The organism is Halobacteriovorax sp. HLS (assembly GCF_004006665.1).
GTDB lineage: Bacteria > Bdellovibrionota > Bacteriovoracia > Bacteriovoracales > Bacteriovoracaceae > Halobacteriovorax.
The window spans coordinates 1-115,343 of record NZ_QOCL01000013.1 but is presented as its reverse complement, the minus strand read 5'-3'; the positions used below and the strand labels follow the sequence as shown (position 1 = coordinate 115,343).

Below are 115,343 nucleotides of genomic sequence, written 5' to 3'. Positions count from 1 at the left end.
TTTCCACTTAAAATTCTTAAAGATAATAATGTAGAAGTTTCTAATAAGACTTTTGGAATCAAGCACGACAATGTTGTTACTATGGTTTACCAAAAGCAAGTTGATGCAGGAGCAACTTACTACTCTGCACCTAAGTTAAATGATGCTGGTGAAATTATCAAAATTAGAGATGCAAGATCTAGAGTTAAGACTCAATTTCCAGACGTAGAAGATAAAGTAAAGATCATTGAAATAACTGAAAAAATTCCAAATGATCCATTTGTTTTTAGAAAAGATTTAGATGCTGCTATCACTAATAAGTTTATTGCTGCTGTAAAGAAGTACCTTTCTACTGAAGAAGGTAAGCAGTCATTTAAAAATATCTACAGTGTTGAAGGTATCGTTGATACAACTGACAGTGATTACGATGGACTTAGAACAATGATCAAGTCTGTTGGAATTAATATTGAAGAAAACCTTAAATAATTACTAACGGGTGATAAAAAATGCTTACAGTTAAAGACTTACACAAGAAATACCCAAATGGAACACACGCGCTTAAGGGTGTTTCATTTGATGTAAAAGAGGGTGAATTTCTAGTTGTTATCGGGCTTTCTGGTTCTGGTAAATCTACTCTACTTAGATGTCTAAATAGACTACATGAACCAAGCCACGGATCGATCAACTTTGAAGGTCAAGATATTACTTACATAAAAGGACAGCCACTTAGAACTCTTAGATCTAAGATTGGAATGATTTTCCAACACTTTAATCTAATCCCAAGAAAAACTGTTCTTACAAATGTTCTTTCAGGATCTCTTTCAAGAACTGGTATTCTAAATTCTATATTTGGAATCTACTCTGAAGAAGATAAAGAAAAAGCGAAGAACTTCATTAAGATTGTTGGACTTTCTGGTAAAGAAAACCAAAGAGCTGATAATCTTTCAGGTGGTCAGCAACAAAGAGTTGCTATTGCTAGAGCGCTAATGCAAAACCCAAAAGTTTTACTTGCGGATGAGCCTGTTGCTTCACTTGACCCTGCGACTTCACATTCAGTTATGCAGTATCTGAAAAAAGTTAATGATGAACTGGGTGTAACAGTAATCTGTAACCTCCACTTCTTATCACTAGTTAGACAGTACGCTTCTAGAGTTATCGCTCTTAAAGGTGGAAAACTAATTTACGAAGGTATGCCTTTGGATATTGATGAGGATTGGTTTAAAACAATCTATGGTGAAGAAGCTGTAGAAGTGACAATCGATTAGTTGAGGGAATTATGAATACAACAACACATGAAGCACTACCTGGTGAAAATAAGGGCAAGGCCCTAAAAAAAGTTAAAAAGCAAGTTATTGCATATGCTATAGATTTCTTTCTATGGTCTTATCTAATACTTACTTCTTGGAAAATTGTTTACGAGAAGCTGATTATTGGAGATAGATATGCTCAATTTTCTTGGGATCAACCACTTCTTGCGATAGGAATTGGTGCCGTAGTAGCAGCGGCCCTGACTTTTACAAGATTATCAATTGGTAAAGCAACTCAAGGTCTTTACGAAACTAATCCAGAAAAAACAGTTCTATCTGAGCCATTTACAATGCTTGGATATGTGATCCTAATTGTAACTTTCATTTCAGGACTACATATCTCTCAAGTAAGTATCAGAGAGTTTCTTTCTGAAAGTGGTCTACATGGAGCAAGAAGAATTTTTACGGCCCTATTTAGACCTAACTTCGCAATAATTGAAGATGCATTATTTGCAGCAGTTGAAACAATTTACATGGCATTTATCGCAACAGCAGTTGCTCTGCCAGTAGCTTTCTTACTCGCTTTCTTTGCTGCAAGAAACTTAATGAAGAATTCAAAGTTTACTTTAGCGATATACAGTGTCGTAAGATTCTTCTTAAACGTTTCTAGATCAATCGAGCCACTTGTTTGGGCGATTATCTTTTCAGTATGGGTTGGAATTGGACCATTTGCAGGTATGCTTGCATTAAGTCTACATTCAATCTCTTCACTATCAAAACTTTACTCAGAGCAAATCGAGAATATCTCCAATGGTCCGATTGAAGCTATGACAGCCACAGGAGCTCACCCTATCCAAGTAATTTGGTATGGAGTTGTTCCTCAGATCGTTCTTCCTTACCTTTCATTCACTATCTATAGATGGGATATCAATGTTCGTATGGCGACAGTGATTGGTCTAGTTGGTGGAGGTGGTATTGGTACTATGCTTATGCAGTATCAAGGTCTAGCAAAGTGGAATGAAGTTGGTCTTCTAGTGATCATCATTGCTGCTATTGTTTGGATTATGGATTACCTTTCTTCGAAAATTAGAGAAGCAATTAAATAAAAAAAATGGCCTCGTTAAGAGGCCTTTTTTTTTAATTACATTTCTGAATTTCTCTTTTTAAATCATCTTTTGCTTTTTCAACTTCGGCCTTAGTTATCAAACCAACATCATATTGCTTAAGTCTAAAAGAAACGACATCTTCTTTGATTCCAACACGCGTTCCACAAACCCCATTAGAGACATGGAATTTTTTAAAATTACATTGCACGGCCTCTAGGACGTCAAGATGAGAAACAAGCCCTACATCATACTTCATCAAAGTGTCGTCAACACTTTCGCATGAAGAAGAATTGAAACTAAAGAGCATTAAAATTGTACATAGTGCGATTGATAGTATTTTCATTATTTAACTTCCTTTAAAGATGCACCAGTTTCTTTCACATCAAAGTGAACTCTAAATGCACCATATCTAATTGTATCTATAATTTGAGTATCTACTGAGTCTAGTATCACTTCTTTACTAACGGCCAAATCAATACTTGGTTTTTGTTTTAGATCTTTTAAATCTATCTGAACCACATGATTTTGAACTGCTTTAAAGGCAAGTTCTTTTCTATCGATTAGTTTAAAAACACCATCTTGATATGCTTTTAAGTAACCATTTATTGGCAGAACATTAACAGTCTGGATTTCTCCATCAAGGGCATGAATTTTATATTCTGTATTCGAGTATGGATCGATTTGAACAAATTTGTACCCTTCATCTGTTTTAGCACAAGTTAAAAACTCAAATTTAACAGTCAGCTCAACCTGCTGATCATTCATCTCACTCTTTAATGCTTTAGCTCTATAAGCACCATTTCTATTTAGAAAAATGTCCTTCTCACTTTCACATGTCCTTTCTGTACCATCGAAAACCTTTACGGTTTCTAGTGCGTAAGAAAATGATATTGAAAACAGAGAAAGTGCTATTAAAGATAGCTTATTCATAAAAATCTCCTTAAATTCTATAAGAGACGCAAAAATACACCAAAAAGACGCGCCGCGCACAAATTTTGAAAATATTACATCTTCCTCAACAGATAGATGGTGGCAAAAAGGATATTAACGCAGTGTTATATTGGCCCCAGATCACAGTGCTACTAGCTCAAATACGATAAATTAGCTACTTAGGTAAGTAAAAACTTGGCACGACTCATGTATATAGTAAACCAAACAAGGTCATAAGGATTTGACTGAAATAGCGAAAAGGATATTCGCGTGGAAATCTCAAAGAGTGAGACCGCAGGAGAACGCTATGGAAAAGATAAGAACACTACTACTAGTTACAGCAGCTTTATTCGTTACAATGGATATGGCCTTTGCAAAAATAGAGAAAATTAGTGTTTCTCAAGTAAATGCAGCTACTAAAGCAGCTGGATTTAAGACATTTAACGGAAAACTACTTAGAGCTGGAGATCTTCAAATAAGTAACCATAGAATCATTCAAGCTGAAAAGGTTATCAAGACTGATTTTATAGAAATGAAAGATGGAGAGATCTACTACCCAGAAGAGATCGAATTTGTTTACTCAGTAAAAGGTGGATTAGTTCCAAGTAAGTTTAAAGCACCTAAAGAAGATGAGAAAGCACCACAAGATAGTGATTCAAATTAAAATCTTTAAGAAACCCAACTTAAAGAGATGAATAAAAAGGCCCTATTATTTAGGGCCTTTTTTTTATTGTATTGTATGTTCATTAGAATTCGATTTTTCATTACCAATCAAGACGTCAATAGAAACAGTAGAATCTTCGATCTGCTCTTTTTCAATTGTTTCAATGAGAGGAGAAAACTTATTTTTAAAAAGAGGCACTTTATTAAGAACTCTCCAGAAATCACGTTGAACTTCTAAAAGAGTTGGTAAAACTAACAGAGTTAAAGCAGTCGCAAAGAGAAGCCCCCAGCCCATAGAAAGAGCGAGAGACTTAGTAAATCCAGAGTCTCCTCCTATTCCGTAGGCCATTGGGAAAACACCACCCAATGTAGTTATTGATGTAATAATAATTGCTCTTAATCTACTCACAGCACCCGAGTGAATGTCTTCTCTCGTTAAATGCCATATCTTGGCCTTCTTCTTATTTATGGTATCAACCATAATAAGTGAGTCATTCACAACCACTCCGGCCATTCCCATAATCCCGACCATGGCCATGATATCAATGGACTGCCCATGAAAATAGAAGGCCCAGATAACACCAATCATACCAAAAGGTATTGCCATTCCAATCATTAGAGGTTGCGAGAATGATCTAAGAATCAATGCAAGAACAAAGAGGATTAAGAAAATACATGAAATCATCATTTTAAAGATTGCTTTAGAGTTCTTTGCCTCTTGTTCATCACCATCTTCAAGCTTAAATTTTAGACCAGGAACTTTCTTTTTAATGATTGGAAATTGTTCTTTTAAGATTTCACCTATCTTTTCTTTTTTAAGAATCGATTCATCATAACTAATATCAAAGTTTAACGATTTCTTAAGGTCTGTATGGGAAATCGTCTTTAGCGATTTAATTTTTTTCCAACTACCAAGTTTCCCAAGAGCAATAGATTTCCCATTATCAACATTAATAGTTAATTTAGATAAGTCTTCAAAGTTTAGATCCTTACCATCTTTAAAGTAACCATATACATTAACAATGGATCCATTATTTCTGAATTCTTTAATTTTACTCTTTCTAATATATCCTTGAATATTAGAGCTTAGATCGATTGGGCTAAGACCATAAGAGTGCAATAGAACCTTATTTGGCTCAAACATCCAAGTATCAGAAATTAAATCAGGGTCAATGTAGACATCCTTAACACCTTTTACACTAGAAAAGACCTGCTTCACTTGCTCTATAATAAATTCGTCTCTATGTTGCCCTTCTATAAAAGCACTTAATTTAAAAGTATTTTCTTTCTTATCATCATGACCATCTTTGACTTTCTTAATTGAGAGAATTTCAAAGTCATCAGTCTTTAATAATTCAAGCTTCTTTTCTAAAAAAGAGAGAATAAATTCTCTATCTTTATCAATATTTGGATGGGTTTGCGAAAAACGAATATTAAATCCACCGTATTTATACCCTTCCTTTCTCTCGCCATTGTACCAGTTTCGACCTAAATCAGAAGTCATGTAAGTGTACTTAGATTTATCAACAGTATTTAGGAGATCCCAAATAGGCTGAACTTTTTGTCTTGTGTTTTCAAGGTCATTTGATGCTTTCAATAAGAAGTCTATTTTAATAGTTTCACTTCCAATATTTAAATTTGCCTTAAACGGAACCTTCTCCTTATTAAGAATAAATGTTCCAACAAGTAGAGCAACCATTCCGACTAGAACTGGATACCTCCACTTTAAACACTTACTTAATAGAAATCCGTAACCTCTTGAGAGCCTATTAAACACACTGGACTCGTTATGTTTTGGAGGTGTTTTAACAAAGTGAGAGAGATGATTTGGTAACAGAAAGAAACACTCAAATAAACTCATTGATAATGCTGCTATAACGACCCACGGAATAGCTCTTAAAAAGGCCGACAAACCAGACTCTGTAATAAGAATGGGAGCAAAAGCTATTACCGTTGTTAATACTGTTCCTGTGATTGGAATCATTGTATCAGTGGCCGCTTTAATAGCAGACTCTCTTGGAGAAAATCCTTTTTCAAGGTTTTGTACATATAATTCGGAAACAATGATGGCATCATCAACAAGGATTCCAACAATGAGCAACATCCCAGCAACAGAGATAAGATCAATTTTTATATCTAAGGCCATCAGTACTGTGAAAGTCGCAAGGTAGGCCAGAGGGAGACCAAAACTCGTCATAAGAGATGCTTTAAGGCCAAAGAAAGCAAAGAGAATAAAAACAACTAAACCAGCACCCATTAGACCATTTATATTTAAAACATTTAATTGTCTCTCTATAAAGGCAGGACCGTCACCTGTGACAATAAGTTCTATCCCTTCAGGAGTTGTACTTTTTAACTTCTCTAACTTCTTTTCTAAAGATTGTTTCATTTCAATAATATCTGTATCAAGATCTTTAAAAAGAACAATTCCTCTCGAAGGAGCACCATTTGTAAAACTCATAGTATCACTTTCGTGAATCTTATACTCTACACTGGCAACGTCTTTCAATCTAATGATCTTTCCACTCAAATTACCTCTTACAATGAGGTCTTCTAACTCTGTAACACTGTTGATGTCATTGTTAATTTCAACGTTTACTGTATTACCATTTTTAGAAATACTCCCTAGAGGAAGAAAATCAAATCTTCTAATAAGAGTACGTGTCAGTTCATTTATATCGAACTGATATCTTGCTAATTTCTTAGCATCAAATTTTATATACACATTTGGTAGTGGTGCCCCGTGGTTTACTTCAACCACACCAGGGATTTTTCTAAGTTCTTTACTTGTTTCTTTAATCCAATTTTGATGAACTCTATTATTATCATCATAATTTAGAGCAGCGAGTGATGAAAACCAAAACGTAGTCATTTTTCTATTGATAACTTCAAGATTTTCAACTTCGCTAGGAAGAGTATGTGAAATAGAAGAAAGAGAGCTCTTCACTTTCTCGAAAAGGTCTTCAATGTCTTTATAAGAATCTTTTACATTTAAACTAATACTCATTCTTCCAGACTGTGATGATGAGTAGATATGATCAATTCCAGCAAATGAATTAATAGAATCTTCTATGGGAATAGTGAGAAATTGTTCTACTTGATAAGGACTTGCGCCGCTTAGGTTTGCAGTGATTGTAATCTGCTTATTTCCAAATTGTGGAATCAGGTCTCGTTTCATTGAAGTCACTGAAATGAGTCCAATGATAACCATGGCCAAACTTATCGTATTAACCAAAAAGCTATTATCTACAAAATATTGTACGATTTTCTTCACTTAATCCCCCTAGGAAGGGTCAAAGTAGCAAATGACGCAAGGTGCGACAATAAAGAATAGAGAATTTACACTGTAAAATACTAGCTTTCGAGGCCTTTTTCTTGTTTAAGAATCGACATAGCGATCTTAACACCATCTACTGCCGCGGAAGTAATTCCACCAGCATGGCCAGCACCTTCGCCGCATGGATACAGCCCTTTATGAGATGTAGACTCCAGAGTCTCGCGATCTCTTAGGATCGTTATAGGAGCAGAGGTTCTGGTCTCAGGAGCTAGCAATAGAGCTTTCTTAGAAACAAAGCCATCCATTCTGCGGTCAAACTGCACAAGAGCATCCTTAAGATGATTAGAAATAAACTCTGGAAGAATATCTGTTAACTGGGCCTCAACAATTCCAGAAGGAGTTGAAGTTTTAGGCATCACTGACTTGCCGACTGTTCCATCTAAAAAGTCTTTCAACGTTTGAGAAGGTAGCTCTTTTCCCGATGCCAATGTTTTAGAAACTTCGTAGGCCTTATTCTCTATTTTGTGTTGAAACTTTAATCCATTGAGCACGTCATCAGTTGAAAAGTCCACAGATGCTTTAACTGAAACGACAAGAGCGGAATTAGACCATCTAGAGTTTCTAGCATAATTACTCATACCATTTACGACGATCCCCTCGGCCTCTGTTCCAGAAGATAGAACGTATCCACCAGGACACATACAAAAACTATAAGTACCCTTTTGAGTGGATTTATTTTCGTAGCTTAATCTATATCTAGCAGCTCCAAGGTAGCTCCCTGCAAATTTACCATATTGAATTTGATCGATAAGCTCTCTTGGGTGTTCAATTCGTACACCTACAGCAAAGTCTTTTGCTTTCATGGCGACTTCATTATCATTTAAGTGAGAATAGATCTCTTTAGCAGAGTGACCTGTTGCTAATATAATATGATCCGAATAGATTTCTCTTCCGTCACTTAGCCTGACCCCAACAACATTTCTTTCTTTGTAAATAAGCTCTTCTACCCTAGTGTTGTAGAGAATTTCACAATTCTTCTCTAAGAGAAAGTCACTTATTTTATTGATCAACATTCTAATCTTATTTGATCCTAAGTGAGGATTTGAGACATAGGCCGTCTCGGCCGGTGCGCCAAAATCAACAAGCCTATTCATGACATATTGAACGTACGCAGACTTAACCCTTGTGATTAATTTTCCATCACTAAAAAGACCTGCCCCACCTTCTCCGTAACAGACATTATTTTCAGTATTAAACTCTCCATATCTCCAAAACCTTGCGATATGTTTCATTCTCTTATGAGCTCTTTCGCCTCTTTCAATAACTATTGAAGCAACACCATATTCAGCAAGCCTAAGAGCACAGAATAGTCCACCAGGTCCAGCTCCTATAATAATAGGTTTGGCCTTAAGTTGTCCTAGTTCTTTAAAACTCTCCTTTTCACCAGAGAATTTCTCACCAAGAGCAATAATCTCAACTCTGTAGGTTATACGAGGTCTTTTCCCACGATTAGACCCTCTAGCATCAAGGGCCTTATTGAGAATTCTATAATCATCCATTTTAGGATAAGTAGAATTTAGGTATTTTTCGACGTCCTCTTCAAAGTCGAGAACAAATTGTACAATTTGAGACATGATAATAAGTTAGCAAATTCTTTTCACAATGTCGGCCTAAGGGTATAATTTATAGTGAATTTTACTCATTTATGAAGGTTTAACTATGTTAGCAGCACTCATTATAATCGGCGACGAGATCCTTACAGGCCGAACACAAGACTTAAATGGATATTGGTTGGCCGATTATCTTACAAAAGTAGGAATTGAGCTCAATAAAATTATCATCGTCCATGATAGTGAGAAGGAAATTCATCATGCTCTTTCAAGCTGTATGCAAAGCTGTGACATTGTCTTTACCAGTGGTGGACTTGGACCAACAAGGGACGATATTACTAAGAATGTACTCGCCAAATTCTTTGATAAAGAACTTATCAGTGATCAAGAATCAACGAATTTAATTACTAAGCTATATGAAAAATTCGATAGACAGTGGACACCAGAACTAAATGATTATCACTACTATCCAAAAGACTTTAAACTCACAGATAACTTAAATGGCTTTGCCCCAGGGCTAAGTTTCTTTCAAAATGGAAAGGCATTATTTAGTGCACCAGGTGTTCCGAGAGAATTTCAATCAATGGTAGAAAATATTTTCTTACCAATGATTAAGGATCACTTCTCTAGTGATGACTTCCATCCGACTCAACTCTTCGCTATACGAACAAAGGGAATACCTGAGGAAAGAATATTTAAAGAAGTTTGTCCTAACTTGTGGGATCAGCTAAGCTCTATCGCCAAAGTCAGCTCTCTTCCTCATCTACTAGGGGTAGATATTGTTCTCTATATTGAGCAATCAAAGTTTGAAAAGAAATCAAGTGATGCTAAAAAACTGATTGAAGAATCTGCACTTGCTCAATATGTATGGCAGTATGGAAATCTAGAACTTGCTGAATATATAGTAACCCTTTGTAGAGAGAAGAACTTAACAGTAGGATTTGCAGAGTCTTGTACCGGTGGTCTCACTTCATCAAAAATAACTGATATTAGCGGAAGCTCTTCAATATTTAATGGTGCAATTGTAAGTTATGCCAATGAAGTTAAAGAAAATATTCTAGGGGTCAAGAGACAAACTCTTATTGATCATGGTGCTGTGAGTGAACAGTGCGCCTTAGAAATGGCAATTGGCGCGCGTAAGGCCTTAGCAACAGACTTAGCGATTTCTTTTACAGGTATCGCCGGCCCAACCGGTGGAAGTGAACAAAAACCAGTTGGTACAGTCGGAATTGGTTGGAGTTGTGAAAAAGAGTCTTCATCAGAAGTGTTAAATTTTAGGGGAAATCGCACTTCGCTTAAAGAGAGATTTTCTAGAGCTGGATTATTCAAGCTTCTTGAACTCATAATGAAACACTAGTACCCGAGCATTTTACTTGAATTTGTTTATATTTTCGCCCAGATTCTAGGGCATAAGGACATTGCTCAACGCTTCTAAGTCGCTAATAATTCGATCTTAAAATTCATATTCTTTCGTTACTCGAACTTCATTTAAAATAAGTAAAAAACTTGCCTATAAGGATAGATTTAGCGGCAATACCTTCAGCTTGTCTCAAAAATGCCGATAAGCTAAGTCGTAGGATTAATTAAAAAATGAAACAAAACGGAATTTGGAAATTTATTAATGCAGTAATCATCATGAGTATCTTAGCTCTTGTGAGTTCTTGCGTTGAACAAGGAAGTAGCAATAAGAGGCAATCAAACTCTTCAAGCTCTACTAGTGGTGGTTCATCTAACGAACCAACGACTCCTGATTTTTCAACTTCAAATAACTTTTTCCAAGAAGGCTCTACGCAATCGACAACTGGCCTAACTCTTCCTGTATCTTTTAACGATAAGTTCTACCTAAGAGGAGAGCAAGTTGACTACTATATTAAGAGCTCAAATAAAACCTCTAACAAATGTATTAGCTTTAGATTTGATTCGGGCGTAAATACTTACTTAGTTGCTGCTGCAATTCCACAATTCTTTTATAACTTCGCAACTAACACGCAAGAGTACTATTACCTCATATCTCCAGGTGATAAGACAAAGAACCAAACTTTTTGTCAAACTCCAGGTGTTCTAGCGACTCATTCAACGATTAATCCTTTATACAATGTAGTCTACTCACTTGCAGAAACCTGTCCAACTTGTAGTTCAGGCCTATTTCAAAGTGCCAACACTGACCTATTCTCTGATTCTGGAAACATAATTAGTGATGTTGGCGTCGGTCAGTTAAAATTAAATCTTTCAAACACTGTCAGTAATCCATCTAACCCGAACCTGCTTTGCACTAGCTCTGCAGAGTGTGCACCTCAAGGTTTCGACTGCTGTGTTCAAGGCCAATGTGTTAATGATAAATCTCAGATTCAAGGGATTGATACAACTTCATCTGAATTTCAAGCGGCCTTAATTGCTGTAGGACTAGATCCAAGTCTATACAGCTCATACCCGCAATTTTTTAATCTCTGCCCAATTGATATATCTCCAGAGCCAACAGTTCCAGTTATAACTGATCCAAACTTAACTGCTGCTCAAAGGCTAGAGAGACTTACTCAGCTATATGAATGTACAACACCACAAGATGGTGAAGTAAGTTACTGTACTAAAACTATTGAGAATGCTTTTTCTCAAGGACCAACTTTTTATACAGAAGTAGATGATAGAAACTTTAATACATTCTATGCAGGAACAGCTTCAATCCCAAATCACTCAATCCATGAAATTGTTTATAATGATCAGTACTACTATAAAGATGGTGCTTTTATAAAGAACGATATTACAATCGGTCCATCAGGCGACTTATCAGGTAACGATACTTTAACCGATCCACAACAGGTGAATTTAAATGTTGGAGCGGCTTCAGTTATAGACACACTTAAAATTAAGTATAAAATTGACGGCTCTTGTGTAAAGGTAGGAACAAGCTTGGCCAAATGTGATAAGTACTACGTACAAGGTCAAAACCTTGGAAAAGCAACTGACCACTACCCTGCCTCACAGGTATTTAATCTACCTTACTATTCAGACGCAAATAGAACAGTTAGTGTTACTGTTGATGATGCAATAGTTCTAAACGGAAGTGACTGGAGCTTAACTAGTTCAAGTCCATCATTTATAACTTTTTCAAATAACTTTCAAATATTTGATACTCAAAAAATTAAAATTACTTTCTATGTTGATCTAGACTCAGTTCCAGTTCTTCAAACAAAGCTAGTTGCTCAACAAGAAATTGCGACCATGTGTGAATGCGCAGACTTAAGCTGTTCACTATCTCCTGTTTATGATGATGCTAAAACGTATATTAAAGACTATGTTTGTAGTTATCCTCAACCAGATGTGCCAGAAGCGCCTCTTCAACAGAATGTTCTTCTCGATTCAAAAACCGTTCCTGTTAGATACTTTGATCAGGATGCAGGACTTGAACACACTGATGTAAGTCTAGATACTCCAACGCAAGAGGGTCTTCCATTTTCATATACTAATAACGATTTCTCTAAACCTAATAATGTGTCATCTCACGTTGGATTTAACGAAATCTATGGAAGTATAAGCGGAAGTGCAATTGGAGCTTCTGCCGCAAAACAAGTAATCGTAAAAAAAGGAAAGTCATACGATATCTTTGTTAACTCTGGAACATTTTCAAGTTGTTTCTATTGTGGAACTGACTACTTTAGCAACCTTGCTAAGATATTCCCAAGTAACTTTATTTTTAAAGGAGGAGGCTACTTCCCTCATCCTTCACAAACTGATGAAACAACTTCAGAAATGAGGTCTCACGACTTACTATACGGTAGAGCGTGCTTTGTTCCAGCAACAATGATTCCTAACTCTCATACTGTAGATGCTGATAGACAAGTTCAGAGAATGAACAGACAAGCTGCTCAACACTTCTACTTTGCAAATGGTTATCAAAGAGATTGGTTTGGCTTTGACTACGGATCAGTTATTGGCTCTTTTGATGGTGTTAAGTGGTTTTCAATCGGTAATCAAAGAAGAATTACAGCAACGACGACAAGACTATTCTTGGCCGTAAACGCCTACTATGCTGACCAATCAATTGATAGTACATTTTCAATAGACGTTAATGAGTCTTCGACAACTCCTAACTCAGGGGCCTTTGTTACGACAGACTATGAAAGTGATGGAGCAGAATGCCAGAAATATCATGCTTGTGATACAGATAATGATTGCGCTGCGACTTTAGGCTGGGAGTACACTTGTACAAGTGTCGCTAGTCTTCAATCTGCATGGCCAGTTTTTGATCAAAATGCAAAAGAGATTCCTGGTCAAAATACATTCTTAAGACTTATATCAATGAATGGAACAACAAGTGGACCAAGCAAAAGATGTGTCTACAGAGGAAGAGGTGCTGCATGTCTTCCTGATATTAGCTCAGACTTCTCTGCTACAGATAGCTACAATAAGACAAATGATAAAAAGCTCTTCACATGTTCTGCTAATACTTATTGTCAGCCGTTTAATGAGATAACTAAACCAGCTAAGTTCAACACTAAAATCTCAAGATATGCTAAGTCTATTAAGACTCTCATTGCAAATGGAACATTAACTGAAGATGATGAAGATACTTTTGGTTACTCCGCAAAAAGCCTAGGCAGACCATATAACTACGATGGAACTGATGAGATACCAAATGATGTACTAACAGCATTCAGCACTTCGGTTTCGGATATGAAAGTTGATGCGATTTGTATTCCTGGTAAAGAGGCAACAGGTGCAAGCTACACGACACTTAATGCTAGAGACCCTGGAGCACCTAATGCTGATAAAGTGAATGGTATAGGTGTGACAGATTCGGGAGTTGGCCCAAGTCTTTATTACTTAAGTTCCTGTCCAGTGATGGATGAGTCTGGTAATTATATTCACAATACTCAAACGTCTATAACAAATGGTGTGTCTACAACTGATGCTGAGACCTATCACCTAGCAGCGACTCAGAATGTTTCAACGAACCTTTTACAGGTTATGGATTCTCAGATAGATATTCTAGCGGACTTTGAGTTTGAATATGTGTCCACAAAGAAACTACAAGCAAATAGATGCTTAAGAGCGCCAGGTGCAAGCTGTTTTTCTAATTTTGAATGTGCGGCAAATCCTTATATCGCATCAAAAGCAAGATCAATTTCTTCAATAGGCTCTATTCAAAATTTTGAAATGGAGTTCTGGCAAAGACCACTTGTTTGTTCACAAGAAGTTTCAAAATCTGACCCAGAATATGATCCAAGAAATAATCGCTGCTGTAGAGAGCTAGGAAATGTCATTAGTATTAAGAATGAAGTTAAGGGTGACAACACTACTCCAGATAATTCTTCAATTCCTGGTGTCGACATTGGAATAAGTGACTCCAGAAGATACACAGCAATCGCACCTGCACATTATAAAATGTATAAAGATAGTACGACATATCCGGCAATTGTAGTTAATGAAATCAATGCTGCTGCCGACCCAATAAGCACTCTACTTAAGCAATATAATACGATCAATACGATCGCTGAAAATACCTGTTGCTCAAAGAACTGGGTAAGAAACTTTAATGACGGAACTAATAATTGGGACCCTACGAAACTCCAATCTGTTGATGTCACAAAATTTCAATGCCTCAACTGGGTACCAGGTGGAAGTACTACGACTTTTACTTGCCCTAATGCAGACGGAGAAGGACCTGATCACCCAGATTGTTTTATGAGATCAATTCCTGAATCTGAAGCTAATTTAACACTGGAATGGTTATCTAAGTTTGAATTGACAGGAATTCCACAAGTCGCAATTGAAGAAGCAAGAAAGTGTATGGTTAACCCTACAAATAGAAGCCAAGACGGATCGGCAATTGATATAGCAGGATACTTTAATCCAGCTGCTAATCCAGAGTACAATAAAGCTGCTGTAGATTACTTCTCTGCTGCTGATGTTGAAATCGCTGGCGCCGACATACTAAAGAAGAAAGTCTTCTCTGAAGATGAATTTACTTGTTGTCAGCCAGTGGGAACACAGATGCTTGCAACTGATGATCCTACTATGTGCTGTTCAGGTTACATCAACCCTGATAACAACCAATGTGCACTGAAGAACTACACTAACCTATCAGTTTACTTTAACCGTTATGTATCTTCTGAAGCTAAAGACTTAGCTCCTGCACTCATTGATGAAGAAACAGGTTATATTAAAAGTAGAGTTACTGTTCAACAGCTTGCTTGTACTAAGAGAGCGTGTGCCTCAGGATACGTAGGTTACGGGATAGCGCATACTGACTTAAAGGTTCCAGGACATGAGGCTAATGATATGCAAGTGAAAAGGTTCATTGATGGTAATGATCAATCTAACAACTTTAATGGTAAAGTAGATATATTCAATGAAGGCCTTCATTGGAATACTCAGGTTTACTGTATTCCACCAGAGCTTGCTCAGGCAAGTGGTGATGTTCTACAAGTTTTCGATTGTGGACAAAACTAAAGAACTAGTAAAATGATAATTGCAATAGCAAACCTATAAAGGGCAAAAGGCACAAGACCAATTCTCTTTATAAATTTTAAGAAAAAATGAATTGTTAATAGTCCAACAATAAAGCTAACAAACACACCAAAAAGACATGTCCCTACATCGAAACTAGCTTGCTCAGAAAATGCTTTAGGCAATTTTAAAATTGCTCCTCCAATAATTAGAGGAAGTGACAATAGAAAAGAAAATTTAGAGGCTTCCTCTCTAGAGATTCCCATAAAACGAGCAGTTGTTAAAGTGATCCCAGATCTTGAGACTCCAGGGAATAAGGCCACCGACTGTAAAAGACCTATTAGAATTGCCTTCTTTGCCTGTCCTTTTTGCTTTAATACTACCTCTTGAGATTGCTTGCATAGTGAATCAGATGCCCACATTAAAGCGCCAAAGAGAAATAAATTAATTGCGATAAATGTGCTATTTCTACCATAGTCTTGGGCAAAGTCTTTTAAAGTTATTGCAACTACCCCAGTCGCTATTGTTGCCAAAATCATGTAGAAAGCACTACGATGACCATCAGTTAGTTGACGCTTGAAATTCAATAACTGAAAGCTATCTCTTAGCAAAATGATAATGTCTCTATAGAAGTATAATATAATCGCCAGAGCTGTTCCTAAGTGCATCGCCAGATCAAAGGCAACTCCTGGATCTTCAATAGTTAAAAGATGAGGCAACAAGGCCAGATGACCACTACTAGATACAGGTAAAAACTCAGTTAAACCTTGAATAATTCCGTAAATTGTTGCATCAAAGAAATTCATATTAGTTCTCGAAAAATTCTCTATTATTATTAATTATCGCACTTTTTAAATCACTAATCATTCTAATAAACTTAGCATTACTTTCTTTAAGAGACGCTGAATGCTTCTTATAAGACATTAATAATAAGATTCTATTACAGCTTGCAATAACAGAGTTTTTTAGATTCTCATCATTATTCTTGAGAGCTAGTTTTCCTAGATCAAAGAAATGACCAAAGCTATACTTTTGAAGAGAGAGTACAAAATTATCACTTTGATTATTTAGTGTGAAGAAGTCCATGATTGTGAAAGCATTGAAGTCTGAAAACTCGCTAGGCTGAGTAAACACCCCTTTATAATCAAAGAACCACTTAGTAGAGTTTAGGAACTTTTCTTTAAAGTCGTTTCTTGCAAAAGCATCCTTTCTCGTTGAACCCCAACTCATTTGAATAACTGCACTATTTAAAGTCTCAATAGGGATATAGGTTTCACTAACTCCCCTTTCAAGAGATTTAAAGCTCTGTTTAAAACGTAGAAATGTATAATTTCCTAACTTTACTAAATCGACTACAGATTCAACATCACTATCCACTAGCTTGGAGAGATAATTTCTAACTCTAACATGTCCTGATAAGAATGGACCTTTACTAAAGAGATGAGAAAAGAGATTCTTATAAGAGAGCTCATAAGAAGATTGGATTAAGTCTTGTAGCTCATTTCGAGCTAAAGGGTTCAATAGTTTCTTATCTCCAAACTTATCTTTATATTTTTTAATTGAATAATGATCAGTAGGCCTTTTTAGAACTTTATAAAGTTCAGGGTAGAAAATACTAAAAAGCGGATCGTGTTTTGCCATGATCTCAATCAACTTTCTGATTGAAAATCTTCTCTTTAGCTTAATTTCTCCAAATACTTGTCTTTCTGAATCATGAACTATCAAGTATGGTCTTATTCTCTTCTTACTCATTTCTCTGGTTATTTCAAAAGAAGGAATCAACTTTAACTTAGAAGAGTTTATTGAGCTAAAAGAGCTCATCTTGAACGACTCACTTGAATAGTGCTTAAAACTTGAAAAGTCCGAGCGGTTATCAAGAACTTCAAGTTTCTCGCTAGAAAAGCTTAATTTAATTCCATCAATAAATGTTAGATGTTGAAATAAAGGTGAACTCATTGCAAGAACTAAACAACTTGGAAGAAAGACGAAAAATCCAAATACCTGAAGAAAATTATCTCTTAATACTAATTTAGTTGCACTAAACTTTTCTTTAAAAGTGTACTTTGTTTTAATGAGAAGAAATGGATCCGTTAAACTAAGTGGAACGAGAAACTCTAAAAGGCACCTGAGCCCTCCTCCAAGTCTTGCCCACAAAAAGGAAGAATCATTTTTGAACTGAAAAATCATTTGAGAAAGTGATCTCCCAAAAATGACCGTCCAGTGAAATCTAAGAATTATATTTATACAAAAAGTAAAAATGAAGCTGCTTATGTGGTTGGAAGCCAGCTCTGAGAGTCCAAATCCATTGAGTTTGAAAGAAAGAGAGTCAAATTCATGAGAGAATATAGAGAACGACAGCAGATAATTAAAGGCCACAAGGGCGATTAAGAAATCACAAAACCATGTAATCAAGCGAATTATCAAGACTCTCATAGAATCAAATACTTACCTTATATAATATAAAATACTCTAAGTTGTTAAAATTATTTAAAAATGATTAAAATTACACTAAAAATTGGCAATTTCTAAAAACCATCTTTAATCACTAACATTTCTTGAGGGCATTCGAAGTTATTAATATTACGAGTATAATTCTACAGGTTTTGGCCATAAAGCCAAGTTTTATGCTCATATAATATTATATCTTGGGCACAGCATCAAAGAGGCTTAAAATAGTAAATGTAAACTTAATTATTTCACTCAATTGGACGATAAGTAACTGATGGATTGTTTGAATATCAGATATTTGAAAAGGGAAAGTAAATGAAAACGAGTAAAGAAACAAAATTAAAAAAGAGTGAGAAAAGTCTTATAAGAAGAATTTCTGCTTCAGTTTCTATATTAAGTTTAGTCTATTCGACTTCTGCGATCGCCGTTGAAAAAGGATCTGTTGTAGACAGCATAGATAAAGTTTTCGATACAACAATGCAAATGATGCAACAATCAATGCAACAATCTCAAATGCAAGCTCAACAAGCTGCTATGATGTCAGCACTGCAACCACAAACAATCCCTTCAAAGTTCTTCCCGCACTGTAAAATTTCACAAGCGCGTGGAGCATTTCCTAAAAGAGCTTGTAGCACAGGAGTTTCTTCTCCAGCTGCACTTTCAGGTATTGAACAAATGTCAAATTTAGGGGCAGGTTATGCAGACATGTATGAGCAACTCCTATCTCCTGCACAAAACTCTGCCTACCCTGTTGGACTTCAGTGTTTAGATAACGCTAAGAAAGGAATGGTTAAGAGTCTTCAAGATAGAATGAATTCTCTACAAGGTTTAAAAGATAAAATTGAAAAAGAGGCCCAATTATTTAAAGAGAAGAATAAGAAGTTACTAACAGATATGAAAAATGATCATGTTGAATTATTTGGTAACTCAGGTCAAAACGCTACTAATGATATGGATGCAATAACTAGAGACTTCTCGAAGTACTTTGATACAAATTGCCAAAATATCATTGGTCAGGACAATATAAGTAAAGCAGCAACTGTAGGTCTAAATGGAATAAAGATTGGTTTAAATACTAAGAATAAAACTGCAGTAAACTATTCACTTAATCAAAGTACTATCGAAGGTGATCTTAATAAGCAGATCCAAAAAGTAAAGAGTCAAATTAAGTCTCAAGGTATACAGCAATGGTTAGCAGATGTTGGTAAAGGTGATGGTTCTATCAATGGACAAGACCTAGCGAGAATGGGTGTAAATAAGCCAGCAATCAGCATAGTAACAACAGAGATTAACAGATTTGATTCAAAGCTAAAGACTATTCAATCTGAATTAAAGAAAATTGATCCAAGCTATGAAATCCCTCCAATGGATAAGAACTTTGGTGTTGATTTTGCTGAGTTTACTAAAGGAGCTGATGACTTCTTTAAAAAGAAGTATATCAATGATTGTGTAACAATGGCCGATCAAGGAGTAGCGATTTCTACTGATCAAATTCTATCTTCTTTAACATCAGGAACAAGAGGTGGTGGAAATATAGCTTTAAAAAATTATAAAGCAGCTCTACAAAACATCCTTAACTCTGATGCTTTTATTGAAGATAAGATGGCACAGATTCAACAACTGGACGAAAGATTTAAAGGAAGTGATATTACTATTACTTACAAGAATAGTGGTTCTGAAACTGTTAGAAGTTCAACTTATGAACTTTATAAGAACACTGTTGCATCTTGTGGTCAAAAGTACACACAAGATGACACATTCTCAACATCTGGAGCAAAGGGTGTTTCACAACAAAAGAAAATTAAAAGAGCAAAGCAATACTTAAATGACCTAAAGACACTTGAATCAACATTTGCTTCACAAATTGGAAATAAAATCTATGATGCAGTTGTAAGTTGTTCAGGAAGATCAGAAAAGCCAGCAACATGTTCTACTACTGATGTATTCAATCAAGATTCTGATGCATTTTGTATGAAGCATGCAACAAGTTGTTCTGCAAAAGTTCAACAATGTTTTCAAAAAGCAGATGCTCTAGTAACTAAGAAGAAAATGGATATAAAATCCAAACAAGCTACTTATAATAAGAATGTTGCTGCACTTGTAGCTAGAGAAGAAGCTTACCTTGCTCAAGTAAAAGCGCAAGTACTTGCAGATTCAGAATATCTAGCAAAGTACTTTCCAGGTGCTAACTATAACCTACCAGAAGGAATGTTTATTAAAATGCCTGAAAAGTCAGCAAGTGACTTTGGTGTTGAGTTAGCTGGAGGTGGAAGCTTAGACTTCATGAAAGACCTACCTGAGCAGATTGGAAAACTGAAATTAAACCTAGAAGAACAATCTGGAAAAATAGAAGGTGTTATCACTGACTATATTAATGAACAAAGAGCAGCGATGGAGACCCAAAAACAAAAGTGGGATCAACTATCTAATGAATGTTATGCAGCTGCACAGAAATTCAGAGCTGATGTTGCTGCTGGAAATGCAAAGATGCAAGAAGAACAGGCCAAGTATCAACAAGGCATTGGAGACTTCTGTAATAAGTATGGACAACTAGGAAACTCAAACCCACTAGCTGGTTGTGACGATAGCTCAGACTACTCTGCTCAATCGCTATACGAAGATATGTCTGGCGTTGTAAGTGGAATATCTGCTGAACACGAAATGGCCCTATCAGAGTATAGAAATGCTTGTGCTCAATTTAATAATGAGAGTGAGAAAGGAACAGAAGATGACGATGATGATGAAGATAAGGCCCGTCCATCAGCAATTGCTTCAGTTTGTAAGAAGGCCAAGTCAAAAGCAGGAATTCAAAAGGCTCTATTAAAAATGGGTCTAGAAGGGTTACCAGAAAACCTTACAAAGCATAAGACAAAGATTTCCAAATATATCAAGTCTGGAGACGAAGACCATCTAGAAGATATAAAAGGAATGGATGAGGATTTTAAAGAGCGTATTGAGAATATCTCTGCAGCCTACAGAAATGACGAATACGACAATATGAAAGCAGATGATTACAAAGAACGTGTAAAGGAAATTATTGAAGGGAAATACCCTGAAAAAGAAATTAATAAGTCTTTCACAGGGATCACTACTGCCTGTAGCTCAGATGAAAATAAAGTAAAGGCCTTTTGTAAGTCTTTCGCAAGCTCTGCGAGTACTTTGAAAGAAAAAGCTGATGCAATTAATGATTTTATTAGTCAAGGTGGATCAGAAGCAGTCTATAAACCTAGTAAAATTGAAGTTTCTAGTAAGGCATCAACTAAAATGGCAGCTGAACTAGATGAAATACAAGATAAGTTTAAAGACGGAGATAACTTCTGCGCTGCCCATAAAAACGAAGCTCTTGTAGCTGCAGTAGAGAAATGTTTAGAAAAGGATAGTTCTACTTGTTGGGAAAGTGAGTGGAAGAAAAAACAAAAGCTAGAGTCTGATGTCACAAGAGATATCGATAGAGCAATAGCAAGTATCCAAGACAATAGCTTCGATGCGAAATGGCAAAGAATCGGTGAAAGAACAAAGAATGTTAATTGCCAAGCATCAAGTGAAAGTGAAAGAGGCGTAGAAGATTACTTAAAGCAAATGCAACAAATCGGCGGTGCCGACTTTAGTGGCCAAAGAGGTTTTGGCCTGTAGGACGTGAGTGCAACATGGATGAAATAAAGAGAAAAGACTCTCTACATTCTTCAATACTTAAGCAGACTTTTATTAAGTCTGCTCTTGTAGTTTTAACAATAGCTCTAAGCTCTTGTGTTCCAAGCCAAAGTGGTGGGAAGAAGACGCGTGGTGGAAGCTCGGGAATAGTTAACACTGCTGCAAGTGTAAATGTAGGATATGGTAGAGTTCTACAAGACAACCCTATCATTTTATCAGGCAACACTGCCCTATCAGAAAATGTAAACTTAAGTACTCTCTTAAGAACTCAACAAGACCATATTACAGACCTTCAGTATCTTGAATATAACAATTGTGCAGGCCTTACAAATTCAACATGCTTCGAGGTAACAAAGGATAAGCTTGTCACAAAGTTTCAAGCAACAGATGGAAAGTGGGCCTTTACTCCAAGTTCAGATGAATTCATGCAGGTACAAATGTTTTCAGACATGCGCTCAATGTTTGAGAAGTATAATACTGACCTTACGAACTTTTCAGAAACAGCTGCATTTCTAAACTTCGAGAATTCATTTCCTTCAAATATGATCATTAATAATAATCAGTGGTTTAGTCAAAAACTAGTTGGTTATGCTCACTGTGATGATGCTCCAGATAATGCATATTTTAGCCCTGCTGATAAAATCATCTGTCTTGGCTTTGATAGCATCTATACACAAGTAAAATTTGTTCATGATCCAACAGTTCTCTATCACGAACTTGGGCATGCTCTTGTACTTAATGCAATGAACCTTAGAAATAGAGCAAAGTATGCAGCGGGTACATTCGAAGAATCCTACTTGGGTTATTTTTCTTATGATGAAGCGAGATCTATTAATGAAGGTCTTGCCGACTACTTTAGCTACTATATGAATGGCCGTCCTTTCTTAGGAGAATGGGCATTTGGACGTTTTCTAGAACTAGGAAGGCCAATGAGTGAGTCTGACTCAATTCATGCTCCAGGAATAAGTGAAACAAGTGAAGGTAGACTATCATATCCGACCTTTCTTGGTTACGATGCAAATAACCCAACCGCAATTCATGAAGATGTTCACTATGCTGGACAAATAATCTCTCACTTTCTAGTAGCATTTACAAAGGATGTAGAATCGAGCTGTAGCTATACAAATGATGCGGCAAGATCACTTACGTTTAACTTGATAGTTCAAACCCTCGCCTATTTAGGAGATATATCCTCAGAAGGTTTAGACGCTACTCACTCGGGCGCACCAGGTTTTGTTAATCACAGTGCTGCAAATTCACTTGAATGGATAAAGAAGAATAAACCAATTACTTATAGAAGATTCGCTCAGACATTTGCCCGCTTTGTAAAAACTTCTATTGGTAGCACACCTGCACTTTGTAACGGACTCTCTTATAATATTCAAAATCTTGAATCCCTATTGGATAGTTATGGACTCCTACTATTTAAAAACTATGATCTAAATGGTAGTAAGTTTGTTGCCGAAGCAGTTCAAAAAGTAAATGAACTCAACAGACAGAAAACAGTTCTTATTAAGAAAAATCAACTCTTTCTTGAAAATAGAGAGAATAAGCCTAAGGCCTATATCTTTGATGGCTTTGATGATATGAACAGTGCTGCGGCAAGCTTATCGTCAGGAACAATTGAAGGTACACTAAGTCCAACCATATTTGAAAATAATAACCTAAAATATAATAATGGTAACTCTTTAATCAGCCCGGGTGAGCTAGTTGGAGTTCTTATTAATCTCTACAATAACTCTAATAGTGAAATGGCCGGAGTTAGGATTCTTGCAAATGATTGGGATCATATGGATGGCACGGCCCCATGTAATAACTTTTCAGATAATTTTCCGAGCTCAACACAAGGTGGTGTAAGTGTTACAACAAACCCTCCATGTGGCGTTGAGACTCAAGACAACTCTACAACTGCGCCTGTGTGCTTTTTTCAAGACACAAAGGATGATGCAACTGTATGGGTAGGACAAGAAGAGTACATGACAAGTAGAGCGATTGAAGCAACAGAGTGTCTTGGAGGTGCTAGCAGCACAAAAGACTGTCTTATCAGATCACCAAAAGGAGCCGATGTTGCTTGGTATTCTAAAATCAATGCTAAACAAACATGGTTAGAGAGCTTTACAGATGCAAATGGAAAAACTAAATTCAATTTTTCAAATATCTTCTTTTTAGAAGTATCCCCTTCTATTCCACCAGGAACAACAGTTAACTGTAGATTAAGAGCAAACTTCACCAATTGTGATGATTGCTTTAATACTTCTACGACTGCAACTGGAAACACTTATACTCCTCATGTAAATTCTGGACTGGAATTTACTGATGATGAATTAAAAGATTATAAGTACTCCGGTGCTGATCCATTTGTAATTATTAACTATACTTTTACAATAATAGACTAATGAAAAAATTTAAATACTTCACTATATTTACGATTACACTAACTGCTTTAATCTTCTCTTATAAGTATCAATTTCGAATGAAGAATATTCAAACGACATGGCAAACTTATGAGCAAAAGAACAACAAAGTTGAAAAACATAACTCAACAAAGAGCGAACTAAAGCTTGCAAGGGTTCTTCCAGAAGTTAAACGTGCACCAGCGGCGACTAAAGCAGCAAAGAAAAAAGAGATCAAGCGTATTGTTTCAGGAACTCACAAGGATCAAAAAGCGTATTCAATCATGAATACACCTTCAAAAGAATGGAAAGATAAATATGCTGAGTCCAAACTTCAGTTCTACCCAGAAGGAACTAAACTACTTATAAAACACAAGCTATCACTTCTCGATATATCGAAAAAAGGTGCACGTCATCTTGAAAAAATTGTTGTTAATGTTATTAAAGAAGGTCACCCACCTACAAGCTTTGAAGCTTTTGTTGACTCACAGACAGGTGAGCAAATTAAGGCGTGGAATAGAACTCATCATGAGAATGTAAATAAGACACTATTTATCAAGAAATTATAAAAGGCCAAATTTCTTTGGCCTTAAATATGTGTTATAAATCAAAAGGAATCGAAGCTCCAAGAACAATTTGATTATTTGTTTCATCAACAGTTATCTTATTGTTATTATCTGAAACATCAGTCCACTTATCAAAAGAAGTCATTCTATATTCAAGATTTAAACTTACAAAAGGCAGTCCAGTAAAACCTACGCCTAGAGTTGTAGTATTTCCTGAAAGCTCGTCTCCATTTCCACCTCTCCAAGAGTTACCGTCTAATTCCCACTTAGTACTAAATGTATATCCGATATAGGCCCTTAAAAGAATTGGAAGATTATAACCAACAAAAGCACCAAACTCTGTTCCGCTATAATCAGCATCTGTTTGATTGGCCAAGTTTAATGAAGTAGGTCCATCAAAAGAATAACTACCACTTGATTTTCTAAATTCAAGGCCACCCATTAGTCCAAGCATTTGATAACCTAATCTTGCTCCGAATTGAACACCATTTTCTGAAGATTCTCTTGTCGTAATACCTGATCTAGCATACTCACCTGAACCAAAGCCATAGCCAATTAAAGGCTCAACTAAAAACCCTGCGTGAGATTGTGTTGAAAGTAAAAGAACTAAGAATAGTCCTGCAGATTTAAAAAGTCTCATATATCCTCCTTAATTTGGATAACCCCATCCAGGGGGTCGACTCTAACTATTTTGACAAAAATCAGTACTTGAGAGTACAGTTTTGAAAAAAATTCACATACCGATTAAATTCGTTACATATAGTATAAGTTACTGTTTCTAATGTAAAAAGGAAGGAAAAAATGTTCTATAAGATAACTACACTATTTTTATTGCTAAGTAGTGTACAAGCAACACAATTTTCAATCACAGGCCCTTGCTCAAAAAAGCCCGTGTTCAAAACTCAAGTAAATACGGTCAATACTAATGTTGGAGAGCTTTCTGTAAGGGTTTTCGATGAAAATCAAATACAGCACTTATCAAGTGACTATGGCGTATCTCAGCTTATGAACTCACCTATAGGCATAGATTCAATGGAAATTCTCAGTGATACAGTCATGAGAGCACATGGATGGTGTTACAGCGTTGATGGCGAGGTTCCAGAGCTACTAATGAATGAAGTTAAGCTAAACGGTAATGAGAGCGAAATAAATTGGTTTATGGGTTACTCGACATATATTGGAGATCCACAAACAGGTGAGCACCAATGGGTAGGACAGTGTGAGCCAACTCACCTCTTAGAAGTTAATCCATTTCCACAATATTGTAATTAGAAATAAAGTTGCTTTTTCTACCTATTAACTAGATAGAAAAAGCACTACTTATCTATTGAAAAGTCATCTCAGGTATATCACCTTCAACAACTAAATCAGCTTCAGTTTTTTGCTGAATTTCTTCTACACTTACTCCAGGAGCTCTTTCTAGTAAATGAAACTTCCCGTCTCTTAACTCCAAAACAGCAAGATCAGAAACAATTTTCTTTATGCACTGAACACCAGTTAAAGGAAGTGTACACTTTTTAAGAATTTTAGAAACTCCATGTTTATTTGCATGGGTCATCGCTACGATAATATTTTCGGCCCCAGCAACTAAATCCATAGCTCCGCCCATTCCTTTAACAAGCTTTCCAGGGATCATCCAAGAAGCAATATTTCCACTTTGATCCACTTCGAAAGCACCAAGAACAGTTAGGTCAACATGTCCTCCACGAATCATGGCAAAACTCTCTGCGGAATCGAAGAAGGCAGCGCCTTTAGCGCAAGTAACTGTTTGCTTACCAGCATTTATTAGGTCAGCATCAACTTCCTCTTCTGTCGGAAACTCTCCCATACCAAGAAGACCATTTTCAGATTGAAGCATTATTTCTATATCCTTAGGAACGTAGTTTGCTACTAAAGTAGGAATACCAATCCCTAAATTAACGTAGTAACCATCTTTTAATTCCTGAGCTATCCTTTGAGCAATTTGATCTTTATTAAGTGCCATATCTTTACCTACTCTATTATTGTTTTATAGTTCTTTGCTCAATTCTCTTTTCAAAGCTTCCTTTTATTACGCGATCAACGTAAATTCCAGGAACTTGAATTTCATCAGGATTAAGCTCACCTGCTTCTACAATTTCTTCCACTTCAACCACAGTAATCTTCCCTGCAGTTGCGATCATAGAATTGAAGTTTCGAGCAGTCTTTCTAAAAATAAGATTACCAAATCTATCGGCCTTCCATGCTTTAACTAATGCAAAGTCAGCTTTTGGATAAGCTTCTTCAAGAACATACATTCTACCATTAAACTCTTTGGTCTCTTTGCCTTCAGCAACTTGAGTTCCGTAACCAGTAGCTGTGTAGAAACCAGGAATTCCTGCTCCAGTAGCTCTAATTTTCTCTGCTAAAGTTCCCTGAGGAGTTAAAATAACTTCCATCTGACCACTAAGGTAGAGTTCTTCAAAGAGTTTATTCTCACCCACGTAAGAACCAATCATTGTTTTGATCTGTCTTTTCTCAAGTAACTTACCAAGACCAAATCCATCGACGCCAGCATTATTAGAAATACAAGTAAGACCAGTTACTCCTTCTTGATAAACTTTATCAATAAGACCTTCCGGAATACCACATAATCCAAATCCTCCAACCATCAAAAGTTGATCATTGGAAAGCCCTTTTAGGGCCTCATCATAACTTGTTACAACTTTATTTAAACCTTTCACTAGTAATCCTTTTTTTTTAAAGAAGACCTTTTAGAATATCGCTACTACTTTGTTCAACCTTTTCGTGCAGAGAACCACCATGAGAATCCATTGTCACAACAACTGGAAAATCAGTTACAGATAACTCCCAAACTGCTTCTGGAGATCCAAGATCTTCCCAATAAACATTGTCAACAGAGTCAATCTTCTCTGCTAGTACTTGTGCAGCTCCACCAATTGCATGAAAGTAAACACATCCATAGTCAGAACAACCTTTTAAAGTCTTTGGACCCATTCCACCTTTTCCAATAACTCCTACAATTCCGTAATCACGCATAACTTCCCATTGGTAAGGTTCCTCACGAATAGAAGTTGTTGGCCCAGCTGCTTTAACAATAAACTTTCCAGTTTCTTTATCTTTAATAACAACAGGACCGCAGTGATAAATAATTTGATTTTCAAAACTTACAGGAGGTTTAGTTCCATCATGAATTCTCTTATGAACAGCATCTCTTCCAGTAAAAATCTTACCTGAGATTAAAACCATATCACCTACTCTAAGTTCTCTTATTTCTTCTTTATTAAATGGGTATTGCAATTTTTTCATATTTAATTCCTTATCTAATACAACCAAGATTTAATTTTACAGGCCTTATCGAGTATAACACCTTGTCTTCTGTAGGCCCAACACATGTAGGATACAGAAACAAAGAAACTCGCAGGTAGTCTATTTAAAGCGCCTACTTTACAGCCAAGTAGTGTTGTCTTTCCGCCAAAGCCCATTGGACCAATACCAAGTTTATTAGCAGTTTCCACAATATCTGCTTCAAGAGTAGCAAGAGATTCATTTGAGTTTGTATCGTCCAATTTTCTTAGAAGCTGTTCTTTAGAATTTACAAATCCAGCTCCTCTATCACCACCAATAGTGACACCAAGAACACCTGGCCCACATCCTTTTCCTTGTGCCTTAACAATAGCATCAAGAATTACTTTTCTTACACCATTAAGATCTCGTCCGGCCTCAAGAGCAGTATTTGGAAGCGAGTATTGTGCGCCAACATTTTCACATCCACCACCCTTTAGCATTAACTTCACTTCGACAGTACTCTTTGAATGTTCATGAAAGTGAATATCAGGATGACCTGGACCAATATTCATTGAATCATTCTTACCTGTTAAAGAATCAACAGAGTTTTGTCTAAGGTAACCAATCTCAGTCGCCTTAACGACGGCATTTTTAACAACTTTAGTAAATTTAGTTTGATTGAATCCTACAGGGTGAGAAACAAAGAATAGAATTGTTCCTGTATCCTGGCAAATTGGTTGAGACTTCTTTTTAGCAAGTTCGATATTTGCTTTAATAATATTCATTGCATATTCAGCAGTTGTATTTTTCTCTTCGCGAGCAAGAGCTTCTAAAACAACTTTTTGAACATCTCCTGGAATTTCAGTAGAAGTCATTCTTATTAATTCAAGAATAGAATCAAAGAGAACCTTATCGGTATTCGGAGCTTTTTTAACTGCTTTCTTTACTACTTTCTTAGTTGCTTTCTTAGCTGTTTTCTTTGCCACTTTCTTAGTTGCTTTCTTAGCTGTTTTCTTTGCCACTTTCTTAGTCGCTTTCTTAGCTGTTTTCTTTGCCACTTTCTTAGTTGCTTTCTTAGCTGTTTTCTTTGCCACTTTCTTAGTTGCTTTCTTAGCTGTTTTCTTTGCCACTTTCTTAGTTGCTTTCTTAGCTGTTTTCTTAGCTACTTTCTTAGTCGCTTTCTTAGCTGTTTTCTTAGCTACTTTCTTAGTCGCTTTCTTTGCAGTTTTCTTGGCCTTCTTCTTTGCCATAACAGACTCCTCATCCCTAATAATTATTGATTTATATCTTTTTTCTTTCATGTATATTTGCTCGAAATTATAACAATCACCAATTATAATGCCTAGTTATATTCTGATTTTTGTCCTCGCCAATACCCTACTCATCCGTTATTGTAGCGAATATGATTTCATTAAGTGGATTAAATGCTGCACAAAGACAAGCGGCCGAAATAATTGAAGGACCAGTTCTAATTCTGGCCGGCGCTGGTAGTGGTAAAACACGAACCATCACTTACAGAATCGCACATATGGTCGATAATCTACACATTGACCAAAAATCAATACTTGCAGTGAGTTTCACCAATAAGGCCGCCAAAGAAATGCGTGAGCGTATTATTGGTCTATTAGGTAAGAAAAAATCAAGAGGCCTAACCATGGCCACCTTTCATTCGCTAGGTGTTAAAATCCTTAAGAAGGAAATTACTAAACTCGGCTACCATAAGAATTTTAGTATTTATGACTCTTCAGATCAAATTGCTATAGTAAGAGAGGCCTTGAAGAATTTTAAGGCCGGAAAACAGTTTGACCAAAAAATTATTATGGGAAAGATTGGCAAACTTAAAAATATGGCCATATCTGCAGATGATTTCGCTAACTCAGAATTCTTTGATGATGAGGATCCGTACGATCATGCAATTCAATTTGTCTATGAATACTATGAAGACAAATTGAAGTTTTATAACGCGATTGATTTTGATGACATTCTCTTTTTAACTGTGAAGCTTTTTGAAGAGTTTCCTGAGGTTGCAAAAGAGTACTCAAGACAATTTAGATATATCATGGTTGATGAATACCAAGATACTAACACTCTTCAGTTTTCACTAATAATGGCCTTAACGACTACACATAATAATCTCTGTGTTGTTGGCGATGATGATCAAGCAATCTATTCTTTCAGGGGTGCTGACATTACCAATATTCTTAGCTTTGAAAGAAACTACCCTGGAGCTGTCGTTGTTAAACTCGAAGAAAATTACAGATCAGTCAGCCCAATTCTAGAGCTTGCAAATAAAGTCATTAAAGAAAATATAAACAGAAGAGATAAAACCCTTTGGTCTCAAAGAAAGAGTAATACTAAACCTCTGCTTTGGCTTATGGCCGATACCGATCATGAGGCAGAAGTTATTGCAGATGAAATATCTAAATACCAATCAAATGGTGGCCACTTAGGAGACATTTCTATTCTTTACAGATCTAACCTCCAAGCTCAACCTTTTGAAGATATTTTTAGAATGAATCAAATTCCCTATACAATAATTGGGGGACAGAAATTCTATGAAAAAAAAGAAGTAAAAGATATCATGGCCTACTTGACTGTAATTTTAAATCCAAGAGACCAGTTACAATTACGAAGAATACTAAATATCCCAAATAGAGGAATTGGATCAAGAACTCTCGAAAAATATCTTGAAAAATCTGAATCCGAGGGTATTTCACTCTATCAGGCCCTTTTTGAATTTCCAGCACTAGACCCAAATCGAGAAGAGCATATAAGGAAATTTACAGCAATCATAAATAAGTACAAAGAAGTATTCGATACAACTCCACTTCCTCAGGCAATTAGTACCCTCATAGAAGATATAGATTTTTATAAATTTATTGAGAAACAATATGATAGTGCGAAGCAAGTAGAAAGAAGAAAGAACGATGTGCACTTCTTTGTAGAGTCCGCAGAAAGGTTTGTAAAATATAATGGTGCCCATGCTACATTGAAAAATTTTGTAGAAAAGCTCCTCCTACAGGACAATCAAGATAGCAAAGACGATGATGAAGAAGATGATGATGTGAGAAAGAATGAAGTCACAATGATGACTTTTCACTCATCTAAAGGACTCGAGTTTCATACAGTTTATATGGTTGGAGTAGAAGAAGAATCACTCCCCCACAAGAATACGATAAAAAATGGCGAAGATATCTCAGAAGAAAGAAGACTCTGTTATGTAGGTATTACAAGAGCACAACAAAAGCTTGTTATGACTTACTGTAAAGAAAGAAAACAGTATGGTAAGCAAGCCCCTCGACACATCTCAAGATTTATCAATGAGCTAGATAAAGAAGGTTTCTGTGTCCTTCAAGATAGAACAACATTTGGTCATATGACAGAGGAAGAAGCTGATGACTACAAAAGAGATTTCTTCTCAAGCTTGCATGACAGCCTCGATGACGATTCGATGTTCTAAAAAAAATGGCCATCCTTGGCCATTTCTATCGTGAGATATAGTATATTCCATCCTTGGATACTTTATTCATAAACATAATTTAATACTAACGTTTTTTGATTAACAAATGGAAGAATACTTACAAGAGAGTCTATAGGTCCTTGCTTCCAAGTGTAATTAATATATTTAATCTTCCTACAACTTAACTTTCTAGATTCTAGTAATTTTTCTAAAGAAAGGTCCTGTGAAAGACCATATGTAGTTATAGTCTTTTTAAGGACAAGATAATTGGCAGAAGTTTCGCTATAGAGTCCTGTTGTATTACAACCCTTAGTATTTACTTTAATAGTATGTGTACAACTGAAAAGGAGCAAAGAAAGAAGTATAGCAAAGAATTTCACTCTCTATACCCCCAAGCACTAACACGATAATGAACAGGTTTATAAAGGCCAAGTGTAATATAAGTATAAAAAATATCTAAACCAGTCTGAAATTCCTCAACCTCTACTCTACTTGCGGATAACGCGCCAACATCTGATAATTCTTGATCTACATAGACTGTGTGCTCACGCGGAACTAAACCCCATAGATAGAATTTCTTCTGACCAACTTTATGAGTTCTAGAGTGGTGACCATCTTTAGTTGAAATATAAGTAGGAATAGAATTACTCGAAGAGTAACGGATTTGCGAACATGAAGAGAAGAAACTCAACATCACAAAGAGAAATAGTTGACACTTTTTAATCATAAAACCCAATTTAAAAACTTACTCTTATTGTGATGATTTAAAAAGTTACTGTCAAGTAAACTACTTCCCTTTAAACTTAGGATCTCTTTTTTCTTTGAAAGCTGCTATTGCCTCAAAATGATCGTCTGTCCTTTGAGTTATTCCTTGAAAAGTACTAAGTAATTCTAATTGATCATTTAAAGAAGAGGTTCTACCAGACTTTAAAGCGATCTTAGTCATTGAAAGTGCAATTGGCGAATTACTGGAAATTTTATGACATAAATCAATAGAAAATTTATATGATGATTCATGTGGCCGAACAAAATTAGCGAGCCTCATATTTAGAATATCCGCGCCTTGATAGAGATCACCGGTTAGAAACATCTCCATGGCATTGGTGTAACCAACAACTCTTTGCAAAAAGAAAGTTCCGCCATCACCAGGCACAAGAGATAACTTAGAAAAGGTTTCAGCAAATTTGGCCTTCTCACTTGCAACCCTAATATCGCACATCATTGCAAGGTCACAACCAGCACCAATAGCTGCTCCATTAACGAAAGCGACAATTGGAGTTTTTAAGGCCTCAATAGCACGAGGAATCTTCTGAATACCTCTTCTATATCTTCTTCGTAGTTCATCTGGTTGCCCAGCAAACATACCACTCTTAGTTTCCATCGCCTTAATATCTCCACCAGCACAGAAACACTTTCCTGCTCCAGTGAGTAAGATGCAGCGAATATTATCATCTTCATCAGCGTACTCAAGAACTTCAACCAAGGATGAAATCATCTCCATTGAAATAGCATTGGCCTGGTCAGGATTATTAAGAGTCAAAACTAAAGTATGCTCTTCTTTAGAGACAAGTAAATGATCATATTTTTTTGAGTACATATTATTTTCCAGAAACCAAGTAAGTATTTAAGAACTTTGAAGGGCTTTGCTTTTTGAGCTTCCCTAAAATTAACTCAGAAGCTTGGGAGAGCTTTTTCATATCTATTCCTGTTTCAATCCCCATGCTATGAAGTAAATAAACGACATCTTCAGTTGCAACATTGCCGGAAGAACCGACTGCGTATGGACAACCTCCTAATCCTCCGGCCGAAGAATCAAAATTCGTTATACCCATTTCAAGGGAGCTTAAAATATTTGCGAGGGCCATCCCTCGAGTATCATGAAAGTGCATCGCAACTTTATCGAATTCGATTTCATCTTGAATCTGTTCAAGAATCTTCTTAGTCTGAAGGGGATTGGCAACTCCAATGGTATCGCCCAGAGAAACTTCATAGCACCCAAACTCTTGAAGTTTTTTTAATAAAAACTTTAGAGTCTCAATCGAAGTTTCACCCTCATAAGGACAACCAAAAACAGTTGATACATACCCTCTTATCTTTATTCCGTTCTGTGTAGCAGCTTTTACCACAGGCTCAAATCTCTCAATAGACTCTTCAATAGTGGCATTTATATTCTTTTGATTAAAGGTATTAGATGTAGAAGTAAAAATAGCAATTTCTTTTACTCCTAAGGCCAAAGCGTTTTCCATACCTTTCATATTAGGGACAAGACAAGGTGTAGAAATCGAAGAAAAATAGTCTTTCTTCGAAACTGCTTCAAATAATTCCTTTGCGTCCCCCATTTGAGGAATTTTACTAGATCTAACAAAACTTGTTATTTCAATACTCTTAAGACCCGCTGCCACTAACATATCAATAAACTGAAGCTTCTCTTTCCACGATAGGATTGTTGCTTCATTTTGGAGACCGTCACGGGGACCAACCTCAATAATACGTGCACTTTTTGGCAGATTGCTTAGCATCTTAAGACTCCTCGCTCTCAAGTTCAATTAACTGAACTCCACCATCAACGAGCTGGTCGTCCGAGCAATGGATCGCTATGACTTTTCCATCGTGACTAGCTTTGATCGTATGTTCCATCTTCATGGCCTCCATAACAACAAGAGGATCGTTCTTTTTAACATTATCATTAGTTTTAACTAAGACTTTTAAAATTTTACCAGGCATTGGGCTAATCATTGAACCAGCAGAATCAGAGTTTGACTTGGCCCTACTTCTAAGTGGATTCGTTATAGAAACAGATTTACCATCAACAACAAAATTAACGGTATCGTGAATAACTTTAGTACAATGAGTTCCCGACAAGAAGGTTTCAAAATCATTCACGCTATTTGCTTGAAACTTATAAACTTTATTTTTAAAAGTAAATTCAACACATGAATCTCTATTAACAAGAAGTTCTATTTCAACATTCTCACCATTTATAATTAAATTCTTTTTCATATATTTCTAAAACCTTGTAAATTGCTCCAAGAACCTTCGTTTGAATTATTACTTTTCGAAACACTACTATTAATAAAAGCAGCAATACAACTTGCGATCTGATCATCACTCATTTCTTGCTTTAATAGTAATTCACTATAAGTTTCAATAAAATGTGTAAATGTATCTCCACTTCTAAAAGGTGCGCTATTGACAATTCTTTTGAGGTAATCACGATTTGTCTGAACGCCAAGAAATACGACCTCATCTAGAGAAAAAAGTGTTTTACTAATGGCAGCTTCTCTATCAACGCCCCAACAAACGAGTTTTGCAAGCATCGGATCGAAGTTAATAGTGACTTCATTTCCATCTACATAACCACTGTCAAGTCTTACATCATTAAGCGTAGTGTTCCCAACTCGACTAATAGTACCGATTGCTGGCATAAAGTTATTATCTGGGTCTTCAGAGTAAATTCGAACTTCTATTGCATGACCACTTTGTTTAATATCACTTTGTTTTAAATTGATAGGAAGTCCAGCTGCTGCAATAATTTGAAGTCTAACCAAATCTGATCCTGTTACCATCTCAGTAATAGGATGTTCAACCTGCAAGCGAGTATTCATTTCTAAAAAGAAGAACTCTCCATTAGCATCCATTATAAACTCAACTGTTCCAGCTCCTTCATAATTTATTCCTGATGAAATCTGTACTGCAGTCTGAGTAATCTTGTCCCTTAGTTCTTGACCAAGAGCTGTTGACGGTGTCTCCTCAACAACTTTTTGATGTCTTCTTTGAATAGAGCACTCTCTTTCAAAGAAATGAAGATGGTTTCCATGAGTATCACTCATGACTTGAACTTCAATATGTCTCGGATTTTGAATAAATTTTTCAATGAGAACGATATCATCACCAAATGCATTCATCGCCTCTCTTTTAGCAGAAGCTAAAGCTGCACTAAAGTCAGAAGATTTCTCAACGACACGCATCCCTTTTCCTCCACCACCCGCAGAGGCCTTAATAAGAACAGGAAAGCCAATTTTCTTCGCTTGATCGGCGAGATAATTCTCATCTTGATTGTCACCATGATAGCCAGGTATTAATGGAATAGAGATCTTTTCCATCTCAATCTTAGACGTTTTCTTGTCTCCCATAATCTCCATACTATCTGGACGAGGACCGATGAACTTGATTCCAGCTTTAGTAACTTTTTCAGCAAAGCCAGAGTTCTCAGAAAGAAATCCATAGCCAGGATGAATGGCCTTTGCACCAGAAAGTTTTGCTATCTCTATAATTTTATCTTGGTTGAGATAAGTTTCACTTAGGGCCCCCTCACCAAGAGAGAATGACTCATCCGAAAGATAAGCGTGAGGGTATGCTCTTTCCTTTTCAGTAAAGATAGTAACCGTTTTTATTCCCATTTCTTTACAGGTCTTGATTACTCTAAGAGCAATTTCGCCTCTGTTAGCAATAAGAACTTTATCAATAATTTTTAATACTTCATTGCTCATCTAAATTCCTATTTAATCCAATTAGGTTTTCTTTTTTCTAAAAGCGCATTCATTCCTTCTTGCCCTTCTTCACTGATTCTCTTTGCTGCAATTGTTTTACATGTATATGATGACATTTTTTCGTAAGACTCTTTTTCGAGTTCAAGAACATTCTTTATTAGGGATTTAGCAACTTGTTGTGCTTTAGGAGCTGCCTTGAGAAATAAATCGCAAAGAGAATCTACATCTTTATGAAAATGTCTCTCTAAGCTGACTTGGTGAACAAGTCCATACTCTTTAGCTTTTTTTGCATCAAAACGCTCGGCCGTTAAGAAAGTTGCTCTAGCGTTAGACTCACCCATTTTTGCTATTACGTATGGAGAGATGACCGCAGGCACTAATCCGAGCATAACTTCAGTTAACCCAAAAATAGCTTTTTCACTTGCTATTACATAATCACAGCAAGCAACTAGTCCAACTCCTCCACCTAATGCTGCACCATTAATTTTACCGATGACTGGCCTAGAGAAGTTGTTAATCGTTTCGAATAAATCTGACAGACGTTTACTATCATCAAAATTCTCCTGCTCACTATAATTGACCATTGATTTCATCCAATTAAGATCGGCCCCAGCGCAAAAAGATTTTCCAGCACCAGTTAGCACGACAACTCGAATGGATTCATCGCCATCCATCTGAATAAATTTCTGTGTTAATTCAGATATAAGTTGATCATTAAATGCATTGTGAATCTGTGCTCTATTTAAAGTTATAGTAGCGACACCTTGCTCATTTAATTCATATAAAAATAATTCATCCATTCTACACCTACATTCTAAACACGCCGAATTTACTCTCTTCAATTGGCGCATTTAATGAAGAGCTAATTGCTAGTCCTAAGATATCTCTCGTATGAGCAGGGTCAATAATCCCATCATCCCATAGGCGAGCTGTTGAATAATAGGCACTACCTTCTGTCTCATACTTTTCTAGGATCGGTGCTTGAAATTTTTCAACTTCAGCAGATGTCATTTCTTTCTTTCCAGAAATTCTTAACCCATCTTGCCTAACAGTTGTTAAAACTCCTGCGGCTTGCTCTCCACCCATCACTGAAATTCTAGCATTTGGCCACATCCAAAGAAATCTTGGTTGATAAGCTCTTCCACACATACCATAATTTCCAGCTCCAAATGAGCCACCAATGATAACTGTAAATTTTGGAACTTGAACCGTTGAAACGGCGGTAACCATTTTGGCCCCATGCTTAGCGATACCTTCACTTTCGTACTTCTTCCCAATCATGAAGCCAGTGATATTTTGTAAAAATACTAGTGGAATTTTTCTTTGTCCGCACAGCTCAATAAAGTGAGCACCTTTTTGGGCACTTTCACTAAATAAGATACCATTATTGGCCACGATACCAACTTTATGCCCATGAATATTTGCAAAACCTGTAACAAGAGTCGTCCCATACTTTTCTTTAAACTCGTGAAACTGTGAATCATCAACTATGCGAGAAATGATTTCGCGAATATCAAATGGCTTCTTAGTATCCTTAGGGAGAATTCCATAAATTTCTTCAACGGGATATTTTGGAGCAAGATAGCTCTTAGTAACTTTTTGTCCACTAAGAACACCTGCTGAAACGTAGTTTAAATTTTCAATAATATTACGAGTAATAATAAGTGCTTCTTCTTCATTTTCAGCGAAGTGATCAGCAACACCAGACTCATGAGTGTGAACATGGGCCCCACCTAACTCTTCTGCACTTACCTCTTCACCTGTAGCTGCTTTTACTAAAGGAGGTCCTCCAAGAAAAATAGTTCCATTACCTTTTACAATAACTGATTCGTCTGCCATAGCTGGAACATAAGCTCCTCCAGCAGTACATGAACCTAGAACAACAGCAATTTGAGGAATGCCCTTGGAAGACATTTGAGCTTGATTATAGAAAATTCTTCCAAAATGTTCACGATCGGGAAATACTTCATCTTGCATTGGTAAGAATGCCCCACCTGAGTCAACAAGATAGATACAAGGAAGTCTATTTTCAAGAGCTATCTCTTGAGCACGAAGATGTTTCTTAACAGTCATTGGAAAATAAGTTCCACCTTTAACTGTAGCATCATTGGCAACGAACATACACTCAACACCATGTACTCTTCCGATACCAGTCACAACCCCAGCACTTGGAACGTCTGTTCCGTACATATCTTGAGCAGCAAGAGAGGACAGTTCTAAAAAGGCAGAGCCTTCATCTAAGATCTTCTCAATTCTCTCTCTTGGTAGGAGTTTTTCCCTAGAGTGATGACGATCAACATATTTTTGACCTCCACCTAATTTGACATGATCAATTTTTTTTAAGAATTCAGATCGTAGTGATAAGTGAAATTCTTTATTGTCAGAAAACTCACTAGAGTGAGTATCAATTCGAGTGTTTAAAACATCCATTAAATCATCCTGTATCTTAGTAAAATCATGACATTTTATAAAGAAATGACTGAATGTGGCAAGACACAGTAAGACAACTCAAACTAACGCAAAGCAAATATAAAAATAATAAAAAGATTTACTTTAAATACTAAGCAATTGAGAGCAGTAATTAGCAGATATTGTCATAAATTCTCTATCAAGCTTAGACTTTCTCTTGATTGAATAACTACTTAGTCCATAGAGAAAGCTCGAAAAACTACTCGTCCACGGGGAGGAAGATTTAATCTCGTAAGGGTTGAATGCTTTTTTATTCTTTAGCTCTTTTAAGTAGTAACGACTAAAGGCCTCTACTAGTGGTGCCTGAAACCAAAACTCTTTTGGCATGGATTTCGTTTTGATTTTAGGGCATCCATCTACGAAGATTTTAGAGAAGTTCTCTTTCTTATTCTTACTTAATGAAACAAATAATGAGTCAACTAAAGAATAGAGAACAAAATCTTCACCGATGAGTTTTGAATGTTTAACAGGATTCATTCTTATAATGACTCTACCACCTCTATAGTCCACCATAGGTTCACTCGTCGCAGGTAACCAGACGAGCTTAATTCTTCCATTTTTAATTCTATGAGTTGGTAGATCAAAGAACTTATCTAGTTTCTTTATATTACTAAGAATTTTTGATTTTTTTAAAATCTTATTTAGTCGCTTGGCCTCATCGTGCAATAGAGCACTTTCTCTTACAATTTTTGATACCTGAGGTTTAAAATGCTTATAGACGCTGACTAATTCCTTGAGATCACCGTCTTTAATTTTATTCTTTTTACGCAAAAATGCGATCGATCGATCCACAGTAGACTGAGATGAAAAGGAACTTGATAAGGAATCATTTGCAATTGCTTCTTCTGAAAAAATTGAGTTTTCTGCATCAGGATAGAGTGTGTGATACTTAGAGCGAACCTTTGCATACTTATCAAGCATTAATTTATCACTCATTGATAGAGTGAAAGTCTTATCAAAGTACTGCCTATACTGACTTCGAGTATTTGGATGCCAGGCAGATATTTGATCGACAATCTCGAAGACATCAAATGCTTCTGTATAACTAACAAATCTCTCCTTTGCACTTACTGAAAAGCACAGGCAGAGTAAAAGTAATACTTTCAAAGTAAAATTATTCATTTCATATCCTAAAGTGCGTCTTTTAGAGCATTAACTATAGTCATCTCATCTTTAACAGAGTTAACAAAGAAATCATTCTTCCCATGATACTTATCAGGATGGAATATAGTTGAAAGTCTTTTAATTTCTTTTCTAAGCTCTTGTTTTGTAAATTTAGAATAATCTTTACCAGTAATTGCTTTCATAACATTCTTAACACCTTCAATTGATCTAAAAGTTCTTCCCTTTACAGCTTCACTTGGTAAAGTTTTGACCGTCTCAAACTCTTTTTGAATAAAGTTCGCAAAATCTTTCTTTGTTTTATACTCTCCAGAAGAGCTAGCACTTGATCTTGCCTGAGCTTTTGCCTTAGCATCGGCCTTTGCCTTAGCTTTCATATCTGCATCCGCTTTAGCTTTAGCTTGGGCCTTTGCCTTCATATCAGCATCCGCTTTGGCCTTTGCTTGCGCCTTCGCCTTCATATCAGCTTCTGCTTTGGCCTTTGCTTGAGCTTTCGCCTTCATATCAGCATCTGCTTTAGCTTTAGCCTGTGCCTTTTCTTGTGCTCTTGCCTTGGCCCTGGCCTTTTGTTCTTTACGTCTGCTTAGTCGTGTTGACTTCTTTGGTTTAGTTGTAGCTCTAGAAGCGGTCTTAACTACAGAAGTCCCTGCGCGACTTTCATCTGTTAAACGTAGTACGTCATCAGAAGCATATGCAGCTGCTTTAACCGTAGTAGAACCTTCATCTGAGACCTTTGCAACTTGTAGTCCGGTTCGAGCCGTTTTAGCTGATTTAGAAAGAAATGCAAGAGGCTGTATCAGTGCAACTCCACCAGTAACTAGGGCCTCAGTCTTTTTTCTATCGGCAGAATCATTATTTGAAATATGTTGATCCATAGATATAGATTCAGTCGCAAAACTCGCACTAGAAGCATCAGCAGCTTGATCAGCATCAACATAACTTGAAACGGCCATCGCCCCTTCAGCAGCAACTAAGGTACCAGAAGCTGCAGCAAGACCAACTCCTAGAGGAGAACCAATTCCTGTGGCCATCAAGGCCCCTGAGACAACAAGTCCTACACCGCCAGCTGTAACTTCACCAATTCTCCAAAGCTCGTCACTAGAATAGACGTCCAAAGATTCTTTACAAAGATAGCTTGCATAAATATTTTGTAAATCTGGATTATTCCTATTCTTCTTTAAAGTATTACCAAGTAAATATGGTCTATACTTAATCAATTCATGAATACCATCTTCAACGTCACCATATTTTCTAACTTTTGCCATCGAGTCATAGTCATCTAGTTCATCTAACATTAACTCTTTATAATCTTCCATCGCTTCAGAGATATCTTCCTCTCCTACTGGAGTAAAGGCGATATTATCTATATCACCCTCAGCACATTTTTCAGATAGGCCACTACTAAAAGGAAAAATATCACTTTTAAAATGGTCTGTTGCCATAAGTCTGGATATATTCATTTGATCAGAGTCTAGAAAATCTTGATACATTGCAGTCATTTCAACTTGCGTTTGGTCATAATAGTTCTGCTCAGACTCAGAATTCATGAACATACCACTTTTTATTTTCTTACTCGAATCTCTTGATTTTATACGCTTTGTGTACTCTGTATTTATTCTCTGACAAAGAGAGTTTATCCTATCTGAGAAATGATTTAAATTTTTCACAATCTCTGATTTATTAATCTTTGTTTTATCAAGAGCACCAGACTTCTTTGCTTTTTTAAAATCTGCTATAGAAGAATTAACTCTTTGTTTATATGGACTCTTGTTAAGATATGGATACTTCTTTAGAACTTTTTCTAAGTTTATATCTTCACCAAACTGATCCATTGTAAACATTAAGTTCTTAAGTGTTAGCTCGACTCCAGTGTTAACAGAGTCTTGTAGAATTTCTTTTGGAAAAGTTTCTTTTGAGACATCATCAAAGTCAGACACAAGTCTATCTAACTCCTCTGTTGTGATTGAAGTATCAACTTCCTCAAGAGAGCATTTACCATAATCCACCATCTGACTTAAGGAGTTTCTTCTGCTTGAGAAAAACTTCGAAATTGCTCCATCTTTTGAAGCGCTATAATCTTTTTGACACTTATCTAAAATTCCGAGTGCTTTGTTGACATATACAACAGAAGCTTCTTCACCTTCAACTGTTTCGGCCAAGTCTTTCTTAGCAGTTCCAACAATATCTGAAAGTCTCTCTCTTAGAGCGTCACAAGTTTTATTATGATCATACTCTGGATCTTCCCTATGTGTTTCGATACAAAATCTTTCAACACTATTTTTGTATTCCTCTAAGAGCTTAGGATTATCTTTAAGGAATTTCTCTCCTTCTCTAAGCTCTGGCGACCCTTTGGTTTGATCAACACATTTCTGAGTTAATTTTTTATAAGTTCCATTAGTTTCAACACACTTTCCATCTCCGTTTGCATCTGAGCCAAAGAGCAGAGGGTTACATCTAAACTTCCCTCTTGAACCACAAGTGCTGTATCTATAGTTCACGACTTCATTACAGCTTGCGCTCTTGGAGCTTTGAGGATCAATACATTGAATATTAGATGCCCAAGAATCATCTCCATGAGACCAAGGTGCTTTACAAATCTCTCCTTGCATACGACTAGGCCATCCACCAAAGAAACACTTTCCATCTTCAGCATAGGCCACGGTCAAAAAGAAATTCTGAACTTGAACAAAACTAGACTCTTCATACGAATTATTTTTTTCAATATCTTTTGAAAAATCAATAAACGCATTCTTAATCATCCTTATATGATGAATATTGAGTTCTTGCTGATCGAGTTTTGGTAACTTAAACGCAAAAGAGTTTAAGGAGACTGTGAGTAATGTTAGACAAAAGAGCATTTTCATACCTTTCTTGTCGGTTAAATTTCTTTAAAACTTTACATTACTAACGTACTGAAATTAGGTTAATTCTGACTTAATTTTAACTATATGGGCCTCAATAGTTTTAAGAGCATATGGTGTTAGTCTCTTATCTAGCCCTTCATAAATGATATCAAGAATTTCTTCATTTGTATGTGAGTGCTCTAGTAAAGAGCGAATCTTTTCTTCGCGCATCTTTCGGTGCTTTAACGTCATCTTTAATTTATGAACTCCACCTAAAGCTATACCATGAGAAGGAATAACAAATCTTGGAGCAAGTTTAATAACTTTTTCTAAACTGTTAAAGTACTTACTCATATCACCTTCAGGGGCACCAATAACAACAGTACCAACTGATTGGATAAGATCTCCTACTATAAACCAGTTCAGATTTCTTGGTGCCAATGCAAGTTGACCTTCATCATGTCCTGGAACTTCATAAACTAGAACATCTTGACCGAGAGATTGAGTAAGAATATCTCCTTCTTTATAGTAGTTAAGCTCTAAATTCTGAAAGTAGTCTTGGCCGTGTTTACTGAGAATTCTAGTATGTGTATCTAAGCTTAGACCAATTTTAACATCGTAAAACTTTGCTAATTCAACACTATGTTCATGATGATCAGGATGATGATGAGTTAGGAAAATCTCGTTAACCTGAAACTTAGATAAGTGATTCTTCAATTTAGCTAATTCAATTTCATCTTTTGGAGACGGATCAATTAAGACAGAGTGTTTATCCCCTATTAAAAAGCAATTCGTTCTATTTGCAGGTGGAAATGTATGAGACAATGGCAAGAACTGCTTAACACCGTAGAGACTTTCAATCATAGGCGTTTCAGTTGCTGGATCATGTTCAAGGGACAAATCAATAGAGTGAGAAAATTGTATATCTCTATCAAGGGCCTTAAAAAGCTTTACGGCAGGAGGTACGGCCAAAATCTCAGCTCTTTCATATCTCTCTAAAAGTTCATGTGCCTTTGACCACCTTGCACTCTTTGCCTCTCCTTCATCAACAACAAATGATACTTTCTCATTAAGAGTTATTCTAAAGTAAAAGTTTTTAAATCGATATGGATTAAACTCAGGAGTAATCGCAATACCGATCATATCAATGGAAACAATACGATTTAAATTAGCTAGTACATCAAAATTAAGCTCTTCACTTACTTCTCTAAACAGAGCATTTAGTTGATAACTTTCTTTATCTGCAAAAAGATCATGGGAAACTAATGCTACATTAGAGTCTTCTTTATCGACCTTTCCCCCAGGAAAAGCACAATATCCAGGGAATACGGATAAGTAATTCTGTCTCTGAATTGAAAAGACTTCATCTTCAAAGACGAATATTGCACTAACCGACTCTCTCACAGAACTAGCTCAGCTTTCTTGTAAAGTACTTCTCTATAGCCTTTAATATTTTCTAATCTCTTCAGAGCACTATATTGCTGTGATTGTTCTAAATTATATATTTCATTTAACTTAGCTCTAATCTCTTGATTGATCTTACGTTCTTTTCTATGCCAGGCCGGAAGAATAAAACGTAGAAGCCTAAAATGCCTCATGGTTCTAAGCATCCAAGGTTTAGGAGAAATATCAAATTCAATAGTTTTCCCAAAAATATCAAAACCAGGTCTATTTATAAAAGTTTTCTTGTAACGCTTACCTAATTTACCATAAGCAAGATCATCAAGACTTTTTTGTAGCGGAGATATCATTTGATGCGAAACAAAGACCTCGTCTTTAACCCAGTATGTTTTCGCTAGAGTTCTAAGGGCCAAAGGCCAAAGGTCTTCAGCTAGAAATTCAGTAATTTTTCTGGCCTCCATCAAGAAGTCTTGAATATTTACACCACGATTATAAATATATTGATCATGTAAATAGTGGGCCAAGTGCGTATTCTTAATATTAGGAAATAACGTAGACAATTTCTTATGTGAATTTTCAAAGAGCTCTACAAAAAAGTCTTTCTTTTGCCATGAACAAAAAGATTCTAAAATACTCTTTTTGAGTAAAGCAACTTCGTTAATAGAGGCCGATTTCTTAAAGTATTGATCTCTCACAGATTGATCTCCATGAAGATAGACTTTACGACCTAAATTGAATGCCTGCCAATTGGCCTCAAGCTCTTCTTTTCGAATTGTTTCGCTAAAGGCCTTTTTCATATTTTCAAAAGTAAACGGGAGAGCTCCACTTTGAAACGCCACTCCAAGAATCATTGCCGAAGCATACACACTCTTTCCTAGAAGATCATTACACAGGCTTTTCATAGCAGATAATGTGACTCTATCACCCAGAGTATTTGATAGCTCCGCTCTTAGCTGTGTCTCAGTCAAAGTTGGCTTATTTACGCCGTCATCTAAAAGAATTGAAAGAGGTATTTGAAAATTCTTATCAATAATTGCTAAAGAGTTCTCTCCTAAAAATTGGAGTTGCCCACTAGCATCTAGTAAGTCTGGAGAGACGAGAAGATCTGCAGTACCAAGTGGCGTAACTGCACCACGGGACTGTCCTTTCTTAAAAATTGTTAAGTGCCCAGTGACGTTACCGTTACGTTGGGCCAATCCCTTTTGGTCCATAAATTTAAAATCTAAATCATCGCGACCATTCATCTCAACAGCAGCATAGGATACAACTCTAGAGATTGTAGTCACACCACTTCCACCTACTCCAGTCACAACCATTCTCCAGTCGCGACCGTTAGCTATATCTTCAAAAGACTTTAAAGGTTTTGGAAGTTCAATTGAATCAAGATTCACACTAATTTTCTTAGAATCTTTGTACTTTGTAGGATGATAGTCCGAAACTTCAACAAGCTCAAAGCTTGGACAAGCTTTAATCTTAGTACAGTAACTATCGGCGACACAAATTTGAGGATCAATAGCAACCTTTGTTCCATAGGCCCCATGGATCTGAGTCAGTCCTGGACACCCAGTATTTTCAACACACTCTCTACAGTCTTCGCAGACAGAAGTATTTATTTGATAAAACTCTTTTTTTGCAACAGTTTTATTAGAAGCAAAAGTTTTTCTATCAATAGACTTTTGTCTTCCATGAAAGGTCAGGCCACATTCTTTATTAGAAACTATAACTTTAACTCCTTCTCTATGAACGATATCTAAGAGAAGATTTTTATAAAAGTAGCGATCACTTGGATTAACTTCAAATGATTGAGTAACACCTAAACCTTGAACTACAGATAACATATTTTGACGTGGTCTTTTAATTCCTTCAACAGAAATTCCTGATGCTGGAGTCATTTGATGACCGGTCATTGCAGTATTATCATTATCTAAAAGTATATACGTTATATTATGACCAAGTTGTAAAGAGTTGGAGATATCAGTTAATCCCGAATGAAAGAATGTTGAATCTCCCATTAATACAACAGATGGATTATCGGAGAATATATCTACACCAGCTCCTAGAGCACCACCTTGCCCCATGGCCGAGAGGTTATGCATTTCTTTAAAAGGAGGAAGAAAAGATAGGGAGTAACAACCCACATCTCCATGAGAGAGTAAGTTTAAACCTTCTTGATCTTTAAGAACGCTTCTCAAATCTTTTAATAGAGAAAGTGTTTCCCTGTGAGGACAGCCTGGACAGAAAGTAGGAAGTCTTCTTGGCAAGTCCATATCAAGGTTTGAAAATTCGTGTTTTAAATCTGAACATAGATCTAACTTGAATACACCTAGAAGTTCTTTTACTTTTGAGAGAACTATTTCATAACTCAGTCCCCCATGAGAAGGAAATCCTTCAGCAGAAGAGAACTCTTTTCCAAAGAATTTTAACTTTATATCGTGAGTAGAACAAAATGATTTTAACTCATTCTCTAAAAAACCTCTTTTTTCTTCAACAACAACAAGTGTATCGAGCCCTTTTAGGTAGTCTAAAAGCTGAGCGTCGGCCAAAGGATAAGAACAGGCAATTTTATATAAACTAAAATGACCTAAGAGTGATCCTTCCTCTAAGACTTGCTTGAGAGTTTCATAAACAACGCCAGTTGAAATAAAACCTATTTTCGATTCACTATTTCCAAGAATCTGGTCTAGCTTTAATTCATTCAAAACCTTTACCACTTTAGGAAACCGCTCTTCAATCATAGAGACATCGGCCTTAAGTGAATTAGGTGGAACCATCACATTCTTCGATAAATCAAAAGTAGATGGATCAAGTGTTTTGATACTTCCATCAACAACTTTATGTTCTTTAACTTCTACTCTACCTCCACCTTCTGCCATATATGTAGTCAACAGAAGGCCTTGATAAACTGATGTTCTCTTTGAGATTTGTAGAGCAAGTGCCATCCAGTCTTTTAACTCTTGAGGGGTTGAAGGTTCAAGAAAAGGAATATGTAAGTGCTTATATAAGTAACGAGAGTCAGCAGGTGTCGAGGTAGACATAGACCAAGGATCATCACCAACGGCGATAACAACTCCAGGAAAAATCTCTTCACCAGTTTGTTCATCAATAGTCGTAGCGCCAGGGTTAGCGAAATTTCCGACAGAAAGTGCATCAGAGGCAACATGTAGCCCCATGGATTTCATAGCAACAAGACAATCTCTTCCGGCCTGTTTAGCTCCAGAGGCCATAGCTGCGGCATTGGCCTCAGAGTTTGCAATAGCAACACGAATTCCTTTGGCCTGAAATTCATCTTTTCTCTTATAAAGAATATTGAAGTAATCGGCCAAAGGAGATCCAGGATAACCTGTATAAAGATTAAAACCTGCCTCAAGTCCACCTTGAACAATAAGTTCATTTCCATTAAGTATTTCAATGCTCATTTATATTCCTAACTCATTAATTTTTTTAGGTATCATACGAAAAACGGACTCGCTCTGTCATGTATTTATTGCGACATCATAAGAAACTAGGCCATATCAATGACTTAAGTAAAAAAAATATTTCACAAAATTAAACAGAAAGATACATAGGGAGATGACAGGTTTTTCGCTATGTTAAATACTTAATTATTATTAAAAAGATCTGCGTCATTACCCTATCGCGCCTTGAAACTCTGCTCTTTCTATACCAAAATACTTCAATAAAATATCTACCATTTAACGAGGTGCAATGTGTCTAGCGTAATAAACGATAAGAACCCACTTGGAATCATAGCCGTGGATCATTTAGAGTTCACTTGTGAGTCTCTTAATACACCTACAAAAGAATTGTTTAAAAAATTTGGTTTTGTAAGAACATACGAAAATAAAGAATTAAACTCTGAGCTATTTTCTCAGGGTCAAGTTCGCTTTCTACTTGTCGCTGACAAGAATGAAGACTCCCACTCTGCTCAATACTATAAAGCGCATGGAGAAGGTGTTTCAACAATGTCTTTTCTGGTTGAAGACTGTGAACATGCAATCAATACAGCAATTGAAAGAGGCGCCGAACTCGTTAGACCTCTTAGTAAACAAGTATGTGAACAAGGAGAATACTTCACTGCTGCCATAAAAGGTTTTGGAGATGTCCTAAACGAATTTGTTCAAAGACCACGTCCACACTTTAGACCAGGTTATACAAAACTAGAGAATGATCCAGAAGCAACGCCACTTAATAGCCGTGTTGCAAGAATTGATCACCTTACAAATAACGTCCCTAAAGGCGAGATGGAAAAGTGGGTTAAATTCTATAAGGATGTTTATGGTTTTTCTGAAACGAGATACTTTGATATTAAGGGTGAAAAAACGGGACTAAACTCAAAAGTAGTTCAGCTAGAAAATAATGCTGTTATTATTCCAATTAATGAGCCTGAGATTGAAAATGGTAAATCACAAATTCAAGAATTCTTAGATCTCCACAAAGGTCCTGGAGTACAGCATATAGCTCTAACTTGTGGAAAAATTCTCGATACTGTTCCTGAGCTAATTGAAAGAGGAATTCAATTCTTGGATATACCTCACACATATTATGAAATGATTCCTGAGCGCGGGATAAATGTTGAAGAGAATATTGATGAGTTAGAAAAGGCCAAACTATTAGTTGATGGTGATGCTGATGGATATCTCATTCAAAACTTCACGCAAACTTATGTAGGTCCGTTATTTTTTGAATTCATTCAAAGAAAGAAGAACGACGGTTTCGGAGAAGGAAACTTTCAGGCCCTTTTTGATTCAATTGAAAGAGATCAAGTGAAAAGAGGATACTTAAAGTAATGAATGAACTTATCTGCACCCACCCTTTTCAAAATGATATGAGAGTTGCCACTTTACAACTCAATAGACCAAAGGTTTTAAATGCCATAACAACAGAGCTTTTAGGCCAAGTGATTACTGAACTTGAAAGACTAGAGTCTCTACCAGAAGTAAGAGTGATAATTATTACTGGTGATGAAAGGGCCTTTGCGGCGGGCGCCGACATTCAAAAGATGGTTGATGCCGGTGCAATTGACCAGCTCAACGACTCTAGAATGAAGTTATGGCGAAGGTTTTCGCTCATAAGTAAGCCAATAATCGCAGCAGTTAATGGGTTTGCTCTTGGAGCAGGTCATGAGCTTGCGATGGCCTGTGATATTACAATTGCTGGTCATAAAGCAAAATTTGGACAGCCAGAAATAAATATTGGAACAGTTCCAGGAGCAGGGGGAACAGCGAGGCTGACTAAGGCAGCTGGTAAAAGTAAATCAATGCTCATGGCCCTCACAGGCGAAATGATAGATGCTCAAACAGCTTATGACTGGGGTATCGTCGCAAAGGTTGTTCCTGCAACGACTCTTTTACAAGAGACATTTGAATTGGCCAAGAAAATTGCTGACAAATCCCCTGTCGCTTCTAGACTTGTAAAAGATTCAGTTAATAAGTCTCAGGATATGGGACTATGGGACGCTCTAGAATATGAGAGAAGAAACTTCTATTTAACATTTGCCTCGCATGATCAAAAAGAAGGAATGAACGCATTTCTAGAAAAAAGATCTCCTGAGTATAAAGGAAACTAAGATGAGCGATTATCAATATATTGAAATTGATTTGAAGGATCAAACAAGAGTAATCACAATAAATCGTGAAGAGGTTTATAATGCTCTAAACACTCAAGCTAAACTTGAAATTGTTAAGGCCATTCGAGAAGCTAATAAGAACGATGAAGTAAAATCAATCGTTCTCACCGCTAAAGGCAAGGCCTTTTGTACAGGTCAAGATCTCAACGATAGAAGTGTACAAGCGGGAGAAGCTCCTGTTGATTTAGGAAATACACTTGAAACCGAGTGGAATCCTTTAGTACAAAGTATTAGATCATCTAAGAAAATTGTTGTTGGTGCAATTAATGGCGTAAGTGCCGGTGCAGGACTATCAGTGGCTTTAGCATGTGACTTAATTTACGCTAAAAGTGGCGCCAAATTTATTTCAGGATTTTCTAAACTAGGACTTGCTCCAGATGCAGGAAGTTCTAATACTTTCCTAGCGGCACTAGGAGCAAAGAAAGCACTGGAATTCTTTCTCTTTAACGAAGCTCTTACGAGCGAGCAGCTTAAAGAGGTGGGACTTGTTAACGAAGTTTGCGAAGACCCATTCATTGAAGCTCTAGAGGCCTGTGAAAAAATAAATGAAATGGCCCCAAAGTGCGTTGAGCTGATCAAGACCAACTTACAATATGCAGCTGATAATACATTTATAGATAGTTTAAATAATGAAACATACGTGCAAAGATTTCTTGGTAACTCAAATGATTACAAAGAAGGTCTAAATGCATTTTTTGAAAAAAGAAAACCAAACTTCAAAGGAAATTAATATGACTACAGCTAGAGAGTACACAGAAGAACAAAAAGCATTATTTGCTGACATTAAAAATGGGAAAACTTTTGACAAAGGTGAAGAGTTACCAGAGTTTTACAAGAAGCACCTAAAGAACCTTCTATGGATGCAAGGAGACTCTGAGTATTCAGGTTCTCTTGGTTATGCACCATGGATTGAAAAAGCCCCTACTCTGCAAGAGAAAGTAATTGTTGCTCAAATTGTAAAAGATGAAATGAGACACGCAAGTGTTATTTATAAGCTTCTAGAAGACTTAGGAGAAGATCCTTCAAGTCACATTGAAAAAGTTGATCTTGGTTATAAGCTAGAAGAAGACGATATCAATATTGGATTCAAAAGACTCAAAGACGATTATAGAGTAAATATCTTCTACTATAATATTAAGCACTGGACTGACTTCATTCTCTTTAACTTCCTAATGGACAGAGCAGCAGGTCACCAACTAGAAGATACACTTAAGTCAAGCTACCTTCCTTGGAAAAAGGGAATTGAAGGAATTTATAAAGAAGAAGTTATGCACTTAACTCACGGTGATAAGTGGGTAAAAATTCTTGCTCTTAGAAGCGAAGAAGATAAGGCATTCTTACAAGAAAGATTAAATATCTGGTGGCCAAGAGTGATGAATGTTTTTGGTTCAACTAAGGGTAGAACTAATGATCTTTATGTAAACCTTGGATTAAAGGCAAGAACAAACGCTGAGGTTAGAGATGTATTCGTAAAAGAAATTCACGAGCTTTGTGCAAAATTTGGTCTTGTTGTTCCAGAATATAAAGAAGAAGATCAGCCAAAAAGAGACTCATAAATGCAAATAAAGTCAGTTCTTGTTATAGGGGCTGGAACTATGGGGCGAGGAATCGCCCAATGGTTCGTTCAACAAGGACTTAAAGTTGAACTCTTAGATGGAAATTCAGAAGTTACTCATGATGCGATAAAAAGCGTCAATTCTTCATGGGAAAAGCTTCAAGCAAAAGGAAAGTTTTCTCAAGAAGAAGTCTTATCCTTTAAATCAAATCTAAGCGCTTCGACTTGGGAAAGTTTTAATAAAGACGTCTCACTTGTAGTCGAAGCGATTATAGAGAATCTAGAAATTAAAACTTCCGTTTTTAAAAAGCTAGATGACTTGTGCCATGAAGATACAATTCTATCTTCCAACACTAGTTCTATTCCAATTTCTAGTCTTGCAAAGGAATTATCATCTGCTAGAAAAGAGAAATTCTTAGGACTACACTTCTTTAACCCTGCGCCAATTATGAAATTGGTTGAAGTTATAAAGGGGCATTGGACTAATCCACAAATAATTACCTTTTTTGAACAATGGTTCAAAGAGCATTCCAAAGAAGTTGCCATTTGTAATGATTCTCCAGGCTTTATTGTTAATAGAGTTGCAAGAAATTTCTACGGAGAGGCCATGCGCGTAGTTTCACACTACGATAAAGAAAGGATCACAGAAGTAGATACAATCCTTAAAGAGTGTGGTGGTTTTAGAATGGGACCGTTCGAGCTGATGGACTTAATTGGCATTGATATTAATTACTCTGTAACACAGTCTGTTTGGAATAGTTTTTACAATGATCCAAGATTCGCACCTCACCTTCTTCAGAAACAGATGGTCGATAGTGGACGAATTGGTAAGAAAGTAAAGGGAGGATTCTATGACTACGAATAGAAATTTTCTTGTTCTAGCGACCAAGAATCACCCTATGTATGAACAACTTAAAGCTCTTGATGTGTCTTTCTATGATATTGAAGATAAGTCTCCATTTGAAGACAAGCGTTCACATTATAGTGACTATGACTACATCATGGACTTCTCACTAACGCCTATTGAAAAGAAGGTCTCGCTACTTAAGAATTTAAGAGTTCAATCAGACTGCCCTATTGTAAGTGACCTTGCTTGCTATTGGGGAGAGCAACTCTTTGAAACAGTAAAAACATTAAAAGGAGCTATTTCTCTTTCTTTTCCATCACCAAAGAACACTCATGAGTACTTTGCAGCTGATGAAGAAACAAATAGTGCCATAGAGGAATTTCACTCACTTTTAGGGCTCAATTCAATTAGAGTTAAAAGTGCAGGAATAGGGTTCACCTACCCTAGAGTTATTTCTATGGTTATCAATGAAGCCTACTTTTCCCTTGAAGATGGTCTAGCAGAAGAAAAAGACATTGATACGGCCATGAAGTTTGGAGTGAATTATCCGCTTGGACCTTTTCAATGGGCAAAATCAATTGGTGCAAAGAATATACTAATGCTTCTTGATACTCTTTATGATGTGACAAGAGATCAAAGATATAGAGCGTCTAGCAAGCTTAGGCTTGCCGCTTCAAAAATATAGGAATTAAAAATGAAAAAAACATATCTTGTATATGCCAAGAGAACTCCGATGGGAAAAATAGGTGGCTCGCTTTCACAAGTCAGAGTCGATGATATGCTAGCTGGACTTTTCAAAGATATTAAATCTTGGGCAAATTTTGATCTCAAAGAAATTGATGATGTTATCGTAGGCTGTGCAAATCAAGCTGGTGAAGATAATAGAAATCTAGGGAGAATGGCCGCAGTTCTCGCAGGTTTTCCATATGAAGTTCCTGCTACAACAATTAATAGATTGTGTGGTTCTTCTCTAGATGCAGTAATGGATGCTGTTGGAAGAATTAGTGCAGGCTTTGGCGATTGTTTCATTATTGGTGGTGCAGAGAGTATGACCAGAGCTCCTCTAGTTATCTCTAAAGGTTCCACTGCGTTTGGAAGAGACTCTAAAATGTATGACACTACATTTGGTTGGCGTTTTCCAAACCCTGCAATGACTGAACTATTTCCCCTTTACGGAATGGGAGAAACAGCAGAAGAAGTTGCTGAACAATATAAAATCTCAAGAGTTGATCAGGATAACTTTGCACTCAACTCTCACAAGAAAGCATGTGCGGCCATGGAAAATGGAGCCTTTGATGATGAGATACTTCCTGTTGAAGTAAAACTAAGAAAGAGCTCTCACATGGTTACTACTGACGAAGGGCCGCGTGCTTCCACTAATCTAGAACAGCTTTCTAAATTAAGAGCAGTATTTAGAAAAGATGGAACAGTGACAGCTGGAAACGCTTCGACAATGAATGATGGAGCAAGCGCAGTGGTTGTTGTTTCAGAAGAGTTCTTAAAAAAACATAACCTGACACCAATAGTAGAAATTACTGGTGCTGCCGTTAGAGGTGTTCACCCGAATGTCATGGGGCTTGGACCTATAGAGGCCACAAAAAAACTTTGTAAGGACTTCAACCTAAAAGTTTCAGACTTTGATATTGTTGAACTGAATGAAGCTTTTGCAGCACAAGCACTGGCATGTATGAGAGAGCTTGAAATAGATGAATCTGTAGTTAATCTAAACGGTGGAGCAATCGCTCTAGGACATCCGCTAGGCTGTTCAGGAGCTCGTATCCTTACGACTTTGGCCCATCAAATGAAGAAGAATCCTAAATTAAAACAAGGTCTTGCGACGATGTGTATTGGTGTCGGCCAAGGAATTGCCCTATCAGTTAAAAGAGTATAAATAAATATTTACTAGGGAGACTTTGTCTCCCTATTAAAGTCCAGCACTGGCCGTTATCATAGTCCAATGAAAATGGTCTCAAAAATAAACCTTATTTTCACATCTTTTTTACTGAGCTATGGTGCTCATGCGCTTGAGTCTTCTCCCTTTTTTCCAACTTTTAATAACTCAATAAGAGCAACTAAGAATTTTAATCCATTTATCATTGGGACAGGGCTTAACTATCAAAGAGATGACAACGGCGTAGATACACTCTCCCCTAGTATTTCTTGGATGACAAAGTACACACTTTCTAAAAAGGTATCACTAAAATCAAATCTTGAGGCCACTTTCGTAAAAGATGAAGCTCAGAAGAATATAATCATATCTTCTCAAGCTGACTTTTACTTTGCCATAAAAACCTCCAGGGAATTAGAGGTATCTCTCAAAGCTGGTGCTTACTTTACAGAAGACGGACAAAAGTCACTTTCATATGGTGTTGAATTTGAACATAATTCAAAACTTCTAAGGAAGTTAAATATTAGATCAGTATATGTAGGTATTGAGAATATTCCTAGTCTCGAAGCTAGCATGACAAGACTATTCAGCGGAGTAAGATTTAGTCTATAAAAAAAAGGCCTTCAAAAAGAAGGCCTAGAATAATTAGAATCTGTGGTGAGTCTCAAACCAAGGATCGTCATATACATTCTTTAGCTCAACACCAAGAACTTCTTTTGCGTCCATGTATTGATCCATATAAACATCAAATCTCTTGTTAACAAGTTTCTTTAAATGCTTTTGAATCTTATTAAATTTCTTATTGCTGAATTTTTCATCAGTAATAGTCTTAACAAGTAATAATCTATGTTGCTTAATTTCTGCAGTAATCGCAGCTATTTCTTTACGGTGTTTCTTTGCAATTTCAATGAACTTGTCTTTTTTCTCTTGAGAGATTTTAGAGTTCTTAAGCATCGCTTGTGCCTTAGAAACTAATTCTTTCTCAGTTCCAACAGTTCCGATCGCTGCTTTATCAGCTTGAATTTCTTTTTTCGTTCCAGATGCACAAGAAACAGCAACTGTAAGTACCATTAATATGCTCAATAATTTCTTCATATTCTCTCCTTATAATTATTAAATCAATTTCTTATAGTTGGGCCAATAAATCAACTTTATTAATCTTACAATGTAAGAAAACTGTAAGCTAAAATGACACCACTATTTAAAGATATATAATCTATTTCGCGAACTTAACGCAGCAAGATAATTTTCCTGCTCATCTAACTCACCTAAAATCCCACTAAATGTATGTCCTAAAAAGAACTCCGCTTTAATATCTAGCGTCTCTTCATCTAAGAGGACTATTTCCTGCGTAACACTACTGGCCACAAGAGATCCTTTCCATGGAATAATAGAACTCATTGGACCATCTCCAATTTTAACTCTCTTAATTTCCATTAAATTCTTATCAAGAAGTATAACGTCACCGAAGATCGTTGAAACAAGAAGTTGTCCTTTGTGCTCAACTGGGTAACGAGAAACTTTATAGTCCAGACGACGTAGAATAGCACCTGTTTCAGGGTCTATCACTGCTAAATCACCATTTACAGAACCAGCAATTATATTATCTCTGAAAATGATTGGAGAAGAGTCTACATCAACAAATTTAGCCCCTGTCGATAGTCTTCTCTCCCATAGAATAACGCCCTCTTCGAGGCTAAATGCCGCAATTTGACCATCAGCAAAACCCACGTAGACCTTATCTTTATAAATGAAAGGTCGAGACGCTCTTTGAACAGTTGTAAGAAAAGGAACAGCTCTCTTATAACTCCACTGGATTTTACCTGTATTAACATCTAAGCAAAAAACTTTGTGATTTCTAGTTTGAAAGAAAACTCTTTCTTTGTAGATAACACCTTGAGTCTCAATTGCAGAACCTAAATCAACTAAGAATTGCTCCTTACCTGTTAATAGGTGTCTAGAAAAAACACGGCCATTAGAATTACCATAAACAACCCAGTCTTTATATATAACAGGCTTTGAACTATAGGCACTATCATCAAACTTAGACCAAATCTCTTTTCCATTATCTAGTTGAAAGGCCTGCATATGACCATTGTTATTTCCAACATAGACGATTCCCTCATGTATTAAAGGAGAATTTAGAGCAATAGGTAAATTACCTGTCTCATGAGCAGGGTCATGATTCTTGCTCCACATAACTCTAAAAGGATTTTCTTTTTCTCTAACCCCTTCAATCGTTGGAAGTTTTGAGCAAGAATAAGCAAGGCACAAAAGCGTTGCTATTAATAATTTATGCACTATTACTCCATTTCAGACATATAAAGTTTCGCTAACTTTACAAACTCGGCCTGACCAACATTATCAATTACATATTGGAAGTTAGACTTAGCTTTAGCCTGATCACCTTTCTTCACATAGAGACGACCAAGGTCAAGGTATGTCTTTGACTCCATAGTCTTAATATTATTCTTAACAATTAATTCGAGGTCTTCGATTGCTTTATCATTTTGACCTAAGTCTTCATGAATAACGGCCATTCTAGATCTTACGAAGTAAACTGCATAAGGATTCTTATTGAATGTTACAGTTTTTAATACTGCTAAAGCGGAGTTTAAATCGTTTTGAGCAACTAGTTCATCACTTGCTTGAATCGCAAATGGCGTAAGACCTTCAAAGTTTGCAACACCTGAAGCCATTGCGCTAAAAGATTTTTCGAACTCAGTCGTAGTAATTTTCTTTTCAACTAGGCTTTGAAGATTTGCTTTTTTAAAGTTGTAAACTATTGCACCTAGTTCATCATTTTTACTAGATTTAAAACTTGAATATCCACCCCATGCAAATACACCAACGATAACAGCTATAACAAAAGCTATAATAGGAGTTTTATAATTTGCGATAAAAGTTCCTAACTCAGTTTCTTTTAAAATTTCATCCACAGGATTGTGTGCAGTAGGTGAAGTAGACATATTTGTTGTTCCTTACATTTAGGCCAATGACTCTTGGCGCAATTAATATCCTTATAATTGATAAAAGATTTTAGAATTCTTGCCCTAAGTTGTCAAAAATAGAAAGTTTGGTTTATCATAGAAGTAGCTGAATATTCAAAAACTTGTGCAAGGAAGCATAATGAAAGATTTAAAAAATAAGTTACTTTTATTCATTTCACTATTTTTGTTAGCAACATCTGCAAATGCTATTGAAAGAACTGGCCGTTTAGGCCTTGGAATGACCAATCAACTCAAGAACAGTCTACCTGCTCTATCTTTTAAAATTCAAAAGTCTAAGAGTACTGCTTTTGGTGCCTTGCTAGGTCTTGATACTGATTCTAAGGCAGGAGGATGGGGAGCTGGAGTAAAGCTATATAGAAATATCTTCGATGAGCCTCAACTGAATTTTTACGGAGCACTAATGGCCGGAATCATGAGTCAAAAACAAGGTGTAGCTGTTTCTAAAACTGGCTTTCAAATTGATGCTACTCTTGGAAGCGAGTTTAGCTTTTCTGGATTATCAAGTATTGGCTTTAGCTTTGAGTTCGGACTGTCCTTTAATAAGATTGATGACTTTAGAGTACAAACAGTTGGTGATTCATTTATCGTAGCTGCTGCACATTTTTACTTATAAGGTGTAAATGAATTTTAAAAATATTAGCAAAATTATCCTAACTTTTCTTATATGCTTTCAATGTTTTGCTCAAGCAGGAGTGAATGATGGTTTTAGCCAGGAAGAAGATGATTTAAATATTGGTGGAGATATCTTTTCGGACTTTAACGAAGATATTGAAAGCTCACAAGTAATGGAAGACGAGAGATTTTACCGCTACGGAAGATTCTTCACTTTCTCTTTTGGTCTAGGTTTAACAACCTTTACGGGTAACCGTGGAATTGCCTACGAGAATGAACCTCCTACATATAGTATGCAACTCAGTGTCTTTAAAGACTTTCAAACTGCTGTCTCATTAGGGCTAGAGTTTTCAAGACATAATATGTACTTTGACCAAACTGATTTAGATGGATTCGGAGGGGAAGCTCCTGGACTTGTTCAAGTCAGCATGCTCAGAACGTATGTTGGTTATAAGTACTACCTAGACACAAGTAATCTTGGAACAGCTATTACTTATTCAAATCCATATTTAACCGGAAGATTAGAGTATTGGTATAAAACAGATAAGTTCATAGACAATAAGGCCATCGAAAATGAAAGTACTGGTGCTCTTGGTGTAGGACTTGGTGGCGGACTAGAATTTCCAATTAAACTAAAGCAGTCCTATCTTGGAGTGGAATTTCTCTACCATAGTATTAACTTTGAAGATAAATACTCTGGTAGATACCAACCTGCACAGACCGACTTTACAGGTGCTGTTTTTACGACAATTGTTTCATATATCTGGAATTGGTAGAACTACCGCTTACTTAAGCAGAGCTGTTCTACCCTTTTTTCGATTTTACTAATCAAAGTGCTCAACTCTACAGAAATTTTTACATCAGCTCTTTTGTAAGAGCTTACAAACTCTTCACAACTAGTCCACGAAGGAATAACTTGTTCATAGAGATCATCATCATCAGTATTTAAATGTTTCCAAACATTACGAGAAATATTTGCAAGGTCTTTTTCTTCAATAAAATTTCTCTTTAAGAAATGAAGTCCTAAATCTGTCGCTGTAAGATAAGCGATTTGACCTTTAGCAAGTGAACTACCACGCTTTTCTTTATCTTCTTCAACAGAAGAATAAACTTGGTGGATAAAAGAAGTTATTTTTCTAAAAGGAAACTTCTTTGAGATATGATCGTAAACACCTGCATCGTGTTGTCCGTTATCACCAATTAGAACTATTTCATATTGTGGATAGCCATCTAGTAAAGAAGCTATTTCAGCTGATTTAAATTTATAAGAATCTTGTTCTGAGTTCTTGCCCTTGACTACGGCCATTGGAAAATTAGACCTAGCAATAAACTCTCTACCAAACATTTGTAAACGGCCACTGGCGGCCGTCACATAAGTGATCCATCTCTTATTATTATGGATCACTCCTTTCTTTTTAATACAAAAATCTTTTTCTTTCTTTGTCACTTCCTGATTACATAAGAACGCTGTGTATAGCTCTGGCAAACCGATAAATGGATTTGTTGAGCGTAATCCACCTGTCATATAGCCAAGAACATGAGTTCTTTTAATCGTATCGTCAATATCAGATACCATAAGAACTTTTGCGCTAACACTTGTACTTAAAAGAAGTACTAAAAGAAAAAGACTTTTCATATCTCTCCTAATCATCAAAGCTAATATTTGCCTTTGATTTTTTCATTCTCTGAGCAAGCTCATTACCAGTTCTAAAAATTAAGTGCACCGGTGTATTCACAAGACCAAATCCATTTCTTATAGCATTTTGTAAGTATCTTCTATAGTGATCAGGAATCCCCTGAGACTTATTAGAGAATAAAAGAAATGTCGGAGGATTTGGCTTAATCATTGAAGTATACTTAACTTTAAATCTCTTGGCCCCGCCAACTTTAGCAATAACTGGATTTCTTTCTACTAAGTCAAATACGAATCTATTTAACTGACCAGTAGGAATATTCTTGTTACGAACTAAAATGGTTTTCTTAAGAGCATTCTTAAGCCCTTTAATACCTTTATTATACTTTGCAGAGATAGTTATAATATCGCAAAAGCTCAACCAAGGAACGTCGATACGTAATTTTTCAATCCATGCTTTCTTTGCACGCTCATCAGGAAGTTCATTCTTTAAAAGATCAAACTTATTAAGAGCAACAATTACTGACTTCCCTTTTTCAAGGGCGATATCAATTAAACGTCTATCTTGATGACCAATTCCGTTAGTAGCATCAATCATTACAACAATAACGTCTGATTCAGTAATACTTCTTAAAGATCTATAAACAGACTGAGACTCAATGAAGCCATTAACTGTTTTCTGTCTTCTAATCCCAGCAGTATCTACGATATGAATAGAGCGCCAAAAGTTACTACTTTCTGACTCGTTAGCAACCTCTGATACAGAGTCATCTAACTCTTCTTCGTCATCAGATTCACTAAACACTTGTTCATAATTCTTTTCTAATGAAGTAAGCTCTTGCTCTTCGATACTCTCATTCATTAACTCTGTTAATTCATAGTCAACTTCAAAGTGCTCCATTCCCGCATTCTTATCATCATCTTCTTCAATCGCGTAAGCATCGACCATGGCCTGGTAAACTTCTGGATTATTACTTCTGAACTCTTCGTACTGACTAAAGAGAAGTCCATCATTACCTGAGAAACCTTGATCTTCTTCTAAAATCTTAGCATCTTGACCAAAGTAAATATCAAAGAAACCTTCGATTGGGTCTACAGTAGTTCCTGCAATATCAGAAACAAGTGCTCTTTCGGCCCCTACTAGTAGATTTAAAAGAGTCGACTTTCCTGCGTTTGGTGCCCCAATTAGAGCAATCTTAGAAACAACTTGCTCTCTAGGAGTCACCCCTTTAGAGAGTTCAGGTGCATTTTTAAGCGACCCCTTAGTTGATCCTTTTGAAAAGTCATCAGAGATTTGTTGTAACTTTTCTCTAAGGTCTATTACACCTCTACCGTGGGTAGAACTTGTTAAGAACATTTCGTCCGAATTAATTCCTAGAGAGTAGAATTCTGCTTCCTCTCCCCATTGCTTATCAGAGTCAAACTTATTTACAACAACCCAAAAAGGTTTCTTTGTTGTTCTAATATAATCTGCAATCGTTCTATCAAAAGGTAGGACTCCTTCACGGACATCTACTACAAAGAGAACTAAGTCGGACTCTTGGATTGCAATTTGTGCATGATCTGTCATTATATTGAAGAACTTATTTGCATTCTTCTCATCATCATTCTTCCCTCTTTCATCTATTTTCTCAGGGTAGAATCCACCTGTATCAACGAGAATGATATCGGCAGGATCAACATTTGGCAGTTCATCAAATGTTGTAATCCCGTAGTGACGATCTCTTGTTACACCGGGCTGGTCGTGGGTAATTGCTTTATGTTGTTTTTGCATTAATCGGTTAAAGAGAGAACTCTTCCCAACATTTGGTCTACCAATTAATGAAACAACCATTGATCTGTTTTTCATAATTATTTCCTATTTGCTTCGCCAAACTCTGTTAGAATCTTTTGCTCTTGGAAGACCAATTTCTTCAAGTACAAAATTATTTTTAAACCATTTTGGAGACACTTTTACGTGTAGGTTTAAGTGAACTTGTCCACCAACCATAGCTTCAATTTTCTTTCTTGAGCGAGTTCCAATTTCTTTAATCATTCCACCCTTAGTTCCAACAACAATTGCTCTTTGCGAAGGACGATTAACTAGAATAGAGGCCGAGATATGAGACTTAATTTTCTCTTTATCCATTGGCTCACCTTTTTTAGGTCTCATGTCTTTGTACTCATCAACAACAACAGCAATTTCGTATGGAAGCTCATCATTTAAAAGTTCAAAGGCCTGCTCTCTAATATATTCAGTTGCAAAGAATCTTTCATTCTTATTAGATACTGAACCGTCATCATAGTAGTGAGGTCCAGGAATAGCGGCATCAACTAGCGAACCTGTTAAATTATGCATATTCGTTCCATCTTTTGTCGAAACAACTATCGCACGCTCAATGGCCGGCATAATTTCCATCATTTTATCTAAGGCCATAGAAAGCGGTAATTCTTTATAATTTTCAACTCTGTCGCACTTAGTGAAGATGATCCACGTCTTTTGGAAGTTTTCAGTTTCCATATTCTCAATAAAGTCTTGTAACTGACCTATTACTGGACGAGTAAGATCGATCAATAAAAGGTTAAGATCAGCACCTTCAAGTCCAGACCTTGCTTGATCATTTAATCTCTTATTAAGTTCCTGATTTGTCTTATGCAGACCCGGAGTATCAACAAGAACGATCTCAGTTCTATCAACTGCAAAAACACAGTGAAACTTATTTCTTGTTGTTTGAGCTTTGCTTGTAACAACAGATAGATCTACACCAAGAAGATAATTAATTAGAGAACTCTTTCCAACGTTTGGAGCACCAAGTACAGCTACCATAATCGACTTATTATCTGGGTGTTGATGTTCAATAAGCATAAAATCTCCTTTAGATTAATTTATTTATTTTCTTTTTCTAATTTCTTTAAAACTTTTGCTGCAAGCTCTCTTTCACCTTTTTTCTTAGAAGAGAAAGTTCCGCTGTCACAGATTTCATTATTAATACTCAATTCAATCTCAAATAAATTACCCGTCACTTCTACCGATTTATAACTAGGCAATGTCTTAAATAGCGCCATAGTCAACTCTTGCAGACGAGTCTTTGAATCAAACTGAATAATATTATCTACATTAAAAAACTGGGTTCCACTCTTTTGCTCAAAGAGATCAATAATGGTCACAAGGACTTCTTTAACTGACTCTAGAGAAGAGTCTTTATAAATCGCCCCTAATAAGGCCTCAAATACATCGGCCATAACCGAGTCTCTCTTATTGCCTTCATTAGACAACTCGCCCTTTCCAACAAGTATGACAGACTCAAGATTAATGGAGCTCGCTAGCTTTACTAATGATTGCTCATTAACTAGTGAGGCCCTAAACTTCGATAAACGCCCTTCAGAAAGAGTTGGATACTTCTGCTGAAGCATCTCGGTGATGATGAGACCTAAAACACTATCTCCAAGAAACTCTAATGTTTCATAGGACTTAGAGGAGTCACCTAAAACTTCGTGTCCAAAAGAAGAATGCCCGATTGCTTGAAAGAGCAAATCATTAGAGTTGAATTTATAATTGATTGTTTTAAGAAGAGTAAGAATTTGGGGAGTTTGCTCTAATAGCGCAGTTAAGTGACTAAAATCACTAATTACTGAATCAATATTTGTATGCATAAATGCTGCAGACAAAGTCTCATTGCTATTAAAGGTCATCGTTTTCTCACTCATATTCGAATTTTATAATTCTTTGTAACAATAATTCGCTTTGGATACAAGTCTTTTGAAAAAAGTATCGGGATATAAATGCATGTTTTTTCTGCATTTATACCCCCAAACTTTTTTAGTTTATCTATATGGCGTGTGTGGGTGCCAAGTAAGATATTTCTTAGTTACTCATCATGTCTTTTACACATTGGGCCTGGTAGTAAGTATTGCTTGTAGTTGCTACACATGAAGCAACAACATCAGCTGGAACATTTCCTTTACCAGCGTAAGCTACACAGTCTTTAGCATAAGTTGCATTTTGAATATTTGTACATTCCTTAACCTGAAATTCGTTTGCAGAAAACTCTCCTGCGGCCTTAACGCATTCTTTGGCATAGAAAGTGTTTGAAATTTTAGTACAGTTAAGTATCACAGGAGCGGCAATTTCAAATTGTCTTGCATATGCGGCACAATCTCTAGAGTAAGAAGAGTTTTGAATATTTCCGCACGCTCTAACTGAATCAGCTAGGTTAAAATATGGAGGAAGAGGATTTAATTGGTCTTGCAAATCTCTAATCTCAAGTCTTAACTCAGCGATTTTGTCATTCTTTCTATCAATCGTATTTTCTAAACGTGTAATTGTTTGATTATTTTGTGAGATCGTTTCATTTGCCTCTTCTAATTGACGCCTCAATCTTCTGCTATTTCCACCACCATCGTTATTTCTTCTGCAACTAGATAGGCTATCTTGTAGAGACGAAACTGTCTGATTAAGAATCGAATTATCTTGCTTCAGATTTCTAACTGTTTCTCTACAATTTCTTAGTCTGTCTCCATTAAAGTTAACATCGACATTAAGTCTGTCTGCTACTGCCGAGCTAGATACTGCGAGTATAGATAGTGCTAATAAAGACTTCTTCATATAATTCTCCGGTTGATTACTAAGTAAAAATTAATTGAGACAACTTATAACACAAAGCGTCACCACGATAAGACTATTTGAAAAAAATACATTAATAATATTGAACTAAGTAAAAATAAGATGTTACAAAGTAGACATTCAATATTCTGCGAAGTTAAAATAAAAAGTACACACTACCTAGGTAAATAGAATGGATATGGAAATTAATTCAACAAGATCGTACAAGAATGTTGACCTTTATAAGTTACAAACGGATTTCTTTTCGAAGTTGAAAAGTAAGGGTCGAAGCTCAAACACACTTAAGAACTATAAAACTGACCTTGACTGTTTTAATCATTATATCAAAACACATAATATCAAGCTTGATATTGCGAACTTCTCAATTGACCAAGTTCAACTATATGGACAGTTTTTAGAAACTAAGTACACTTCAGATAATTCGAGAAGAAGAAGAGTTCAGGCCCTAAGAATATTCTTTGATTATCTTGTCGAGATCAACTTATACGAATCAAACCCTGTAAGAAAACTTCCAACTTCGCCTAAGTTTTTAGATATACCAAGACCTACCCCTTTCATAGATGTCAAAACTCTATGGGTTAACTTACTTGAAGAAGCTGACTCAAAAAACGAGATGCTTTCATTAATTGCTAAAAGAAATCAAGTCGTGATGCTATTAATATTTGGCTCTGGCTTAAAAGTTTCAGACTTATGTAAAATAAAAGTTTCGCAAATATTTTTAGATGCAGATAACCCACGTGTACTAGTTCATCATGAAAAAAGAGACCCGTACACAATCCCTGTACCTGAAATTTTTAAAAAAGTTTACTACGACTATATTCTTAAACTCAGTGATATGAAAATAAAGTCTGGAGTGAATTTTGATGAGCTTCTATTTAATGCCAATCCATATAGAATTCTATCTGGAGGCCTTAGCCCTAGAGGAATAGAAATAGTTTTCGAAGAGTATAGAAAGAAGCTTCAAATCGTACTTACACCAAAATCTTTACGTCAGGCCTGTATTTTTAAATGGCTTAGTGCTGGAGAGAATGAAAATACAATAAAAGAATGGATGGGAGTGGCGCCGACGTATAGCTTAAAACTCTATAAGGCACACATGGAGCAATATCTCTATCACGACAGATTCTTAACAGAACTTTATAGTAATTACTTGTCAAAGAATTAAAGCTTCGGCTTTATTGGTGCTGGTCTCTTACCTACCGGCACTCCTAGATCGTGGTCCATATGCCATCTATCGATCGCAAGTTCATCTGACTCAATTCTATAGAACTCAAGATCTTTATCGATTGTATCAAGTCTATAAATAAGCTCTTTTTGAAGATAGATTTGATCTTTCTTAGAAAGCTGAAGCTCCTCGAGAGCATTTTGTTTTTTCTTTCTAATTTCCATAATCTGTTTGTCATACTCTGCAGCAACTTTTATTTTCTGTTGATCATATGACCAAACGAAGTGATTCACTTTGTTGAGTTGGTTAAAGAATGATTTCTTTCTATTAAGTAATACTCTTCTGTAAATTGATGCCTCTCTCACTCTTTCTGCCAAGCGATATGAACGAATAACTAATACTGTTCCTCGTCTAAAATATTCTTTATCTCCCCAGCAAGGGATAAGATCTTTAACGTAGGCCACAAAATACTTAGGCTCAATACTTCTTACATGAGCAACGCATTTGTCACGATCTTGCATCGAGGCAATATTAAACTCTATTTCGTCTCCTGCCCTAAAGAATTTTAAGTTTCTATTTTCTGAAGTAACTTTGATAATATTTGAGGACTGATCACGATCTGTAACTCTAGCTGAAAACTTAGAATAATCTCTTTTCTCATCATAGAATGAGTCCTCTTCACTAGTCTTTTCTAAGTTAGAAATATCTTCTTGTAACTCTTTGGCCAACTCTTTAGAGAATTTAGAGTAATCGACACCGTCTTCACTATTAATCGCCAAGGCGTTCCAAGTGAAGAGAATAGAAGTTATAAATAGAAACCACAGTATAAAAGATTTCATTCTTCTATTATGACCCATCTGCCCAAAAAGGTCTTCCCTAGGAAGAGAGTTCCTAACCCTACTAAAATATAAGAGAAATGATTATTTACTAGTGATAGAAAGACAGTTAAGCTGTAGCAAATTAATTTTTTAGGAGTAAATAATGGAAATATTTTTAGATACAGGAATGGTAGACGAGATCCGTGAAGCAGCGAAATGGGGAGTTATCGATGGTGTAACAACTAACCCAAGCCTTATCGCTAAGACGGGAAGAACTCAAGAAGACGTTATCAAAGAAATCTGTGACATCGTTGATGGACCAATCTCTGCTGAAGTTATCGCTACAGATACAGAAGGAATGATAAAAGAAGGTGCAGAACTTGCAAAAATTCATAAGAACGTAGTTATTAAATTACCATTAACTGAAGATGGAATTGCTGCTTGTAAGTGGTTTTCTGACAATGGAATAAAGACAAATGTCACACTATGTTTCTCGGTTAATCAGGCGTTCTTGGCCGCTAAGAATGGTGCCACATATATTTCTCCATTTATCGGAAGACTAGATGATATTGGACATAGTGGAATGGATTTAATTGAGGAAATTAGAACAGTATATGACAACTACGGATTTACAACAAAAATCCTTGCTGCATCTATTAGACATTCTTCCCATGTGAGAGAGGCCCTACTAGTTGGAGCAGATGTTGGAACAATGCCAATTAATGTAGTCAAAGGTCTTTTTAAACACCCACTTACAGCAAATGGTCTAGAACAATTTCTTGCAGACCATGCTAAAGCAAATAGCTAAAACCATAGTATTTATCGTGTTTTTTACCAAGGGGGAACTTTTAGTTCCTCCTTTTTTTTAATAAATTTCCTTAATTCCCTTATTCTATAACCGACAAGTTTATATTAGGTGTCTCACCTACTTCTCTTAAGGATTGAGGGTTATTTAATGTATATCATAATTGCTATCTTATTCTCTTGTTTACTATTTGGCTGTAAGCCTAAGACGGTTGAGAACGTTACTCAAGGAGCGAACGCTCCACTAGATCTAATTAATGATATTCCTATTAAATGGTCTGATTCAAAGCTACCTCTCACTATTAATATTTCTTCTGATTTTGTATTTAATCCTTCCGATATTTCAGGAGGATTAAACCCAGTAGAGCAGATGCAAAAAGTTTGGGATGACGCTGTCACAGGGAAAGTATTATTTAACTACCCTGTTCCAAGGGCGGCCTCAAAAGGTCTCGATGCACTATCAACTTATAGAGACTCTGTAATTGGAGTCTATATGTCTGATGATTGGTTCTCAAATGTAAGTTCATCGGCCCTCGCTATCACTCAGTTCTATGCCTTTAAGCAATCCGCGTCCTGGGGCGATTACTATGAGCTAACTCACGCTGATATCATTGTTAATAATAGAGACTTTGACTTTAGCTACAATGCTTCTTCAACTTCAAACTACGATATGCCCTCAGTTCTCCTACATGAATTTGGTCACCTACTAGGACTTGGTCATCAATTTGATTACACAGTAGCAGCGGTGATGCAGCCTTATATGAGTATTTGGCAATCTAATAGATCTCTTTTTACAAATGACTCACAAAGAATTCAAGATAATTACTCCAGTTCAAAGCCAGCGCTAACCGCTTCGGGACTTGTATTAGGAAGTAGTGTTAAAAGAAGTTCAATTCCTGATGGAACTGAATATCATGGCGTAATAGAACTATACGCTAGTGGTGAATGTAGACACTATAAGAATGGAAAACTAATTAAGAGTCATTTTTAATTTTTTCAAGAACTTCGTCTTCAATTTTTCTGATATCTGTATCCTTTACCACAGACCTATTTAGAATAATTTGTCTAAACTTTTGCTCAACTTTTCGTAAAGAGCGAACGTACTTTTTGCATTTTGCACAAAGCATGAGATGCATTCGGTAGTTTAGCTTATCGATACCTGTAAGCTCTTCTTCGCTACAAGAAATTTTGGAAATTTGCTTACATGAAAACATTTTCAATTTCAAAACTCCCTCCTCCCTTAAGCATTGCTCTTTCTTTCGACACATTCTCTAAGACGACTTTTTGCCCTGTATAAGAGCTGTCTTAGATTAGTGGTAGTTATGTCTAATATGTTACAAATTTCTTCGCTCTCATCTTCCTCGACCACCTTGAGCTGAAAAACGGCCTTTTGCAGCTCCGGCAGTTCATCCAAACAAAGAGAAATAATATCAAGTCCTTGGGAAGAATCAAGAAACCTCTCAGGATCTCCCGGAAGTCCCTCTTTCCAGTGACCATTATCTTGAAATTTAGACTCCATGATCTCATCGATTGGATCAGATTGAGAGTACTTCAAGTTAGATCGTCTAAGTTCACTAACTTTATTATAGAAAATCCCAAAGAGAAAAGTTCTGATATGGCTTCTACCTTCAAAACGATGAACGACATCAAAGAAAGTCATCCAAGTCGAATGGGCCACGTCATGGGCCTGTTCATTTGAAAGCCCTTGACCTAGAGCTGCTTTATAAAGATGCTCGGTATAAGCTCTTACAATTGCATCTCTGGCGCTGTCTTCACCATTTTTGATCGACTCGAGAAATTCAATAGAGCTAAAGTTTGTTTTCATTTTTAAAATCATACTTTAATACTAGACAAATTTCTACTAGATACTAATTAAACTTTCTTTGGCCTTAATAATTTTGTAACATAAGCTTAAAAGAACTCACTAATTGAAAAAAGGACGATATATGACTGATAGCAATAACTGTTGTGCTCCAAATAGTGCGCAAACAAAAGAGGAAGTAAAAGAGTACTACGGAAAAACATTGCAACAAAGTAGTGACTTAAAAACGAACGCCTGTTGCACAGGAGATATATACCCACAGTATGTTAAGGATGCCATGAAGTTAATTCATGACGAAGTTATGCAAAAGTATTACGGCTGTGGCCTTACCATTCCTCATTCTTTAAAAGGAAAGCGAGTTCTAGACTTAGGAAGTGGAGCAGGAAGAGACTGTTACCTACTCTCCTACCTAGTTGGAGAAGAAGGCGAAGTCATAGGTGTTGATATGACAGACGAACAGCTAGAAGTGGCAAATAGACATATTGACTATCACACCAAGAAGTTTGGTTATAATAAACCAAATACTCGCTTTATCAAAGGAGACATAGAAAAGCTTCATGAGCTTGATTTAGAAGATAATTACTTTGACGTAATTATTTCTAACTGCGTAATTAACCTAGCAACAGATAAAAATGCTGTTCTTAAAGAAGTGTACCGTATTTTAAGACCAGGTGGAGAGATGTACTTCTCAGATGTATATAGTGATAGAAGAATTCCAGCTGAACTTGTTAAGGACCCTGTCCTCTATGGTGAGTGCTTAAGTGGTGCTCTCTACTGGAATGATTTTCTTCAAATGTCTAAGAACAATGGTTTTCTTGACCCAAGAAATGTTGAAGCAGAAGTAATCACGATTGAAAATGAACAACTTCAAAAGAAAGTAGGACAAATAAAGTTCTACTCTGTTACCTATAGACTTTTTAAAATTGACCAGCTTGAAGCGGACTGTGAAGACTATGGTCAAGCTGTCACATATAAAGGAACAATAAGCGAGTGTCCTGAAGAATTCAGACTTGATGAACACCACGTAATGAAAAAAGGTGTTTCCTTTAGAGTCTGTGGTAACTCATTTCTAATGCTCCAAGAATCTAGATTTAAAGATCACTTCGAATTTAGTGGTGATATGAAAGAACATCTAGGAATTTTTGAAGGCTGTGGTGGTTCAATGCCATTTGATGAATCTTCAAGTAAAGCTAGTTGTTGTTAAGATGAGAATACTACTACTCTTTCTCTACTCATTTAGTCTATACGCCTTTGATCACAATCATACAGATTTTCAAAATCTATTAGATAAGAATTTAAAAGTTGAAAAGAAACAAGCACTAATCAATTATCGTGCGATAAAGAAGTCTCCTCTGTTACTTGAAGCCTATTTAAAGAAGCTAAGTTCAGTAACAACGTCTCAATACGATTCATGGAATAGAGAGCAACGCTTGGCCTTTTTAATAAATGCCTACAATGCCTTTACTATTGAGCTTATTATTCGAAACTACCCCGTAAAGAGCATTAGAGATATTGGAACATTTTTTCAAAGCCCTTGGAATAAAACTTTCTTCACCCTCTTAGATAAAAAGAGAAGTCTTGACTGGCTCGAACATAAGAAAATTCGCAAAGACTTCAAGGAGCCAAGGATTCATTTTGCTGTTGTTTGCGCAAGTATGAGCTGTCCAAACCTACAAACTAAGGTCTTTGTTGCAAAGAACCTAGAAAAGCAACTAGAGTCTGCAGCGATCTACTTTATTAATGATCAAAAGAAAAATACCGTCATAGGTAAGAAACTCTATCTTTCAAAAATCTTTAAATGGTATGGGTCTGACTTTCAGGATATGCGCCTCTTTATAAAGAGAAGACTTTCTGAAGATGTAAAAACAGAAGAAATAGAATGGTTAGATTATGATTGGAGTTTAAACGAATGGAAATAGGAACACCTAGGAAATGGGAAGACCTTAAGCAAACGGCCAAGGGAGAGCAAAGAGCACATGTCCCCTTTAGCGGACTTAAAACCCTCTGGTTTAATACAGGAACTCTCTGTAATTTAAGTTGTGAAAACTGCTATATTGAATCTAGCCCTACCAATGATCGTTTGAGCTATCTTAGTGTTGAGGATGTAAATCAGTATCTCAACGAAATTAAAACCAATAAATGGAAGCTAGACAGTATTGGCTTTACAGGTGGAGAGCCTTTTCTAAATCCTAATATTATCTCTATTTTAAATAATACACTAGAGCTTGATGTTCCAGTTCTTGTGCTTACCAATGCCTACAATGTCATCAAGCGCTGGGAGAGACCATTGCTAGAAATGAATAGCAAATTTGGTGAGAAACTTAAAATGCGAGTCTCTCTAGATCACTACACAGAACATATTCATGAACAACAAAGAGGAGCTGGAACTTTTTTAAAGTCTCTAGCCTCACTTAAGTGGCTCTATGATAACGGCTTTAATATCAGCATTGCTGGTCGCTCACTAATCGATGAAACACCACAGCTCGCAGCAAATGGATATCAGGAGCTAATGAGAAAGCATCAAATAGATATCGAACTTGACTCAAGTAACTTGGTCATCTTTCCAGAGATGAAAGAAGATGAAGATGTTCCAGAAATTTCAGTTGGCTGCTGGGATATTCTAAAAGTTAAACCGGAATCTCAAATGTGCTCTTCTGAAAGAATGATTGTAAAAAGAAAAGGGCAGGCCACACCTAGCGTTCTCTCCTGCACACTTCTTGCATATGATGAAGCATTTGAAATGGGAAAAACACTTAAAGACTCTTTTAAAAATATACACCTCAAACACCCCTTTTGTTCTAAGTTCTGCGTTCTTGGTGGAGCGAGTTGCTCAGGTAATTAAAACTTACTCATTAGAAGTGAGAAATTGTAAGTGTACGAAATAAAGAAGCTCCTATAGCATTAGATATACATTGAATTTCAAGGAGGAAACTATGTTAACTAAAGCTACTGCTGTAATAGCATTCACGGGACTACTTTCACTTTCATCTTTCGCTTCAGAAAAATCTATCTGTGGTGCAACAGATGATAGAGTTCCATCAAATAATCCAAAAGTCGCAAGAGCACTTGATTCTAGAACGGGAACAGGTGGTTGTACTGTAACAATGATAGGTAGAACATGTGCCATCTCTGCAGGACACTGTAAATCAGTACTTAAAATTGCAGAATTTAATACTCCAATGTCAGACTCACGAGGAAGAATTCAACATCCTGGCGAAGAAGATGTTTATGAGATTGATCAAGATTCTATCGTATATAAGAATGGTGGAATTGGTAATGACTATGCAGTAATGAAAGTTCTACCGAACAAGAAAACTGGAGCTTATGCCGGTGACGTTCAAGGTAGTTATAATGTTTCTTTTGAAAAGCCAAATGTTGGAGACATAATTAGAATTACTGGTTATGGCCTGGATAGAAATGATAGAGTAAGAAATCTTGCTCAACAAACTCACACTGGAGAAATCACAGTAGCGGGTAGCAGATCTAATGCATCTCAAATGAATCATATTGCAGACACAATGGGTGGAAACTCAGGTTCTTCAATCATCAATGAAATAACTGGAGAAGTTGTTGCTATCCATACTCATGGTGGGTGTTCGTCTAGAGGGGGTTCAAACTCTTCTACTCTAATTTCTGCTCATCAAGTTTATATGGACGCTATTACAGCTTGTCTAGCAACTGAGCCTCAATAGAAGTTCAACTTACCGGTCTTTCGAGACCGGTTTAAATACTCAATTCTAATTGATCTAATATTTTTCTCGTTCTTGGCGAATCAAACTTCTTCTCAACTAAATCAAGAATTTCATCCATAAAGAATGACTTACCCGATTCTTCTTTTTTCAACATTTCTATCGCTATATTTTCCGCAATCCTAAAGATGACAACGATCTTATTTAAGCCTACACCAATATTTTTACTAAAACCAATTCCTGACTTCATCCCATGATGCTCAAGAATTAGCAGATCAACATTGATTGGCCTAGCTTCATAATTTGCAAGTAATTCAAATGCTAAGAGTGCGTGATTTTCAAGAATTTCTGCATCCATTTCATCGAACTTACTCTTATCATATTCATCATCAGTCGAAATAAGGCCCATCTTTGTATCAGTTAAAGCAATATCAGCAAATAAAGAAATAAATGAGTAGAGTTCAAAGTGACGATCCATGGACCAGTCTTCTTTTTTTAAAATATCCATTCCTAGAATCATTTGAAGTGCTACTTTTTTATAGTATAGAGAATCTTTTGAGCTCAAAATACTTTGCAATAATTCAGCTTCTGAGCTTGAGCTAGCCTCCTGTTCTAATCTATTAAATAAACTGGTATTTAATTCTTCAATAAGTTGGATAGAGCAAGGAGTATAGCCACTTTCTAGAAATAAGCTCCTAGAGAGTTCTAAACCATTTTTCATAGCGTCTAACGAGTCATTAACACCTATTTCATAACATAAGGAATTTGATAGCATATTGTAGAGTTCATCTTTATCAGTGGACTTTACATAGAGATCAACCATCCCCTTTTCGCTATAGCTTGTTAGATCAGATAGTTCAATTATATCATTCTTGGCATATCGAAGGATAAACTTGCTCTGCCCTTGCTTTTGCAGGCGAATAAAAATATCCACGCTCGCCTTCTCCATACTATAAAAGAAGTTAAGAGGAATTTTTTCAAAGCTTCTTCCTAAATTTAAAAAAGAATTTATATATTCATCAATCTTAGAAATTTCAATATAATCAATTTCACTATTAGCTTGTTCATTTGGACACAGGATAATTTTCTTTTCTACATTTTCTAAGTCACTAATCTCAGAGAGTAGCGCCATTGAATTAGTATCCGTCAAAATAATATCTGGCCTCCCGATATTTTCAATAGATGATCTAAGTCCCACTAGACTTGAGTCCATAATATATTTAACTCCAGGGTTTTGACTAATTTCAGTAAGAGCGAGATGGTCAACTTTTGGTTTCATGATAAATGTAAAAACTTTTTTCATCAGATAACATTCCTTCTCTACTTTTAATTACCAATTCACTTCATATCTATCGGCTTGAATACTAACAATCTAAGTTAAGTTTTCTTAAGGTTAAATATAATTTCTTTTACAAAAGCTTTACAAAACCTGGCCTGTGAAAATGAGAATAAGATGATTTGATAAACACTAAACGAACCATAGGAGAGAGAGATGAAATTTTTAGTTCTATTTTTACTAAGCCTAACAACTTTAGCTGGCGAGTATAAAATTATTTGTGAGTCTAATGGCTTTGCTGCAGACTCAGTAAAGCAGGCCATTGAAGCGTGTGCTCAGCACTCTTCAAGACGAAGAGAAGCATGCTCTAGAGATGTTGAGTGTACAACCTATAAGACCCATTGTGAGTCTTCAGCTCACGCAGGAGATGATGTACTGAGTGCAATAAATAATTGCTCTCAGTATGCTAGAACAACACGTAAAGTTTGTGCTCAAAGAGTTACTTGTTTCTAATTTGGAAATAAAAAAGGCCTCATTAAACGAGGCCTTTAAGCTTTCAATTATTGTATAATTATTAATTACTTCTTAGATGCGTTGTAAATTGCTTTGAATGATTCAAAGTCAGTTGCAGCGATCTCAGCAAGCATTTTTCTATTTAGAGTAGAACCTGTTTTTTTAAGGTTACCCATAAATTTAGAGTATGAACCATCAAGTTGTTTTGCCGCAGCAGAAATTCTTGTAATCCATAGTCTTCTCATATCTCTCTTAAGTAGTTTTCTACCGATGTATGAGTAGTGTAATGCTCTCTTAACAGTATCAGCTGTTAATTTGTACTTAGTTCTTCTTGAAAAGTGAAAACCTTTAGCAAGCTTAGCGATTTTGTTTCTTCTTCTTCTGGCCTTAAAGCCTCTTCTTACTCTAGACATAAAATCTCCTTAACGAAATCTTGGGGGCAGTTGCTCTTTTAATTTCCCAAGCCTCAGTTTCAAAATGCTTAATTAATTAAGCGTACGGTAACATTGTTTTAACACGACCTAAATCGGCTTTATCAACGTAGTCAGTTTTTAGTGCTCTTTTCTTAGCACTGTTTGGCTTTTTCTCAAGAATGTGTCTTAAGTTAGCTCTCTTTCTCTTAAATTTTCCATTACCAACAGCTTTAAATCTCTTTGCAGCCGCTCTTCTGGTCTTCATCTTAGGCATCGCTAAATCTCCTCTGATTTCACCTAGACCCATTAGGTCTGTATCAAACTAAATAATTGAAGCAGCAATTTATAACAAATTAAAAATAGAAAGTAAAAGGCTAAATGAAGTATTTTGAAGAAATAATAGGGACTTAACGCAGAGTTAAGTCCCATAAACTACTGATTATTCGTCTTGATCGTCAGACTTAACATCGTTATCGTCGGCAGTCTTGCTATCCTCTACATGAAGGAAAGAGATTTGCTTCGGCTTCTTATTTGGAGCAACGATAGTTATAATTCTATTTCCCATCATTTTCGGATTAGATTCAATAGCTGAACCTAGTTTCTCAACAGTGCTAAGTATATCTCTAAACTTGGCCATACCGAGATCTTTGTATGCCATTTCACGACCACGAAATTGCATTACCATCTTTATTTTATCACCTTGATCAATGAACTTCTCAGCTCTCTTAAGCTTAGTTTCAAGGTCATGCTTTTCAATATTTGGTCTAAATTGGATTTCTTTTAGAGAAACCTGTGCCTGCTTTTTCTTGGCCTCATTGGCCTTCTTTTGCTGGTCATATTTAAACTTACCAAAATCAATTACTTTAACTACTGGTGGTTTCGCCGTAGGAGATACTTCAACTAGATCAAGACCTAGTTCATCAGCGATTTCTCTCGCCTTATCAAGTTTAACAATACCGTAAGCAGTACCATCGTCTCCAATTAGTCTACACTCGGGGATACGAATTTGATCATTTATACGTGGACCAACTTCTTTAGTTCTACCGCCGCGACGCTTATCTTTAATAAATCACCTCCAGATGAATTCTATAAAAAACTTTGAGCTATGAATTATCATGCTCTTACATATTATTAAAGTGTAATTTATTCCAATTTTCACCTATTTTCCAGAATTAATCAACTATTCCCAGAACTGAAGCACTGCGCCACGGTCAAAATTGAAATTTATCTTAACTCTCCATGTCTCAACAAAGTAATTTTGCTCTCGAATGGCCCTTTCTTTACTAAAAAGTGTATCCAAGTTTAAATCACTAACCTCTTCAAAAGAGTGTACCTCACTACTATCAAGATCTTTGAATGATAATCCAAAGTCCTCTAGTAAGTCTTCTGAACAAAAACCAACGACCTCGACGCCAATCCAAAAAGGGGTCTGCGAAAAGTCACTATGGTCTGAGGGAACAAAGAAGTATAAAAACTTAGAAGCATTAGACTTCATCAGTTTAGGATTATTCTCTATAAAGTTATTAATTAAATTATAATCTTCTTCAAAATTAAAATTTGAAAAATCAACTTGCTTATAAAGAAGTCTGCTATTACCGCAAGTCTCTTTCATTTAGATTCCTCATATGGTTCGATGTGAATGAGGATATCTATTTCATCAGCAAAATCAACTAAGAGCTCTCTCATCTTTGCCTCAACTTTCTTACCTACGAGATGGGCCTGTACAAGTGATAAACTAGGCTCTAAGTGTAAGTGAAAATCGACCTGCATAAAGTTCGAATTTCCCCTGGCCCTAAAGTTATGAATATCATAAACGTGTTGAATATTTTCTACAGACTTGATTAAACCTTCTTCAATTAAAGGTGAAGCATCCAACATTTCAGGAACATTGGACTTAAAAATTTTAAACGCTAAATAGAATAAGTAAAGGCAGATAACACCACCAAAGATAATATCCGGCCACATAAATCCATAGTAAGAAAGAATGATAGAAATCAGAACTCCACCACTAATAATAAAGTCGCCATAGGTATGACTAGCATCTGCAATTAATAATGAAGAATTAAGCTCCTGCCCTTTCTTTCCTTCGTACCAAGAAACAAAGTAGCTCACACACATTGAGAAGATAATACTTGCCACTGGGATAAATCCAAAGCGCGCATGACTGGAACCCTTAAGGCTCATTTCACTCCAGTCCATTGCAACTTGAATGGCCGAGTAAGTTAGAGTTAAGCCTATAATAATACTTCCTAGAGTTTCATACTTATGATGTCCATAGTTGTGATCATCATCAGCAGGTCTAGCGGCAAGAGTAATAGAAATAAGTGCCAAGATATTGGCCCCACCATCAAAGAATGATTCAATCCCAGAGGATTTAAGGGAGAGATAACCAAATTGAATACCAGCAACGAATTTTAAAATCGCAACAAGCCAATTAAGGAACATTGTTATAATTAAAACTTTGCGAATCTCTTTTTTTCTATTAATCAGCTGATTATTCACACACTGGCCCGTAAGTTGAACTTTCTAAGCTCTAATAGGAGATTTTCAAAGTTTAATATATTTTCATTAAGCATATCTAAGTTAACAACCTTTATAGAGCCCGCATTATTTTCAACAATCCCTTCATGCTGAAAATATTTAAAACTAGACTTAGTAAGTGGCTCTGAGTTTGACTCAGGAAACTTTACAACAATTGCCAGCTTCGCTTCTTCTAAATGAGTTGCTTTAAATGCTTTTACATAGTCATCATTTTTGAATCCGACTTCTGGAAATTGAGCATTCAGATTCTTCAATGCAACGGCACTCGTATAATAGGCTTCAATAATGTAATTAAATGATCGAGAGAAAACACTTAGACTAGAAGCAATTAGATAAAGTTCTTTATGTGATAACTCTAAACACTCTTCTAAGTTCTTTATATCTCTTTTTATAATGGTCGAGATCATAAAGAATGTCTTCTCTAAGAAGTCTTTAACTGTCGGTAAATAGAACTCGTGTTTTAATAATTTTCTATGATCGATAAAGAGTTTCTTTAAGTCAGAAACGTCTTCAATTTTCCCACTGAATAAATTAATCCATGCGTAGTTAATAACCCAAGGGATTAGAAAGTGGTGCAATATTGTATTTTTAAAGTAGAGCAACTCCTGGCGTTTATCTTCTTTAATCGTATAGAAAGTATGAGAGCGAGTCGATCTTCCAATAACGTCGATTTTCTTATTACCAATCATGATATCAAGAGCACGCCCAAGGCTATCTTCGAGTTCATCACCTTTCATAGAGTCGGTGTATGGAATTCCAAATTTTTCGCAAAAGTCGATAAGGACTTTCGCTTTGCCCATAATATCACTCCACTCTAGAGCTCCACCTGGTTCATCTAGTAGAACGAGTCCTAAAACAGAAGAAGGTGTCACACACATATTAGCGCCAACTGATCTAAAGCATTCAAAGGCAAGATTTTGAACGTCACCTTTTAGAGATTCTTCATCAGACTTTAAGGCCTTAATTGGATTTCCCAAATTAATATGAACAGAACCAAACTGATAACTAAAGAGTTTAAATAAACTAAGAAGCTGTCCTGAACTTTCCTTTTTCTTCTTCGCTCCGTGCAGCTCACTTGCGAGAGACTTTTGCTCAGGAACATATTCATGAACAATACTCACAGGAACAAACATTAAATCTTTCTTCTTCGCTTGCGGTAAATGGCTGTGGGCCTCTAGCAACATTTGATAGAGTCCATATTTTGGAGAAAGTAATTTTCCTGTACGAGAACGACCACCTTCAAAGAAAAACTCAATCGGTTTTTGCTCCATTAGTAGATAGTAAAGATAAGCTTCGAGAGTAAGTTTATAGAGAATATCATTTGCAAAAGATCTTCTAATGAAGAAACATCCTGACTTTCTAAATAATTTACCTATTGGAAAAATATTTAAGTTATTCCCACCAGCAACATATAGTGGGAAGCCGTACTTCTTATAAACCATATAATTAATGGCCACATAATCAGCGTGAGATTGATGATTAGGAACAAGAACAACAGATGTATCTTTTACCAACTGTCTAAAATCAACCCCATTTTCATTAAAGTTTACACTATCGTAGAGTTTAGGAATTGCGTTATCTAGAAGTTTTTGAAAACTATTAATATATGTTTTCGAAAACTCTGCCCTAATCTCTCTCAAATTCATCAAGGCCTTTTGCTTTTCGGCCTTAGAATCTTCTCTATTTTCAATTCTCTCTTTCAGCTTAGGATAAGAGAGAACGATTTTTTCCTGACTATTAAATAAACTCATTAAATTAAAACCTTAGTTCTTTCCATGTGGTTTAGATTCAGTCATTCCAGATGATGTCATCTCCATGAATAATGCAACTTCTTTCATGGCCTGAATATTATCAACACCTAGGTAAGTCATTCCAGATCTTAGACCACCTGTAAGTTCCATAATAACGTCCTCAGCTGGTCCTTTACAAGGAACAAGTGTATCTACACCTTCTGCGGCCATTCCCTTAGGAAGCTCTCCTCTCCAAGAAACTTGAGCGGCCTTAGACGCCATTCCTCTATATTGCTTCATCCCACCTTTTAACTCTCCAGGAGTCTCAAGAGTTGCGGCCAAAAGAGATCCGGCCATAATTGTTTGAGCACCAGCGCTTAGGGCCTTAACGATATCACCAGAAGTTTTAATTCCTCCATCAGCAATCACAGGCACACCATGCTTTACAGCTTCTTCAACACACATTGCGATTGCAGATAGCTGAGGAACTCCATGACCTGTTATAATTCGAGTCGTACACATAGAACCTGGACCAATTCCAACCTTTACAGCATCGGCACCAAGGTCAATCATTCTTTTAACACCATCACCAGTAGCAACATTACCAGCAATCACATCGATATGAGGCCATGTCTTTTTTACATACTCAAGAGTCTCTAACATCATAACTGAATCACCATGAGCAATATCAATTGTTAATATGTCGACGCCAAGATCAGCAAGAAGAGAGGCCCTCTTCTTTCCTTCTTCTTTCACTCCAATGGAAGCCGCTACTGGAGACTTTAGTCCATTGTCTGAAATATATTTTTGAATTAGTTTTACATCTTCTACTTGCTCTTCTGGTGTCATAAATCTATGGAGTATTCCCATCCCACCAAGCTTTGCCATCGCACAGGCCATCTCAACACCTGTAACAGTGTCCATATTTGCTGAAATAATTGGTATATCAATTGAGTGATTCTTAGTTGCTAAGGTCTTTAAACTTGGAATAGTTCTAGAGGCAATTTCCGAATGACGTGGAATCATAAGTACGTCATCAAAAGTTAGTCCTTTACTTCGTCTAAGAATTTGTTGTGCATTAAAAACGAGTTCCATCATGATCTCCAAAATATGAATTGTGTTGTGTAAGCTAAAAATACATTGGAATTGTTTGTATTACAATGATTGACAAAGAGCGCAAAAGGAATTTAATCCATTTAATTCTTTATAATTCAACAAAGAGTCGATAACTATGAGAGCGAATTTTGCGAAGCGCAAAGATCATATCTGAAAAAACCAAGTTCCCACTTGCGAGTGTAAAGCGAACCTCTTCACACTTACTCTTAAACTCTTGCGACAGGTCTCTCATAACAATTGGGTCCATTTTTTCAACACCAGTTAGGGACTGACAAGAGCTATAAAATAGCGAATGAGCTTCATTAAATAGTTCCGAAACTATTTGTAATTGCTCCTCGGTAATTTCATTATTTATAGAAAGAGTTGTCTTATAGGTTACAAACTTATTGATATAGTCTGCGATATTTTCAAATTCTCTCGAAGTATTTAATAACTTCAAACATTCTCTAGACTGATGAGCGTTTAAAGAATGTTCAATCAGGTCTTCAACGTAATCTACCATTTCACTATTTATTCTATCGGTGACATCTTCATATTTTTTAATACGCGCCAAGGCCTTTGGATGCCCTTCGAGAGTTTGAATATAATCACTCGAACTAGTAAACATACGATCTAAGATACTTTTTAACTTCTTAAGCTCTCTATTGGCCTGCCACAAGCTTGTTGCGGGAACCATTGATCTTGAGCCTCCAAAACTTATTAACTTTTGAGGTATTTTTACATTCGGAGTTTTAATATATTGATGAATACTATTTTCTAAAAATCTATAGAAGATCGTTGCGAATAGAGCATTTAAAATCTGAATTGATGTATAGAATACTGGAAGAACAAAAACTGTTCCCATCATATCTTCGAAGAAGTGTAAGTGTCTTCCATAATAACTAAGTAGTAACAAGTATAGCAGAACTGGTGCACCATTTAAGAGTATATTGAAAAGGGCCGTTCTAGAACCATCTATATTCCCCTGTAATGAATTAAGGTAGAGCTTAAAACTAGGCCCTAGATTAGCTCCCAGTAAAATCGCACAAGCAATTTCAACGGAAATACTATGAGTGTAGAAAAAGGCCATAAAAATTCCAACTAACAAGGCCGTACTGTTCAGAAGGTATGAAACTAAGGCACCTGCAATAAATGAAATAAGAAGATAGAGAAAGCCCGTATTCATTAGAAATTCAATATTTAGCAAATGGTCAGAAGAGAAGAAATTCACAGAAAGATTTAGACCTAAATAAAGCATTCCAATACTCAGAATAACTCTAGAAACAAGTCGTACAACCAGAGTTCTTATGAAGTAATGACCCATTGCCCCCGCAAATATAAACAAATATGACCAATTCCCTAAATCGAAAGTTAGCAACCAAGGAAAGAGACTTGCTCCAATATTTATTCCCATTATCAATATTGCAGAGTTTTTAAAATTAACAATTCCTGAATTTACTAGGCCGACGATCATATTTGTACATGAAGAAACACTAAGAACACTAGCGCCACTAATAAAGCCTATACCCAAGGAAGTTGTATTATTAATATCAGACTTGGCGTGAAGTCCGCGAATCATTTTTCCTGAAAGGGATTGCATCGAATGAACTAGAAAGTTAATGGCGAAAATGAAAAAACCAATACCACCAAGTAATGTCCAGTTTTGATTAATAAAGTCAGTTATCATTTAGACTGTAGTCATCCTCGCAAAAAAGATCGGTATAATAATATACAAAATTGTATCGCGAACTAAGTAAAATAGAAAAAAATAAATAAAAGCTTTTGGGCCTTTATTCCATAATTTCTCAATACCTAAGTATTGAACTTTTTTACTCATTGCGATCATAAAAGGAGTCTTACCATAGTGCTTAAAAAAGAAACTTAAGCCACCATCAATTTTTCTATCTAATTTAATAAAAGCATTTTTGACGAAAATTGGAGTAATTCTTAAAACAAATGCATAGAATGCACTAGACCACCTCTCCCAGAAAGGCCCATCAACATTTTCGTGCTTATTATCTATTACTTTTCTCATGGCGTAATATTTAGCAAAGAAAGTTAGGTATGTGAAACAATTTGAAAAATATTTCATTTCTACAAATCCGTGACAAAAATGTGCAAACCTTTGGTTATATTGGTATATACCTTATTTACAGCGCATAGCGACAACAAGTTTATCAAATTGGATCAAAGAATGATAAGTGGATTGAAAGTTATAAATCTTCCGGCAGGAACAAGAATTGAAAAACCAAATTTCGGGGAATTGTTTATCCTTGAAACTTGTCAAAGAACTTTAGTTCTAGGATTTAACTTTGTTCCTTTTCATCACTTAAAAGATTGCATCAACGACATGGAAACTTATGTGGCAGAAGAAGCCTATTCCTATCTACTTGAGACTATTTGTGGTTTAAAGAGCAAACTACTTGGTGAGAATGAAATTACATCGCAATTTAAAAAATCATACTCTGAATATCTACAATCTGGAAACACTAACTCACAAATTATGTCTATTCTTGAGAAGTTATTCAAGGATGCAAAGAAAATTAGAACTACTTTCTTAAAAGAAATCGGTCAACAAACATATGCAGGAATTTCTAGAAAGCTGATCATGCAAAGAGCTTCATCTGCAAAGGTTCTCATTGTGGGTTCAGGAAGTCTTGCAGAAGACTTAATTAAGTTACTCGCGAGGAAATATGAAATTTGTATTACTGCGAGATCTACTGAGAAAGTACAACAATTAATTGAAAAATATCCACAAATAAATATAGAGTCTGTCCCTTGGGAAAATAAAGAAAATTGGACTAATCACCCATTCATTTTAAATACAATTGGAACGGACTCGATTATCTTTAATCACATTTTTTTCCAAACCTGGTCGGCCAACAAATCAAGTGGACTATTCATTGATTTAGGCTCTCCTTCTGTGCTAGAAACAAGCTATTCAGTTGAACAAAATGTTTATCGACTTGAGGATATTTTCAAATACGGTGAAACATTAAATCAGAAAAAACAGCAGAAAGTAGAAAAAGCACACGCGGCGATTGAAGATCTGGTAACAAAACGTAAGAACTCATTTGCTCTCAGCTTTCCTTTTGGCTGGGAGGAACTTCAATTTGCCTAATCAGAAAACTTTTAAAATCGGAACTCGAGGAAGCTTACTTGCCCTCACTCAATGCAACCAAATCAAAGACGAACTCGAAAGAGTTACCGGAGAGAAGTTTGAGCTTGAAGTTATTAAGACTCAAGGAGACCTCATAGTTGATAAACCTCTATGGCAACTAGATGGTAAAGACTTCTTTACTAAAGAACTTGATCACGCTCTGCTTACAGAAGCAGTTGATTTAGTTGTACACTCCTATAAAGACCTAGGTAGCGAGAGACCTGAGGGAATAAAGCTTGGTGCAGTTACAAAGAGAACCTATGCCCACGATATTCTCTTTATAAGAAATGAGACCATTGCAAAACTAAATGAAATGTCTGAGTTTGTGGTAGGAACATCTTCGCCTAGAAGGATTACGAATTTAGAAAAACATCTACATAGATTTATTCCAAGTAAAAACACTCTTAATGTAAAAACAAAGATGCTCAGAGGAAACGTGAATACCAGAATCCAAAAGCTTGTTGACGGTGATTACGATGCTGTTGTTCTTGCGTTACCTGGTATCGAAAGACTGGCCCTTACAGATAGCTCACTGGAACAATTAAAAGTTCTTTTAAAAGACTTAAATTATATGATTCTTCCTCAAACTGTCTTTCCAAGTGCTGCATCTCAAGGAGCACTTGGTATTGAGTGCTTAGAAACTAACTCTGAGATGCTAGAAATGCTTAAGAAAGTAGAGCATGAAGACACAGTTTCTGAAATTATAAGAGAGAGATCGGCCTTTGCAAGTTACGGAGGTGGTTGTCACTTGGCCGTTGGTATCAACGTTAGAAAGTTTGAGGATACCTACCTTCACATTCATCAAGGTACAACAGAGAAAGGTCCAATTAGTGAGATGAAACTAGAGAATGTGGCCACTACATTTGAAGGGAACTCAAAAAAGACTTTCGTAGGACTACCAAAATCAAAAAATACTCTAGAAAGAACATTAAGTGATGAACTATCTCAAAAAACCGATATTGAGATTCCTAATAATGATCAAGTTTGTGATCTTTTCGTCACAAGCTCTTACTGCATAGAGGCGGCAAAGAAATTCGATAAGATCGAAAACCTTTGGGCAGCAGGAACAAAAACGATGGAAGCACTTGTAAAGAATGGCTTTTGGGTAAATGGTACAAGTGACTCCCTCGGAGAAGTTGAACTTGAAAACTTAAGAAATTCAAAGTGCATTCAGCAAATGAGAACGAAAACAAACTTAAAAGTTCTCTCTCATGATAGTGCCAGTTCTGAAATAGGAGAAGTCGTTGCAAGCTACTCGCGTGAACTTTCTGAAATTTCACAAGAGTATAAGACCCAGCTAGAAGAGTGCGATATATTCTATTGGACAAGTTATCCGCAATACCAAGATTTTATCAAACTTGTTCCTTCAATCGAAGACAAGTACCACTGCTGTGGACTTGGAAAAACATTAACAAAATTTAAAGAAAATAATATCTCAGTTAGACCTTTTAGTGGGCTTGCTGAATTTAGAGACTGGTTAAAGTAAAGGTATAGAAATGAGAAATCAAAATGAGTTATTTAATAAATCTAAAGAATTAGTTCCAGGAGGAGTTCACTCTCCTGTTAGAAGCTTTAAAGGTCTACACACGACACCTCGCTTTGTGGAAAAGGCAGACGGTGCATATATATATGATACTGAAGGAAATAATTATATTGATTTCTGTATGAGTTTTGGACCACTAATCCTAGGTCACAAGAATACAGCAGTTGAACAGAAACTAGTGAGCGCTCTTTCAAGAGGATGGAGCTACGGAGCTTGTGAGCCCTACTCTCTTGATTTGGCGGACTATCTACTTTCTAGGTTGAAATTTGTGGATCAAATTCGTTTTGTTAACTCCGGAACAGAGGCAGTTATGACGGCATTACGTCTGGCCAGAGGAGCCACAAAGAAGAATAAGATTATTAAATTCAATGGCTGCTATCACGGACATGTTGATAGTATGTTAATCAAAGCTGGCTCTGGTCTGGCCGGAACAAGTGCGGCCTCAAGTGCAGGAGTTCCTGAAGGAACCGCCCAAGATACTCTTATTTTAGAATTAGGTGATAAAGAAGGTATTATTAATTGCTTTAAAGATCATAAAGACCAGATCGCTGCGATTATTGTTGAACCACTTCCGGCAAACAATGGTCTACTTATTCAAGACAAGAGCTTCTTAGAATTTCTAAGACAAATTACAAAAGATAATAACTCTCTTCTCATCTTTGATGAAGTAATCTCTGGTTTTAGAGTTGCTTTTGGTGGAATGGCCGAGTTAACAGGAATTACTCCAGATATCGTGACTTACGGAAAAATTATCGGTGGTGGTTTACCAGTTGGAGCGATTGCTGCCAAAAAAGAAATTATGCAAAACTTAGCACCACTTGGTGACGTCTATCAGGCCGGAACACTTAGTGCTAACCCTCTTGCAATGGTTGGAGGTCTAGAGACTTTAACTCAAATGGTGGATGAGAATTACGCTATAGTTAACGGATATACACAGAAAATTGTTACCCTCTTTAAGAAGTGGTTAAATGAATATAATGATGGTCAATTCTCTCATTATTCGCTGATTTCTCACAGTTCACTCTTCTGGATTGTTCCAGGAGAAGAAATTAATTGTGTTGATAAAATACCAACAGATATTACAGAAAAATTTAATCCATTATTTGAAGTATTATTAAATAAAGGAATCTACTTATCGCCTAATGCTTATGAAGTTGGTTTTACAAGTATGGCACACAATGATGAGCTTATTGCAGAGTTAGAAAAGAGATTGTGGAACTAAGTTGAAAAAAGAAAGTAACCTACTGCTCATTCTCACTTCACTGATAATAGCGACCTCCACGGCACTTGGTGCGTGGTGGTTTTATCTATTATCGACTTATGCTCTTAAGTTGGAAACTTTCTTTTTAGCAAATCCTGAATTGGGAGTTAAGCCTAGTATTGTAAGAATGTTGAAGTGGGAAATTTCAACTTTTATTATCTTTATGCTGCTACTAAGCTTCAGTTTTCTTATCGTCTATTTAAAGGACAGAAAGAAAACGAAGGCGCTACAAGATTTCTTTGCGAGCTTAACTCATGAATTAAAAACTCCTCTAGCAAGTATCAGATTACAATCAGAAGTCATAACTGATCTTGCTCAAGGTAAACCTCTTGAAAATTTAACAAAGAGACTTATCGAAGATACAACAAACTTAGAAGTTCAAATGGACAAGATTCTTCAGCTTTCAAGACTTGAAAGAGGTGGAAAATTAAACTCAACAGCTGTTGAACTTGCGCCTCTAATAAACAAAGTTATTAAGTCACTGAACTATGAAATGGAAATCTCCATTGAATCAAAAACTGATTCAGAGGTTTATGCCGATGAGTTCGCAACAGAGATTATAGTTAAGAACTTGATTGAAAATACAAAAAATCACTCTAAGTCAAAGAATGTCAAAATAGTTCTATCGGATGAAGGTGACAAAGTAATCCTCGCCTATAGCGACAATGGAACTTTTGATGGTCAAGTAAGTAGATTGGGAGAACTATTCTATAAACATGACAGCAAGAAAGGATCAGGAATTGGTCTATACTTAATAAAGAAATTTATGAAGCTTATGAATGGAGATGCTATTTTTTCCAATGAGCCATCCCTCATGACAAGACTTTACTTCCAAAGGTACATCAATGATTAATGGTAATATTCTGATAGTAGAAGATGAGAAGAACTTAGGTATTACACTACAAGAATACCTCAATAGTCTCGGTCATACTTGTCACTTGGCAACGACTGGCGCTATTGCAAGAGAGCTTTTTCAGCAACACAACCCAGAAATAGTCCTCATGGATATTGGTCTGCCAGATGACAGTGGTCTTGATATCGCAAGAGATTTTAGAAAAGATAGAAAGGACTTTGTTCTATTATTCCTCTCAGCTCAAAATGATCCAGAAACGAGAGTTGAAGGTCTAGAAATTGGAGCAGAAGACTATATTACGAAGCCATTTGCCTTAAAAGAGCTAGTACTTCGTTTAGGCAGGATTCTTGAAAATCAAAACTCTAAAGAACAAACTCCAGATGAGCTTGTCTATGGAGATTTAAAAATTTGGTTTAAAAGTTTTGAAGTACAAAATGGACAAGGAGAAATTCAGGCGATTTCTCAAAAAGAGTGCTCCATTCTGCACTTTCTACTTAGCAGGGAGAATGAGGCAACGACCAGAGAACAAATTATTGAGAAAGTTTGGGGAGAGGATAAATTTCCATCAAACAGAACAGTAGATAACTACATTGTGTCACTAAGAAAGTGGTGCGATTCATCCAAAGAAAATATTTTAGAAATTAAAAGTATCCGAGGAATCGGATACAAGCTTGTTATAAACAAGTAATAAATAAGAGGAAAACTATGGGATTATTTAACGACAGAACACAAGTTAATGGGAAAACTGGAGTACCAGTTTGGTTTATGAGACAGGCGGGAAGATATCACGACCACTATCAGGGAATTAAGAAGAATTCTGATTTCATGACGATGTGTAAGAACCCAGAACTTGCAAATGAAATTACACATGGACCAATTGATGACTTTGGTTTTGATGCTGCGATTCTCTTTTCAGACCTTCTCTTTCCTTTAGAACAATTAAATATGGGCCTAGTCTACAACCCAGGTCCGATTCTTGATAAGAGACTTGAAACACTAGAAGACCTAAAAGTACTTAATGCGAAACAACCTGCTAGTGAGTACTACAAATTTCAAAAAGATGCGTGTTCGCTTCTTAGAAAGTCCCTTGCCCCTGAAAAAACATTATTAGGATTTGTTGGTGCACCATTTACACTTTACGCATATGCAGTAGAAGGTGGGCATGCAGGAAATTTAACGAGCTCTAAACTTGGTCTCTACGACGGACGCTTCCAAGGCTTTGTAGAGAAGTTACTTCCAGAGCTAGTTGAAAATATGTGTATTCAAGCAGAAGGTGGAGCAGATGCTATGTGCCTATTCGACACTGCTGTTGGAGAATTACATATTAGAGACTTCAAAAAATACATCTTGCCAGCACTAAAGGCCGTAACAAAAGCATTTAAAGCAAAGTATCCTGACAAGAAAGTTATCTATTACTCAAAATTAACTCATATGGAATATCTACAATCAATTGAAGACGACAATATTGATGTTCTTGGTGTTGATTGGAGAATGGATCTTGGAAATGCATTAAATACTCTTGGAAAAGATTACTATATTCAAGGAAACTTTGACCCAAGTTGGCTTCACCTTCCATGGGAGCATTGCGAAGCAAATTTAAAAGCATGGTGGCAAGAGCTTAATGATGCCAACGTACCTTTTGAAAGATGGATTGCAGGTCTTGGGCATGGTGTTCTACAACATACGCCTCAGGACAATGTTAGAAATGCAGTAAAACATATCCACGAGAATTTTTTATATTAAATGAAAGAAAAGCTTAAACAACTTTTAATCAACTTTCACTCTCCAGGGAGAAGGTATAGTTACTATCCTTCTCTCCCAAAGTGGGAACACTCACTTGAGCGTGAAGAGATTTTGAAGTCGTTAAATTCTAAAGAAGTTGATCTCTATATACATATTCCATATTGTGAGAACCTGTGCACTTTTTGTGGTTGTAATATTAAAATTACAAAAGAAAAGGCACAGTTTGATGAATATATCGACAAGGTTCTAAGCGAATGGAAAGAATATAAAGCAAAGATCCCTGATTTAGTTTTAAACTCTATCTTCCTAGGAGGAGGAACTCCAACGAGTCTACTCCCCCATCAATTACAAAGACTAATAGCAACGATCTTAGATCAGACTCCTAAGACTGAGACTTTCCAAGGAACAGTTGAGACAGACCCAAGACTAGAGCAAAGAGAACAACTTAGAGTTTTAAATTCTTTTGGTTTTAATTCCATTAGCATTGGTGTTCAAGACTTTGACGAAAAAACACTACACAATGTAAACCGTATTCAAACTATTGATGATGTTAAAAGAACAATGAATTGTGCAGTAGAAGAAGGTTTTAACGAAACATCTCTTGATCTTATTTATGGACTTCCTTTTCAAACAAGTGAGTCATTTAAAAAGACGATACAACAAGTACTAGAGTTATCTCCTACAAGAATTTGTAATTACCCTCTAGCAAAAGTTCCTTGGCAAAAAGGTCCACAAAATGCTTTTGGTATCTATAAGACATTAAAAACCGAAGAGATGTTCGATCTCTACTTAGAATCTGATGAGGCCCTAAAAGCTGGAGGTTATCAGCTCTTAGGAATGGGACATTATTCAAAATCTAGAAATTCTCATTCTAGAAATATAATGGGTTATACAACTAATAAAACTTATTCCGTACTAGGTCTTGGTGTTTCGGCCATTTCAAATTTTAACGGGATTCTATTCCAAAACGATAAAATTTTAGACAAGTATTTAATAAGCAAGAATACTATCAAGATTTCACACAAGAAAAATGAACTTGAAACTAAGCTCGAAGAGATTTTCTTAAAATTAACCTGTGAATATGAATTTGTTCTAGAAGAGGTCATGGCCCTAGGTGAAAATAAAGACTATCTTCTAAAGAACCTAACCTACTTAGAAAATAATGAGCTTATTGAACTAAGAGATCAAAAGTACCTAATAACAGAAACTGGAAAGCACTTTCTAAGAACAATCTGCCAGACAATTGAGAGCTTTGTTTATAATTAGTAATAGATGAGATATTAATGATTGAGTATGAAGTAACTATTCAAATTGAAACCGATGTACTTGACCAATACCTCAAATGGCTCAAAGAACATATTAATGAAATGCTTAAAGTTAAAGGCATAAGTGACGCTAAGATCTTTAATGTAGAGGTTTTAGAGCAGAAGGTTATTTGTATCCGTTACCTATTTGATTCCAAAGTTTCATTAGATAATTACCTACTAAATATTGCGCCAAGTATGCGCAGTAAAGTAAGTGAGAACTTAAAGGGTAAGTATAAAATTTCTAGAAGAGTTTTAATAGAGGGAGATATTTAAACTCCCTCTTAATGAATTAATCTCTTCTATTTAGCGCGTAAGCAATTTGATCATTATTTCTATTTACACATGATTGGAATGAGAAAGAAAGCTCAGTTGAAGAGAAGTTGCTACAGTATGAAAGATACATTCCGTCGAGCTCTCTAGAGAGAGTATTAAAGTTACTATTAATACAATTAATATAAGAGAAGCTAACAGTATTTCCAAAATTTGAACAATAAGATAGATAAATTCCGTGATCTAACTCTCTTGAGAAGCTATTGAAGTTGTTATTTACACAACTTGAGAAACTGTAACTTACTGGAATATTCGTTGACGAGTAATTTGAACAGTAAGATGGATATACATTCTTATCTGTCTGGTCTTGAGCTAGTGTTAAAGTAGAAAAAAACAAAAGTGAAAGTAATAATAGCTTTTTCATATGATCTCCATAGTGTGATTTACTATATGAGATCAAAAACAATATTGATTGTCAAAGAAGCTATAGATGATCGTAATTAACCCGCTCTCTTAGACTTATCTGTCTTCCTAAAAGAAAGGATGTATAGAAGATCACATCAAAGATTGATGACTCAGAGACACTAAATCTATACTGCAGAGCGCGAATAAAGTCATCTTCTAGCTCTTCAATAACACCATCGATCAGTGAGATCTTTAAAAGTTCACAAATGAGTAGTTCACTATAGAAGCCCTCCACATTTGACTCAAAATATAATTTGGCCATGAGCTTATAATTTCTCATAAGAACTTCATTACTCTTATAGTTAATTAGTGGTGACGAAATTTGCACAAGAAAGTCTAATTGATCCATACTTGTAAGTTCTAGTTCTTCATTGAATAAAGTACTAAATAGATCGGAATAATTTATTTTCGAATCATTCAGAGTTTGTCCATAAACCCAAACCTTAAAATCTTCTTTCTTATGTCCATTGTACTTATTAGTAATAAAATCAAAGTAATCTCTATACTTACTTACAAAAGCGAGATTTCGCTCAGCTACACTTAAGAAGATAAAATAGAGCTCTTTAGAGACTTCAAATCCTGGAGAGAAACAACTTTTAATTTCGTCTAGCCAGTAGCGTTCACTTGCATGAATTTCAAGGTCTGCCAAAGAGACTTCAAGAGCTAAAATATAGGTTAAGCATAATTCGTTTGCTGATAAAGATCTCAGTAACTGACTTTTATCTGAGTCCATAAACTGCTTAACACGTTCAAGGTTCATAGGGCCGACCATCTTCTTAAACCATTTAATTTCGGACTTGCTAATATCTTCATCACAACCGATTAGATGCAATAGAAATGCAGCTATTTTTGCGACACTTTGCTTATCTTCAGCAAAAAGTTCCTGCGTTAAATACTTAAGATAGAGCGATAGCCCATCTTGTTCAAAATCTAAATTCAGTTTGCTTGAAAGATGATCAAGAAATTTCGTCTCATGATCATCAATAATCTCATCTGAAACGAGGGCCATTGAAACCCCTTGTACGAAGATAGACTTCTTTTTAAATATATCGAGCTTTTGATCGTTAAAATCTAACTTAAATTCAATTAAAATACTTTCTCTAATAATGGCACAATCCTCTTCATCAAGACAAAGAGCACGTCCACACCAATTTAAGTAATCAATTCTCTTTGTGATACGTTTTTTATCAACTAGTACAAGAAGACCCAAACACTGGTAGAGTTGAATAAGCTGTTCATAACTATTTTCTAGAACGCATGAGATAATTGCTCCTATATCATGGTAGTATGAAATATCACCATAGACTGAAAGCTCTAATTCTTTATCTACTTTTTTAAATCTATTATCTTTAGCAATCCAATCTTTAAAAGTATAATAGTCAAGGCCTTTACCTACTTTAGACCACTTTCTAATAGTCTCTTCTTCAAGTTCATAATAACTTGTTAGATATTTTAAATACTTTTCTCTAATTGGATATTCCAACCGTAGACAGTCCATTGAATAGTCAATTAATGCAAATATAGATTTTGATATAATTTCCATTATGATTTCCTTTTCTTCTTCGGTTTCTCAAAGAGTTTCACATTTGCTGAATACGCCACACTGGCACCATAGTAAAAACAACACAGCAAGAAATACACCCATATCAGAGCGATCATAAAGTTTGTAAACTCTCCATAGTCCTTAATAAGATCTTCTTTAAAGAATTTTAAATAGAGCCAATAAAAGCTTCTTCCCACTAGAAAGCTCATAACGAATGTAGCTCCTCCTAAAAATGCGTCCCGATACTTTATTTTTATAGACGGACACCATTTATAAAATAGAGAAAAGAAGATAAATGAAAAGATTGAACTAGCGATACTATTTTGAAAGAGAAATACAAAACCTTTACCATAAGGTAAGGACTTAATAATCTCCTGCAAAGGCCCATGCTGTCCAAGACAGACAAGTAAAACAATATAGAAAGTAATTCCAAGTCCAGTAATAAATGATCTAATATCATCTCCTAGAAGACCACCATCTGGGTCAACCTTCGAAATAATATTAATACCAAATACAATTGAAGTTGATATCCCCATAGAAGTAAATGCTAAAAAGAGTAATTCTATGAAGCCAAAACTATGGTCATGAAGTTGATTATTGATCACATTTTCAAGACTACTATAGAGCCACTTATCTACTCTAGGAAAGGACTCACTAATAAGTCCCATGACATAATCTCTTGCCGTTGCATTATCTGAAAGAACAACACCTAAGAGACTTATAAATATAAGTAAAACAGGAGCAAAGCTTAGTAGAGTAAAAAAAGTTGAGGCACCTGCGATAACTTCGCCTTTTCTTTTTTTAAATAGAAAAAGTCCCTGCACTAATCTAGTGACAATTATTTTAAATGTATCGTAACTTTTCTTCTCAGCTAACTCACCGTAATCACTGAGACTCTTGATTTTAGACATACTTAACTATCGGAAATTATGAGTTATTCTTGAGATTTTTGTTACAATTATTACATTATGAAAATTTCTAAAAGCTCATTCAAAAGTCAGCAGGCAATCTCAACTGCCAATATGTCTCCAGTCGGATTTATTCTATTCTCATTAATCTTTTTATTTACTGGAACCATAATCATTGGTGTTTCATTCGGCCTTATTAACGCTGAAGTAAAAATGAATGCACCAAAAGAAATTGTCGCAATAGCTGGTTCTATTTTCTTTCTCGCTGGACTTTCAGTACTTATCCAAGGCATTACTAAGCTTGCTGCAAAGAAGAATTTAGAAAAGCAAAGAAGAAGACAATTCAATAGTCCATGGCTATGGGACTATAAGTGGAATCGAAGAGGCATCGAAAGCAGAAGTCAAAATAGTATTATAGGCCATATTTTAGGTTTCTCAATCGTACTAGGTCTCTGGGCCATTACTTATTGGATTGGCTTTGTCGATAGAGCTAATTTTAAAATCCCTTTTTACGTCATGAGTTTCTTTGCTATCCTGATTCTAATGTGGTTCTACACAATGATTAGTAAAAGAATTCGCTATGGAAAGGCCTACCTAAAGTATAACCAATTTCCTTTTAAATTAGGCCAAGAGCTCAATGTCACCTTTACTGGCTTACCTCCCAAGGATACCGTCGATAATGTAATTGTAACTTTGAGATACTATGAAGAGTATGAAACGAAAAATAGTAAGAATCAAAAAACGATCTCTTTAAAAGAGGTTTACCAAGAAACTAAAGAATACAAGAGATCTGAGATATCTAGTCAAAGAAGTTTAAACGCTATAATCGCTATTCCAAACGAGGAAAAGTATAAGAGTTCCTTATCCTCGTATCCCGCGAATTTTTGGGAAATTCAAATTCAATGTGAAATTGTAGGATGGGATTATAGAGAGTATTTTCTAGTTCCAATTTACTAGGAATAAAAAAGGCCACAAATTGTGGCCTTTATAATTAACAAATTAAGCACCCATTATATTAAGGCCACTATCAACATAGAGGATTTCTCCTGTTACGCCTGAGCCTAGAGAACTTGCAAGAAACACAGCGGCTCCCCCAACTTCTTCAGTACTAACATTCTTTCTAAGTGGAGCTTTCTCTTCCACATCTTTAAGAAATCCCTTAAGTCCTGGAACACCACTAGCTGCTAATGTTCTAATAGGTCCTGCAGAAATACAATTAACTCTAATTCCATCTGGTCCTAAATCATCAGCGAGGTATCTAGTTGACGATTCAAGTGCAGCTTTAGCTACACCCATTACATTGTAACCTTTTAGAACTTTAACAGAGCCGTGATACGTTAAAGCAACTACTGAAGCTCCTTCATTAAGAAGAGGCTTTAGGGAATTACAAATCCCAATTAAAGAAAATGCTGAAATATCACAGGCCATTTTAAAACCTTCTCTAGAAGTATCAGTAAATCTTTTCTTTAAGTCTTCTTTATCAGCAAATGCTAGAGAGTGAATAATAATATCAAACTTTCCCCAGTTCTCTTTAACTGCATCGTGAAGGCTTTGGTAATGATCATCGTTAGTCACATCCATTTCAACTAAGAAGTCTGCTCCAATTTCCTGTGCTAAAGGCTCTACTCTTTTTTTAAGAGCATCATTTAAAAAAGTCATTCCAATTTGAGCACCTTGATCTTTAAACGCTCTTGCAATTCCCCATGCAATTGATCTCTCATTTGCCACACCTAAAATAAGCGCTTTTTTTCCAGCTAATAAAGTCATATATTTATCCTTTGTTTTTTCTTGGTTTAAACCCGACAAGTTTACAAGGCCTTAATCATTATCACAATCACAAAGAGCAACAAGTCGCACAATACATTTTAGTCAATCATTTCAATTACTTAATATCAAAAACATAACCAACAGAGCGAAGTGATTTAAAGAATTTAGGATTCTTTGGATCTTTTTCAAAGTATTTTCTGAACCTAACAATGAAATTATCTACAGTTCTAGTGGAAGTCTCTCCATCATAACCCCACGCTGTTTCTAGTAGCTCTTTTCTAGAAACCGGTCTTCCTACATGAGATATAAAAACCTTCAGAAGCTTCGTTTCTTGTTCAGTTAATTGAATCTTCTTTTGATCAACTGTCGCCGTTAGTAGTTTAAAATCTATTACTATATTTGAAAAACTAAAAGAGTCCCCATCAAAAGTATCAAGAATATTATCATCAGAACTTTCAGACTTAGCAGACCATTGAGATCTCTTCAAAAGTCTCTCAATTCTTAACATTAGCTCATTCAAATCAAATGGTTTTGCCAAGTAATCATCAACCCCTTTATCCAGAGCATTCACCTTATCAACCGATGCGTCCTTGGCCGAAAGAATGAGAATTGGTAGACGCTCATTCTCTTTTCTAATTTCTTCTAAAACAGTTATTCCATCAATTCCCGGCATCATAATATCTAGAAGAATCAAATCTGGTGACCACTCTCTCCACTTCTTAAGAGCAATAATTCCATTTTCGGCCAATTCAACTTCATGACCAGCAAGTAAGAGATTGAGTTTCAATCCTTCTGCTAAATGCTTTTCATCTTCCACTATTAAGATTTTAGTTTTCATAATACTTCTCGATTTAAAGTGATCGTAAATGTTGAACCAAGTCCATTTCCAGAGCTGTCAACTTCGACATTTCCTTTATGTAATCTAAGAATTTGCGAAGTCAAATATAGACCAAGCCCACTACCTTTTGTTGTTTTTCCAACTTGGTAGAACTTTTTAAAAATATTCTTATGATTGCTCTTATCGATTCCCATTCCATTGTCAATAAAGTCCACAGCAAATTTCTTTCCAAGTGAGCGAAACTTAATTTCAATCTTAGGAGATTTGGAGTCGTTATAGCGAATAGCATTTGTAATGATATTCATCAAAACCATTTCCATTAAAGAAGTATCTATGGCCGAAGAGTACTCGATATGATCAATCTTCTTAACGTTGATCTCACACTCTTCAAATAAGTGTGGATTCTTTGCAATAAAGCTTTCTACAAATTCATAGAATTCAACTTTTGTTGTATTTATAGCAGCATTCTTTTCTTCGATCTTTCCTAAGTTAAGAATTTGATTAACATTATCAGCAAGTCTATCTGTATCCCTAATCATAAACTCCAAATACTTAAGTTGGTCTTCCCTTGAAAGTTCATGCTTTTTAAAAGTATCTAAGAATAACTTCATCGAAGCTATGGGAGTCTTTAGTTCATGGGTAAATCCATTTATAAAATTCTGTTGCATTCTATAGAGTTGAATAACTTTTTGATAGTAGACAAAAATGATGATAGTTCCTGCCAAAATAATGGCAACGAGTATTGAAAGAAATAGAATATTTACCCAAGTATCAGTCTGTAATAGTTGAGATTCGGCCAAGTTATTTTTCGCAATAAATAATCGAATCGAATCATCTACCTGTAAGTAGGATCGAATATACATGAATAAAGAGGTCATGAGAGCGATCAATGAGAACGTAAAAATAAATATTGGGTGGAAGTACCACTTAAATGATTTCATAAAGGATAAATTAGCAAATTAATACTCAATATGCCAATTGCAACTCCTTTTACAATAAAGTAACTTATATGTGTCAGGAGAAAAATATGTCAGAAATAAATAGCTATATTGATCACACTCTTTTAAAACAAGATGCCACAAGGCAGCAAATACTAGACCTATGCCTAGAAGCTAAGAAGTATAATTTCGCTACAGTTTGTATCAACCCAAGTTGGATTGAAACAGCTTACGAACAATTAAGAGGAACTGACGTTGGGGTATGTACAGTTATAGGCTTCCCATTGGGAGCAACTCTAAGTAGTGTCAAAGCATTTGAAACTAATGCGGCCATTGAAGCAGGCGCAAGTGAAGTAGATATGGTAATCAACATTGGTGCTCTAAAAGATAAGCAAGATGAACTTGTGTTAAATGATATAAAGGCCGTCGTAGATGCGGCGCTATCCGTACCAGTAAAAGTAATCCTCGAAACATGTCTCTTAAATGACGAAGAAATTATAAGAGCTTGCAAACTTTGCGAAAAGGCCGGAGCACGTTTTGTAAAAACATCCACTGGCTTCTCAACAGGTGGAGCAACTCTAGATCATGTAAAACTTATGAAATCATCAGTTAGTGAGAAGGTTCTCGTTAAGGCATCTGGTGGAGTAAGAGATCTTGCGGCCGCCAAAGAAATGATAGCAGCTGGAGCGAATAGACTTGGAACAAGTTCTGGAATTAAAATAATAAATGGAGAAGTATCAGACTCTTATTAGAGTCTGAAGCTGAATTACTTCTTTTTTAAAGAAAGCATTAGAGTAAATTCAGCAACAATCTCATCGCCAAGTTTTTTAGGGCAAGTGGCAATGATCTTTACTGGCATATTATGCCTTTCGTCACTTGCTAGAACTTTTTGAACAAATTGCTTTATCTCTTCACCTTGCTCACATATAAAGTGAGTATCGGCTTCTGGACGCTTTAAAAACTTAGCATCAAACTCTTTGAAGGCCAATGAAACTTTCTTACCAGATTGTTCAATTTGTTTCATAGCAGAAAGGCCACCAGCACAGTCTGCACCACAAGCAAGAACTCCAAAGTACATAGAATTTAAATGATTCTTAGTTCTTCTAGTGAGAGGAATTTTGACTTCACAACGTGTCTCACTTAGCTCTATAACAGAAGGACGAATCCAAAAAAGTAGTGGTATTTTCATTAAACCAAATAATCTAATCATTGCCGTATCACGGTACTTAGAAGGTATTTGATTTAAAATATTCTGTGCAACACTACTCATATATAGTTCCTAGTTCTGTTTAGATAATTCAATGGATCTATTATATGCGGCATCAAGTGCGTTATCCACCATATTTTTAAAATCCATTTGTTTGAATACTTCTAGGGCCTCGTAAGTTACACCATTTTTACTAGTTACATTCTCACGAAGTCTTTCACTACTATCATTACTATCTAGTTGAAGTTTTGCGGAACCATAAATTGTCCACTTAATCATATCCGTAGCGATTTGCTCTTCTATTCCCATTGAGATCATTTTTTCCGTTAGAAGTCTAGAGAACTCAAAAAGATACGCCGGTCCAGAGCCAGAAAAGCCCGTAATTTTATCGATCTCTAACTCTGATTCAAATGTAAATACTTTAGAAAACTTAGAAAATAACTCAATCAGCTCTTGGCGCTCTGACTTGGAAACTTCCTTAGAAAAGTAAAATGCATTAACACCTGCACCAACTAGTATTGGAGTATTTGGCATAACTCTTAGAACTTTCTGAACACCAAGTAATTTCTGTAAAGTTTCTACAGTTGTTCCGGCCAAGATAGAAATAATAATACTATCTTCATTGAGCTTAGATTTAATATCTTTTGCAAGTTCTTCTAACTGCTGAGGCTTGCAAGAGATCATGAAGTAATTAGAGCTTGGAATCTTATTTAAACTCGTTAGAACTTCTCCAGCGACAATCTGACTTAGTGAAACGGCCTTGGTTTGTGAAGGCGTAAAGAGTGTATAGGACAAATCGGCCTGAGAGTTATAAAGTCCTTGAATAATTGCATTGGCCATATTTCCACAACCAAAACTTAGTAGGGTCTTAGTCATAGAATCACATCCATAGGAGCTCCATGTCTCATAGTATTAACCGCAAATGATCTAATATTAATAAACTGGCGGCAAATCCTTTTAAAGTCATAAATATCACTAGAGTCATACTTAGAAGAAAAGCTTCTCATAACGGTATGCTTATCACTTGCTAAATAACTTGCTTCGATAACTTGCGCTAAATCATCTACAGACCCATCTAGAAGAACATTTTTAATGTCACCAATTTTAAGCGTATCTTCTAATAGTTGATTAGTAACAAAATAAACTTCGAAGTTCTCTTTTGAGAAGCCATACTCAACGAGCACATCTCTAATTCCCATCCACCAATCATAGGCAGCATTATTTCTACATAGAACAGTAACACCTGAACCACAAGCAATGGCCGCCATAGAATGAATAACAATTTCAAAATCTATTGCAGTATTAAAGGAGACAATAACAGTTTTACCAGAAGATAGCTTATAGTCATCATAACTAAGTTGACCTGGAATCTTCTTATTCCAATGCTCTTTGGCCATATACTCTTCGAAATTGTTTACAATCCATTTGTGAAATTTAGTTAAGACAATTTTTTCTTCACCTCGTATCCCTCTAAAGAGATGTTCGAAGTGTCTAGTGAAGTGCGATAACACTTTATCAATTCTTTGCACTCTCCCCTTGGAGCTAAGTCCACTATCACGACTAAGATCAAAGCTATACTCACTTCCAAGCTCAGTCTTGCTATCCTCTCTTTTAAAGTCTCTCGCAGGATTTAGGTGCAAATAACTTAGATAGGCCTTCCCACCAGCGTTCGGTCCTGTTCCAGATAATTTAAATCCACCAAAAGGTTCAATTCCTACACGAGCTCCAGTAATAGTTCTATTCACATAGATATTACCGCTTTCCATTTTTGAAGTTAAATAATCAATATCATCTTGTGACTGACTAAAAACTCCTCCCGTCAGAGCGTACTCAGACGCATTATAAATTCGTAAGGCCTGATCTAGATGATTAAAGCCAACAATATGTACAACAGGTCCAAATAACTCTCTAAGTGCAAAGCTCTCTTTATTAATCGCACGAGTCATCGGCAATTCAATTACAGTCGGACCTACACAATATCCAGGTAAATCATCTTTAGATCTATCAATATGTACTTTTCCACCAAATTCATTGGCCTCTTTTGTCGCCAACTCAACTTGTGAGATTAATCTCTTCTTATCTTCTAAAGTGATGACAGGGTTAATCGTTGTTTTAAAATCATAAGCAACGCCAACTTCAATTGTATGACATGCTTCTTTAAGTCTTTCGATGAGCTTATCTTTTACAGCATTATCGACCAAAACCCTTGAAGCAGCAGAACACTTTTGACCTGCGTGACCAAAGGCCGAATAGAGAATTCCAGAAACAGTTTCATCTAATTCAGCATTAGCTGTGACAATAACAGCATTCTTCCCGCCCATTTCAGTTATGATGCGCACAGGGTAAGACATATTTAAGAGTTTATTTTCATAGATTCTCTTATGCGCTGTTTTCGCAATTAGAGTTCCTACAAACTTTGAACCTGTAAAAACAATACCAGCAATTCTTTCATTCTTAACAAGAGCATCACCTACAGTCTCTCCATCACCAGGAAGGTGAATAAGTACATCTTTTGGAACACCACTTGAATGGAGAATATCTACTAGAATCTGTGAAATCAAAGGAGTCTGTTCCGCTGACTTTAGGATCACTGTATTTCCTACAACTAATGAACTAACCACCATCCCACAAGGAATAGCTAGAGGAAAGTTCCAAGGAGAGATAACTGCGATAGCACCTCTTGATTCTAATCTATCATTGTGCTCTTGCAATCTAAACTCTTCTCGAGCGTAGAATGTTAAAAAGTCTATGGCCTCATCAACATCACCGAGGGCTTCATTGATACTCTTGCCTGCTTCATAAACGATCAGAGAAGAAAGCTCATTTCTTCTTGCCAGCATGAAGTTTGCCGCCCTTAAAAGTGTAGATGCTCTTCTTATCCAAGGTGCCTTGGCCCAATCACCACTATTATAAGCTTCATCAACTGTTTGAACTGCTCTATGAGCATCATCAATAGTAGCGAAGTTAATCTCACCAACAAGAAGCTCTGGATTCGAAGAAGAAACGATCTGAGTCTTCTTTCCTTCTTTTACAAATTCGTTATCATAGAACTTTCCAAGAGAAGAGGCTCTAAAAACATCTAATTCACTTTCACTCCATTGCCTTTGCTCATCTAAGTAGGTTCTAAGAGGAGTTACATTGAAAAACTTTCCAGTTAAGTGAGTCTGACTCTTATCACGTTCAAGGTGACCATTTTCAATCTTCTCTCTATGAGTGTCATACGGTGAAACTAGAGAGAGTTGTTTCTTATGGGAGCGCATAATTGTTAGAACACCAACTTGAGAGGAGTTCTCCATAATTCTACGAACGAGATAGGCCATCCCAACAATGAGTGAACCAATTGGCACATAGTTTCTTACGACCCAATTCATCTTGGCCATTGCCGTAGAGAGTGCTTCATAAGTCATATGTAAACATTGGTGTTCAATAATAGGAATATCACTAAAGCGATCATCTCTTAAGGCCTCAGCAAAGCAGTGATCTGCAAAGTTATGAGATGCTAAACAAAGCTGAATATTCTTACTTGCCTCAAAGATTTTAACAATGAGTTGTCTAAAGTGTAGATCAGTTTCTTCTTTATTGAGAAACTCTGGAGCATCAAAACTATGGGCATCTGCTTCCACTGTTTCAGCATCCCAATAAGCACCTTTAACTAGTCTTATTGGCATAACGATGCCTCTTTCATTTGCAAGTTCAACGATTTCATTTAAATGTTCATGAGCATCTCTTAAATATGCCTGTAGAACAATACCTGTAGCACTATAGTCTTTAAGTTCTTCAGTTTCTAAAAGAACCCTCTTATATACTTTGAATACTATATCTCTATAGTCGTAGTGTTCAGCATCGATATTAATGAAGACATCTTCTTGCTTGGCAGCTAATAGAATTTTCTTCAGTCTAGGAGCAACGTGTTCATAAGTATACTCAGGTGCGTAAGGCTTAAAATCCGAACAAAGAGCAGAAACCTTTATAGAAACATGGGCCCTATTAATTCCAGCAGCATTTCTATCACCTTTTTTAACGTGTAATGAAAAACCTTTGATTAGTTTAATGACCTCATTGCAATAATGGTCAGCTTCTTTTTCCGAAACAACAAGCTCTCCTAACTGATCAAGAGTTACATCTCGACCTGTTTCAAAAAGAGACTTTAAGGCCTCTTGTGATGTTTCGATTGTTTCTCCAGCAATAAAGCGTTTGGCCATAAAGCGAACTTTAAAACGTACAATGCTTGCCAAAGACTTTGCCGGGAAGAATTTACAAATATAAAACGCCACTCGACACCAAATAAAAAGAGAAAGCGGCAGTGCTTTATTCTGACCTTTAAGTAGTAATCTTTTTGACTTCATCGAGTCATTGATCAGTCTTCGAATGGCCTCGAGCAGAATTCTCTTAACTTCGTGACCTTGAGTATCGTGGTCTAGTGAAGGAAGAATGGCTAAAAACTTTAATAAGTGAATTCTCAAAAGAGCATACTGGGCAGTAAGACCCAGACCCCAGTCAGAAACTTTTTCAAATAGCGAAGGCGAATATCCATTTAAATATATAAGAAGTTTATCAATCTTCTTAGCCGATTCACCTTCTAGATTTGCATAATACTCATCCTCCATTAAATCAGGAAGCTCAGAGCTCTTAGTAATGACTTGATACACAGAAGGAAAGCTTCTAGAAGAAAGTTCCGCAACTTTTTCTGTATGAGCTTTAAATAGATTTAAAGTATCAAGTTCTTCTTGATCTAAGTTCGTAAGCTTTTCAACTTCAGGAATTAAAAAGAGTTCATAATTTAGACGTGGGCTATAGAGGCGAACAATTTTATCTTCATAAAAGTACCCGACTAAATAAGGGGCACTTCTAAGAATCATCTGCTTTCGAAAATCCCCAAACTCGAGTTTAAAATGCTGACTAAGTTCATTGAGAACACTTTGTTCAACAACACCTTCATTAAGAATAGATTCATTATAATCACTATTGTAAATAACTTTCCAGCCATCTTTTAGCTCAGCAGTTGCCAATGATGGAACTAATGTAATTTTCATATTTCTGATCTCTTTCATTTAGTAATGAATATAAAAAGTTGAATTAAATTAATCGATTATATTTACCGTATTTATAGAAATTAGACTACTAGAAACTACCAAAGTGTAGGCTCATAAAGACGCATGGCACACAAAATAATTCTGTTTGATTTAACCCTGGTTTCGCTTACAATGCTTATATGACAAAAAAGAAAATTCTACTTATAGACGATGAAGAAAGATTATTAGATTTACTTGGAGACTTTGTTGAAGACATGGGACACGATGTGGAAATGCAGCCCAAATCGGCCCTAGCTCTTGAAGCCTTTCAAAATAATCCTAGCGCTTATAAGATGATTATTACCGATCATACAATGCCTGAACTCTCAGGGCTCGACCTCATAGCAAAGGTTAGACTCATTGATACAGACATCCCATGCGTTCTTACCAGCGGTGCTGCTCTTGATGAAATCGACGGCCTACTAGAGAGTGATTCAAATTTTCACTATTTAAAAAAACCTTATAAGAGAAGACATCTTCAAGAGCTCTTAGATAAATTTAACTTCTAAAATTGACACGCCGAGCTCTACTCATTACAATTATTTATAATGGTTAATGTAATCACTTCTGTGGCAATCTACATTTTAATTTTCACTTCTAGCTCATTTGCGCAGAGCTATGACATTAAAGACCTTGAGCAACTAGCTGACAGTAAGAATTATGAAGAATTTCTAGCTCACGCCAGAGATATCAGACCATCTAAAAGAGATAAGTATTGGAAAGACCTGGTTCAGTCCATGGCCATTGGTCAGGTGGATTTTTTAATTGATAAGAAAATCTATAATAAATCTCAGTTCGAGCTTATTGAAAAGATCTCCCTATGGCCAACCCTTAATAGTGATAGCTTTTTTCAAGTAAAAAGAAATAACTATGCACAGAAATACCTTAAAAGTTGTTTCGAGAAGGCGGCTAAATATTGTAAATCTCAACTCTTTAGCTTCTGGCACTCCAGTAATCAAAGACCAGAACTGGCCATGTCACTGGTGGAGTACTTGAAGCTCTACACTGACCATAAAGACTTCTGGGGATTTTATGAGAAAGTAACCAGAAGTGATCTTCAGGAATACTACTGTTCTAAGCCTCACTTAAAGAAAGCAGTTTTTTCTCACTTAAAAAATAACCTCATGGAAATTGAGGATAAGAAAGTTATTAATCGATTTATCAAGGCCAATATCGGCGCCACTTGCTGGTTTAGTATTGTCGATGATCTCAAGGGACTACTTTTTACAAATGCTCCTATAATGAGGGAGTTTGCCTATAAGATTCTTGATACCCAAGACGCTCTATCACAGGTAGAGAGAGATTCTTTTCACACTTTCTATTTGCTAGATAATCCAGTGAATGGAGACCTCTTTAATAGAGCATGGGCGACTGTGGAAACTTTAGGTCAAAACTATGGTAGAAGAATGAATGTTTATAAGTATCTACTCACTCTCGATCCTTTACCGGGAAATATTTTTGCCCACAGAGTAGGACTTAAGAGAGAGGCCGTAGCAGGGCTTTTTCATTCTAACTTCCCAGAGTATATAGATCACTACGCAAGAACTTGTGTAAATTTCTATAAAGGAATTGGAAACTACCCTACCGGTATTCCAACTCTTCACTGTAACGATCTTTTTAAAATAACCAAGGATAGGCCTTGGGTGAATCAAACTCTTAAAATTCAATTCTCTTCAATTAAGAAATAAAAAAGGCCATCAAAAGATGGCCAATTTTATACTTAAAATCTATTCGAAAATTAAGATAGGTGCTTTCCAACGATCCCAGCTAGTTCGAACATAGTGATTTCTTTCTTTCCGAAAACTTTCTTAAGTTTGTCGTCAGCAAGAATATTTCTCTTGTTCTTAGGGTTTTGAAGGTTGTGCTTCTTAATATAATCCCAAATTTTCTTAACTACTTCAGTTCTTGGAACTGCTTTAGCTCCAATTACAGCAGCAAGGTCAGCAGATGGAGTCATTGGCTTCATGAACGCTGCATTTGGCTTTCTTTTAGTTTTAGTTTTCTTTGCTGCTTTCTTAGCTACTTTCTTAGTTGCTTTCTTAGCTACTTTCTTAGTTGCTTTCTTAGCTACTTTCTTAGTTGCTTTCTTAGCTGCTTTCTTAGCTACTTTCTTAGTTGCTTTCTTAGCTGCTTTCTTAGCTACTTTCTTAGTTGCTTTCTTAGCTACTTTCTTAGTTGCTTTCTTAGCTGCTTTCTTAGCTACTTTCTTAGTTGCTTTCTTAGCTACTTTCTTAGTTGCTTTTTTAGCTACTTTCTTAGTTGCTTTCTTAGCAGTTTTCTTAGCTACTTTCTTAGTTGCTTTTTTAGCCACTTTCTTCTTTGCCATAACATCCTCCGAAATTGTGTTATTTGAAATTCTTTATTAATTTTATAATTATTAATAGTCTAATCGAAAGTTTACGAAAACACTTGAGTTTTTTTAAGTTTTTTTAATTTTTTTTTGAAAGGGAAAAAGTGTGGCCCCTATGAAAGTGAGGCCACTTTTGAAACTAAGAAATTACTTTTTGATTTTTTTGATCCACTCAACGACTTGTCCGTTCTCACCTAATCGACGATTAGACTTCTCATAGCCGTGACTCTCATTGAGGGAGTACATTCTAAAATTATCAATACTACAGTAGTGGACGATCTCTTTAACTTTATCTTTACGTGCTTGTACTTCAAAAAAGTCTTTAATTTTGTGAGAAAAACCACTTCCTTGATGAGAGATTTTTATCGATGTATTCTTTGAAAAGAGCGTTTTACCGTCTAATTTATAGAAAAGAGCAGCTATAATCTCTCCATTCTCTTCAACACCATACAATTCCCAACCATCTTTTACTTCTTTCATAATTTCATCATAATTCCAGTTAAACCCTGGTGAATCAGAAAAAGCATCAATGTTGTAATCATAGATTGTTTTAATATCTTTTGAATTATTGGCCTTAATAAACTTTAAACTCATAGCAATCCTTCGCTTTAGTTACTGCAAATCGAGAAATAGAGACTCTTTGCAAGTCTCTATTATATAATATTAAACGAATTTATTTCAAAGAGCTAATAAATGCCGCAAGATCAGCAATATCAGTACTAGAAAGATTCTTTATGAAAGGAAGCATTGTAGGGTTCTTTCTCTCTACACCTGCTTTAAATTGGTTGATTGAGCTAATAATATACCAATCATGTTGCCCGGCTATTTTAGGGGCCTTCATAGCTTCATTACCTTCACCATTTTGTCCATGGCACTGAACACACTTAGCGTATAAAGTCTTTCCACGAGCAGCATCTTGAGCAGCTACAGAAGTTGAAAGTAATGTTATGGCGACAACAAGTCCTAGAAGTTTTTTCATCTCTCTCCCAAATATATCTAAAATTGACGTAATACACTGAATATTAACGATCTTAGCGCTACTCGGCAACCAATTTTATAGTTTCACTATCAATAATGCGTCTCACAACAATTTCCAACTTAGAAAATATGTCTTTAGTTAGCAGCGAATGATCCATTTTAAGACCGTTACTCACGCCTCTAAGCTCTATGAATACTTTCTCATCAGTTAGGTGAACAAGGTGAATTTCATAATTTTCAGAGCTAATGACTTGATGAGTGTTCAGCTTAATAGCAAAGAAGTCCCCAAGTGCAGCTATTTTCTGCACATAACCAGACTCTCTGGAAATATTCCAGCCTTCAATCTCCTCAGAAATCTCATAATAGAAGAGCTCAGCTATAAGTCTATTGATAAATTCACTGATAAAAAGAGTAGGAAAACTCTCCATACACTCAATATGGTTCTCATCTCTTAGAAAGCTATCTAGCTCTCGAGCTGTGAAACTTTTAATTCTCTCTAGGTTCGAATTGTGTAAAAGCTTAGATATTCCAAAGAATATCGCAGATCTCGGGTCACTTAAATCTTGCTCAGAGAGTTGGTAATTGATCTTGGAGACACCATTTCGAGATAGAGTAGCGTAGAAATTTACCGGCAGCTCTTTTTGAAGAGTTAATTCAAAGTGAAGTTCTCCCTCATTTCCTATAAAGCTCTTATCTTGGGAGAATGTATGCATTCTTTTAGAATATTTCATCAAACTAACCTATAAAATTGTGTAACGTTAGTGAATATAGTGCATAAACTAGCTCTTGTGAAAGAAAATATCCCAGACTATCATTATCAAAATCCATTTATACCTAAGGCCATATGAATAAAGAACCTCTCATTGAAAGCTCAGACGTCTTACTTTTAGGGCCATGCTCTATTGTTAACCAGAAGCTTTTTAGCTCTTGCGTAGACACTATGCCTATTTTGGCAGTTGACGGTGGAGTAAAACACCTAAATACAAAAGAATGTATCTCAATTGGAGATGGTGATAGCTCTAATATTAAAATGGATATCAACTTTCCTACTAGAAAATCTCAAAGTGATCTTCAGCTTGCTCTAGAGCACCTATCTCCAAAGAATAAAGCTATTTATGCCTTCGGCTTTCTTGGTGAGAGACGAGATCATGAGTGGATCAACCTAGGGGAATTTACAAGACACACAATGCGCACAAAGTGCCAAGTGATTCTCGAAGGTAGAACTCTATTTCTACCCAAAGGAATCTACGAAATAGAAATAAAGGGTATTTTCAGTCTTATGTCACTCCATGAAAATCGAGTGTCCTTAAGTGGTCAATGCGAATACGGCAATGGTGAGACCTTTGAATTAGGTCCATTATCATCTCAAGGACTAAGTAATATTGGTCACGGAGTCGTGAGAATCGAAACACTCAGCGCGCTTATTGTTCATAGCGTGGAACAAGATCTAGCTTTAGCAAAGTATTTTCCTTAAGTAGTTCGTCATCCATAATTTGCAAACGATACTTACCTACTTTATAGCGCTCAAGTTGATTATCATAGAAAGGGCTAAATCTGTGAGCAGAATTACCTAATGGTAAAATTCCATAGGACTTACCAGGATTTGCAAAGTCAATAATTCGTCTTGTACTTGGCCCAGCTTTGACCGCATGTCCATCTTTACAGCCAACCATACGAAGATTATTAACCTCATTATAAGCACCACTGATCGGAGTCGGACCTATATTAAAAATAAGATCTAGCGGCCATGAGCGTCCAAACGCATGCCTAAATTCGACTTGATGAATAGCGCCCCACTTCCACTTCTTAATATTCTTGCCAAGTTGATCACTCAACTTGGAAATACTTTGTTGAAATGATTTAAAAATGATCTCTTTTTGAGACTCTACCTCACTAGTAGAAATATTATCCCACCACTTATTTTCGCTATCTCTCAGTATTCTTTGTAAGTAGAACCATCGGGCCGAGAGTGCGCAGTAGTCGAGCCGATCTTCTTGATCGAGTTCATCTAGAGAATTCATCGTAATATTAAAGAGTGTCTCATGATAAATCGAGGCCCCAACACTCGTTGCATGAGATAGCCCATCCCAACTTTTTAATTCTGAAAATGCTTGAGCTTCTAGTTTTGTAAATGTGGAACTTTCTAAGTTTTTAACTAATATCTCCAACATCCACTGGTTCTCAGAGTTTTTAATATTATTTTGCAACTCCATAAAAGCTTCGCTATCCCACTTATCTTTAGAGTGTAACTTGGAATAAAGAGTAATAAACCTATCTCTTGGTTGCCATAGCCCCGTAAACTCGGAACTCGCCTCTAGGGGCCGATTATTAGCAGAAATGACAATACCAGAGCTAGGATTTATACTGTGAGGCATTTTTTCAAATGGCATATAACCTACGTACTCTTCATCACCTGCTCCACTAAGAACGCTCATGCCATTTGTTCCTCTGGCCCTTTTTGGATAAAGGCCTAGATTTAGCCTGGCAATATTGTCATCAGAGTCTGCGTAAATAATATTTAATCCAGGAGAAGCTGCAAGTGAGGTTGCCTGTTTAAATTCTTCAAAGCTCTTTGCCTTATTCATTTTCCAAAAGCTCTCGAGAGGTCGGTTAAGAATATGATGAAAGCTCCACTTAAGAGCGATAGATTTAGTTTCAATAATCTCGTCAAGAAGAGGGCCATGCTCTGTCATTCTAATAGGAAGGTGATAATCGTCTTCGCCCTTAACCTTTATTTCTTCACTGAATCGACGAACATCAACTTTCTTTCCTTTGAATAAATACTGATTTCCCTGCTCGACAATCTCTTCTTTAAAGAAATCCATATCATCAAGATACGAAATAGTTATTCCCCAGCCTCTTTTTTCATTATGTGCCATCGCCGCAAAAGGTATACCTGGAATGAAGTGACCATAAGTTTCAAAAGGGTCAGATTCATCATCTACTTTTAAGTGTGCCTCAAACCAGATGCCAGGACTTGATAGAGTTACATGCGGGTCACTAGCTAAAATAGGTGCTCCAGACTTAGATCTTTTGGAGTTAACCGCCCAAGCGTTGGAGCCTTCAAGTCCATAGAAAATTGAAGATATATCTCTAAATCCATTGAAAATTGTCTGTAAATCCCCACTTGCCTTAGCTGTCATTGTAGAGTTGAGTGATGGATCTATCTGGAGATCTTGAAAAAGCTCTTTTGGAAGTTTGTCTTTTAATTGCTCCATCAAAAGATCATGACGAATAAAGGCGGCAAAGGCATAAGAGAAATATCCAATAATTGAATAAGAATCCAGCACATCAAACTCTCGAGGTGTGATATTAGCAACCACAAACTCAATCGGCATGGGACCATTTTTCACAAAGAAGTTCACTCCCTCAAAGAAGGCCGAAACTTCCACAAGCATGTCTTTATTAATAAGTCCTCTATCTAACTTCTCTTTAAAAACTCTTCTCACTCCAATAGTGCGAAAAGTCTTATCAATCTCTAGCCCTTTTTGCCCGATGACTTCACTTAAAGTTCCCGAACCTAATCGACGAAGTAGCTCCATCTGAAAAAGTCGCTCGGAGGCCACCACATATCCTAAGGCGCGATAGACATCTTTTCTAGATTTGGCCACGATATGAGGAATTCCTTCAACATCTCTTGTTACAGATACTTTTTGATCTAAGATCGGCATCTCTAAAGTTCCACTGCCATAGGGAACGGCCCTTTGATAGAGAAAGTAAATCCCTCCAATAAATAGAGAACTGACAATAAGTATGAGTGCAGTAGTGATTTTAATATATTTGTTCATATAGCGGCTTGCTCTTTTTTTCTTCGATAAATTCGATTAGTATTTAAGTATGATAAAACGATTCAATATAATAGATCAAATAAGAGGACTGGCCATAGTTTTAATGGTCATTTTTCATTTTGCCTATGACTTGGATCTTTTCAAGTTTGTAGATATCAATTTTTCAAAAGATATTTTCTGGTTTGAGTTACCAAGAGTTATCGTGTTTCTCTTTCTCTTGGCCATGGGCCTATCCATGCCACTAGTGCACTCTCCTAAAGTGAACTGGAAGAAATTTTGGCCTAGATGGATTAAGATCGCTATTGCGGCGGTCATAATATCTATCTACACCTACTTCGCATTTCCTAAGAATTGGATTTACTTTGGAACTCTTCACTGCATTGCAACGGCTTCACTCTTTGCAATACCATTTATGAAGATTCCAAGAATTTCAGCAGTTCTAGGAGTAATGCTTCTATGTGCCAAACTCTTTCTTGGATGGAATCTTCCTTGGTTTGAGATGGCCCACTCTAGCATGGATTACATCGCCCTCTTTCCATGGGTAGGCTGTGTCTTTATTGGTTTTGGGCTAAATTATTATAAGTTTCACGAACTTACTCTGTTTAACGGCCGCCCTACTAGATTTCTGGAATTCCTTGGGAAACACTCTTTATTGATATACCTTATCCACCAGCCAATTCTCTACTCGATTGTTTACTTAAGTTACTTATTTTTAAAGTAAATAGTTAATCGATGTCTAGCAATCTCAATTGCGACTCCGCCTCTTTCATGATAAAAATTGCGCTAAATTATTAATATATTAAAGGTTAAATATGTCTTTTGATTTACAAAAGAAATTAGGAAAAACAGAGCGCTTCTTTGGAGGCCTTAAATTTGCTGTTATCGTAATCTCCATCTTCTCTGTATTTATGATTATCGGAACATTCTTTGAAAGTTACTACGGTACTGATTTTGCCAATAGAGTAATCTACAAGAGATTTCCATTTATGTTCTTACAATTTGGAATGTTCATAAGTATTTTCTTTGCAATGCTCTTAAGACTGCCTCCTAAGAAGAGGCTATATGGATTCTACACTATTCACACTGGCCTCATTATGATTGCCTGTGGATCTTTTGTGACATGGTTTTCAGGAATTGATGGGCATTTAAATCTAGACCCTAACTCTCCAAATAGAAAAGTTGTTCTAAGTGATGATATCTTAAGAATCATTTATCACGACGAAGGAAAGACGGTTACTAGAAAACTTCCTTACACAGCATTTAGCACAACGATCAATGATAAGTATGAAGATATCGAGATAACGGACTTCTATCCATTTGCTCAAAAAGAAAGAACTTGGGCCACGGCTAGTAATCCTTATCCACTCAATGCCAATATTCACTCTTCTACCTATATTATTTCTAATCCAAATGTGTCCCAAGAGATTACTCTATCCCTTCACCCTGAAGCGACTGAGTTTGAGGCCTCTGTTACTCTAGGTCCACTTAATGTGACTTACCTTCCAAAAGATTTAGCGGGCTGCTTCGCTCTGGATAATAAGTCAGGCTATATTGTTTGGGATAGCAAGAAGAACGAATGTTACACGCCAGAACAAAGAAATATTGAAATTAAACAAACAAGCGAGAAGAATAAGTTCCTTGTTATTCGCGAAGAGGGAAAGCTCTATTCATTCTTCCCAGATTTTAATCCGTGGCCAATAGATAGTGATCTAGAAGTCATAAAAGATAGCCACTTAAGAATCTTTAGTAAGAAGCTCTTTCAAGATAAGCCAAACCTCTTTCTCTTTGGTAGAGAAATCGCCTACTACTCTGATGACAAGTGGACCGTTCAAAAATTTAAATCAGATAGTGACATACTTGAGCTACCTTGGATGGGATTTGAGCTGATCCTTAAAGATCACGAAGAGAATAAATTCCCAAGCTTTAAACCTGTAGCGGTTCGTCCAATTCAAAAAAATGGACAACTTATCAAAGGTCAAACTAAGGCCATCCAAATAAATGTACTCGGAAAGAAGTACTGGGTTCTAGATGATAAGCCAATAACTCTTAGAATAAAGGGAAAGAAAGTATCCTTTGTTTTAGACAAAGAAATTCTTACTCTTCCATTTGAATTTGTTCTTACGAAATTCAAAATGGATAAAGACCCTGGAACAAATAAGCCAGCAAGTTACGAATCTTTCGTAAGAATGTTTACTAGTGAAGGCCCAACTGATCATCATGTTTTTATGAATAACCCTCTAAAGCACGCCGGCTTTACATTCTACCAGGCCAGTTATTCTCAAGACCCAGAAACCGGAAGATATAGTTCTACTCTGAGTGTGAATGTAGACCAAGGAAGACCACTTAAATACCTTGGATCATTACTTCTCGTTCTTGGAGCGATGGGACACTACTTCCTCAATAAGAAGAAATCAAAGAAGTCTCCAGACGGAGACATAATTAAACTAGATACTAAAGCATAATTGCGAGATTTTATGAAATTACTAATACTACTTACATCTTTGTTACTATCTACTCATACGCTATCAGTAACCCAACTCTGTAGCGAAAAGCTTGAGTCCTTACCTATCCAACAAGACGGAAGGGTAAAGCCTTTATATGTTCACGCCAGTGAGATGCTTCGCTACTTAACGGGAAAAGCTAAAACAGAAAAGTATTCTGCTGTGATGGCGTTCTGTCTTCTTTCAAGTGAAGGTTTAGGAATTCCAAGTGATGTGAAATTAGAGGCCAAGATTGAACATGTTGATCTCAAGAAATTACTTGAAATTGGTCAGGCCCATTCAATATCTTTTGACAAGTTAGAGGATCAACTAACTCTACTTCGTTCAGAATGGAGAAAGGCCGAAGAACATAGTAGTTATAAGAAATCTATTGCAACTTTGCTAAATCAAACCAACCTTTATAAAGATATCAAAAGTGCTAACAACTGGTTGCTTCCGATTATAAACTCTAAAACTGATGTAGTCTGGGTACCGATTGGTTCTTACCTAACAGAAGATAAAGTGAAGCAAAGACAGAATGAGGAAAATCCATTCTTATCTGTGCTTTTAAGTGTTAAAGAAGAATACTCCACAAAAGTAAGCACAAAGTATTTAACAGAGCTCTCATTTGTAAAAATGAGGCTACCGAGCATGGCCCTACTATTTACATTCATCGCGCTTTTAACTCTTGTAGGATTTAAGAAGTTTAATATCGCACTGGCGTTTACTGTATTAACTGTTATTGCTCAAACTGCAATTCTCTACTTTAGAGTTACTATTTCAGGTAGAGCTCCAATAACAAATATGTACGAAACGGTTCTCTTTTCAGGATATGGCTCACTTGTTTTAGCAATGATTGTTGGTCACTTTAAAAATGAAAAACTCTATATCTTTGTTGGACTGGCCTATAACTTCTGTACACTCATGATGCTTAATTTTGCTAATGGAATGTTATCTAGCTCAATCTCCCCACTCGTTCCTGTACTAAGAGATAACTTTTGGCTATCAACTCACGTGACGACTATTATTCTATCCTACGGTGCACTCGCTCTTAGCTGGGTACTTGCTAATACTGTTTTAATTAAGAAAAAATTTGCAGTAATGAGTAAGCAAGATGAAAATTACTATAGTGAACTAATCTACACATGTTTAAAGTACGGAACGATTATGCTAGCAGCGGGAATTATTCTCGGTGGAGTGTGGGCCGATTACTCTTGGGGAAGATTTTGGGGTTGGGACCCTAAAGAAACTTGGTCACTCATTGTACTTTGTCTTTACATGGCCATACTTCACGGTAAGTACACGAACTGGATTCCTAATCATAGATTCTTCTTACTTGTTGCCGCGGCCTTTATGTCAGTAATGATGGCCTGGTTTGGTGTGAATTATATTTTGGCCTCTGGTCTTCACTCTTATGGATTCAGTGAAGGTGGAGCTCTTTTTCTAGGCTCATTCTTTGCGGTACAAACAGTACTTCTAATAATTACATATTCATCTTTTTCAATTAAAGGGCACAATTCCAATGCTTAATATTGCCAATATTTCAAAACTTCAAGGTGGTGAAACACTTTATTCAAAAGTTAACTTTCAAATCAATCCTGGTGAGAAAGTAGGACTTGTTGGCCCAAATGGTGCTGGTAAGTCTACTCTCTTTAGAATGATTATTGGTGAAGATAGACCTGATGAAGGTCAAATCTCTATTCCTGATAAACTAAGATTATCCTACTTTTCCCAAAATGTAGGAGAGATGAAAGGTAGAACGGCACTAGAAGAAGTTGTCGAAGGTGATGCCTCTATAGCCCAGATGAAGGTTAAACTTAGAGAGTTTGAAGAATTACTCTGTGACCCTGAACTTGATCCAGATGAGATGAATAAGATTCTCGACAGAATGGGCGAAGTTCAAACCAATTTTGAAAAAGTGGGTGGTTATGACCTTGAGACAAGGGCCGAAGAAATCTTAACAGGTCTTGGTATCCTTCCAGAAGATCATCACACAAAGGTTGAAGACTTTAGTGGTGGTTGGAAGATGAGAATTGCTCTAGCGAAGGTACTAGTAACAAATCCTGATCTTATCATTATGGATGAGCCTACCAACTATCTAGATATGGAAACAATCCTATGGCTTGAGAACTGGCTCCAGACTTTTAAGGGTGCAATTTTCATGACGACTCACGATAGAGACTTCATGAATAATGTATGTAAGAAGATAGTTGAAATCGCTAATAAGAAAATCACAACCTATACTGGAAACTACGACTTCTACATCAAAGAAAGTAAAATTAGACTTGATCAGCTAAAGTCTGAACATAAGAGACAACAGGATATGCTGGCCAAAGAAGAGGACTTTATTGCTAAGTTTAAAGCAAGAGCTTCTCATGCGGCCCAAGTTCAATCGAGAGTAAAGAAGCTAGAAAAGATTGATCGTATCGAACTTCCACCGGAAGAAGAAAATATGAGCTTCACTTTTCCTATTCCTCCAAGAGGAAGTGATGATGTTGTCATCATTAAAGATCTTGCAAAGAATTGGGTAAATACTAAAGGTGAAGATATGAATATCTTCTCTGGTCTTACTATGACTATCCATAGACAAGAGAAGATTGCTGTCGTTGGTGTAAATGGTGCAGGAAAGTCTACTCTTTTAAAATGTATTTGTGCTCAGACAGCGCCAACGAGTGGTGAAGTTAAACTAGGACCAAGTATAAATCTTGGATACTTTAGCCAGTTCTCACTGGATGTCCTTAAACCAGAACTCACAGTTCTTGAAGAACTTCAGTCTCACCTATCTCAAGCAACAGACGGATACCTAAGGAATCTTCTAGCAGCATTTCTCTTTAGAGGAGATGATGTTCATAAGAAAATTAAATATCTTTCAGGTGGAGAGAAGAGTCGTCTAATTCTAGCAGTTATCTTTTCAAAAAATAATAACCTACTCGTTCTTGATGAGCCTACAAACCATTTAGATATAGCTTCTAGAGAAGTTCTAATGGAGGCCTTAAAAACATTTGAAGGTACGGTTATTTTCGTATCCCATGATAGGCACTTTCTTCATGAGCTTACAGATAAAGTTATTGAAGTAGATAAAGGTGGAGTTAATCACTATCCAGGAAATTATCAGTACTACTTAGATAAGAAAAGTGGGGCCCTATAAGAGGGCCTGGCCATTATTTCAGATGAAGCTTGTTAGCTCTTTAGATTTAGCCGAAATTCAAGAAATGGTTATTAAAAATCGTCCCATGTTCCTTCATATTCGAATTGAGGAATCATAAAACTTGCATTAACTTTAAAACTTTTTATCTTATCAGAAAAACCGATTTCGAAGAATTCATAGTACTTAACATTGCCATTATCCAAATTCTTCCATAGAAGAATTTTATTCATATCTTCTTTCCATAGATTTATTTCAATAATGTCCTTCTTTCCTTTAGTTTTATTCTTATATCTAGCTACATAAAAATTCATATTCTCAAAGTCAAAATGCTTTATAATTTGTAATTTTCCATATTTCTTAATTAAGCTCTCTTTATATTCCTTAGCACCATATTTATTCATCCAGTCAAGATTAGATAGAGAAAAGTAACTCTCTAGTCCGTATCGCTGCTCAAAAGTCTCACCACTTACTTTAGGTTTAAAACGATCCCTTCGATTTTTTAAATATTCAGTAAACTTAGACTCAATATGCTTAGCAAGCTTTATTGGATCAACACCATAGTGATCCATTGTCCGTAGTGGTGGTCTGTGTAAATATTGAATACTCATTTTTTTAGCAGAAAAATAGGCAAATCCATCTCCAAGACGTATTTTAGCTAATTTAGTTTTTTCATCGTAATCTTCTAAAACTAGTGCTGTCATTAGTACCAAGTCT

At 36.1% G+C, this 115,343-nt stretch carries 102 protein-coding genes and 2 pseudogenes (1 of these 104 running past the window's edge); 46 read left to right on the top strand and 58 right to left on the bottom strand.

Annotated elements, in window-relative coordinates:
- The 3 genes and pseudogenes from DPQ89_RS13860 to phnE form a co-directional block, all read left to right on the top strand.
- A protein-coding gene (locus DPQ89_RS13860) for a phosphate/phosphite/phosphonate ABC transporter substrate-binding protein (protein WP_241558862.1) crosses the window boundary here: on the top strand, positions 1 to 465 show its 3' portion. Its footprint begins 456 nt before the window's first position; the window shows 465 of its 921 coding nt (coding positions 457-921); its start codon lies off the left edge, out of view; it ends in the stop codon at positions 463 to 465.
- Positions 466 to 485: 20 nt separating this feature from the next.
- Positions 486 to 1,249 (top strand): annotated as a pseudogene (gene phnC, locus DPQ89_RS13855) (phosphonate ABC transporter ATP-binding protein); the annotation flags it as partial.
- Between the two features lie 6 nt (positions 1,250 to 1,255).
- The gene (gene phnE, locus DPQ89_RS13850; protein ID WP_206611177.1) at positions 1,256 to 2,332 is read left to right on the top strand and encodes a phosphonate ABC transporter, permease protein PhnE; all 1,077 of its coding nucleotides are present in this window, start codon (positions 1,256 to 1,258) and stop codon (positions 2,330 to 2,332) included.
- A gap of 31 nt (positions 2,333 to 2,363) precedes the next feature.
- Here the strand turns inward: phnE and DPQ89_RS13845 are convergent, their stop codons facing one another.
- Positions 2,364 to 2,675 (bottom strand): hypothetical protein, encoded by a 312-nt coding sequence (locus DPQ89_RS13845; RefSeq protein WP_127717622.1) that lies wholly within the window; start codon positions 2,673 to 2,675, stop codon positions 2,364 to 2,366.
- Entirely contained in the window at positions 2,675 to 3,262 is a 588-nt protein-coding gene (locus tag DPQ89_RS13840) for a hypothetical protein (protein WP_127717621.1), read from the bottom strand. Before DPQ89_RS13840 ends, DPQ89_RS13845 begins: the two co-directional genes overlap by 1 nt.
- Before the next feature lie 307 nt (positions 3,263 to 3,569).
- Here DPQ89_RS13840 and DPQ89_RS13835 point away from each other — a divergent pair, with 307 nt between their 5' ends.
- Positions 3,570 to 3,926, top strand: coding sequence for a hypothetical protein (locus DPQ89_RS13835; RefSeq protein WP_127717620.1), 357 nt, complete (start codon positions 3,570 to 3,572; stop codon positions 3,924 to 3,926).
- A 63-nt stretch (positions 3,927 to 3,989) separates the two neighbouring features.
- Here DPQ89_RS13835 and DPQ89_RS13830 read toward each other — a convergent pair whose 3' ends face one another.
- Together DPQ89_RS13830 and DPQ89_RS13825 are read right to left on the bottom strand one after the other, a co-directional pair.
- Positions 3,990 to 7,199: an efflux RND transporter permease subunit gene (locus DPQ89_RS13830; protein ID WP_127717619.1), complete on the bottom strand. Its 3,210-nt coding sequence runs from the start codon at positions 7,197 to 7,199 to the stop codon at positions 3,990 to 3,992.
- Positions 7,200 to 7,279: 80 nt separating this feature from the next.
- Complete coding sequence (locus DPQ89_RS13825; RefSeq protein WP_127717618.1) at positions 7,280 to 8,836, bottom strand: NAD(P)/FAD-dependent oxidoreductase; 1,557 nt, start codon at positions 8,834 to 8,836, stop codon at positions 7,280 to 7,282.
- Positions 8,837 to 8,921: 85 nt separating this feature from the next.
- On the opposite strand from DPQ89_RS13825, the gene DPQ89_RS13820 reads away from it, so the two are divergent.
- Both DPQ89_RS13820 and DPQ89_RS13815 read left to right on the top strand, forming a co-directional pair.
- On the top strand, positions 8,922 to 10,169 hold the full coding sequence (locus DPQ89_RS13820) for a nicotinamide-nucleotide amidohydrolase family protein (protein WP_127717617.1): 1,248 nt from the start codon (positions 8,922 to 8,924) through the stop codon (positions 10,167 to 10,169).
- 233 nt (positions 10,170 to 10,402) lie between these two features.
- The gene (locus DPQ89_RS13815) at positions 10,403 to 15,262 is read left to right on the top strand and encodes a hypothetical protein (RefSeq protein ID WP_127717616.1); all 4,860 of its coding nucleotides are present in this window, start codon (positions 10,403 to 10,405) and stop codon (positions 15,260 to 15,262) included.
- Here DPQ89_RS13815 and uppP read toward each other — a convergent pair.
- Positions 15,259 to 16,065 (bottom strand): undecaprenyl-diphosphatase UppP, encoded by an 807-nt coding sequence (gene uppP, locus DPQ89_RS13810; protein WP_127717615.1) that lies wholly within the window; start codon positions 16,063 to 16,065, stop codon positions 15,259 to 15,261. The genes DPQ89_RS13815 and uppP overlap by 4 nt on opposite strands.
- A gap of 1 nt (position 16,066) precedes the next feature.
- The gene (locus tag DPQ89_RS13805; protein ID WP_164848424.1) at positions 16,067 to 17,446 is read right to left on the bottom strand and encodes a hypothetical protein; all 1,380 of its coding nucleotides are present in this window, start codon (positions 17,444 to 17,446) and stop codon (positions 16,067 to 16,069) included.
- Between the two features lie 576 nt (positions 17,447 to 18,022).
- Between DPQ89_RS13805 and DPQ89_RS13800 the strand changes: the two genes are divergently transcribed.
- From DPQ89_RS13800 to DPQ89_RS13790, 3 genes are read left to right on the top strand one after another with little or no spacing between them, the layout of a single operon-like run.
- Positions 18,023 to 21,340, top strand: coding sequence for a hypothetical protein (locus DPQ89_RS13800; protein ID WP_127717613.1), 3,318 nt, complete (start codon positions 18,023 to 18,025; stop codon positions 21,338 to 21,340).
- A 14-nt stretch (positions 21,341 to 21,354) separates the two neighbouring features.
- A complete protein-coding gene (locus tag DPQ89_RS13795; RefSeq protein ID WP_127717612.1) occupies positions 21,355 to 23,754 on the top strand; it encodes a hypothetical protein in 2,400 nt (799 codons plus the stop codon).
- Complete coding sequence (locus DPQ89_RS13790; protein ID WP_127717611.1) at positions 23,754 to 24,320, top strand: hypothetical protein; 567 nt, start codon at positions 23,754 to 23,756, stop codon at positions 24,318 to 24,320. Before DPQ89_RS13795 ends, DPQ89_RS13790 begins: the two co-directional genes overlap by 1 nt.
- Before the next feature lie 31 nt (positions 24,321 to 24,351).
- Here DPQ89_RS13790 and DPQ89_RS13785 read toward each other — a convergent pair whose 3' ends face one another.
- Positions 24,352 to 24,957 carry an outer membrane beta-barrel protein gene (locus tag DPQ89_RS13785; RefSeq protein ID WP_127717610.1) on the bottom strand — a complete coding sequence of 202 codons (606 nt, stop codon included), beginning with the start codon at positions 24,955 to 24,957 and terminating at the stop codon, positions 24,352 to 24,354.
- Between the two features lie 161 nt (positions 24,958 to 25,118).
- Between DPQ89_RS13785 and DPQ89_RS13780 the strand changes: the two genes are divergently transcribed.
- Positions 25,119 to 25,589, top strand: a complete 471-nt coding sequence (locus DPQ89_RS13780) for a hypothetical protein (protein WP_127717609.1) — start codon at positions 25,119 to 25,121, stop codon at positions 25,587 to 25,589.
- A gap of 52 nt (positions 25,590 to 25,641) precedes the next feature.
- On the opposite strand, the gene DPQ89_RS13775 is transcribed toward DPQ89_RS13780, so the two are convergent.
- The 3 genes and pseudogenes from DPQ89_RS13775 to DPQ89_RS18835 all read right to left on the bottom strand — a co-directional run bounded on the left by DPQ89_RS13775 (position 25,642) and on the right by DPQ89_RS18835 (position 28,459).
- Complete coding sequence (locus DPQ89_RS13775; protein ID WP_127717608.1) at positions 25,642 to 26,301, bottom strand: CoA transferase subunit B; 660 nt, start codon at positions 26,299 to 26,301, stop codon at positions 25,642 to 25,644.
- A 16-nt stretch (positions 26,302 to 26,317) separates the two neighbouring features.
- A complete protein-coding gene (locus DPQ89_RS13770; RefSeq protein ID WP_127717607.1) occupies positions 26,318 to 27,019 on the bottom strand; it encodes a CoA transferase subunit A in 702 nt (233 codons plus the stop codon).
- Positions 27,020 to 27,035: 16 nt separating this feature from the next.
- Positions 27,036 to 28,459, bottom strand: a pseudogene (locus DPQ89_RS18835) (FumA C-terminus/TtdB family hydratase beta subunit).
- Positions 28,460 to 28,986: 527 nt separating this feature from the next.
- On the opposite strand from DPQ89_RS18835, the gene DPQ89_RS13755 reads away from it, so the two are divergent.
- Positions 28,987 to 31,044: an ATP-dependent helicase gene (locus DPQ89_RS13755; protein WP_127717606.1), complete on the top strand. Its 2,058-nt coding sequence runs from the start codon at positions 28,987 to 28,989 to the stop codon at positions 31,042 to 31,044.
- A 62-nt stretch (positions 31,045 to 31,106) separates the two neighbouring features.
- On the opposite strand, the gene DPQ89_RS13750 is transcribed toward DPQ89_RS13755, so the two are convergent.
- From DPQ89_RS13750 to DPQ89_RS13695, 12 genes are all read right to left on the bottom strand, one after another.
- Positions 31,107 to 31,424 carry a hypothetical protein gene (locus DPQ89_RS13750; protein WP_127717605.1) on the bottom strand — a complete coding sequence of 106 codons (318 nt, stop codon included), beginning with the start codon at positions 31,422 to 31,424 and terminating at the stop codon, positions 31,107 to 31,109.
- Positions 31,421 to 31,771 carry a Bor/Iss family lipoprotein gene (locus DPQ89_RS13745; protein WP_127717604.1) on the bottom strand — a complete coding sequence of 117 codons (351 nt, stop codon included), beginning with the start codon at positions 31,769 to 31,771 and terminating at the stop codon, positions 31,421 to 31,423. Before DPQ89_RS13745 ends, DPQ89_RS13750 begins: the two co-directional genes overlap by 4 nt.
- Positions 31,772 to 31,831: 60 nt before the next feature.
- A complete protein-coding gene (locus tag DPQ89_RS13740; RefSeq protein WP_127717603.1) occupies positions 31,832 to 32,641 on the bottom strand; it encodes an enoyl-CoA hydratase-related protein in 810 nt (269 codons plus the stop codon).
- 1 nt (position 32,642) lies between these two features.
- On the bottom strand, positions 32,643 to 33,563 hold the full coding sequence (locus DPQ89_RS13735; protein WP_127717602.1) for a hydroxymethylglutaryl-CoA lyase: 921 nt from the start codon (positions 33,561 to 33,563) through the stop codon (positions 32,643 to 32,645).
- A gap of 1 nt (position 33,564) precedes the next feature.
- Complete coding sequence (locus DPQ89_RS13730; RefSeq protein ID WP_127717601.1) at positions 33,565 to 34,044, bottom strand: biotin/lipoyl-containing protein; 480 nt, start codon at positions 34,042 to 34,044, stop codon at positions 33,565 to 33,567.
- The gene (locus DPQ89_RS13725; protein WP_127717600.1) at positions 34,041 to 35,534 is read right to left on the bottom strand and encodes an acetyl/propionyl/methylcrotonyl-CoA carboxylase subunit alpha; all 1,494 of its coding nucleotides are present in this window, start codon (positions 35,532 to 35,534) and stop codon (positions 34,041 to 34,043) included. Before DPQ89_RS13725 ends, DPQ89_RS13730 begins: the two co-directional genes overlap by 4 nt.
- A gap of 8 nt (positions 35,535 to 35,542) precedes the next feature.
- Positions 35,543 to 36,334: an enoyl-CoA hydratase-related protein gene (locus tag DPQ89_RS13720; protein WP_127717599.1), complete on the bottom strand. Its 792-nt coding sequence runs from the start codon at positions 36,332 to 36,334 to the stop codon at positions 35,543 to 35,545.
- Between the two features lie 7 nt (positions 36,335 to 36,341).
- Positions 36,342 to 37,964, bottom strand: a complete 1,623-nt coding sequence (locus DPQ89_RS13715) for a carboxyl transferase domain-containing protein (RefSeq protein ID WP_127717598.1) — start codon at positions 37,962 to 37,964, stop codon at positions 36,342 to 36,344.
- Positions 37,965 to 38,087: 123 nt separating this feature from the next.
- Complete coding sequence (locus tag DPQ89_RS13710) at positions 38,088 to 39,125, bottom strand: hypothetical protein (protein WP_127717597.1); 1,038 nt, start codon at positions 39,123 to 39,125, stop codon at positions 38,088 to 38,090.
- Between the two features lie 8 nt (positions 39,126 to 39,133).
- Complete coding sequence (locus tag DPQ89_RS18625) at positions 39,134 to 41,989, bottom strand: hypothetical protein (RefSeq protein WP_206611176.1); 2,856 nt, start codon at positions 41,987 to 41,989, stop codon at positions 39,134 to 39,136.
- Positions 41,990 to 42,043: 54 nt separating this feature from the next.
- Positions 42,044 to 43,372 carry an MBL fold metallo-hydrolase gene (locus DPQ89_RS13700; RefSeq protein WP_127717596.1) on the bottom strand — a complete coding sequence of 443 codons (1,329 nt, stop codon included), beginning with the start codon at positions 43,370 to 43,372 and terminating at the stop codon, positions 42,044 to 42,046.
- Positions 43,369 to 46,785 carry a thiamine pyrophosphate-dependent enzyme gene (locus DPQ89_RS13695; protein ID WP_127717595.1) on the bottom strand — a complete coding sequence of 1,139 codons (3,417 nt, stop codon included), beginning with the start codon at positions 46,783 to 46,785 and terminating at the stop codon, positions 43,369 to 43,371. Before DPQ89_RS13695 ends, DPQ89_RS13700 begins: the two co-directional genes overlap by 4 nt.
- 291 nt (positions 46,786 to 47,076) lie before the next feature.
- Here DPQ89_RS13695 and hppD point away from each other — a divergent pair, with 291 nt between their 5' ends.
- The 8 genes from hppD (at position 47,077) to DPQ89_RS13655 (ending at position 53,897) form a co-directional block, all read left to right on the top strand.
- Positions 47,077 to 48,156 carry a 4-hydroxyphenylpyruvate dioxygenase gene (gene hppD / locus DPQ89_RS13690; RefSeq protein ID WP_164848423.1) on the top strand — a complete coding sequence of 360 codons (1,080 nt, stop codon included), beginning with the start codon at positions 47,077 to 47,079 and terminating at the stop codon, positions 48,154 to 48,156.
- Positions 48,156 to 48,935 (top strand): enoyl-CoA hydratase-related protein, encoded by a 780-nt coding sequence (locus DPQ89_RS13685; RefSeq protein ID WP_127717593.1) that lies wholly within the window; start codon positions 48,156 to 48,158, stop codon positions 48,933 to 48,935. The genes hppD and DPQ89_RS13685 overlap by 1 nt, the downstream gene beginning before the upstream one ends.
- Before the next feature lies 1 nt (position 48,936).
- Positions 48,937 to 49,725, top strand: a complete 789-nt coding sequence (locus DPQ89_RS13680) for an enoyl-CoA hydratase-related protein (protein WP_127717592.1) — start codon at positions 48,937 to 48,939, stop codon at positions 49,723 to 49,725.
- A gap of 1 nt (position 49,726) precedes the next feature.
- Complete coding sequence (locus tag DPQ89_RS13675; protein WP_164848422.1) at positions 49,727 to 50,551, top strand: Phenylacetic acid catabolic protein; 825 nt, start codon at positions 49,727 to 49,729, stop codon at positions 50,549 to 50,551.
- A complete protein-coding gene (locus tag DPQ89_RS13670) occupies positions 50,552 to 51,415 on the top strand; it encodes a 3-hydroxyacyl-CoA dehydrogenase family protein (protein WP_127717590.1) in 864 nt (287 codons plus the stop codon). It begins immediately after the preceding gene.
- Positions 51,402 to 52,082 carry a 3-hydroxyacyl-CoA dehydrogenase family protein gene (locus DPQ89_RS13665; RefSeq protein WP_127717589.1) on the top strand — a complete coding sequence of 227 codons (681 nt, stop codon included), beginning with the start codon at positions 51,402 to 51,404 and terminating at the stop codon, positions 52,080 to 52,082. Before DPQ89_RS13670 ends, DPQ89_RS13665 begins: the two co-directional genes overlap by 14 nt.
- A 9-nt stretch (positions 52,083 to 52,091) precedes the next feature.
- The gene (locus DPQ89_RS13660; protein ID WP_127717588.1) at positions 52,092 to 53,288 is read left to right on the top strand and encodes an acetyl-CoA C-acyltransferase; all 1,197 of its coding nucleotides are present in this window, start codon (positions 52,092 to 52,094) and stop codon (positions 53,286 to 53,288) included.
- A 66-nt stretch (positions 53,289 to 53,354) separates the two neighbouring features.
- On the top strand, positions 53,355 to 53,897 hold the full coding sequence (locus DPQ89_RS13655) for a hypothetical protein (RefSeq protein ID WP_127717587.1): 543 nt from the start codon (positions 53,355 to 53,357) through the stop codon (positions 53,895 to 53,897).
- 33 nt (positions 53,898 to 53,930) lie between these two features.
- Here the strand turns inward: DPQ89_RS13655 and DPQ89_RS13650 are convergent, their stop codons facing one another.
- The 3 genes from DPQ89_RS13650 to DPQ89_RS13640 all read right to left on the bottom strand — a co-directional run bounded on the left by DPQ89_RS13650 (position 53,931) and on the right by DPQ89_RS13640 (position 56,254).
- Positions 53,931 to 54,380 (bottom strand): hypothetical protein, encoded by a 450-nt coding sequence (locus DPQ89_RS13650; RefSeq protein WP_127717586.1) that lies wholly within the window; start codon positions 54,378 to 54,380, stop codon positions 53,931 to 53,933.
- Between the two features lie 102 nt (positions 54,381 to 54,482).
- Positions 54,483 to 55,586 (bottom strand): PQQ-binding-like beta-propeller repeat protein, encoded by a 1,104-nt coding sequence (locus DPQ89_RS13645; protein WP_127717585.1) that lies wholly within the window; start codon positions 55,584 to 55,586, stop codon positions 54,483 to 54,485.
- 2 nt (positions 55,587 to 55,588) lie between these two features.
- Positions 55,589 to 56,254 (bottom strand): tetratricopeptide repeat protein, encoded by a 666-nt coding sequence (locus DPQ89_RS13640; RefSeq protein WP_127717584.1) that lies wholly within the window; start codon positions 56,252 to 56,254, stop codon positions 55,589 to 55,591.
- A 160-nt stretch (positions 56,255 to 56,414) separates the two neighbouring features.
- Between DPQ89_RS13640 and DPQ89_RS13635 the strand changes: the two genes are divergently transcribed.
- Together DPQ89_RS13635 and DPQ89_RS13630 are read left to right on the top strand one after the other, a co-directional pair.
- The gene (locus tag DPQ89_RS13635; protein WP_127717583.1) at positions 56,415 to 56,909 is read left to right on the top strand and encodes a hypothetical protein; all 495 of its coding nucleotides are present in this window, start codon (positions 56,415 to 56,417) and stop codon (positions 56,907 to 56,909) included.
- 7 nt (positions 56,910 to 56,916) lie between these two features.
- Complete coding sequence (locus tag DPQ89_RS13630; RefSeq protein ID WP_127717582.1) at positions 56,917 to 57,684, top strand: hypothetical protein; 768 nt, start codon at positions 56,917 to 56,919, stop codon at positions 57,682 to 57,684.
- Positions 57,685 to 57,686: 2 nt separating this feature from the next.
- Here DPQ89_RS13630 and DPQ89_RS13625 read toward each other — a convergent pair whose 3' ends face one another.
- From DPQ89_RS13625 to DPQ89_RS13605, 5 genes are all read right to left on the bottom strand, one after another.
- A complete protein-coding gene (locus tag DPQ89_RS13625; RefSeq protein ID WP_164848420.1) occupies positions 57,687 to 58,544 on the bottom strand; it encodes a phosphatase domain-containing protein in 858 nt (285 codons plus the stop codon).
- A 7-nt stretch (positions 58,545 to 58,551) separates the two neighbouring features.
- Positions 58,552 to 60,390, bottom strand: a complete 1,839-nt coding sequence (locus DPQ89_RS13620) for a GTPase (protein WP_127717580.1) — start codon at positions 60,388 to 60,390, stop codon at positions 58,552 to 58,554.
- A gap of 9 nt (positions 60,391 to 60,399) precedes the next feature.
- Positions 60,400 to 61,386 carry a GTPase Era gene (gene era / locus DPQ89_RS13615; RefSeq protein WP_127717579.1) on the bottom strand — a complete coding sequence of 329 codons (987 nt, stop codon included), beginning with the start codon at positions 61,384 to 61,386 and terminating at the stop codon, positions 60,400 to 60,402.
- A gap of 20 nt (positions 61,387 to 61,406) precedes the next feature.
- Entirely contained in the window at positions 61,407 to 62,228 is an 822-nt protein-coding gene (gene rnc / locus DPQ89_RS13610) for a ribonuclease III (protein WP_127717578.1), read from the bottom strand.
- Positions 62,229 to 62,385: 157 nt separating this feature from the next.
- A complete protein-coding gene (locus DPQ89_RS13605) occupies positions 62,386 to 63,126 on the bottom strand; it encodes a hypothetical protein (RefSeq protein WP_127717577.1) in 741 nt (246 codons plus the stop codon).
- A 190-nt stretch (positions 63,127 to 63,316) separates the two neighbouring features.
- Between DPQ89_RS13605 and DPQ89_RS13600 the strand changes: the two genes are divergently transcribed.
- Positions 63,317 to 64,309, top strand: a complete 993-nt coding sequence (locus tag DPQ89_RS13600) for a site-specific integrase (RefSeq protein ID WP_127717576.1) — start codon at positions 63,317 to 63,319, stop codon at positions 64,307 to 64,309.
- On the opposite strand, the gene DPQ89_RS13595 is transcribed toward DPQ89_RS13600, so the two are convergent.
- Complete coding sequence (locus tag DPQ89_RS13595) at positions 64,306 to 65,148, bottom strand: hypothetical protein (protein ID WP_127717575.1); 843 nt, start codon at positions 65,146 to 65,148, stop codon at positions 64,306 to 64,308. The two genes, DPQ89_RS13600 and DPQ89_RS13595, sit on opposite strands and share 4 nt — an antisense overlap.
- A gap of 142 nt (positions 65,149 to 65,290) precedes the next feature.
- On the opposite strand from DPQ89_RS13595, the gene fsa reads away from it, so the two are divergent.
- The gene (gene fsa, locus DPQ89_RS13590) at positions 65,291 to 65,935 is read left to right on the top strand and encodes a fructose-6-phosphate aldolase (protein ID WP_127717574.1); all 645 of its coding nucleotides are present in this window, start codon (positions 65,291 to 65,293) and stop codon (positions 65,933 to 65,935) included.
- Positions 65,936 to 66,082: 147 nt separating this feature from the next.
- Positions 66,083 to 66,922, top strand: coding sequence for a matrixin family metalloprotease (locus DPQ89_RS13585; protein WP_127717573.1), 840 nt, complete (start codon positions 66,083 to 66,085; stop codon positions 66,920 to 66,922).
- Here DPQ89_RS13585 and DPQ89_RS13580 read toward each other — a convergent pair.
- Together DPQ89_RS13580 and DPQ89_RS13575 are read right to left on the bottom strand one after the other, a co-directional pair.
- The gene (locus DPQ89_RS13580; RefSeq protein WP_127717572.1) at positions 66,906 to 67,157 is read right to left on the bottom strand and encodes a hypothetical protein; all 252 of its coding nucleotides are present in this window, start codon (positions 67,155 to 67,157) and stop codon (positions 66,906 to 66,908) included. The two genes, DPQ89_RS13585 and DPQ89_RS13580, sit on opposite strands and share 17 nt — an antisense overlap.
- A 14-nt stretch (positions 67,158 to 67,171) precedes the next feature.
- Positions 67,172 to 67,768 carry an RNA polymerase sigma factor gene (locus tag DPQ89_RS13575; protein ID WP_127717571.1) on the bottom strand — a complete coding sequence of 199 codons (597 nt, stop codon included), beginning with the start codon at positions 67,766 to 67,768 and terminating at the stop codon, positions 67,172 to 67,174.
- A gap of 109 nt (positions 67,769 to 67,877) precedes the next feature.
- Here DPQ89_RS13575 and DPQ89_RS13570 point away from each other — a divergent pair, with 109 nt between their 5' ends.
- The 4 genes from DPQ89_RS13570 (at position 67,878) to DPQ89_RS13555 (ending at position 71,445) form a co-directional block, all read left to right on the top strand.
- Complete coding sequence (locus tag DPQ89_RS13570; RefSeq protein ID WP_127717570.1) at positions 67,878 to 68,957, top strand: methyltransferase domain-containing protein; 1,080 nt, start codon at positions 67,878 to 67,880, stop codon at positions 68,955 to 68,957.
- A complete protein-coding gene (locus tag DPQ89_RS13565) occupies positions 68,926 to 69,672 on the top strand; it encodes a DUF547 domain-containing protein (RefSeq protein WP_127717569.1) in 747 nt (248 codons plus the stop codon). The genes DPQ89_RS13570 and DPQ89_RS13565 overlap by 32 nt, the downstream gene beginning before the upstream one ends.
- A complete protein-coding gene (locus DPQ89_RS13560; RefSeq protein ID WP_127717568.1) occupies positions 69,663 to 70,595 on the top strand; it encodes a radical SAM protein in 933 nt (310 codons plus the stop codon). Before DPQ89_RS13565 ends, DPQ89_RS13560 begins: the two co-directional genes overlap by 10 nt.
- Positions 70,596 to 70,686: 91 nt before the next feature.
- A complete protein-coding gene (locus DPQ89_RS13555; RefSeq protein ID WP_127717567.1) occupies positions 70,687 to 71,445 on the top strand; it encodes a serine protease in 759 nt (252 codons plus the stop codon).
- 31 nt (positions 71,446 to 71,476) lie between these two features.
- On the opposite strand, the gene DPQ89_RS13550 is transcribed toward DPQ89_RS13555, so the two are convergent.
- Positions 71,477 to 72,745, bottom strand: a complete 1,269-nt coding sequence (locus tag DPQ89_RS13550; RefSeq protein WP_127717566.1) for a hypothetical protein — start codon at positions 72,743 to 72,745, stop codon at positions 71,477 to 71,479.
- A gap of 189 nt (positions 72,746 to 72,934) precedes the next feature.
- Between DPQ89_RS13550 and DPQ89_RS13545 the strand changes: the two genes are divergently transcribed.
- Positions 72,935 to 73,231, top strand: coding sequence for a hypothetical protein (locus DPQ89_RS13545; protein WP_127717565.1), 297 nt, complete (start codon positions 72,935 to 72,937; stop codon positions 73,229 to 73,231).
- 65 nt (positions 73,232 to 73,296) lie between these two features.
- Here DPQ89_RS13545 and rplT read toward each other — a convergent pair whose 3' ends face one another.
- The 9 genes from rplT to DPQ89_RS13500 form a co-directional block, all read right to left on the bottom strand.
- Positions 73,297 to 73,644 carry a 50S ribosomal protein L20 gene (rplT, locus tag DPQ89_RS13540; RefSeq protein WP_127717564.1) on the bottom strand — a complete coding sequence of 116 codons (348 nt, stop codon included), beginning with the start codon at positions 73,642 to 73,644 and terminating at the stop codon, positions 73,297 to 73,299.
- 76 nt (positions 73,645 to 73,720) lie between these two features.
- Positions 73,721 to 73,918 carry a 50S ribosomal protein L35 gene (gene rpmI / locus DPQ89_RS13535; protein ID WP_127717679.1) on the bottom strand — a complete coding sequence of 66 codons (198 nt, stop codon included), beginning with the start codon at positions 73,916 to 73,918 and terminating at the stop codon, positions 73,721 to 73,723.
- A gap of 165 nt (positions 73,919 to 74,083) precedes the next feature.
- Positions 74,084 to 74,626, bottom strand: coding sequence for a translation initiation factor IF-3 (gene infC / locus DPQ89_RS13530; RefSeq protein ID WP_241558863.1), 543 nt, complete (start codon positions 74,624 to 74,626; stop codon positions 74,084 to 74,086).
- Between the two features lie 198 nt (positions 74,627 to 74,824).
- Positions 74,825 to 75,256, bottom strand: coding sequence for a hypothetical protein (locus DPQ89_RS13525; protein WP_127717562.1), 432 nt, complete (start codon positions 75,254 to 75,256; stop codon positions 74,825 to 74,827).
- The gene (locus DPQ89_RS13520; RefSeq protein ID WP_127717561.1) at positions 75,253 to 76,146 is read right to left on the bottom strand and encodes a cation diffusion facilitator family transporter; all 894 of its coding nucleotides are present in this window, start codon (positions 76,144 to 76,146) and stop codon (positions 75,253 to 75,255) included. Before DPQ89_RS13520 ends, DPQ89_RS13525 begins: the two co-directional genes overlap by 4 nt.
- On the bottom strand, positions 76,143 to 77,936 hold the full coding sequence (locus DPQ89_RS13515; protein ID WP_127717560.1) for a 1-acyl-sn-glycerol-3-phosphate acyltransferase: 1,794 nt from the start codon (positions 77,934 to 77,936) through the stop codon (positions 76,143 to 76,145). The genes DPQ89_RS13520 and DPQ89_RS13515 overlap by 4 nt, the downstream gene beginning before the upstream one ends.
- Before the next feature lie 12 nt (positions 77,937 to 77,948).
- A complete protein-coding gene (locus tag DPQ89_RS13510) occupies positions 77,949 to 79,010 on the bottom strand; it encodes an IMP dehydrogenase (protein ID WP_127717559.1) in 1,062 nt (353 codons plus the stop codon).
- Between the two features lie 109 nt (positions 79,011 to 79,119).
- Positions 79,120 to 80,697: a Na/Pi cotransporter family protein gene (locus DPQ89_RS13505; protein ID WP_127717558.1), complete on the bottom strand. Its 1,578-nt coding sequence runs from the start codon at positions 80,695 to 80,697 to the stop codon at positions 79,120 to 79,122.
- Positions 80,698 to 81,045: a hypothetical protein gene (locus tag DPQ89_RS13500; RefSeq protein WP_127717557.1), complete on the bottom strand. Its 348-nt coding sequence runs from the start codon at positions 81,043 to 81,045 to the stop codon at positions 80,698 to 80,700.
- A 159-nt stretch (positions 81,046 to 81,204) separates the two neighbouring features.
- Here DPQ89_RS13500 and DPQ89_RS13495 point away from each other — a divergent pair, with 159 nt between their 5' ends.
- Genes DPQ89_RS13495 through DPQ89_RS13460 form a run of 8 tightly spaced genes read left to right on the top strand, consistent with a single transcriptional unit; the run spans position 81,205 to position 89,150 of the window.
- Positions 81,205 to 82,131 carry a hypothetical protein gene (locus DPQ89_RS13495; protein ID WP_164848416.1) on the top strand — a complete coding sequence of 309 codons (927 nt, stop codon included), beginning with the start codon at positions 81,205 to 81,207 and terminating at the stop codon, positions 82,129 to 82,131.
- A complete protein-coding gene (gene hemC, locus DPQ89_RS13490) occupies positions 82,124 to 83,656 on the top strand; it encodes a hydroxymethylbilane synthase (protein WP_164848414.1) in 1,533 nt (510 codons plus the stop codon). Before DPQ89_RS13495 ends, hemC begins: the two co-directional genes overlap by 8 nt.
- Before the next feature lie 4 nt (positions 83,657 to 83,660).
- A complete protein-coding gene (locus DPQ89_RS13485; RefSeq protein ID WP_370351052.1) occupies positions 83,661 to 84,935 on the top strand; it encodes a glutamate-1-semialdehyde 2,1-aminomutase in 1,275 nt (424 codons plus the stop codon).
- A gap of 1 nt (position 84,936) precedes the next feature.
- Positions 84,937 to 85,827 (top strand): sensor histidine kinase KdpD, encoded by an 891-nt coding sequence (locus DPQ89_RS13480; RefSeq protein ID WP_127717553.1) that lies wholly within the window; start codon positions 84,937 to 84,939, stop codon positions 85,825 to 85,827.
- Positions 85,820 to 86,515 (top strand): response regulator transcription factor, encoded by a 696-nt coding sequence (locus DPQ89_RS13475; RefSeq protein ID WP_127717552.1) that lies wholly within the window; start codon positions 85,820 to 85,822, stop codon positions 86,513 to 86,515. Before DPQ89_RS13480 ends, DPQ89_RS13475 begins: the two co-directional genes overlap by 8 nt.
- A gap of 17 nt (positions 86,516 to 86,532) precedes the next feature.
- Positions 86,533 to 87,570: a uroporphyrinogen decarboxylase family protein gene (locus DPQ89_RS13470; protein ID WP_127717551.1), complete on the top strand. Its 1,038-nt coding sequence runs from the start codon at positions 86,533 to 86,535 to the stop codon at positions 87,568 to 87,570.
- Positions 87,571 to 88,836: a coproporphyrinogen-III oxidase family protein gene (locus DPQ89_RS13465; protein ID WP_127717550.1), complete on the top strand. Its 1,266-nt coding sequence runs from the start codon at positions 87,571 to 87,573 to the stop codon at positions 88,834 to 88,836. It abuts the gene before it with no gap.
- 17 nt (positions 88,837 to 88,853) lie between these two features.
- The gene (locus tag DPQ89_RS13460; RefSeq protein WP_127717549.1) at positions 88,854 to 89,150 is read left to right on the top strand and encodes a DUF4286 family protein; all 297 of its coding nucleotides are present in this window, start codon (positions 88,854 to 88,856) and stop codon (positions 89,148 to 89,150) included.
- Positions 89,151 to 89,166: 16 nt separating this feature from the next.
- Here the strand turns inward: DPQ89_RS13460 and DPQ89_RS13455 are convergent, their stop codons facing one another.
- From DPQ89_RS13455 to DPQ89_RS13445, 3 genes are read right to left on the bottom strand one after another with little or no spacing between them, the layout of a single operon-like run.
- On the bottom strand, positions 89,167 to 89,571 hold the full coding sequence (locus DPQ89_RS13455) for a hypothetical protein (RefSeq protein ID WP_127717548.1): 405 nt from the start codon (positions 89,569 to 89,571) through the stop codon (positions 89,167 to 89,169).
- A gap of 60 nt (positions 89,572 to 89,631) precedes the next feature.
- The gene (locus DPQ89_RS13450; RefSeq protein WP_127717547.1) at positions 89,632 to 91,155 is read right to left on the bottom strand and encodes a TerB family tellurite resistance protein; all 1,524 of its coding nucleotides are present in this window, start codon (positions 91,153 to 91,155) and stop codon (positions 89,632 to 89,634) included.
- Entirely contained in the window at positions 91,155 to 92,066 is a 912-nt protein-coding gene (locus DPQ89_RS13445; RefSeq protein WP_127717546.1) for a YihY/virulence factor BrkB family protein, read from the bottom strand. The genes DPQ89_RS13450 and DPQ89_RS13445 overlap by 1 nt, the downstream gene beginning before the upstream one ends.
- Before the next feature lie 57 nt (positions 92,067 to 92,123).
- Here DPQ89_RS13445 and DPQ89_RS13440 point away from each other — a divergent pair, with 57 nt between their 5' ends.
- Positions 92,124 to 93,020, top strand: a complete 897-nt coding sequence (locus DPQ89_RS13440) for a hypothetical protein (protein WP_127717545.1) — start codon at positions 92,124 to 92,126, stop codon at positions 93,018 to 93,020.
- Between the two features lie 42 nt (positions 93,021 to 93,062).
- Here DPQ89_RS13440 and DPQ89_RS13435 read toward each other — a convergent pair whose 3' ends face one another.
- The 3 genes from DPQ89_RS13435 to DPQ89_RS13425 all read right to left on the bottom strand — a co-directional run bounded on the left by DPQ89_RS13435 (position 93,063) and on the right by DPQ89_RS13425 (position 95,609).
- Positions 93,063 to 93,830: an enoyl-ACP reductase gene (locus DPQ89_RS13435; RefSeq protein WP_127717544.1), complete on the bottom strand. Its 768-nt coding sequence runs from the start codon at positions 93,828 to 93,830 to the stop codon at positions 93,063 to 93,065.
- A gap of 115 nt (positions 93,831 to 93,945) precedes the next feature.
- The gene (locus DPQ89_RS13430) at positions 93,946 to 94,668 is read right to left on the bottom strand and encodes a response regulator transcription factor (RefSeq protein ID WP_127717543.1); all 723 of its coding nucleotides are present in this window, start codon (positions 94,666 to 94,668) and stop codon (positions 93,946 to 93,948) included.
- Positions 94,665 to 95,609 (bottom strand): sensor histidine kinase KdpD, encoded by a 945-nt coding sequence (locus DPQ89_RS13425; protein WP_127717542.1) that lies wholly within the window; start codon positions 95,607 to 95,609, stop codon positions 94,665 to 94,667. The genes DPQ89_RS13430 and DPQ89_RS13425 overlap by 4 nt, the downstream gene beginning before the upstream one ends.
- A gap of 86 nt (positions 95,610 to 95,695) precedes the next feature.
- Between DPQ89_RS13425 and deoC the strand changes: the two genes are divergently transcribed.
- Positions 95,696 to 96,358 carry a deoxyribose-phosphate aldolase gene (deoC, locus tag DPQ89_RS13420; protein WP_127717541.1) on the top strand — a complete coding sequence of 221 codons (663 nt, stop codon included), beginning with the start codon at positions 95,696 to 95,698 and terminating at the stop codon, positions 96,356 to 96,358.
- Positions 96,359 to 96,372: 14 nt separating this feature from the next.
- On the opposite strand, the gene DPQ89_RS13415 is transcribed toward deoC, so the two are convergent.
- The 3 genes from DPQ89_RS13415 to DPQ89_RS13405 all read right to left on the bottom strand — a co-directional run bounded on the left by DPQ89_RS13415 (position 96,373) and on the right by DPQ89_RS13405 (position 101,846).
- Positions 96,373 to 96,816, bottom strand: coding sequence for a PaaI family thioesterase (locus DPQ89_RS13415; protein WP_370351050.1), 444 nt, complete (start codon positions 96,814 to 96,816; stop codon positions 96,373 to 96,375).
- A 69-nt stretch (positions 96,817 to 96,885) separates the two neighbouring features.
- Positions 96,886 to 97,689, bottom strand: coding sequence for a pyrroline-5-carboxylate reductase (gene proC / locus DPQ89_RS13410; RefSeq protein ID WP_127717539.1), 804 nt, complete (start codon positions 97,687 to 97,689; stop codon positions 96,886 to 96,888).
- The gene (locus DPQ89_RS13405) at positions 97,686 to 101,846 is read right to left on the bottom strand and encodes a proline dehydrogenase family protein (protein WP_164848412.1); all 4,161 of its coding nucleotides are present in this window, start codon (positions 101,844 to 101,846) and stop codon (positions 97,686 to 97,688) included. Before DPQ89_RS13405 ends, proC begins: the two co-directional genes overlap by 4 nt.
- A gap of 179 nt (positions 101,847 to 102,025) precedes the next feature.
- Between DPQ89_RS13405 and DPQ89_RS13400 the strand changes: the two genes are divergently transcribed.
- Together DPQ89_RS13400 and DPQ89_RS13395 are read left to right on the top strand one after the other, a co-directional pair.
- Positions 102,026 to 102,394 (top strand): response regulator, encoded by a 369-nt coding sequence (locus tag DPQ89_RS13400; protein WP_127717537.1) that lies wholly within the window; start codon positions 102,026 to 102,028, stop codon positions 102,392 to 102,394.
- A gap of 39 nt (positions 102,395 to 102,433) precedes the next feature.
- Positions 102,434 to 103,573 (top strand): hypothetical protein, encoded by a 1,140-nt coding sequence (locus tag DPQ89_RS13395; protein WP_127717536.1) that lies wholly within the window; start codon positions 102,434 to 102,436, stop codon positions 103,571 to 103,573.
- Between the two features lie 50 nt (positions 103,574 to 103,623).
- Here DPQ89_RS13395 and DPQ89_RS18680 read toward each other — a convergent pair whose 3' ends face one another.
- The 4 genes from DPQ89_RS18680 to DPQ89_RS13375 all read right to left on the bottom strand — a co-directional run bounded on the left by DPQ89_RS18680 (position 103,624) and on the right by DPQ89_RS13375 (position 105,944).
- On the bottom strand, positions 103,624 to 104,211 hold the full coding sequence (locus tag DPQ89_RS18680) for an SWIB/MDM2 domain-containing protein (protein ID WP_127717535.1): 588 nt from the start codon (positions 104,209 to 104,211) through the stop codon (positions 103,624 to 103,626).
- Between the two features lie 171 nt (positions 104,212 to 104,382).
- Positions 104,383 to 104,829, bottom strand: coding sequence for a hypothetical protein (locus tag DPQ89_RS13385; RefSeq protein ID WP_127717534.1), 447 nt, complete (start codon positions 104,827 to 104,829; stop codon positions 104,383 to 104,385).
- 79 nt (positions 104,830 to 104,908) lie between these two features.
- On the bottom strand, positions 104,909 to 105,214 hold the full coding sequence (locus DPQ89_RS13380; protein WP_127717533.1) for a cytochrome c: 306 nt from the start codon (positions 105,212 to 105,214) through the stop codon (positions 104,909 to 104,911).
- 58 nt (positions 105,215 to 105,272) lie between these two features.
- On the bottom strand, positions 105,273 to 105,944 hold the full coding sequence (locus tag DPQ89_RS13375) for a hypothetical protein (RefSeq protein ID WP_127717532.1): 672 nt from the start codon (positions 105,942 to 105,944) through the stop codon (positions 105,273 to 105,275).
- A gap of 113 nt (positions 105,945 to 106,057) precedes the next feature.
- Between DPQ89_RS13375 and DPQ89_RS13370 the strand changes: the two genes are divergently transcribed.
- Positions 106,058 to 106,687 carry a hypothetical protein gene (locus tag DPQ89_RS13370; protein WP_127717531.1) on the top strand — a complete coding sequence of 210 codons (630 nt, stop codon included), beginning with the start codon at positions 106,058 to 106,060 and terminating at the stop codon, positions 106,685 to 106,687.
- Here DPQ89_RS13370 and DPQ89_RS13365 read toward each other — a convergent pair.
- Positions 106,635 to 109,001, bottom strand: a complete 2,367-nt coding sequence (locus tag DPQ89_RS13365; RefSeq protein ID WP_127717530.1) for a penicillin acylase family protein — start codon at positions 108,999 to 109,001, stop codon at positions 106,635 to 106,637. The two genes, DPQ89_RS13370 and DPQ89_RS13365, sit on opposite strands and share 53 nt — an antisense overlap.
- Before the next feature lie 49 nt (positions 109,002 to 109,050).
- Here DPQ89_RS13365 and DPQ89_RS13360 point away from each other — a divergent pair, with 49 nt between their 5' ends.
- The 4 genes from DPQ89_RS13360 to DPQ89_RS13345 all read left to right on the top strand — a co-directional run bounded on the left by DPQ89_RS13360 (position 109,051) and on the right by DPQ89_RS13345 (position 114,629).
- A complete protein-coding gene (locus DPQ89_RS13360) occupies positions 109,051 to 109,722 on the top strand; it encodes a heparan-alpha-glucosaminide N-acetyltransferase (RefSeq protein ID WP_127717529.1) in 672 nt (223 codons plus the stop codon).
- A 91-nt stretch (positions 109,723 to 109,813) separates the two neighbouring features.
- Entirely contained in the window at positions 109,814 to 111,463 is a 1,650-nt protein-coding gene (locus tag DPQ89_RS13355) for a cytochrome c biogenesis protein ResB (RefSeq protein ID WP_127717528.1), read from the top strand.
- Between the two features lie 12 nt (positions 111,464 to 111,475).
- Positions 111,476 to 113,011 (top strand): cytochrome c biogenesis protein, encoded by a 1,536-nt coding sequence (locus DPQ89_RS13350; RefSeq protein ID WP_127717527.1) that lies wholly within the window; start codon positions 111,476 to 111,478, stop codon positions 113,009 to 113,011.
- On the top strand, positions 113,004 to 114,629 hold the full coding sequence (locus DPQ89_RS13345) for an ABC-F family ATP-binding cassette domain-containing protein (RefSeq protein WP_127717526.1): 1,626 nt from the start codon (positions 113,004 to 113,006) through the stop codon (positions 114,627 to 114,629). Before DPQ89_RS13350 ends, DPQ89_RS13345 begins: the two co-directional genes overlap by 8 nt.
- A 71-nt stretch (positions 114,630 to 114,700) precedes the next feature.
- Here DPQ89_RS13345 and DPQ89_RS13340 read toward each other — a convergent pair.
- On the bottom strand, positions 114,701 to 115,343 hold a 643-nt coding region (locus DPQ89_RS13340), incomplete at its 5' end, for a hypothetical protein (RefSeq protein WP_206611175.1).

Bases quoted from the DNA above. Each gene is read 5' to 3' on its own strand.
- DPQ89_RS13440 (WP_127717545.1), top strand. From the start codon at position 92,124: ATGAAAATTTCTAAAAGCTCATTCAAAAGTCAGCAGGCAATCTCAACT.
- DPQ89_RS13800 (WP_127717613.1), top strand. From the start codon at position 18,023: ATGAAAACGAGTAAAGAAACAAAATTAAAAAAGAGTGAGAAAAGTCTT.
- DPQ89_RS13845 (WP_127717622.1), bottom strand. From the start codon at position 2,675: ATGAAAATACTATCAATCGCACTATGTACAATTTTAATGCTCTTTAGT.
- deoC (WP_127717541.1), top strand. From the start codon at position 95,696: ATGTCAGAAATAAATAGCTATATTGATCACACTCTTTTAAAACAAGAT.
- DPQ89_RS13370 (WP_127717531.1), top strand. From the start codon at position 106,058: ATGAATAAAGAACCTCTCATTGAAAGCTCAGACGTCTTACTTTTAGGG.
- DPQ89_RS13355 (WP_127717528.1), top strand. From the start codon at position 109,814: ATGTCTTTTGATTTACAAAAGAAATTAGGAAAAACAGAGCGCTTCTTT.
- DPQ89_RS13395 (WP_127717536.1), top strand. From the start codon at position 102,434: ATGGTTAATGTAATCACTTCTGTGGCAATCTACATTTTAATTTTCACT.
- DPQ89_RS13405 (WP_164848412.1), bottom strand. From the start codon at position 101,846: ATGAAAATTACATTAGTTCCATCATTGGCAACTGCTGAGCTAAAAGAT.
- DPQ89_RS13665 (WP_127717589.1), top strand. From the start codon at position 51,402: ATGACTACGAATAGAAATTTTCTTGTTCTAGCGACCAAGAATCACCCT.
- rplT (WP_127717564.1), bottom strand. From the start codon at position 73,644: ATGTCTAGAGTAAGAAGAGGCTTTAAGGCCAGAAGAAGAAGAAACAAA.
- DPQ89_RS13635 (WP_127717583.1), top strand. From the start codon at position 56,415: ATGAAAGATTTAAAAAATAAGTTACTTTTATTCATTTCACTATTTTTG.
- DPQ89_RS13840 (WP_127717621.1), bottom strand. From the start codon at position 3,262: ATGAATAAGCTATCTTTAATAGCACTTTCTCTGTTTTCAATATCATTT.
- rnc (WP_127717578.1), bottom strand. From the start codon at position 62,228: ATGAGTGAGAAAACGATGACCTTTAATAGCAATGAGACTTTGTCTGCA.
- DPQ89_RS13375 (WP_127717532.1), bottom strand. From the start codon at position 105,944: ATGAAATATTCTAAAAGAATGCATACATTCTCCCAAGATAAGAGCTTT.
- DPQ89_RS13525 (WP_127717562.1), bottom strand. From the start codon at position 75,256: ATGAAAGAGACTTGCGGTAATAGCAGACTTCTTTATAAGCAAGTTGAT.
- DPQ89_RS13350 (WP_127717527.1), top strand. From the start codon at position 111,476: ATGAAATTACTAATACTACTTACATCTTTGTTACTATCTACTCATACG.
- DPQ89_RS13825 (WP_127717618.1), bottom strand. From the start codon at position 8,836: ATGTCTCAAATTGTACAATTTGTTCTCGACTTTGAAGAGGACGTCGAA.
- DPQ89_RS13500 (WP_127717557.1), bottom strand. From the start codon at position 81,045: ATGAGAAAAGTAATAGATAATAAGCACGAAAATGTTGATGGGCCTTTC.
- DPQ89_RS13360 (WP_127717529.1), top strand. From the start codon at position 109,051: ATGATAAAACGATTCAATATAATAGATCAAATAAGAGGACTGGCCATA.
- DPQ89_RS13670 (WP_127717590.1), top strand. From the start codon at position 50,552: ATGCAAATAAAGTCAGTTCTTGTTATAGGGGCTGGAACTATGGGGCGA.
- DPQ89_RS13730 (WP_127717601.1), bottom strand. From the start codon at position 34,044: ATGAAAAAGAATTTAATTATAAATGGTGAGAATGTTGAAATAGAACTT.
- DPQ89_RS13680 (WP_127717592.1), top strand. From the start codon at position 48,937: ATGAGCGATTATCAATATATTGAAATTGATTTGAAGGATCAAACAAGA.
- DPQ89_RS13725 (WP_127717600.1), bottom strand. From the start codon at position 35,534: ATGAGCAATGAAGTATTAAAAATTATTGATAAAGTTCTTATTGCTAAC.
- DPQ89_RS13675 (WP_164848422.1), top strand. From the start codon at position 49,727: ATGACTACAGCTAGAGAGTACACAGAAGAACAAAAAGCATTATTTGCT.
- proC (WP_127717539.1), bottom strand. From the start codon at position 97,689: ATGACTAAGACCCTACTAAGTTTTGGTTGTGGAAATATGGCCAATGCA.
- DPQ89_RS13380 (WP_127717533.1), bottom strand. From the start codon at position 105,214: ATGAAAAAACTTCTAGGACTTGTTGTCGCCATAACATTACTTTCAACT.
- DPQ89_RS13450 (WP_127717547.1), bottom strand. From the start codon at position 91,155: ATGGAAATTATATCAAAATCTATATTTGCATTAATTGACTATTCAATG.
- DPQ89_RS13835 (WP_127717620.1), top strand. From the start codon at position 3,570: ATGGAAAAGATAAGAACACTACTACTAGTTACAGCAGCTTTATTCGTT.
- DPQ89_RS13630 (WP_127717582.1), top strand. From the start codon at position 56,917: ATGAATTTTAAAAATATTAGCAAAATTATCCTAACTTTTCTTATATGC.
- DPQ89_RS13685 (WP_127717593.1), top strand. From the start codon at position 48,156: ATGAATGAACTTATCTGCACCCACCCTTTTCAAAATGATATGAGAGTT.
- DPQ89_RS13715 (WP_127717598.1), bottom strand. From the start codon at position 37,964: ATGGATGTTTTAAACACTCGAATTGATACTCACTCTAGTGAGTTTTCT.
- DPQ89_RS13640 (WP_127717584.1), bottom strand. From the start codon at position 56,254: ATGTCTACTTCACCTACTGCACACAATCCTGTGGATGAAATTTTAAAA.
- DPQ89_RS13435 (WP_127717544.1), bottom strand. From the start codon at position 93,830: ATGACTTTATTAGCTGGAAAAAAAGCGCTTATTTTAGGTGTGGCAAAT.
- DPQ89_RS13510 (WP_127717559.1), bottom strand. From the start codon at position 79,010: ATGGAACTCGTTTTTAATGCACAACAAATTCTTAGACGAAGTAAAGGA.
- DPQ89_RS13775 (WP_127717608.1), bottom strand. From the start codon at position 26,301: ATGGCACTTAATAAAGATCAAATTGCTCAAAGGATAGCTCAGGAATTA.
- DPQ89_RS13445 (WP_127717546.1), bottom strand. From the start codon at position 92,066: ATGTCTAAAATCAAGAGTCTCAGTGATTACGGTGAGTTAGCTGAGAAG.
- DPQ89_RS13365 (WP_127717530.1), bottom strand. From the start codon at position 109,001: ATGAACAAATATATTAAAATCACTACTGCACTCATACTTATTGTCAGT.
- rpmI (WP_127717679.1), bottom strand. From the start codon at position 73,918: ATGCCTAAGATGAAGACCAGAAGAGCGGCTGCAAAGAGATTTAAAGCT.
- DPQ89_RS13660 (WP_127717588.1), top strand. From the start codon at position 52,092: ATGAAAAAAACATATCTTGTATATGCCAAGAGAACTCCGATGGGAAAA.
- DPQ89_RS13790 (WP_127717611.1), top strand. From the start codon at position 23,754: ATGAAAAAATTTAAATACTTCACTATATTTACGATTACACTAACTGCT.
- DPQ89_RS13495 (WP_164848416.1), top strand. From the start codon at position 81,205: ATGATAAGTGGATTGAAAGTTATAAATCTTCCGGCAGGAACAAGAATT.
- DPQ89_RS18680 (WP_127717535.1), bottom strand. From the start codon at position 104,211: ATGGCAAAGAAGAAAGTGGCTAAAAAAGCAACTAAGAAAGTAGCTAAG.
- DPQ89_RS13780 (WP_127717609.1), top strand. From the start codon at position 25,119: ATGTTCTATAAGATAACTACACTATTTTTATTGCTAAGTAGTGTACAA.
- DPQ89_RS13570 (WP_127717570.1), top strand. From the start codon at position 67,878: ATGACTGATAGCAATAACTGTTGTGCTCCAAATAGTGCGCAAACAAAA.
- DPQ89_RS13415 (WP_370351050.1), bottom strand. From the start codon at position 96,816: ATGATTAGATTATTTGGTTTAATGAAAATACCACTACTTTTTTGGATT.
- DPQ89_RS13425 (WP_127717542.1), bottom strand. From the start codon at position 95,609: ATGAAATCATTTAAGTGGTACTTCCACCCAATATTTATTTTTACGTTC.
- DPQ89_RS13400 (WP_127717537.1), top strand. From the start codon at position 102,026: ATGACAAAAAAGAAAATTCTACTTATAGACGATGAAGAAAGATTATTA.
- DPQ89_RS13620 (WP_127717580.1), bottom strand. From the start codon at position 60,390: ATGAAAAACAGATCAATGGTTGTTTCATTAATTGGTAGACCAAATGTT.
- DPQ89_RS13805 (WP_164848424.1), bottom strand. From the start codon at position 17,446: ATGATTTTTCAGTTCAAAAATGATTCTTCCTTTTTGTGGGCAAGACTT.
- DPQ89_RS13710 (WP_127717597.1), bottom strand. From the start codon at position 39,125: ATGAATAATTTTACTTTGAAAGTATTACTTTTACTCTGCCTGTGCTTT.
- DPQ89_RS13695 (WP_127717595.1), bottom strand. From the start codon at position 46,785: ATGAGCATTGAAATACTTAATGGAAATGAACTTATTGTTCAAGGTGGA.
- DPQ89_RS13385 (WP_127717534.1), bottom strand. From the start codon at position 104,829: ATGAGTTTAAAGTTTATTAAGGCCAATAATTCAAAAGATATTAAAACA.
- DPQ89_RS13815 (WP_127717616.1), top strand. From the start codon at position 10,403: ATGAAACAAAACGGAATTTGGAAATTTATTAATGCAGTAATCATCATG.
- DPQ89_RS13505 (WP_127717558.1), bottom strand. From the start codon at position 80,697: ATGATAACTGACTTTATTAATCAAAACTGGACATTACTTGGTGGTATT.
- DPQ89_RS13545 (WP_127717565.1), top strand. From the start codon at position 72,935: ATGAAATTTTTAGTTCTATTTTTACTAAGCCTAACAACTTTAGCTGGC.
- DPQ89_RS13720 (WP_127717599.1), bottom strand. From the start codon at position 36,334: ATGGATGAATTATTTTTATATGAATTAAATGAGCAAGGTGTCGCTACT.
- DPQ89_RS13735 (WP_127717602.1), bottom strand. From the start codon at position 33,563: ATGCTAAGCAATCTGCCAAAAAGTGCACGTATTATTGAGGTTGGTCCC.
- DPQ89_RS13470 (WP_127717551.1), top strand. From the start codon at position 86,533: ATGGGATTATTTAACGACAGAACACAAGTTAATGGGAAAACTGGAGTA.
- DPQ89_RS13465 (WP_127717550.1), top strand. From the start codon at position 87,571: ATGAAAGAAAAGCTTAAACAACTTTTAATCAACTTTCACTCTCCAGGG.
- DPQ89_RS13585 (WP_127717573.1), top strand. From the start codon at position 66,083: ATGTATATCATAATTGCTATCTTATTCTCTTGTTTACTATTTGGCTGT.
- DPQ89_RS13555 (WP_127717567.1), top strand. From the start codon at position 70,687: ATGTTAACTAAAGCTACTGCTGTAATAGCATTCACGGGACTACTTTCA.
- DPQ89_RS13740 (WP_127717603.1), bottom strand. From the start codon at position 32,641: ATGTACTCAAAAAAATATGATCATTTACTTGTCTCTAAAGAAGAGCAT.
- DPQ89_RS13430 (WP_127717543.1), bottom strand. From the start codon at position 94,668: ATGAAAACTAAAATCTTAATAGTGGAAGATGAAAAGCATTTAGCAGAA.
- DPQ89_RS13600 (WP_127717576.1), top strand. From the start codon at position 63,317: ATGGATATGGAAATTAATTCAACAAGATCGTACAAGAATGTTGACCTT.
- era (WP_127717579.1), bottom strand. From the start codon at position 61,386: ATGCTTATTGAACATCAACACCCAGATAATAAGTCGATTATGGTAGCT.
- DPQ89_RS13575 (WP_127717571.1), bottom strand. From the start codon at position 67,768: ATGATTTTAAAAATGAAAACAAACTTTAGCTCTATTGAATTTCTCGAG.
- DPQ89_RS13650 (WP_127717586.1), bottom strand. From the start codon at position 54,380: ATGAAGAAATTATTGAGCATATTAATGGTACTTACAGTTGCTGTTTCT.
- DPQ89_RS18625 (WP_206611176.1), bottom strand. From the start codon at position 41,989: ATGAAAATGCTCTTTTGTCTAACATTACTCACAGTCTCCTTAAACTCT.
- DPQ89_RS13605 (WP_127717577.1), bottom strand. From the start codon at position 63,126: ATGAAGAAGTCTTTATTAGCACTATCTATACTCGCAGTATCTAGCTCG.
- DPQ89_RS13785 (WP_127717610.1), bottom strand. From the start codon at position 24,957: ATGAGACTTTTTAAATCTGCAGGACTATTCTTAGTTCTTTTACTTTCA.
- DPQ89_RS13565 (WP_127717569.1), top strand. From the start codon at position 68,926: ATGAATCTTCAAGTAAAGCTAGTTGTTGTTAAGATGAGAATACTACTA.
- DPQ89_RS13795 (WP_127717612.1), top strand. From the start codon at position 21,355: ATGGATGAAATAAAGAGAAAAGACTCTCTACATTCTTCAATACTTAAG.
- phnE (WP_206611177.1), top strand. From the start codon at position 1,256: ATGAATACAACAACACATGAAGCACTACCTGGTGAAAATAAGGGCAAG.
- DPQ89_RS13595 (WP_127717575.1), bottom strand. From the start codon at position 65,148: ATGAAATCTTTTATACTGTGGTTTCTATTTATAACTTCTATTCTCTTC.
- uppP (WP_127717615.1), bottom strand. From the start codon at position 16,065: ATGAATTTCTTTGATGCAACAATTTACGGAATTATTCAAGGTTTAACT.
- DPQ89_RS13755 (WP_127717606.1), top strand. From the start codon at position 28,987: ATGATTTCATTAAGTGGATTAAATGCTGCACAAAGACAAGCGGCCGAA.
- fsa (WP_127717574.1), top strand. From the start codon at position 65,291: ATGGAAATATTTTTAGATACAGGAATGGTAGACGAGATCCGTGAAGCA.
- DPQ89_RS13515 (WP_127717560.1), bottom strand. From the start codon at position 77,936: ATGAGTTTATTTAATAGTCAGGAAAAAATCGTTCTCTCTTATCCTAAG.
- DPQ89_RS13745 (WP_127717604.1), bottom strand. From the start codon at position 31,771: ATGATTAAAAAGTGTCAACTATTTCTCTTTGTGATGTTGAGTTTCTTC.
- DPQ89_RS13345 (WP_127717526.1), top strand. From the start codon at position 113,004: ATGCTTAATATTGCCAATATTTCAAAACTTCAAGGTGGTGAAACACTT.
- DPQ89_RS13455 (WP_127717548.1), bottom strand. From the start codon at position 89,571: ATGAAAAAGCTATTATTACTTTCACTTTTGTTTTTTTCTACTTTAACA.
- DPQ89_RS13625 (WP_164848420.1), bottom strand. From the start codon at position 58,544: ATGAAAAGTCTTTTTCTTTTAGTACTTCTTTTAAGTACAAGTGTTAGC.
- DPQ89_RS13655 (WP_127717587.1), top strand. From the start codon at position 53,355: ATGAAAATGGTCTCAAAAATAAACCTTATTTTCACATCTTTTTTACTG.
- DPQ89_RS13475 (WP_127717552.1), top strand. From the start codon at position 85,820: ATGATTAATGGTAATATTCTGATAGTAGAAGATGAGAAGAACTTAGGT.
- DPQ89_RS13460 (WP_127717549.1), top strand. From the start codon at position 88,854: ATGATTGAGTATGAAGTAACTATTCAAATTGAAACCGATGTACTTGAC.
- DPQ89_RS13820 (WP_127717617.1), top strand. From the start codon at position 8,922: ATGTTAGCAGCACTCATTATAATCGGCGACGAGATCCTTACAGGCCGA.
- DPQ89_RS13560 (WP_127717568.1), top strand. From the start codon at position 69,663: ATGGAAATAGGAACACCTAGGAAATGGGAAGACCTTAAGCAAACGGCC.
- DPQ89_RS13550 (WP_127717566.1), bottom strand. From the start codon at position 72,745: ATGAAAAAAGTTTTTACATTTATCATGAAACCAAAAGTTGACCATCTC.